At 65.6% G+C, this 111,774-nt stretch carries 110 protein-coding genes, 2 tRNA genes and 1 riboswitch (1 of these 113 cut by a window edge); of the genes, 61 read left to right on the top strand and 51 right to left on the bottom strand.

Annotated features, from left to right (window positions below):
* Window positions 1-144: 144 nt before the first annotated feature.
* Window positions 145-219: transfer RNA gene (locus AB4118_RS11765), tRNA-Asn, on the bottom strand.
* 193 nt (window positions 220-412) lie between these two features.
* Here AB4118_RS11765 and AB4118_RS11760 point away from each other — a divergent pair.
* The 3 genes from AB4118_RS11760 to AB4118_RS11750 all read left to right on the top strand — a co-directional run bounded on the left by AB4118_RS11760 (window position 413) and on the right by AB4118_RS11750 (window position 2,516).
* A tRNA-Cys gene (locus AB4118_RS11760) sits at window positions 413-486 on the top strand.
* A gap of 154 nt (window positions 487-640) precedes the next feature.
* Window positions 641-934: a hypothetical protein gene (locus AB4118_RS11755; RefSeq protein ID WP_441489886.1), complete on the top strand. Its 294-nt coding sequence runs from the start codon at window positions 641-643 to the stop codon at window positions 932-934.
* Window positions 935-1,061: 127 nt separating this feature from the next.
* A complete protein-coding gene (locus AB4118_RS11750) occupies window positions 1,062-2,516 on the top strand; it encodes a cryptochrome/photolyase family protein (RefSeq protein ID WP_441489885.1) in 1,455 nt (484 codons plus the stop codon).
* A gap of 18 nt (window positions 2,517-2,534) precedes the next feature.
* On the opposite strand, the gene AB4118_RS11745 is transcribed toward AB4118_RS11750, so the two are convergent.
* Both AB4118_RS11745 and AB4118_RS11740 read right to left on the bottom strand, forming a co-directional pair.
* Window positions 2,535-3,542: a DUF2891 domain-containing protein gene (locus AB4118_RS11745; RefSeq protein ID WP_441489884.1), complete on the bottom strand. Its 1,008-nt coding sequence runs from the start codon at window positions 3,540-3,542 to the stop codon at window positions 2,535-2,537.
* On the bottom strand, window positions 3,529-4,506 hold the full coding sequence (locus tag AB4118_RS11740; protein WP_441489883.1) for a hypothetical protein: 978 nt from the start codon (window positions 4,504-4,506) through the stop codon (window positions 3,529-3,531). The genes AB4118_RS11745 and AB4118_RS11740 overlap by 14 nt, the downstream gene beginning before the upstream one ends.
* A 71-nt stretch (window positions 4,507-4,577) precedes the next feature.
* On the opposite strand from AB4118_RS11740, the gene AB4118_RS11735 reads away from it, so the two are divergent.
* Complete coding sequence (locus AB4118_RS11735; protein ID WP_441489882.1) at window positions 4,578-5,510, top strand: LysR family transcriptional regulator; 933 nt, start codon at window positions 4,578-4,580, stop codon at window positions 5,508-5,510.
* 59 nt (window positions 5,511-5,569) lie between these two features.
* Window positions 5,570-6,418 (top strand): aminoglycoside 3-N-acetyltransferase, encoded by an 849-nt coding sequence (gene aac(3) / locus AB4118_RS11730; protein ID WP_441489881.1) that lies wholly within the window; start codon window positions 5,570-5,572, stop codon window positions 6,416-6,418.
* On the opposite strand, the gene AB4118_RS11725 is transcribed toward aac(3), so the two are convergent.
* Window positions 6,387-7,184 carry an SDR family NAD(P)-dependent oxidoreductase gene (locus AB4118_RS11725; protein ID WP_441489880.1) on the bottom strand — a complete coding sequence of 266 codons (798 nt, stop codon included), beginning with the start codon at window positions 7,182-7,184 and terminating at the stop codon, window positions 6,387-6,389. The two genes, aac(3) and AB4118_RS11725, sit on opposite strands and share 32 nt — an antisense overlap.
* Before the next feature lie 195 nt (window positions 7,185-7,379).
* Here AB4118_RS11725 and AB4118_RS11720 point away from each other — a divergent pair, with 195 nt between their 5' ends.
* Both AB4118_RS11720 and sseA read left to right on the top strand, forming a co-directional pair.
* Complete coding sequence (locus AB4118_RS11720) at window positions 7,380-8,096, top strand: alanyl-tRNA editing protein (protein ID WP_441489879.1); 717 nt, start codon at window positions 7,380-7,382, stop codon at window positions 8,094-8,096.
* 39 nt (window positions 8,097-8,135) lie between these two features.
* On the top strand, window positions 8,136-8,993 hold the full coding sequence (gene sseA, locus AB4118_RS11715) for a 3-mercaptopyruvate sulfurtransferase (RefSeq protein WP_441489878.1): 858 nt from the start codon (window positions 8,136-8,138) through the stop codon (window positions 8,991-8,993).
* 119 nt (window positions 8,994-9,112) lie between these two features.
* On the opposite strand, the gene AB4118_RS11710 is transcribed toward sseA, so the two are convergent.
* Complete coding sequence (locus AB4118_RS11710) at window positions 9,113-9,892, bottom strand: SDR family NAD(P)-dependent oxidoreductase (RefSeq protein ID WP_441489877.1); 780 nt, start codon at window positions 9,890-9,892, stop codon at window positions 9,113-9,115.
* Window positions 9,892-10,590 carry a hypothetical protein gene (locus AB4118_RS11705; protein ID WP_441489876.1) on the bottom strand — a complete coding sequence of 233 codons (699 nt, stop codon included), beginning with the start codon at window positions 10,588-10,590 and terminating at the stop codon, window positions 9,892-9,894. Before AB4118_RS11705 ends, AB4118_RS11710 begins: the two co-directional genes overlap by 1 nt.
* A gap of 117 nt (window positions 10,591-10,707) precedes the next feature.
* Between AB4118_RS11705 and AB4118_RS11700 the strand changes: the two genes are divergently transcribed.
* The 5 genes from AB4118_RS11700 to AB4118_RS11680 all read left to right on the top strand — a co-directional run bounded on the left by AB4118_RS11700 (window position 10,708) and on the right by AB4118_RS11680 (window position 14,812).
* Window positions 10,708-11,559, top strand: coding sequence for an IclR family transcriptional regulator (locus tag AB4118_RS11700; RefSeq protein ID WP_441489875.1), 852 nt, complete (start codon window positions 10,708-10,710; stop codon window positions 11,557-11,559).
* Entirely contained in the window at window positions 11,556-12,380 is an 825-nt protein-coding gene (locus tag AB4118_RS11695) for an ABC transporter permease (RefSeq protein WP_441489874.1), read from the top strand. Before AB4118_RS11700 ends, AB4118_RS11695 begins: the two co-directional genes overlap by 4 nt.
* A gap of 68 nt (window positions 12,381-12,448) precedes the next feature.
* Complete coding sequence (locus AB4118_RS11690) at window positions 12,449-13,441, top strand: ABC transporter substrate-binding protein (RefSeq protein WP_441489873.1); 993 nt, start codon at window positions 12,449-12,451, stop codon at window positions 13,439-13,441.
* Window positions 13,442-13,448: 7 nt separating this feature from the next.
* Window positions 13,449-14,240 carry an ABC transporter ATP-binding protein gene (locus tag AB4118_RS11685; RefSeq protein WP_441489872.1) on the top strand — a complete coding sequence of 264 codons (792 nt, stop codon included), beginning with the start codon at window positions 13,449-13,451 and terminating at the stop codon, window positions 14,238-14,240.
* Window positions 14,241-14,293: 53 nt separating this feature from the next.
* Window positions 14,294-14,812, top strand: coding sequence for a cupin domain-containing protein (locus tag AB4118_RS11680; RefSeq protein WP_441489871.1), 519 nt, complete (start codon window positions 14,294-14,296; stop codon window positions 14,810-14,812).
* Here the strand turns inward: AB4118_RS11680 and tsaA are convergent.
* A complete protein-coding gene (gene tsaA / locus AB4118_RS11675) occupies window positions 14,809-15,303 on the bottom strand; it encodes a tRNA (N6-threonylcarbamoyladenosine(37)-N6)-methyltransferase TrmO (RefSeq protein ID WP_441489870.1) in 495 nt (164 codons plus the stop codon). The genes AB4118_RS11680 and tsaA overlap by 4 nt on opposite strands.
* Before the next feature lie 5 nt (window positions 15,304-15,308).
* Window positions 15,309-15,515 (bottom strand): TOBE domain-containing protein, encoded by a 207-nt coding sequence (locus AB4118_RS11670; protein WP_441479394.1) that lies wholly within the window; start codon window positions 15,513-15,515, stop codon window positions 15,309-15,311.
* Between the two features lie 128 nt (window positions 15,516-15,643).
* Between AB4118_RS11670 and modA the strand changes: the two genes are divergently transcribed.
* The 4 genes from modA (at window position 15,644) to AB4118_RS11650 (ending at window position 18,746) form a co-directional block, all read left to right on the top strand.
* Window positions 15,644-16,447 carry a molybdate ABC transporter substrate-binding protein gene (gene modA / locus AB4118_RS11665; RefSeq protein WP_441489869.1) on the top strand — a complete coding sequence of 268 codons (804 nt, stop codon included), beginning with the start codon at window positions 15,644-15,646 and terminating at the stop codon, window positions 16,445-16,447.
* Window positions 16,444-17,142 (top strand): molybdate ABC transporter permease subunit, encoded by a 699-nt coding sequence (modB, locus tag AB4118_RS11660; RefSeq protein WP_441489868.1) that lies wholly within the window; start codon window positions 16,444-16,446, stop codon window positions 17,140-17,142. The genes modA and modB overlap by 4 nt, the downstream gene beginning before the upstream one ends.
* On the top strand, window positions 17,139-18,233 hold the full coding sequence (gene modC / locus AB4118_RS11655) for a molybdenum ABC transporter ATP-binding protein (protein WP_441489867.1): 1,095 nt from the start codon (window positions 17,139-17,141) through the stop codon (window positions 18,231-18,233). Before modB ends, modC begins: the two co-directional genes overlap by 4 nt.
* A gap of 135 nt (window positions 18,234-18,368) precedes the next feature.
* On the top strand, window positions 18,369-18,746 hold the full coding sequence (locus AB4118_RS11650) for a winged helix-turn-helix domain-containing protein (protein WP_441489866.1): 378 nt from the start codon (window positions 18,369-18,371) through the stop codon (window positions 18,744-18,746).
* A 70-nt stretch (window positions 18,747-18,816) separates the two neighbouring features.
* Here AB4118_RS11650 and AB4118_RS11645 read toward each other — a convergent pair whose 3' ends face one another.
* From AB4118_RS11645 to AB4118_RS11615, 7 genes are read right to left on the bottom strand one after another with little or no spacing between them, the layout of a single operon-like run.
* Entirely contained in the window at window positions 18,817-19,869 is a 1,053-nt protein-coding gene (locus AB4118_RS11645) for a polyamine ABC transporter substrate-binding protein (protein WP_069880423.1), read from the bottom strand.
* Window positions 19,870-19,895: 26 nt separating this feature from the next.
* On the bottom strand, window positions 19,896-21,062 hold the full coding sequence (locus AB4118_RS11640) for an NAD(P)/FAD-dependent oxidoreductase (protein WP_441489865.1): 1,167 nt from the start codon (window positions 21,060-21,062) through the stop codon (window positions 19,896-19,898).
* Entirely contained in the window at window positions 21,059-22,447 is a 1,389-nt protein-coding gene (locus AB4118_RS11635; RefSeq protein WP_441489864.1) for an FAD/NAD(P)-dependent oxidoreductase, read from the bottom strand. The genes AB4118_RS11640 and AB4118_RS11635 overlap by 4 nt, the downstream gene beginning before the upstream one ends.
* Window positions 22,444-22,734 carry a (2Fe-2S)-binding protein gene (locus tag AB4118_RS11630; protein WP_441489863.1) on the bottom strand — a complete coding sequence of 97 codons (291 nt, stop codon included), beginning with the start codon at window positions 22,732-22,734 and terminating at the stop codon, window positions 22,444-22,446. The genes AB4118_RS11635 and AB4118_RS11630 overlap by 4 nt, the downstream gene beginning before the upstream one ends.
* A gap of 10 nt (window positions 22,735-22,744) precedes the next feature.
* Window positions 22,745-23,539 carry an ABC transporter permease gene (locus AB4118_RS11625; RefSeq protein WP_113519132.1) on the bottom strand — a complete coding sequence of 265 codons (795 nt, stop codon included), beginning with the start codon at window positions 23,537-23,539 and terminating at the stop codon, window positions 22,745-22,747.
* 5 nt (window positions 23,540-23,544) lie between these two features.
* The gene (locus tag AB4118_RS11620) at window positions 23,545-24,402 is read right to left on the bottom strand and encodes an ABC transporter permease (RefSeq protein WP_069880418.1); all 858 of its coding nucleotides are present in this window, start codon (window positions 24,400-24,402) and stop codon (window positions 23,545-23,547) included.
* The gene (locus AB4118_RS11615; RefSeq protein ID WP_441489862.1) at window positions 24,399-25,472 is read right to left on the bottom strand and encodes an ABC transporter ATP-binding protein; all 1,074 of its coding nucleotides are present in this window, start codon (window positions 25,470-25,472) and stop codon (window positions 24,399-24,401) included. Before AB4118_RS11615 ends, AB4118_RS11620 begins: the two co-directional genes overlap by 4 nt.
* A 182-nt stretch (window positions 25,473-25,654) precedes the next feature.
* Between AB4118_RS11615 and AB4118_RS11610 the strand changes: the two genes are divergently transcribed.
* Window positions 25,655-26,482: an IclR family transcriptional regulator gene (locus AB4118_RS11610; RefSeq protein ID WP_441489861.1), complete on the top strand. Its 828-nt coding sequence runs from the start codon at window positions 25,655-25,657 to the stop codon at window positions 26,480-26,482.
* A 19-nt stretch (window positions 26,483-26,501) separates the two neighbouring features.
* On the opposite strand, the gene AB4118_RS11605 is transcribed toward AB4118_RS11610, so the two are convergent.
* Genes AB4118_RS11605 through AB4118_RS11580 form a run of 6 tightly spaced genes read right to left on the bottom strand, consistent with a single transcriptional unit; the run spans window position 26,502 to window position 32,340 of the window.
* A complete protein-coding gene (locus tag AB4118_RS11605) occupies window positions 26,502-27,488 on the bottom strand; it encodes a TRAP transporter substrate-binding protein (protein ID WP_441489860.1) in 987 nt (328 codons plus the stop codon).
* Window positions 27,488-29,356 carry a TRAP transporter large permease gene (locus tag AB4118_RS11600; protein ID WP_441489859.1) on the bottom strand — a complete coding sequence of 623 codons (1,869 nt, stop codon included), beginning with the start codon at window positions 29,354-29,356 and terminating at the stop codon, window positions 27,488-27,490. The genes AB4118_RS11605 and AB4118_RS11600 overlap by 1 nt, the downstream gene beginning before the upstream one ends.
* Window positions 29,357-29,374: 18 nt before the next feature.
* Window positions 29,375-29,689, bottom strand: coding sequence for an NIPSNAP family protein (locus AB4118_RS11595; protein ID WP_043235378.1), 315 nt, complete (start codon window positions 29,687-29,689; stop codon window positions 29,375-29,377).
* A 3-nt stretch (window positions 29,690-29,692) separates the two neighbouring features.
* Window positions 29,693-30,823: an LLM class flavin-dependent oxidoreductase gene (locus tag AB4118_RS11590; RefSeq protein WP_441489858.1), complete on the bottom strand. Its 1,131-nt coding sequence runs from the start codon at window positions 30,821-30,823 to the stop codon at window positions 29,693-29,695.
* Window positions 30,824-30,852: 29 nt separating this feature from the next.
* Complete coding sequence (locus AB4118_RS11585) at window positions 30,853-31,728, bottom strand: ABC transporter substrate-binding protein (RefSeq protein ID WP_441489857.1); 876 nt, start codon at window positions 31,726-31,728, stop codon at window positions 30,853-30,855.
* A 9-nt stretch (window positions 31,729-31,737) separates the two neighbouring features.
* Window positions 31,738-32,340 carry a nitroreductase family protein gene (locus tag AB4118_RS11580; protein WP_441489856.1) on the bottom strand — a complete coding sequence of 201 codons (603 nt, stop codon included), beginning with the start codon at window positions 32,338-32,340 and terminating at the stop codon, window positions 31,738-31,740.
* 490 nt (window positions 32,341-32,830) lie between these two features.
* On the opposite strand from AB4118_RS11580, the gene AB4118_RS11575 reads away from it, so the two are divergent.
* The 5 genes from AB4118_RS11575 (at window position 32,831) to AB4118_RS11555 (ending at window position 38,470) form a co-directional block, all read left to right on the top strand.
* Window positions 32,831-32,992, top strand: a complete 162-nt coding sequence (locus tag AB4118_RS11575; protein ID WP_441479381.1) for a hypothetical protein — start codon at window positions 32,831-32,833, stop codon at window positions 32,990-32,992.
* A 206-nt stretch (window positions 32,993-33,198) separates the two neighbouring features.
* Window positions 33,199-33,519, top strand: a complete 321-nt coding sequence (locus AB4118_RS11570) for a hypothetical protein (RefSeq protein WP_074471595.1) — start codon at window positions 33,199-33,201, stop codon at window positions 33,517-33,519.
* 94 nt (window positions 33,520-33,613) lie between these two features.
* Window positions 33,614-34,105: a MarR family winged helix-turn-helix transcriptional regulator gene (locus tag AB4118_RS11565; protein WP_441489855.1), complete on the top strand. Its 492-nt coding sequence runs from the start codon at window positions 33,614-33,616 to the stop codon at window positions 34,103-34,105.
* Between the two features lie 19 nt (window positions 34,106-34,124).
* The gene (locus tag AB4118_RS11560) at window positions 34,125-35,333 is read left to right on the top strand and encodes an efflux RND transporter periplasmic adaptor subunit (protein ID WP_441489854.1); all 1,209 of its coding nucleotides are present in this window, start codon (window positions 34,125-34,127) and stop codon (window positions 35,331-35,333) included.
* The gene (locus tag AB4118_RS11555) at window positions 35,330-38,470 is read left to right on the top strand and encodes an efflux RND transporter permease subunit (RefSeq protein WP_441489853.1); all 3,141 of its coding nucleotides are present in this window, start codon (window positions 35,330-35,332) and stop codon (window positions 38,468-38,470) included. Before AB4118_RS11560 ends, AB4118_RS11555 begins: the two co-directional genes overlap by 4 nt.
* Here AB4118_RS11555 and AB4118_RS11550 read toward each other — a convergent pair.
* From AB4118_RS11550 to AB4118_RS11495, 12 genes are all read right to left on the bottom strand, one after another.
* On the bottom strand, window positions 38,433-38,831 hold the full coding sequence (locus tag AB4118_RS11550; RefSeq protein ID WP_441489852.1) for a methylglyoxal synthase: 399 nt from the start codon (window positions 38,829-38,831) through the stop codon (window positions 38,433-38,435). The genes AB4118_RS11555 and AB4118_RS11550 overlap by 38 nt on opposite strands.
* Window positions 38,832-38,863: 32 nt before the next feature.
* Entirely contained in the window at window positions 38,864-39,829 is a 966-nt protein-coding gene (locus AB4118_RS11545) for a 2-hydroxyacid dehydrogenase (protein ID WP_441489851.1), read from the bottom strand.
* A gap of 28 nt (window positions 39,830-39,857) precedes the next feature.
* Window positions 39,858-41,537, bottom strand: a complete 1,680-nt coding sequence (gene ggt / locus AB4118_RS11540) for a gamma-glutamyltransferase (protein ID WP_441489850.1) — start codon at window positions 41,535-41,537, stop codon at window positions 39,858-39,860.
* Between the two features lie 11 nt (window positions 41,538-41,548).
* Entirely contained in the window at window positions 41,549-42,226 is a 678-nt protein-coding gene (locus AB4118_RS11535) for an RraA family protein (RefSeq protein WP_441489849.1), read from the bottom strand.
* A 9-nt stretch (window positions 42,227-42,235) separates the two neighbouring features.
* Window positions 42,236-43,024, bottom strand: coding sequence for an ABC transporter permease (locus AB4118_RS11530; RefSeq protein ID WP_441489848.1), 789 nt, complete (start codon window positions 43,022-43,024; stop codon window positions 42,236-42,238).
* Window positions 43,021-43,863 (bottom strand): ABC transporter permease, encoded by an 843-nt coding sequence (locus AB4118_RS11525; protein WP_441489847.1) that lies wholly within the window; start codon window positions 43,861-43,863, stop codon window positions 43,021-43,023. Before AB4118_RS11525 ends, AB4118_RS11530 begins: the two co-directional genes overlap by 4 nt.
* A complete protein-coding gene (locus tag AB4118_RS11520; protein WP_441489846.1) occupies window positions 43,860-44,915 on the bottom strand; it encodes an ABC transporter ATP-binding protein in 1,056 nt (351 codons plus the stop codon). The genes AB4118_RS11525 and AB4118_RS11520 overlap by 4 nt, the downstream gene beginning before the upstream one ends.
* Before the next feature lie 19 nt (window positions 44,916-44,934).
* Window positions 44,935-45,996 (bottom strand): ABC transporter substrate-binding protein, encoded by a 1,062-nt coding sequence (locus tag AB4118_RS11515; protein ID WP_441489845.1) that lies wholly within the window; start codon window positions 45,994-45,996, stop codon window positions 44,935-44,937.
* 129 nt (window positions 45,997-46,125) lie between these two features.
* Window positions 46,126-46,950 (bottom strand): creatininase family protein, encoded by an 825-nt coding sequence (locus AB4118_RS11510; RefSeq protein ID WP_113515915.1) that lies wholly within the window; start codon window positions 46,948-46,950, stop codon window positions 46,126-46,128.
* Between the two features lie 63 nt (window positions 46,951-47,013).
* Window positions 47,014-47,817: an ABC transporter permease gene (locus AB4118_RS11505; protein ID WP_441489844.1), complete on the bottom strand. Its 804-nt coding sequence runs from the start codon at window positions 47,815-47,817 to the stop codon at window positions 47,014-47,016.
* Window positions 47,814-48,770 (bottom strand): ABC transporter permease, encoded by a 957-nt coding sequence (locus AB4118_RS11500; protein ID WP_441489843.1) that lies wholly within the window; start codon window positions 48,768-48,770, stop codon window positions 47,814-47,816. The genes AB4118_RS11505 and AB4118_RS11500 overlap by 4 nt, the downstream gene beginning before the upstream one ends.
* Window positions 48,767-50,284, bottom strand: coding sequence for an ABC transporter substrate-binding protein (locus AB4118_RS11495; RefSeq protein ID WP_441489842.1), 1,518 nt, complete (start codon window positions 50,282-50,284; stop codon window positions 48,767-48,769). The genes AB4118_RS11500 and AB4118_RS11495 overlap by 4 nt, the downstream gene beginning before the upstream one ends.
* A gap of 230 nt (window positions 50,285-50,514) precedes the next feature.
* Between AB4118_RS11495 and AB4118_RS11490 the strand changes: the two genes are divergently transcribed.
* From AB4118_RS11490 to AB4118_RS11440, 11 genes are all read left to right on the top strand, one after another.
* On the top strand, window positions 50,515-51,231 hold the full coding sequence (locus AB4118_RS11490) for a FadR/GntR family transcriptional regulator (protein ID WP_441489841.1): 717 nt from the start codon (window positions 50,515-50,517) through the stop codon (window positions 51,229-51,231).
* 119 nt (window positions 51,232-51,350) lie between these two features.
* A complete protein-coding gene (locus tag AB4118_RS11485) occupies window positions 51,351-52,337 on the top strand; it encodes a LysR family transcriptional regulator (protein WP_441489840.1) in 987 nt (328 codons plus the stop codon).
* Complete coding sequence (locus AB4118_RS11480) at window positions 52,334-53,803, top strand: NAD(P)-binding domain-containing protein (protein ID WP_441489839.1); 1,470 nt, start codon at window positions 52,334-52,336, stop codon at window positions 53,801-53,803. Before AB4118_RS11485 ends, AB4118_RS11480 begins: the two co-directional genes overlap by 4 nt.
* Entirely contained in the window at window positions 53,790-54,422 is a 633-nt protein-coding gene (locus AB4118_RS11475) for a 2-hydroxychromene-2-carboxylate isomerase (RefSeq protein ID WP_441489838.1), read from the top strand. The genes AB4118_RS11480 and AB4118_RS11475 overlap by 14 nt, the downstream gene beginning before the upstream one ends.
* 11 nt (window positions 54,423-54,433) lie before the next feature.
* On the top strand, window positions 54,434-55,402 hold the full coding sequence (locus AB4118_RS11470; protein ID WP_441489837.1) for a tripartite tricarboxylate transporter substrate binding protein: 969 nt from the start codon (window positions 54,434-54,436) through the stop codon (window positions 55,400-55,402).
* Complete coding sequence (locus AB4118_RS11465; protein WP_441489836.1) at window positions 55,393-55,890, top strand: tripartite tricarboxylate transporter TctB family protein; 498 nt, start codon at window positions 55,393-55,395, stop codon at window positions 55,888-55,890. The genes AB4118_RS11470 and AB4118_RS11465 overlap by 10 nt, the downstream gene beginning before the upstream one ends.
* A complete protein-coding gene (locus AB4118_RS11460; RefSeq protein ID WP_441489835.1) occupies window positions 55,887-57,404 on the top strand; it encodes a tripartite tricarboxylate transporter permease in 1,518 nt (505 codons plus the stop codon). Before AB4118_RS11465 ends, AB4118_RS11460 begins: the two co-directional genes overlap by 4 nt.
* Window positions 57,405-57,656: 252 nt before the next feature.
* On the top strand, window positions 57,657-58,145 hold the full coding sequence (lspA, locus tag AB4118_RS11455; RefSeq protein ID WP_441489834.1) for a signal peptidase II: 489 nt from the start codon (window positions 57,657-57,659) through the stop codon (window positions 58,143-58,145).
* Between the two features lie 100 nt (window positions 58,146-58,245).
* Window positions 58,246-59,304 (top strand): L,D-transpeptidase family protein, encoded by a 1,059-nt coding sequence (locus AB4118_RS11450; protein ID WP_441489833.1) that lies wholly within the window; start codon window positions 58,246-58,248, stop codon window positions 59,302-59,304.
* 32 nt (window positions 59,305-59,336) lie between these two features.
* On the top strand, window positions 59,337-59,957 hold the full coding sequence (locus tag AB4118_RS11445; RefSeq protein WP_441489832.1) for an SCO family protein: 621 nt from the start codon (window positions 59,337-59,339) through the stop codon (window positions 59,955-59,957).
* Between the two features lie 121 nt (window positions 59,958-60,078).
* Window positions 60,079-60,816, top strand: a complete 738-nt coding sequence (locus AB4118_RS11440) for a GntR family transcriptional regulator (protein ID WP_441489831.1) — start codon at window positions 60,079-60,081, stop codon at window positions 60,814-60,816.
* On the opposite strand, the gene AB4118_RS11435 is transcribed toward AB4118_RS11440, so the two are convergent.
* The 7 genes from AB4118_RS11435 to AB4118_RS11405 all read right to left on the bottom strand — a co-directional run bounded on the left by AB4118_RS11435 (window position 60,805) and on the right by AB4118_RS11405 (window position 67,917).
* Entirely contained in the window at window positions 60,805-62,319 is a 1,515-nt protein-coding gene (locus AB4118_RS11435; RefSeq protein ID WP_441489830.1) for a tripartite tricarboxylate transporter permease, read from the bottom strand. The two genes, AB4118_RS11440 and AB4118_RS11435, sit on opposite strands and share 12 nt — an antisense overlap.
* A gap of 4 nt (window positions 62,320-62,323) precedes the next feature.
* The gene (locus AB4118_RS11430) at window positions 62,324-62,815 is read right to left on the bottom strand and encodes a tripartite tricarboxylate transporter TctB family protein (RefSeq protein ID WP_441489829.1); all 492 of its coding nucleotides are present in this window, start codon (window positions 62,813-62,815) and stop codon (window positions 62,324-62,326) included.
* A 72-nt stretch (window positions 62,816-62,887) separates the two neighbouring features.
* A complete protein-coding gene (locus AB4118_RS11425; protein WP_441489828.1) occupies window positions 62,888-63,838 on the bottom strand; it encodes a Bug family tripartite tricarboxylate transporter substrate binding protein in 951 nt (316 codons plus the stop codon).
* Between the two features lie 106 nt (window positions 63,839-63,944).
* Entirely contained in the window at window positions 63,945-64,877 is a 933-nt protein-coding gene (gene prpB / locus AB4118_RS11420; protein ID WP_441489827.1) for a methylisocitrate lyase, read from the bottom strand.
* Between the two features lie 6 nt (window positions 64,878-64,883).
* Window positions 64,884-66,335, bottom strand: a complete 1,452-nt coding sequence (locus tag AB4118_RS11415; protein WP_441489826.1) for a bifunctional 2-methylcitrate dehydratase/aconitate hydratase — start codon at window positions 66,333-66,335, stop codon at window positions 64,884-64,886.
* 323 nt (window positions 66,336-66,658) lie between these two features.
* Complete coding sequence (locus AB4118_RS11410; RefSeq protein WP_441489825.1) at window positions 66,659-67,363, bottom strand: glutathione S-transferase N-terminal domain-containing protein; 705 nt, start codon at window positions 67,361-67,363, stop codon at window positions 66,659-66,661.
* Between the two features lie 107 nt (window positions 67,364-67,470).
* Window positions 67,471-67,917, bottom strand: a complete 447-nt coding sequence (locus tag AB4118_RS11405; RefSeq protein ID WP_441489824.1) for a hypothetical protein — start codon at window positions 67,915-67,917, stop codon at window positions 67,471-67,473.
* Window positions 67,918-68,044: 127 nt separating this feature from the next.
* Between AB4118_RS11405 and AB4118_RS11400 the strand changes: the two genes are divergently transcribed.
* The 14 genes from AB4118_RS11400 to AB4118_RS11335 all read left to right on the top strand — a co-directional run bounded on the left by AB4118_RS11400 (window position 68,045) and on the right by AB4118_RS11335 (window position 82,850).
* Complete coding sequence (locus AB4118_RS11400; protein WP_441490036.1) at window positions 68,045-68,797, top strand: helix-turn-helix domain-containing protein; 753 nt, start codon at window positions 68,045-68,047, stop codon at window positions 68,795-68,797.
* A gap of 175 nt (window positions 68,798-68,972) precedes the next feature.
* Window positions 68,973-70,640, top strand: a complete 1,668-nt coding sequence (gene ccoN, locus AB4118_RS11395; protein WP_441489823.1) for a cytochrome-c oxidase, cbb3-type subunit I — start codon at window positions 68,973-68,975, stop codon at window positions 70,638-70,640.
* 11 nt (window positions 70,641-70,651) lie between these two features.
* Entirely contained in the window at window positions 70,652-71,416 is a 765-nt protein-coding gene (gene ccoO / locus AB4118_RS11390; RefSeq protein ID WP_441489822.1) for a cytochrome-c oxidase, cbb3-type subunit II, read from the top strand.
* Between the two features lie 11 nt (window positions 71,417-71,427).
* A complete protein-coding gene (locus AB4118_RS11385; protein WP_441489821.1) occupies window positions 71,428-71,583 on the top strand; it encodes a cbb3-type cytochrome c oxidase subunit 3 in 156 nt (51 codons plus the stop codon).
* Between the two features lie 3 nt (window positions 71,584-71,586).
* On the top strand, window positions 71,587-72,474 hold the full coding sequence (ccoP, locus tag AB4118_RS11380; protein ID WP_441489820.1) for a cytochrome-c oxidase, cbb3-type subunit III: 888 nt from the start codon (window positions 71,587-71,589) through the stop codon (window positions 72,472-72,474).
* Between the two features lies 1 nt (window position 72,475).
* The gene (gene ccoG / locus AB4118_RS11375; protein ID WP_441489819.1) at window positions 72,476-73,912 is read left to right on the top strand and encodes a cytochrome c oxidase accessory protein CcoG; all 1,437 of its coding nucleotides are present in this window, start codon (window positions 72,476-72,478) and stop codon (window positions 73,910-73,912) included.
* Window positions 73,913-73,946: 34 nt separating this feature from the next.
* Window positions 73,947-74,471, top strand: coding sequence for a FixH family protein (locus AB4118_RS11370; protein WP_441489818.1), 525 nt, complete (start codon window positions 73,947-73,949; stop codon window positions 74,469-74,471).
* Between the two features lie 4 nt (window positions 74,472-74,475).
* Window positions 74,476-76,683: a heavy metal translocating P-type ATPase gene (locus tag AB4118_RS11365; protein WP_441489817.1), complete on the top strand. Its 2,208-nt coding sequence runs from the start codon at window positions 74,476-74,478 to the stop codon at window positions 76,681-76,683.
* On the top strand, window positions 76,680-76,856 hold the full coding sequence (ccoS, locus tag AB4118_RS11360; RefSeq protein WP_441489816.1) for a cbb3-type cytochrome oxidase assembly protein CcoS: 177 nt from the start codon (window positions 76,680-76,682) through the stop codon (window positions 76,854-76,856). Before AB4118_RS11365 ends, ccoS begins: the two co-directional genes overlap by 4 nt.
* Before the next feature lie 17 nt (window positions 76,857-76,873).
* A riboswitch (cobalamin riboswitch) is annotated at window positions 76,874-77,073 on the top strand.
* Window positions 77,074-77,194: 121 nt separating this feature from the next.
* Window positions 77,195-79,138: a TonB-dependent receptor plug domain-containing protein gene (locus AB4118_RS11355; RefSeq protein ID WP_441489815.1), complete on the top strand. Its 1,944-nt coding sequence runs from the start codon at window positions 77,195-77,197 to the stop codon at window positions 79,136-79,138.
* Window positions 79,135-80,001, top strand: a complete 867-nt coding sequence (locus AB4118_RS11350; protein ID WP_441489814.1) for an ABC transporter substrate-binding protein — start codon at window positions 79,135-79,137, stop codon at window positions 79,999-80,001. The genes AB4118_RS11355 and AB4118_RS11350 overlap by 4 nt, the downstream gene beginning before the upstream one ends.
* On the top strand, window positions 79,998-81,023 hold the full coding sequence (locus AB4118_RS11345; protein WP_441489813.1) for a FecCD family ABC transporter permease: 1,026 nt from the start codon (window positions 79,998-80,000) through the stop codon (window positions 81,021-81,023). The genes AB4118_RS11350 and AB4118_RS11345 overlap by 4 nt, the downstream gene beginning before the upstream one ends.
* Complete coding sequence (locus AB4118_RS11340) at window positions 81,023-81,823, top strand: ABC transporter ATP-binding protein (protein ID WP_441489812.1); 801 nt, start codon at window positions 81,023-81,025, stop codon at window positions 81,821-81,823. The genes AB4118_RS11345 and AB4118_RS11340 overlap by 1 nt, the downstream gene beginning before the upstream one ends.
* A complete protein-coding gene (locus AB4118_RS11335) occupies window positions 81,810-82,850 on the top strand; it encodes a DUF6925 family protein (protein ID WP_441489811.1) in 1,041 nt (346 codons plus the stop codon). The genes AB4118_RS11340 and AB4118_RS11335 overlap by 14 nt, the downstream gene beginning before the upstream one ends.
* Before the next feature lie 209 nt (window positions 82,851-83,059).
* Here the strand turns inward: AB4118_RS11335 and AB4118_RS11330 are convergent, their stop codons facing one another.
* The 9 genes from AB4118_RS11330 to pehA form a co-directional block, all read right to left on the bottom strand.
* Entirely contained in the window at window positions 83,060-84,535 is a 1,476-nt protein-coding gene (locus AB4118_RS11330) for an alkaline phosphatase family protein (protein ID WP_441489810.1), read from the bottom strand.
* Window positions 84,532-85,455, bottom strand: a complete 924-nt coding sequence (locus AB4118_RS11325) for a sugar phosphate isomerase/epimerase family protein (protein WP_441489809.1) — start codon at window positions 85,453-85,455, stop codon at window positions 84,532-84,534. Before AB4118_RS11325 ends, AB4118_RS11330 begins: the two co-directional genes overlap by 4 nt.
* A 15-nt stretch (window positions 85,456-85,470) precedes the next feature.
* A complete protein-coding gene (locus AB4118_RS11320; protein ID WP_441489808.1) occupies window positions 85,471-86,346 on the bottom strand; it encodes an ABC transporter permease in 876 nt (291 codons plus the stop codon).
* 1 nt (window position 86,347) lies between these two features.
* On the bottom strand, window positions 86,348-87,283 hold the full coding sequence (locus AB4118_RS11315; protein ID WP_069880364.1) for an ABC transporter permease: 936 nt from the start codon (window positions 87,281-87,283) through the stop codon (window positions 86,348-86,350).
* Window positions 87,283-88,275, bottom strand: coding sequence for an ABC transporter ATP-binding protein (locus tag AB4118_RS11310; RefSeq protein WP_441489807.1), 993 nt, complete (start codon window positions 88,273-88,275; stop codon window positions 87,283-87,285). Before AB4118_RS11310 ends, AB4118_RS11315 begins: the two co-directional genes overlap by 1 nt.
* Window positions 88,272-89,282: an ABC transporter ATP-binding protein gene (locus tag AB4118_RS11305; protein ID WP_441490035.1), complete on the bottom strand. Its 1,011-nt coding sequence runs from the start codon at window positions 89,280-89,282 to the stop codon at window positions 88,272-88,274. The genes AB4118_RS11310 and AB4118_RS11305 overlap by 4 nt, the downstream gene beginning before the upstream one ends.
* Before the next feature lie 5 nt (window positions 89,283-89,287).
* Window positions 89,288-90,925, bottom strand: coding sequence for an ABC transporter substrate-binding protein (locus tag AB4118_RS11300; RefSeq protein ID WP_441489806.1), 1,638 nt, complete (start codon window positions 90,923-90,925; stop codon window positions 89,288-89,290).
* A gap of 71 nt (window positions 90,926-90,996) precedes the next feature.
* Window positions 90,997-92,634: an ABC transporter substrate-binding protein gene (locus AB4118_RS11295; RefSeq protein WP_441489805.1), complete on the bottom strand. Its 1,638-nt coding sequence runs from the start codon at window positions 92,632-92,634 to the stop codon at window positions 90,997-90,999.
* Window positions 92,601-94,205, bottom strand: coding sequence for a phosphoric/sulfuric ester hydrolase PehA (gene pehA, locus AB4118_RS11290; RefSeq protein WP_441489804.1), 1,605 nt, complete (start codon window positions 94,203-94,205; stop codon window positions 92,601-92,603). Before pehA ends, AB4118_RS11295 begins: the two co-directional genes overlap by 34 nt.
* A gap of 785 nt (window positions 94,206-94,990) precedes the next feature.
* Here pehA and AB4118_RS11285 point away from each other — a divergent pair.
* From AB4118_RS11285 to AB4118_RS11245, 9 genes are all read left to right on the top strand, one after another.
* Window positions 94,991-95,560 (top strand): flavin reductase family protein, encoded by a 570-nt coding sequence (locus tag AB4118_RS11285; RefSeq protein WP_441489803.1) that lies wholly within the window; start codon window positions 94,991-94,993, stop codon window positions 95,558-95,560.
* Window positions 95,561-95,612: 52 nt separating this feature from the next.
* The gene (locus AB4118_RS11280; RefSeq protein ID WP_441489802.1) at window positions 95,613-96,617 is read left to right on the top strand and encodes an LLM class flavin-dependent oxidoreductase; all 1,005 of its coding nucleotides are present in this window, start codon (window positions 95,613-95,615) and stop codon (window positions 96,615-96,617) included.
* Window positions 96,618-96,643: 26 nt separating this feature from the next.
* Window positions 96,644-97,996, top strand: a complete 1,353-nt coding sequence (locus AB4118_RS11275; RefSeq protein ID WP_441489801.1) for an LLM class flavin-dependent oxidoreductase — start codon at window positions 96,644-96,646, stop codon at window positions 97,994-97,996.
* A gap of 14 nt (window positions 97,997-98,010) precedes the next feature.
* On the top strand, window positions 98,011-99,204 hold the full coding sequence (locus AB4118_RS11270; RefSeq protein WP_441489800.1) for a M20 aminoacylase family protein: 1,194 nt from the start codon (window positions 98,011-98,013) through the stop codon (window positions 99,202-99,204).
* Between the two features lie 23 nt (window positions 99,205-99,227).
* Window positions 99,228-99,770, top strand: coding sequence for a GNAT family N-acetyltransferase (locus AB4118_RS11265; RefSeq protein ID WP_441489799.1), 543 nt, complete (start codon window positions 99,228-99,230; stop codon window positions 99,768-99,770).
* A 60-nt stretch (window positions 99,771-99,830) separates the two neighbouring features.
* Window positions 99,831-101,633, top strand: a complete 1,803-nt coding sequence (locus AB4118_RS11260) for an amino acid ABC transporter permease/ATP-binding protein (RefSeq protein WP_441489798.1) — start codon at window positions 99,831-99,833, stop codon at window positions 101,631-101,633.
* Between the two features lie 88 nt (window positions 101,634-101,721).
* The gene (locus AB4118_RS11255) at window positions 101,722-102,660 is read left to right on the top strand and encodes an ABC transporter substrate-binding protein (protein WP_441489797.1); all 939 of its coding nucleotides are present in this window, start codon (window positions 101,722-101,724) and stop codon (window positions 102,658-102,660) included.
* A gap of 80 nt (window positions 102,661-102,740) precedes the next feature.
* Window positions 102,741-103,673, top strand: coding sequence for an ABC transporter substrate-binding protein (locus tag AB4118_RS11250; protein WP_441489796.1), 933 nt, complete (start codon window positions 102,741-102,743; stop codon window positions 103,671-103,673).
* A 32-nt stretch (window positions 103,674-103,705) separates the two neighbouring features.
* Complete coding sequence (locus tag AB4118_RS11245) at window positions 103,706-104,764, top strand: LLM class flavin-dependent oxidoreductase (protein ID WP_441489795.1); 1,059 nt, start codon at window positions 103,706-103,708, stop codon at window positions 104,762-104,764.
* A 28-nt stretch (window positions 104,765-104,792) separates the two neighbouring features.
* Here AB4118_RS11245 and AB4118_RS11240 read toward each other — a convergent pair whose 3' ends face one another.
* Complete coding sequence (locus AB4118_RS11240; protein WP_441489794.1) at window positions 104,793-105,407, bottom strand: DUF1109 domain-containing protein; 615 nt, start codon at window positions 105,405-105,407, stop codon at window positions 104,793-104,795.
* Window positions 105,408-105,536: 129 nt separating this feature from the next.
* Complete coding sequence (locus tag AB4118_RS11235) at window positions 105,537-106,103, bottom strand: sigma-70 family RNA polymerase sigma factor (RefSeq protein WP_441489793.1); 567 nt, start codon at window positions 106,101-106,103, stop codon at window positions 105,537-105,539.
* Window positions 106,104-106,189: 86 nt separating this feature from the next.
* On the opposite strand from AB4118_RS11235, the gene AB4118_RS11230 reads away from it, so the two are divergent.
* From AB4118_RS11230 to AB4118_RS11210, 5 genes are all read left to right on the top strand, one after another.
* A complete protein-coding gene (locus AB4118_RS11230) occupies window positions 106,190-107,179 on the top strand; it encodes a CE1 family esterase (RefSeq protein WP_441489792.1) in 990 nt (329 codons plus the stop codon).
* Between the two features lie 58 nt (window positions 107,180-107,237).
* Entirely contained in the window at window positions 107,238-108,887 is a 1,650-nt protein-coding gene (locus tag AB4118_RS11225) for a thiamine pyrophosphate-binding protein (RefSeq protein ID WP_441489791.1), read from the top strand.
* Window positions 108,887-110,092 carry an OpgC family protein gene (locus AB4118_RS11220; protein WP_441489790.1) on the top strand — a complete coding sequence of 402 codons (1,206 nt, stop codon included), beginning with the start codon at window positions 108,887-108,889 and terminating at the stop codon, window positions 110,090-110,092. The genes AB4118_RS11225 and AB4118_RS11220 overlap by 1 nt, the downstream gene beginning before the upstream one ends.
* Before the next feature lie 70 nt (window positions 110,093-110,162).
* Window positions 110,163-111,548, top strand: a complete 1,386-nt coding sequence (locus AB4118_RS11215; protein ID WP_441489789.1) for a tetratricopeptide repeat protein — start codon at window positions 110,163-110,165, stop codon at window positions 111,546-111,548.
* A 23-nt stretch (window positions 111,549-111,571) separates the two neighbouring features.
* Window positions 111,572-111,774 carry the start of a hypothetical protein gene (locus AB4118_RS11210; RefSeq protein ID WP_441489788.1) on the top strand. The gene runs 298 nt beyond the window's last position, so only the first 203 of its 501 coding nucleotides appear in the window; the start codon lies at window positions 111,572-111,574; its stop codon lies beyond the right edge, outside the window.

Below are 111,774 nucleotides of genomic sequence, written 5' to 3'. Positions count from 1 at the left end.
GGGCGGACGCGCATTACGCGCCGACATGCCGAGAGCTCGGATCAGCAAAAGCGCATAAGATTCTGAAATCGCGAGCCGACACGCTGCCGCCCCCTCGTAGAGGAGATGGCACACGGGCATCAATTTCATGAATGTAAGAAGTGTTGGCTCCCGGAGCAGGATTCGAACCTGCGACCAATCGATTAACAGTCGATTGCTCTACCGCTGAGCTATCCGGGACCGATGGCCGGGGTAATAGCGACGCCTTTGTCCGGGCGCAAGCCCTTTAAGACACTTCGATGGCAGGAATTCCGCTCATCCACAGGTGACCATAGGTCATCATGACGAATGCTGCTGTTCCCGGTTGCGGGCCGGCGCGCCATGTGGTTATAGGCGGCCCTAGGACATCACCGCAGCGTGACTGTCCCCGGATGGCCTCGTGGCGGAGTGGTTACGCAGAGGACTGCAAATCCTTGCACCCCGGTTCGATTCCGGGCGAGGCCTCCACCTCCTTAACATAATGCGCTGACTGCCCTGATCCTCGCGAAAGCGAGGCATCTGTGCCTTGCGCGTCATGAACGGTTCCGGACAATCCCGTTCATCACCGGTTCGAGCCCGATCGGCTTCCATGCTGTCGATCCGATTCACCTGGAGACGAATCATGCGAAACTTTTTCCTCGCCTCGGCCCTGATGCTGGGCCTGACGGCTGCCCTGCCCGCAGCCGCACTCGCAGCGCCACCGACCACGGCTGGCGACCTGCTGAGCGGGACGTCCGACATTCAGCAGGTTCAGTATCGCGACTGGCGCCATGGCCGGGGACACTATTCTCACGGTTATCGCTACGGTCCCCCACGCGGCTATTACGGCCGCCGCCATTACGGCCCGCCGCCCTATGGCTATGCACGCGGGCACTGGCGCCATCGCCAGTATTACGGCCGGCCCTATTACCGCTGATAGCGCCGCATACCGGCCCGGAGGTCGATTCTCCCGCCCAGAAGCAATGCCAGGATCGGCGCCTTGACGGCGCCGATTTCGCGTGAGCCGCTGGTGCAGGCTATCGGGAGGCAGGCTATCAGGAGGGATGAGCGCCTCCTCCCTGTTCTGGTTCCGCGACGATCTGCGTCTCGCCGACAATCCTGCCCTTTGCGCAGCTGCGGCCCATGGCCCCGTCCTTTGCCTCTACATCCTCGACGAATCACCGAAACGGCGCGTGCTGGGCGGCGCAGCGCGCTGGTGGTTGTCACGCTCTCTCGCCGCGCTCGCCGAAGAGCTGGGCGCGCGCGGCGGCAGGCTCGTCCTGATGCGGGGAGACCCTGCCAGGTTGATTCCCATGGTCGTGGCCGCAACAGGCGTCGACCTCGTCACCTGGAATCGTCGCTACGAGGCCGCCGCCATTGCGCTTGATTCTGAGGTGAAGCGCGAACTGACCCAGGCCGGCACGACCGTCGCGAGCTACAATGCCAGCCTGCTCAACGAGCCCTGGCAGATCGCAACGGGCTCCGGCACGCCCTTCAAGGTCTTCACGCCCTATTGGCGCGCAGTCCGGGCGCGCGGCGAGCCGGCAGCTCCTGCCCCAGCCCCCACACAGCTGAGACCGCTGCCTCTCCCCGAATCGCTGAAACCGCTTGCCCTCGATCATGAGAGGCTGATGCTGGAACCGACCGCGCCCGATTGGGCTGGGGGCATGCGCGAGGCCTGGATTCCGGGCGAGGCTGGCGCGACGGGCGCCGTCTCCTCTTTCCTCGGCGAGGCGATCGCAGGCTACAGCGAGGGTCGCAATCGTCCCGACAAGGTCTCGACCTCGCGCCTCTCTCCGCATCTGCGCTTCGGTGAAATCGGGCCCCGCCAGCTCTGGCACGCCACGCTGGCAGCCCGGCATGCAGGAGAAATCCCGGGCAGCGCCGGTGATGCAGAGAAATTTCTCTCCGAAATCGGCTGGCGTGAATTCTCCTACCACCTGCTCTTCCATCACCCTGACCTGGCGACGCAGAACTTCAACGCGCGTTTCGACGCTTTTCCATGGCGACAGGACGATGCCGCGCTGCACGCCTGGAAACGCGGGCTGACAGGCTATCCGATCGTCGATGCCGGCATGCGCGAACTCTGGACGACCGGCTGGATGCATAATCGCGCGCGGATGATCGTCGCGTCCTTCCTGATCAAGCACCTGCTCATCGACTGGCGCGAAGGCGAGCGCTGGTTCTGGGACACTCTGGTTGACGCCGACCCCGCCAATAATCCCACGAGTTGGCAATGGGTTGCGGGATCGGGCGCCGATGCCGCTCCCTATTTCCGCATCTTCAACCCAGTGACGCAGGGCGAGAAATTCGACCCCGACGGCACCTATGTCCGACGCTGGATTCCGGAACTCGGTCAGCTTCCGGCTCCGGAGCTCCACAGCCCCTGGACGCTTCCGCCTGGCAAGCTCGCGGCCGCTGCCGTCCGGCTCGGAGAAACCTATCCACGCCCGATCATCGATCTCGGCTTTGGCCGGCAGCGGGCGCTCGATGCCCTTGCGTCCCTGGGCCGCGCATAGCCTGCCGTGCTTCCTACCTCACCCTTCGAGCGCGAGCACGGCAAAGCTCGCGAGCCAGTGTTCGCCCATATAGTCGCCGGCGATATGGGGAAGCCCGGCCGCCAGGTGCCGTGCGGCAGCGTCCTCTGCCAGGGTTCGGCGCGGATCGCCCGGCGGCAGCGCCGCTGAGAGCGAGCGCCAGCACCACGCCCGGCTAAGGTTCAGACCATCGAGATGGGCGATCTTGCCATCCGTGCGATCGCTGACAGTCGCCGGCCGGAACAGGGCTTCCGGTCCGCTGTCGGCCAGCCTGGGCAGGAAGCCGTCGAACCAGGGCAGAAATTCCTCCCCTGGCAGGAGACGCCTCATGCATTCCGCCTCGATCAGCGCCGAGGACAGGAAGTCATCGCCGCTCGGCTCGCCCCAGGCCGGGCAATCCGCATCCCCGCCGTACCAGCGCCTGCCGGTGTCTCGCAGCAGCGCCATGAACGCGTCGTCCCGCGTCACCGCAGCATAGTCTGCCGCCATCCTGAGGCCGAAGGCCGTGTTGAAATGCGTGCCCACGCGGACCGGATAGGTCGCGAGCGGGAGAAAGTCGCGAAAGCGCTCAGCGAAAGCGTCCGCCAGCGGCGCGAGCATCTGCGACCAGCGCTGGTCGTCATGCAGGTGCAGCTCCTCCGCCAGCTTCAGAAGCCATGCCCAGCCATAGGGACGCTTGAAGCCGCGCGCCGTCGGCGCCGCAAGATAGGCGCACTCGACCGCGACCTTGTCCGCGACGAACTGTTCGTCGAACAGGGCGCAGATATCTCCGGCATTCGGAAGGTCCGGAAAGCGGCGCAGCAGCCGCGCCAGCATCCAGTAGCTGTGGACGCAGGAATGCCAGTCATAGCTGCCATAGAAGACCGGATGGAGTTCACGCGGCGTTCGGGCGTCTTCGGGGCCGGCCAGGACATGATCAGGCTTGTTGGGGTATTCGCGCCGGACGTGCCCCAGCGCAATGGCGGCGAAGCGAGCCGCCAGTTCCGGCGTAAGATCAGATCGTGTCATCGGCATTCCCTTCGATTGTCACGGCACGACCGGAGATTCCGGTGACCGGACAATCCTTGCGTGACCTTGCGAGCAGCGCCTCGAGCAGGCGCGGCATGATGTAGATCGGCAGCTGAGTCGCCGCGAAGTAAAGTGCCATCCGCGGAGTTGCAGCAGTACCAAGTGCCGACCAGGCTAGACCGACATTACGGTTTCCGAGAATCAGGCCGACAGCCAGGCGTTCGCGCAAGGAACCCGGCAGCACCAGGGCCCCGCCGAACTGCATGGCGAGATTACAGGCGAAGGCAAGCGCCAGGCAGATGATGGCCGCCTGAGGATCATTCTCGATCTGGCTGCGCATGCCGGCCATGGTCGCCAGAGCGAAGACCAGCAATGCTGCGACAGTGATGCCATCGACCGCGGCGCCATGGGCAGCCAGCGCGGCTGCGGCGTGCCGCCTCAGGATGAGCGCGACGCCCTCAGCCCCTCCGATCAGCAGCGCAAGCCTCAGCGCGAGGTCAAGAGGCGCGACGGAGAGCCCGCCGGACCAGCTTGCCAGTAATGGTATGGTGACGGGCGCCAGCGCCATGGACAGGAGCGTGACGACCAGCGGCACCGCACCATCCAGCCCCAGCATTCTTGCGACCGCCGCGGTGCCACTCGACGGTGGCACTGAGGTGGCCAGAACCAGCGCCAGTGCGAGCTCAGGGGCAAGGCCGATCAGATGCGCGGCGATGCCCGCGAGGATCGGACATGCGATCATCGCGACGCAGGGCAGGAAGACCGACAGCGAAGGACGCCGGATCACGGCGACCACTGCGATCATGTCGATCCGCAGCAGCGTCCCGAGCACGATCAGGAAGATCGCCGCCGGCATCAGCGGGCGCGCCAGCTCGGCCAGCGTGGGAAAAATCAGCCCGAGCATGACGCCGAGCGCCAGCAATGTCGGCCCGCGCGGGATCAGGCGCGGAAGATTGGATCGCATGAGACGCGCCTGTTTGCCTGGGGCGCAGACGATAGGCAGGCATATCGCCATCTTGGAAATCGATTATCGGCATGACCATAATCGTCGCCATGAATTTGGCTGCGATCGATCTCAATCTCCTCGTCGCCTTCGAGGCCCTGATGGAGGAGCGCCACGTGACCCGTGCCGGGCAGCGCATCGGGTTGGCGCAGCCCTCGATGAGCAGCGCGCTGGCGCGCCTGCGAGCCCTGTTCGACGACGACCTGCTGGTCAGGACTGCCGAGGGCATGCAGCCGACCGCCAGGGCGCTTGCCCTGGCCCGACCGGTCAGCGAGGCGCTGGAACAGATTCGCAGAACGCTGGATTCCGGGCGGGGCTTCGATCCAGGCTCGGCACGGAGGCATTTCACCATCGCAGTGACGGATTACGGCGACCTCGTCATCGTGCCGGCCCTTGTCGAAGCGCTGCGGCGCGACGCGCCCGGGGTCGATCTCACCGTGCGTCCCATCACCGATGCGATCGAGAGCCTGGCGCGGCTGGAACGCGGCGAAGTCGATGCTCTGATCGGAGGCCATCTGCCCGTCTCCTCCCGCACAACCCGGCAGTTCCTGCTGATGGAGCGCTTCACCTGCGTTCGCGATGCATCCCGCGCAGCTCCGGGTATCTCGCTCGACCGTGCTGATTTCGTGCGCCTGCCCCATGTCCTGTTCTCGTCGATGGGAGGCGATGGCTCACCGAGTGCCGTCGATGCCATTCTGTCGGAACACGGACACAAGCGCAGGGTCGCGGTCACGCTTCCGCATGTCGTGGCGGTGCCCTTTGTACTGGCAGGGACTGATCTCGTGGCGACCATGGCGGAGCGAATCGCCCTGCGCATTGCCGACGTGGCAGGTGTGGCGATCCTTCCCCTTCCCTATGAGGTTCCGGCATTCGCGATCGACCTCGTGCATGGACTGCGCGCAACGTCGAACCCGGCGATGCAATGGTTCGTCGATCTCATCGTCAAAACCTGCCGGACAATCTGAAACGCGCCACAATCGTCCGTCACGGCCATGACGTTGAGTCAGCGCCGGATCAATTTCGCATGTCGGACACATTCCCCGCCTTCCTCACCCGCGCGGCCCTGCGTGCGGACCTCCAGCGCCTCGGCCTGCAGCCCGGCGACACCGTGATGGTTCATGCCGCGATGAGCCGCATCGGGCAGTTGCTGAACGGTCCCGATGCCTTGATCGGCGCCCTGCTCGACACAATCGGCGCTCAGGGAACGCTGCTGGCCTATACCGACTGGGACGGCGCCTATGACGACCTGCTCGACAACGAGGGCCGCGTTCCCGAAACCTGGCGCGCGCATCTCCCGCCCTTCGATCCGGCGTCGTCACGTGCCATTCGCGACAATGGCGTGCTGCCGGAATTCCTGCGCAGCACCCCCGGCGCGAAACGCAGTGGCAATCCCGGCGCTTCGGTTGCAGCACTCGGTGCCAGGGCGGACTGGATCACGCAGGATCACCCGCTCGACTATGGCTATGGCGAAGGTTCTCCGCTGGCGAAGCTCGTCTCCATCGGCGGCAAGGTTCTCATGGTCGGCGCCCCCCGCGACACACTGACCCTGCTGCATCACGCCGAACACCTCGCGCAGATTCCGGGCAAGCGCATCCTGCGCCGGGAAGTCCCGTTCGCGACCGCATCCGGTACGCTGTGGCGGATGATCGAGGAATTCGACACAGGCGATCCCATCGTCGCCGGGCTCGATGAGGATTACTTTGCCGAGATCGTCGGTGCATTCCTTGCCTCCGGACAGGGTCGGCAGGGACAGATCGGCGCCGCAGCAAGCATCCTCGTCGACGCTGCGGCGATCACCCGCTTCGGCGTCGCCTGGCTGGAGAGCCGCTTCGGCGGGCAGCTTACGCCTGCTCTCGCTTCGCCCGGCCGGTAAACCACCCGATCGCCCGGAAATAGACCGGGTAGGGCAACAGGTTGATCAGCTTCACCGCCCATGACAGCCGGCGTGGAAAGCTGATCTCGAAGCCGCCGCGCGCGAAGCCGTCGACGATGCGTTTTGCTGCAACCGCCTCGGTCATCAGGAGCGGCATCGAGAAATCGTGCTGGCGCGTCAGGGGCGTATCGACGAAGCCCGGATTGACGACCTGAAGACGAATGCCGAGCCTGTCGCAGTCGAATTTCAGCGCCTCGCACATGTAGATCGTTGCCGCCTTGGAAGCGCCATAGGCGGCTGCTCTCGGCAGGCCGCCGAAACCGGCGATCGAGGCGTTGACCGCAATATGGCCACGGCCCCGCGGCTTCATCCGCTCCAGCACGGCGGCCAGCCCCTTGGCTGCTCCAAGGGTGTTGACCGCCAGAGCAGCCTCGAGAGCCGCGATGTCAAACACGCCGGGTCGGGTGACTGGCGCGACGCCGGCATTCAGAAAGGCCAGCGCGATCGGCCCATGCACGCTCTCGATGGCATCGACCACCACGCGCATGGCTGCGGCATCCGTCACGTCGCCGGCATGGGCAACGATACGACCGGGCAATCCGGTAGCGCGTCGTGCGAGATCCTCGAGTTGTTCCAGCCGTCGCGCCGTGATCGCCACCGTCCACCCGCGAGAGGCCAGTTCGAGTGCGACGGCCTCGCCGATGCCGGAACTCGCGCCGGTGACCCAGGCGACGCCGTCCTGCGGCTGCATGCGCGGCAATGACATGGTTTCTCCCGACGAGAGGCCCCCGGACATACAGCCCCACAAGTGATCGGCGCAACCTTGCCGCCCTGCCCGTCCCGCTTCTGCAGCGCCTCGATCGCCGCAATCCCCACACGTCGTCATGGCATGTGGCGCACGCCACGCAATCGGTGCAGTCTGCCGGCCGCGCCAGCCGCCGATGAATCAGGGCCACGACCGATGCCGACAGAATTGCTCTTCCGCCAGGACGCCTACCTCGCCGAGACCCCGGCCAAGGTAGAGGCGCTGAACGAGCGCGGCGGCATCGTTCTCGATCGCACGGTGTTTTACGCCACCGGCGGCGGCCAGCCAGGCGATGCCGGGCGGATCCGCCTCGCCGACGGCAGCGAGATCGCCATCGGCACCACGATATACGACCCCGAGGACAAGAGCCGCGTCATCCATGTGCCACTCGAGGGCCAGGCCGCACCTCAGCCCGGCGACACTGTCACCCTGTTGCTCGACTGGGAGCGCCGCCTGAAGCGCATGCGCATCCACACTGCCCTGCACCTGCTCAGCGTCGTGCTGCCCTTCCCCGTCACCGGCGGCTCGATCGGCGATGGTGACGGCCGTCTCGATTTCGACATTCCGGAAGGCGGGCTCGACAAGGCGGAGATCGGCGAGAAGCTGAACGCGCTGATCGCCCGCAATGCCGCCGTCAGCGAGCGCTGGATTACCGACGAGGAGCTCGACGCCAATCCCGGCCTGGTCAAGACCATGTCGGTGAAGCCACCGCGCGGGTCCGGTCGCGTCCGGCTGGTTTCGATCGAAGGCATCGATCTCCAGCCCTGCGGCGGAACCCATGTCCGCAACACCTCCGAGATCGGTGTTGTCGCGGTCACCGATATGGAGAAGAAGGGCAAGCAGAACAGGCGCGTGCGCATCGCGCTTGCCTGAGCCCTCCAGACTTCGCCTCATCAGCAGGAAACGCCGACCATGGCCAGCAACGATGTTTTCGTCTCCACCGAATGGCTCGCCGAGCGCCTGAACGCGCCCGATATCGTGGTGGTCGACGGCTCCTGGTATCTCCCCGTGCATGCCCGCGATCCCGCCGCCGAATACGCCGCGCGGCGCATTCCTGGTGCGGTGCGCTTCGACATCGATACAGTGAAGGACGCCAAGTCCGATCTGCCGCACATGCTGCCACGGCCGGATGCCTTCGCGGCCGCTGTCGGCGCCATAGGTATCGGCGACGGCATGCGCATTGTGGTCTATGACGGGCTCGGCCTGTTCTCGGCCGCGCGCGTCCGCTGGACCTTCAAGACCTTCGGGGCGAAGGACGTCGTCATCCTCGAAGGCGGCTTCCCGAAATGGCAGGCCGAAGGCCGCCCGATCGAGGAAGGCCCGCCCCGTGCCCGCGCCGCCCGCACCTTCACTGCGCGGCTCGACCACTCCGCCGTGGCCGATGCCGGCGATGTCGAGCGTGCGCTGAATGGCGCTGCGATCCAGGTCGTCGACGCCCGTCCGGCCGACCGCTTCCGCGGCGAGGCGCCGGAGCCGCGCGCCGGCGTGCGCTCGGGCCATATGCCGGGTTCGCTCAACCTGCCCTTCCCGGCAATCATCGCCGATGGCAGGCTCCGTTCGCCGGAGGCCATCGCTGCCGCCTTCACCGAGGCTGGCGTCGATCTGGACAAGCCGATGATCACCAGCTGCGGCTCCGGTGTCTCGGCCGCAATCCTCTCGACCGCGCTCGAGACCATCGGCAAACCGGCGCGCGCCATCTATGACGGCTCCTGGGCCGAATGGGGCGCGAGCGACCGGCCCATCGCAACGGGGCCGGCCAGGAAGAGCTAAAGCACCGGCCCGAAAACTGGATTGCGGCTTTCGGGAAAGCCGATGCAAACACTGAAGGCTGGGTCGTCGGACCGGACACCAATCCGATCCGACGATCTAAGAAAGCGCTGGAGTTTAACTCAGTAAGTCGCTCTGCCGCCTGACAGATCGAAAATTCCCCCGGTCGAGAAGGAGCACTCGTCGGAGGAGAGCCAGAGCACCATTCTGGCCACCTCGTCGATCTCGACGAAGCGGCCCATCGGGATACGGCCGAGGATGTCTGCGCGGCGCTCAGCCGAGATTTCCTTGGCCATCGCGGTTTCGGCAGCGGCCGGCGTGATCGCCGTCACGATGATGCCGTCGCGCGCGGTTTCCTTGGCGACGCTCTTGGTCAGCGCGATCAACCCCGCCTTGGAGGCGCTGTAAGCTGCCGCCATCGCCATGCCTTCCTTGCCCTGAATCGAAGCAATGTTGACGACATGGCCGCGCAACGGGTGCGGGTTCTGTGCGGTGTGGCGCGCTGCTTGTGCCCGCATGCGCCCGACGACCGCGCGCGTCACGAGATAGGCTCCGAACAGGTTCACCTGCAGCACGCGCTGAAAATTCTCCGGCGAGGTTTCCCAGACCGGTTTGACCTCGCCGAGCACACCGGCATTGTTGACGAGGATATCGACCCGGCCACCGGCAAAGACGGTATCGGCGGCATGTTCGACCGCCGCCACATTCGTGATGTCGACCTCCCGGACGCTGATGGCCGGGCCGAGTTCCGACCGCGCCTGCGCCAGCGCCGACGCGCTCATGTCCCAGAGCTCGACTTCGGCGCCGGCATCCATCAGCGCCTTGGCCATGCCACGCCCCAGCCCGCCAGCCCCACCGGTGATGATCGCGCGGCGTCCGCCGAATTCGTAGGTCGCAGTCATTAGCCCGCACTCCAGGCAGTCTTGGTTCGGGTGGTCTGGTGACGATAGAGCCCTAGATCGAATGGCCCCTCGCCGCCAAGCGCCGTGAGTTTCTCAGCCGCGAGCTCCGCCTTGGCCAGTCTCACGAATTCCGCCTCGTCTCCCCAGCCTTCGAGCAGCAACACCCAGCGTGGGACGGCATTGGCGACGCCACGGGCCTTCTGCTCGGCGGTGGCGACGCCGCTCGCCTCGGCATCGGCGGTGAGCACATGCACGCCGGCGACGCCTGGTCGCCCCAGCAGATCGGGAACCAGCTGCCGAAGCAAGGCAGCCTTGTGTTCCGCCGCCTGTACGTCCGGCACATCATAGCGCAGCGTCGCGATCAGCCCACCCTGCGCCGGCCCGGCGCTATGCGCCACACGGCAGATCGAGCGGGCGACCGAGCGGAAATGCGTGACCGCGGCAAGGGTCCAGGGTGTCGGCGCGTTCACGCGTGCCGTGTAATCCTGTCCCTTCAGAACCTCGACGCTCAGCGTCTCGTAGAGATTGAAGAATTCGAGATCGGCCTCAATGGCGACATAGCGCCGGCCGCGCAGGAATCCAGGAATGCCGACCCGTTCCGGCATGTGCTCCTGACCATGCCAGGCATAGAAGACCTCGCGTCCTTCCGGCGCGATGTCGTGCCAGATTGCGACCGCCCCCTCGCCTGCCAAACTCATGGTCGCTCCCCTCTCCAGCCATCGCAGGGCCGTTGACTCGGCCTGTCCTCGCTCATATACGAAATCAAATTCTGAAATGGAATGCTATTCCAAAAAAGAAGATATGAGGGTGGAACGGTGACGATCGCAGCGGTGGACCGCGCGCTGAAGATGCTGGAAATGCTGTCGGGAGAACCCGCCGGCATCGACCTCGGCGCCCTCGCCGAGCGGCTCGACCTGCCGGCCAGTGCGACCCACCGTCTGCTGACCACCTTCGCCGAGCGCGGCTTTGTCGCGCAGGATCCCGCCAGCGGCGCCTACGCGCTGACCCTGAAGCTCTCGCTCCTCGCCTTCCGCAATCTCGACCTGCGCCATCTGCCCGATGCCGGTCAGATCGTGCTCGACCGGCTCGCCCAGGCGACGGGCGAATATTGTCGACTGGCCGTGGTCGAGGGGGAGAATCTGGTCTGGATCGCGCGGTCGCAGGGCGCGACCGCCGGCCTTCGCTACGAGCCGCCAATGGGCTCGGAAATCGTCCTGCATGCCACGGCGACCGGCAAGGCCTGGCTCGCCTCCCTGCCCGAAGACCAGGCGCTTCGCATCGTTTGCGCGCGTGGCTTTCAGGCGGAGGGGCGCACGGGTCCCAATGCCGTCACCGGCGTCGAGGCCTTGCGCAGCCATCTCGCCGAGACGCGGCAGCGCGGCTTTGCACTCGCCGTGGAGGAAGGCGAGATCGGCACTGTGGCGATGGCGACGACCTTTCGCTCCGCGCCTGGAGCCGAGGCGCCGATCGCCGGCACATTGAGCGTCGCCGGCCCTGCGGCCCGGATGCAGGCCGCGCGCCATGGCTCGATTGCCGACGCCCTGCACAGGGCCGCAGTCGAGATGGCCGAGATCTGGCCGTTGCGCCGCCGCCAGAGTTCATCGCTGCAGAGCCCTTCGCTGAATGGCCGGCCGGGCCCTCTCCTCCAGACAGGAACCCAGGCATGAGCAACGATGGTGCCATCGCGCCTGCCGCGGCATCCTCCGCGACACCTGTTCCGGCCACCGGCCATGCCCGCGCCTGGGTCTCCGCGATTGCCTGGCCTCTTGCCAGCTTTGCCGTGCTGCTGCTCGCCTGGCAGTGGTTCGTGCCGATGGCCGGCATCCCGGAATACATCCTGCCCGTGCCGAGCGCCTTCTTCGAGCGGCTCTGGATCGACCGGGCCCTGATCGCGCAGCACACGCTGGTGACCGCCAATGAAATCGTGCTCGGCTTCCTGATGGCGGCGGTGATCTCGATCCCGCTCGGCTACATCATCGTCTCCGTGAAGATCCTGGAGAAGGCGATCTACCCGGTCATCGTCTTCTTCCAGCTTGTGCCCAAGATCGCGATCGCCCCGCTCTTCGTCGTCTGGTTCGGCTTCGGCCTGTTCCCGAAGGTGCTGCTGACCTTCCTGCTCTGCTTCTTCCCAACACTGGTCGCCAGCATGACCGGCTTCAGGGCGCTGGACGAGCGGGTGCTCTACCTGACGCGCTCGATGGGCGCCTCAGCCTGGCAGACCTTCCGCTATGTCCGGGTGCCGGCAGCGCTGACCTATATCTTCTCCGGCCTGAAGGTCTCCGCCGTCTTCGCTGCCACCGGCGCCATCGTCGGCGAGTTCGTCGGCGCCAATGCCGGCCTCGGCTATCTGCTGCTGCGCGGCACCAGCTTCCTCGACATGCCGCTGATCTTCGCCTGCCTCGTTGCGCTCAGCCTCGTCGGCATCGTCTTCAGCTATCTCGTCGACGGGCTCGAAGTGCTGCTGATGCCCTGGCAGCGAAAGGGCTGACCTATCCAAGACCAAGAAATACCCGGCTCGAACCGGGGCACCGGACAATGATCATGGGAGGAACCAACATGAACCGCCGCAGTCTCATCGCCGCAGCAACACTGATCGCGCTCAGCGCCACGACCGCCTTCGCTCAGGGCGCCGGCAAGCCGATGAAGATCACGCTGAACTTCCTCGCCGCAGCGCCCAATGCCGGCTTCATGATGGCCAAGCAACTCGGTCTCTACGAGAAGGCCGGCATCAACCTGACCATCGAGGAAGGCAAGGGCTCAGGCACCACTGCGCAGATGGTCGCGACCGGCCAGACCGATATCGGCTTCGCCGACGCGCCTGCCGCGATGCAGCTGCGCACCAAGGGCGCGCCGGTGAAGATCATCGCCCCGGTTCTGCAGACCAACGGCTTTGCCATCATCTCGCTCGAAGAGAGCAACATCGCCTCCCCCAAGGACCTGATCGGCAAGAAGGTCGCGGTCCAGCCCGGCACGGCCCAGACGACGCTGCTCGATGCGATCCTGGCCAGCAACCAGATCGACAAGACCAAGCTCGACATCATCAATATCGATCCCGGCGCCTTTGTCGGCGCGCTGCTGGAAAAGAAGGTCGACGCCATCCTCGGCGGGGCCGATTTCCATTCGATCCAGATTCGCGAGCGCGGCTTCAAGGTGCGCGACATCTTCTATCGCGATGTCGGCGTGCCGACCGTCGGCCTCTCGATGATCGCCCGCGACGACCGGATCAAGGCCGATGCCGATCTGTTCAAGAAATTCGTCGAGGCGAGCCTCCAGGGCTGGGACGCCGCCCGCAAGAACCCCGACGCTGCGGCCGATGCAGTGGTGGCGCAATTTCCTTCGGTGAAGAAGGCCCAGGTGCTGGCGCAGTTCGACGTCGTCAACAAGCTGCTCTGCGCACCGGGCGCGACGTCACTCGGCAAGGTTCCGGAAAAGAACTGGACCGTCAGCTTCGACCTGCTGACGCAATATCTCGGTCTGCCCAAGGACAAGCCGATCACAGACTATTACTCGACCGAGCTGCTGCCCGCCTCGGCACCAGCCTGTTCCTGAGGATTCCATGAGCCTCGCGACTCAAGCCCCGGGCTCCGGCGCCGCCTCCATCCAGGGACGCGGCGTCATCAAGACCTTCGGCAGCTTCACCGCCGTCGACGGTCTCACCCTCGATATCCGGAGCGGCGAATTCGTCAGCCTGATCGGCCCTTCCGGCTGTGGCAAGAGCACCTTCATGCTCATGGCGGCCGGGCTGATGCCGGTCGGCGCCGGCGAATTGCTGGTCGACGGCCGGACACTGACCGAACCGCTCACCGATATCGGCATCGTCTTCCAGGACCATCTGCTGCTGGAGTTCCGGACCGCTCTGGAGAACGTCATGCTCCAGGCCGAGATCCGTGGCCTGCCCTTGGCGCCGGCACGCGCCCGTGCGCTCGATCTCTTCGCCAAGCTCGGCATCTCGCATGCGGTCGATCGCTATCCGAAGCAGCTCTCGGGCGGCATGCGCCAGCGCGTCTCGATCGCCCGGGCCCTGATCCACAATCCGTCGGTGCTGATGATGGACGAGCCCTTCGGCGCCCTCGACGCCATCACCCGCACGCAGATCCGGCACGATCTCGAAATGCTCTGGCTGGAGACCGGCAAGACGGTCGTGTTCATCACCCACAGCATCGACGAGGCGATCGGCCTTTCCGACCGCGTGCTGGTGATGTCGCCGACACCCGGGCGCATCGTCGACGAAATCGCGATCGAGCTGCCGCGGCCACGCCCCGCCCATCTCGGCGACTACCCGAGCTTCAACGCCTATGCCGACCGCATCCACGACGCCTTCAGGCGTTTTGGCGTGATCCGGTATTGAGGCTTGCCAGCAGCGCCCATCGGACTAGCCTTCCCGGATGGAAGGAGCCTGCGATGGCCGAGCACGATCACCCGCATTCGCACGACCATGACGAGCCACGCTGGAAACATGACGGCGTGCGCGTCATCACCGGCGACAAGCTCGATCCCAACACCGCCCAGACGCCTGGCATGTTCCGGCAGGCTGCGATCAACCACGCCCGGGTCGGTGCGCAAAAGATCTGGGCCGGCACGGTCTCGATCCAGCCCAATGCCAAGACCGGTGTGCATCATCATGGCGAGCTGGAAAGCGTGATCTATGTCGTGCGCGGCAAGGCCCGCATGCGTTGGGGCGAGAGGCTCGAATTCGTCGCGGAGGCCGGGCCGGGCGACTTCATCTACGTGCCGCCCTTCGTGCCGCACCAGGAGATCAACGCCAATCCGGACGAGCCTCTCGAATGCGTGCTGGTGCGTTCCGACAACGAGGCCGTAGTGGTCAACATCACCGATGTCGACCCGGTCGAGGCGCCTGAAGAGGTCTATTGGATCGACCCGATCCACAAGCACCCACCGGGCGGCGGCTCCCGAGACTAACCGCCGACCTCGAAATCGCCCGGCTGAGCGGGCGCGATCGCCGTGAACAGCGTGCGGTCGGGCTTGAGGTCGAGCAGCGGCGTCCCGTCGAGACAATCGAGCCCACGGACCAGCAGCACCGGCCCCTCCCGGGCGGCCAGCGTGACGATCGAGGTGCCGATCGGATTGGGCCTGACGGGGGAGCGAAGCGCGAAAGTGCCGTGGGTCTGCCCATCACTTGCAGGACTCTGAAGCACGAGGTCGCGTCGGGACCGGTGCAGCCAGTACAGCACCTCCAGGCGCTCGAAGCGCTCGATCCCGGCAAGCGCCGCATCCCAGGGCTCGAACAGCTCGATCCGACAGAGCGGCCCATCGATCCGCCCCTGGCGCGGGCAGGTCAACCGAGAACTCCACGGCGTCCGGATTCTGCCAATGAAGACCAGTCCGGCATCGCTCGCCACGGGCGGCGCGACCGCAACCTCGTGGTCGCGGATCTCGTTCTCGCGCACCATCGCCGTCAGTCGATCGCGACCATCACGTCGGAGGCCTTCACCACGGCGTAGGCCTGCTGCCCGACCGTGAGCTTGAGCTCGTCGACCGCTGCGTTGGTGATGGCCGAGGTCACGATCGCTCCGCCGATGTCGATGCGGACATGGGCGGTCGTCGCGCCCTTCGTGATCTCGACGATCTTTCCCTTGAGCTGATTGCGGGCGCTGATCTTCACGAGCTTTCTCCTCAGCATGTCCGGAGGGCCATCCCCTCACTCATGGTGATTGACACGGCTCTCGACGCCACGCAACGATCGCTATATTCCACGATGCACAGCGATTGCGATTTCGAGGGAACGCGACCATGACAACCCGCCGCCACGTACTCGGCCTTGCCGCAGCCTTCCTTTTCGGAATGGCCACTGTCTCTGGCAAGGCCCAGGCACAGAGCAAGGAGCTCGTCATTTTCGCGGCTGCGAGCCTCAAGAATGCGCTCGACGAGGCCGCGGCCAGCTGGGTCAAGGAAAGCGGCAAGCCGGCGCCAAAGATCTCCTACGCGGCGAGCAACGCGCTGGCCAAGCAGATCGAACAGGGCGCACCAGCCGATATCTTCATGTCGGCGGATCTCGACTGGATGGATTACGCGGCCTCGAAGAACCTGATCAAGTCTGACACCCGCGTCAGTCTGCTGGCCAACCGGATCGCGCTCATCGCCGCCAAGGATTCGGCTGCCAAGGTCGAACTGAAGCCAGGCGTCGATCTGGCCACCGTGCTCGGCTCCGGCCGGCTCGCCATGGGCAATGTCGATTCCGTGCCCGCCGGCAAATACGGCAAGGCTGCGCTCGAGAAGCTCGGCGGCTGGGACAAGATCAAGGACAAGGTGGCACAGGCCGACAACGTTCGTGCCGCCCTGCTGCTGGTCTCGCGCGGCGAGGCGCCGCTCGGCATCGTCTACACCACCGATGCCGCCGCCGACCCGCAGGTCAAGGTTGTCGCCACTTTCCCCGAGGACTCGCACCCGCCGATCATCTATCCGGTCGCGGTGACCAAGGACTCGGCCAATGCTGACGCCCAGGCCTTCCTGACCTATCTGCGCGGTCCCGCGGCAAAGGGCGCCTTCGAGAAGCAGGGCTTCACGGTGCTGAACAAGGCTGCCAGCTCTTCGTGAGCGACTGGCTGTCCCCTGAGGAGTGGACGGCGGTCAGGCTCAGCCTGCTTGTCGCAACGACGGCCACGATCGCGAGCCTGCCGATCGGCATCGCGATCGCGTTCCTGCTGGCGCGAGGCCGTTTCTGGGGCAAGTCGCTCCTGGACGCCCTCGTGCATCTGCCGCTGATCATGCCGCCTGTCGTGACCGGCTACCTGCTGCTGATCGGCTTCGGACGGCGCGGCCCGATCGGGCAGTTCCTCTATGACTGGTTCGGCATCGTCCTGTCCTTCCGCTGGACCGGTGCCGCGCTTGCCGCCGGGGTGATGGGCTTTCCGCTTATGGTGCGGGCGATCCGGCTCTCGATCGAGGCCGTCGATCGCAAGTTGGAGGATGCCGCCGGCACCCTTGGCGCCAGTCCGCTCTGGGTCTTCCTCGCCGTGACCCTGCCGCTGTGCCTGCCCGGCATCGTCGTTGGCATGATCCTGAGCTTCGCCAAGGCGATGGGCGAGTTCGGCGCAACCATCACCTTCGTCTCGAACATCCCCGGCGAGACCCAGACTCTGCCCTCGGCGATCTACACCTTCACCCAGGTGCCGGGAGGCGAGGCCGGAGCCATGCGGCTGACGCTGATCTCGATTGCCATATCCGTCATCGCACTGTTTGCCTCCGAGGCGATGGCGCGGTTTGTCGGGCGCCGGATCGCGATCGAATGACACCGGCTCTCGATGTCGCGGTTGAGCATCGGCTCGGGAACTTCCTGCTCGACGCCCGCTTCACCGCGGATGGCGGTCTGACGGCTCTCTTCGGGCGCTCCGGCTCGGGCAAGACCTCGCTGGTCAATGTCATCGGCGGCCTGATCCGCCCGACACGTGGCCGGATCGTCGTCGCCGGCGAAACCCTGGTCGATACCGACCGCGGCATCTTCGTCCCCAAACATCGCCGCCGGATCGGCTATGTCTTCCAGGAAGCGCGGCTGTTCCCGCATCTCACCGTCCGCCAGAACCTGCTCTTCGGACGCTGGTTCGCCCGGCACCACGGCCATGACGGCACCGAGATTGCAAGCGTACTCGAACTGCTCGGCATCGGCCATTTGCTGGAGCGCCGCCCCGCGGGGCTCTCCGGCGGCGAGAAGCAGCGCGTGGCGATCGGCCGAGCCCTGCTGGCAAGGCCGCGCCTGCTCTTGATGGACGAGCCGCTCGCTTCGCTTGACGAAGCACGCAAGGCCGAGATTCTGCCCTATATCGAGCGATTGCGCGACGAGATGGGCCTGCCGATCGTCTATGTCTCGCATTCGGCGGCCGAGGTCGCACGCCTTGCGACGAATCTGGTCATCGTCGACCAGGGCGCGGTCAAGGCGTCGGGCCCGACGGCCGAGGTGATGTCGCGGCTCGATGTCGCGATGCTGCCCGGGGCGCCGGAAGCGAGCGCCGTCCTCGACGCCGAAGTCACGGGTCTCGACCCTGTCCATCACCTGGCGACGCTGTCGACCCAGGCAGGCCGGCTCTTTGTCGCGCGTCCCGGTCTGCGCGCGGGAGCGCGGCTGCGCGTCCGCATCCTCGCCAGCGACGTTCTCCTCAGCCTCAACCCGCTGGAAGGCATCAGTGCACTCAATGTGCTGCCGGGTACCATTGCCGAGGTCGGCATGGGGCGCGGAACGGAGGGAGCCGCCGTCGACCTGCGCATCGATTGCAATGGCGCCATGCTCGTTGCCCGGCTGACCACGAAATCGGTGTCTCAGCTTGGGCTGAAACCGGGCAGCCCGATCTATGCGGTCATCAAAAGCGTCTCGGTCGATGCGCCCTGACGATGTCCTGCCGCATGCAATGGAGACTGGCGGTGCCATTGCGCTGTAGTTCGGCATATATGGCTATGCGGCGGGAAACGACGATGCGGGCCTGACCGAAGCCGGCTAGACTGGTTGCGCAACAAGGACGCCTGAATGCCCGAAACGCCGCCGCCCCCCGCCGTCGAACTCAGCCTCAGGCTCGACTTCTCGCCCGGCGGCCGACTCGGCCCGGGCAAGGTCGAGTTGCTCGAAGCTGTCGAGCAGACGGGCTCGATTTCTGCAGCGGGACGGGCGATGACCATGTCCTACAGGCGAGCCTGGCTATTGGTCGACGAACTCAACAGGATGTTCCGGCAACCGCTTGTGGAAGCCCAGCCCGGCGGCAGCAAGGGCGGTGGAGCGCATCTGACGCCGCTCGGACGCGAGGTCGTGGCGCATTACCGCGCTGTCGAGAGCAAGGCACTGAAGGCGGGCAATCTTCATATCGAAGCCCTGCGCGGGCTCGTCGACGAGCGGGGCGGCAAGTCCTGATCGGCAAGTCCTGAAACGAGAACGGCGCACGGTCGAACCGACCGCGCGCCGTGGAAGCCGGGCCTCAGGCTCAGCGTTCGATCATCTTGTTCCAGCGGCTGTTCCATTCCGGGCGCTTGGCGTTGATCGCATCCCAGTCCAGCGTCACTGCGGTCTTCATGTTGGCGTGGAAGGCCTTGAGCTTCTCCTCGGCCTCCGGCGTCGTGGCCTTTGCCTTGGTGTTGGAAGGCACGACATTGCCGGCAGCCAGCGCCTTGCTCTGCGCATCGGCCGAAAGCAGATAGGCCGCCAGCTTCTGTGCCAGCTCCGGCTCCGAGTTATTGGCGATGACGCATTGCGCCACCATCAGCACGACGGACCCTTCCTTCGGCTGGGCATATTCCGCCGCAATGCCCTTTTCCTTCAAGGTCGCGACCGCCGTCGGCGTCAGCGGGAAGATCGCAGCTTCACCGGTCTGGACCATTTCCGAGATCTTGGCCGAGCTCGGGATGAACTCGAGCACGTTCTTGCCGATCAGGTCGCGGAACTTGCTGAAGCCCGGCTCGACATTGGTCTCGTTGCCGCCCTGGATACGGTTGAACATCAGGAAGGCGTGCAGACCGAAGGACGACGCCGAGGCCGACTGGAACACGACCTTGCCCTTGAACTTCGGGTCGGCGAGATCCATCCACGAGGTCGGTGCGGCCCAGCCCTTCTCGTCGAACATCTTCTTGTTATAGGCGAGCCCGGTCATGCCGAGGTCGATGCCGACTGCCATGTCGTCCTTCATCCGGGTGCCCTGAGCAAGCTCGGCCAGCTCCGGACCGGGCTTCAGCTTTTCGCAGAGGCCGGCGCCGATCGCGCGCACCATGACGCCGTCATCGAGGAACATCACATGCATCTGCGGCTTGTCCTTGGCCGCTGTCGCCTTGGCCAGGATGTCCGAGGAGGTGCCGGGCACGACGACGATCTTGACGTCATTGGCTTTCTCAAACTCGGGGAAGACAGCCTGCGTGAAGGTGCGCTCGAAATTGCCGCCATTCATGCCGACATAGAGCGTCTTGGACTGCGCCATGGCGGCGCCGGAGGCGACGACGGCAAATGCGGCGACAGTGCTCGCCAGAGCGGTGCGGCGGTTGATCATGAACGTGTCTCCCTTGGGTGTTGTGGCTATGATGCTTCTCCCGCACCCGAGCCTCGGTCTGTGCGGGTCGAAATCGGAACGGGCGCGAAGCGTCCGATCGTGAAGGCGTCGATGGGCGTCGTGCTGCGCCCATCGCGGACGAGTTCGGCGAGGACCTCGCCGACGCCGGGTGCGATCTGAAAGCCGGCCCCGGTGAAGCCGAAGGCGTGGATCAGGCCGGGTGTCGTCAGGCTCGGACCGATCACCGGGTTGCGATCGGGTATCGCTCCCTCGGTGCCGCTCCAGAAGCGGATGGCATGGGCGTGGCGCAGGCCCGGGAAGAGTTCGGCCGCGCGGTTCATGATGGCAAGCGCGCCCTCGCCGCGTGGGCGCGAGAAATCGGGATCGTCCAGGGGCAAGGCGCGTTCGCCGCCGACGACGCAATTGCCGCGCTCGACCTGCCGGGCATAGATGCCGCCGCCCTCCATGCCGATATTGGCGGTCATGATCGCCTCGAGCGGCTCGGTCACCACCATCGAGGGATAGATGCGCGCAAGCGGCACAGGCTCGCCAAATGCCGCAGCGAAGCTGTCAGCCCAGGCGCCCGCGCTGTTGATGACGAAACGCGCGCTCAGCGAGAGATCATCGCCCGCTTCCAGCGCGAAGCCCGCACCGTTGCGCGTTACGCCCTTCACCGGCGTGTTCTCCAGCACATGGACACCGACACGGCGCGCTGCGCTGGCAAAGCCGGTCGAGACCAGTCGCGGATTGGCATGGCCGTCGCCGGCGCAGAAGGAGGCGCCGAACACGTCGCCGCCGACCCAGCCGAAGCGCTCGCGCAGGCCGTTATGGCCAATCAGCTCGAGGCCGAGCCCCTGTCCGGCAACTGTCTCGGCATAGGCTTCAAGTGCAGCCATGTCGGCCTCGTCGCGCGCCAGCTTGAGGTGGCCGGAGCGCAGGAACTCGCCATCGATGCCGATCAACGCCTGCAGCCGCGGCCAGATGGCATGCGCGCGCTGAGACAGCGGCAACTGCTCGAGCGGCCGTCCCTGGCGACGCACACCGCCATAGTTTACGCCGCTCGCCTGCGCGCCACAAAAGCCCTTGTCGAGCAGCGCCACCGACATGCCCATGCCGCGCAGCGCAAGAGCCGCCGAACTGCCGACCAGGCCGCCGCCAATGATGGCGACATCGACATCAAGACGCCGGCTCATTCCGCGGCCTCCGCACCGGTCTCGGCCATCGTCAACGCGAGGGGGATCGGCTTGACCGGCGCCTGGCTCCGCAGGCGGCCGACAGCGTCGATTCCCCGGCCCGTCTCTCCGGCGAGAAGCTCGGCCGCCACGCTGCCGCAGATCCGCCCCTGGCAACGGCCCATGCCGATCCGGCTGACGGCCTTCAGCCGATTGAGCTCGCTGATCTCGAAATGACCGACCGCGCGGCGAACCTCGCCAGCGCTGATCTCTTCGCAGCGGCAGACGGGGGTCTCGTCGGCAATGTCCTTCGCCCAATGCGCCGGGAACGGGAACGCGGCTTCGAGGACATTGCGGAAGCGGCCGATGCGGGAAAGCGCGCGCCCAATGGCCTCGGCGCGCTCCGGGTCATGCGGCAAGCCGCGATCCTCGAGCAGGGCTAGCCCGGCGCGCTCGCCCGCGAGTTCCGCCGCATCGGCACCCGCAATGGCAGCCCCGTCACCCGCGAGATAGACGCCTGGCACGCTGCCACGACCGGCCGCATCGCGTTCAGGGAGCCAGGCACGGTCACGCTCGTCGAACCGGAAGCGGCAACCGGCGAGATCGGCGAGCTGGGTTTCCGAGCGCAGCGCCAGGCCGTAGCCGATGCCATCGCAGGAGAGCCTCCGCGAGCGCGTGCCCTGGCGCCACAGGATCGCCTCGACGCGCCTGTCCCCTTCGACGCGGACATCCTCCACGCCATAATGCAGCGCGACGCCGCGCAGCCTGAGTTCGGCCGTCATCCGCATGCCGCGCAAGATGACCGCAGGTTCGAGCGCAAGGCCGCGCAGCAGGTTGAGCTTCGCGTTGAAGGGAGCGGTATCCAGCACCGCGGCGACGTCGACGCCAGCCTTCAGATACTGCCAGGCGACGAGATAGAGCAGCGGCCCGGAGCCGAGGAAGACGACGCGCGAGCCAATGGCGCAGCCTTGCGCCTTCAGTGCGATCTGGGCACCACCGAGGGTGAATACGCCCGGCAGGGTCCAGCCCGGAATCGGCAGGATGCGATCGGTCGCCCCGGTTGCCAGGATCAACCCATCATAGGCGATCTGCCGGTTGGTTCCTGCCACTGCGATATCGGCCTGGCCGTCCCGCAGGTTCCAGAGCAGCGCCTGCGGCCAGTAGTCGAGCCGTCCGGCAAGGGCGGCGAAATCGCTGTGCAGCCGCTCGGCCTTCGACGCTTCGGAGCCATAGAGCGCCGCGCTGCTGCGTTCGTCGGCAACCAGCCTCTGGCGATAGATCTGACCGCCGCAGGCGGGCGCCTCGTCGACGACGAGCGGTCGCAGGCCAGCCTTGACCAGTGCCTCGGCGGCCCGGACGCCGGCGGGCCCGGCGCCAACGATCAGCGGTTGCGCACGCGCCGTCACGCCACCCTCCCCTTGGCTGTCACGATCCGCATGCCGGCGGCGAGCGCCGTGGTGCAGGCGCGCAGGCGTTCCCCGCCTTCGAGACGGACCCAGCAATCCTGGCAGGCGCCCATCTGGCAGAAGCCGGCGCGCGGCGAAGCCGAGAACTCGCTCACCCGCAGCACCTCGCTGCGATTGAGGATGGCGGTCAGCACGGTGTCTCCGGCCCGCCCCTCGCAAGGCTCGCCGTCGAGAATGAAGGCGATGACCGGGTGGCTTTTGCGTGCGATGCGGTGAAGCAATGGCATCCGTCCGCGCTCACTTCTGTCCGACGAGGATCTTGTCGAGCCCGAACGCGCGGTCGAGCACCAGCATCGCGCCGGCCGTCAGCGCGATCATCAGCGCCGAGACCGCCGCCATCATCGGGTCGATGGATTCGGTCGCGTACATGTACATACGGACCGGCAAGGTCACGGTCGCCGGCGAGGTGACGAAGATCGACATCGTCAGCTCGTCGAAGCTGTTGATGAAGGCGAGCAGCCAGCCGCCGGTGATGCCCGGCAGGATCATCGGCGCGGTGACGCGGCGGAATACCGTCCAGTGCGAGGCGCCGAGCGTCATCGCCGCCTGCTCGGCACTGCGATCCATGCCCGAGAGCGCCGCAAGGACCAGCCGCAGCACATAGGGCGTGACGATGATGACATGGCTGACCACCAGCCAGGTGAAGCTTCCGGTCGCGCCGATCAGGGCGAAGAGCCGCAGGAAGGCCACGCCCAGGACGAGATGCGGGATGATCAGCGGCGACAGGAAGAGCGCGTTCAGCCCATCACGGCCGGGAAAGTCGTAGCGGTCGATGGCGAGCCCGGCCGGCACGGCGAGTGCGATCGCGATCGTTGCCGACAGTGTCGCGAGCCACAGGCTGTTGACGAAGGAGGCGACGAAATCCGGGTGCACGAAGATCTCGCGGAACCAGCGCAGCGAGAAGCTGGTGGTCGGGATCGAGAGCGTGTTCTCGGGCGTGAAAGCGACGAGGCAGATGACCAGCAGCGGCGCCAGCACGAAGGCGACGACGAGCGTGTGGAAGGCGAGCGCGATCGGACCATTTTTCTGCATGGCGCTTATCCCAGGGTCCGGCGGGCGCGGGCTTCGACCATGCGGTTATAGGCCAGCATGATGATGAGGTTCGCGACGAGCACGATGATCGCGATCGTGGCGCCGAGCGGCCAGTTCAGCTCATGCATGAACTCGTCATAGACGAGCGTCGCCGCCATCTTGAGCCGGCGGCCACCAAGCAGGCCGGGGATCGCGAAGGCGCTGGCCGAGAGCCCGAAGACGATCAGGCTGCCAGATAGCATGCCCATGCTGACCTGCGGCATCACCACCCGGCGCAGCGCGGTGAAACGCGAGGCGCCAAGCGTCCAGGCGGCAGCCTCGACGGAAGGATCGAGCTTCTGCAGCGAAGTCCAGACCGGGATGACCATGAAGGGCAGCATGACGTGGACAAGCGCGATCACGATCGCCGTCTCGGTGTAGAGCAGCTTCACGGTGCCAAGCCCAAGCGCCTGGAGTGCCTGGTTCACCAGTCCGGTCGAGCCAAGCAGCATGCTCCAGCCAAAGGCACGCACCACCACCGAGACGAGCAGCGGCCCGATGATCACCAGCAGGAAGACGGAGCGCCAGGGATCGCGCATCCGCGCCAGGATATAGGCCTCGGGCACACCGATCAGCGCGCAGAGCAGTGTCGTCAGAGCAGCCACGCGCAGCGTCCGCAAGAAGATACCGAGATAATAATCGTCCGTGACCACCGCGAGGTAGTGGGCGAACGTGAATTCGTTCTTGATGCCCGTGCCGTGGTCATAGACGTGGAATGACAAAATCACCGTCAGCACCAGCGGGACGATGACCAGAGCCAGGAACAGCAGGGCGCCGGGCGAGACCAGCAGCCAGGGCGTCAGCGCCGAGCGGGCCCGACTCATGCCGCGGCTCCGGTCGTAGCGGTAACGGCCTCGACCCGCAGGCTCGCAGGCGTCCAGTCCAGTGCAACGGCATCGCCCTCGCCTGCCGGCTCTTCGCCATGGTTGGGAACCGAGACAGAGAGCGCTCCAACCGGCGTCTCGACGGTGAAGAGCCAGTAGCTACCGAGGAAGAAGCGATTGACGATGGTACCGTCGAGCCGGCCCTGGCCCTGCGACCGCAGCAGGATCTTTTCAGGACGCAGCGAGAGCGCGACCGTCTGGCCGTCCGGGAAGCTCGCCTGCTCGCAAGGCAGGGACACGCCGTTGATCTGCGGTGTTCCGGCGGGGCCGTGCCCTCGCCAGATGCCGTCCAGCCGGTTCATCTTGCCGACGAAGGAGGAGATGAAAGCCGTAGCCGGGCGCTCATAGAGCCGGTAGGGCGCATCGATCTGGGTCATGCGACCCTGCTCCATCACGACCACCCGATCGCTGATCGACAAGGCTTCCGCCTGGTCATGCGTGACCATGATCGTCGTCGTGCCGACGCTCTGCTGGATCCGGCGCAGTTCGAACTGCATTTCCTCGCGCAGCTTGGCGTCGAGATTGGAAAGCGGCTCGTCGAGCAGCAGCACCGGGGGCACGATCACCAGTGCACGCGCGATCGCGACGCGCTGGCGCTGGCCGCCCGAAAGCTGGCGCGGATATCGGTCGGCAAGCTGGGCCAGATGCACCAGCCCGAGCATCGTCTTGACGCGCTCGTCGCGCTCGGCGCGGGCGACCTTGCGCATCTCCAGGCCGAAGGCGACGTTCTGCGCCACGGTCATGTGCGGAAACAGTGCATAGCTCTGGAAGACGATGCCGAGACCGCGCGTGTTCGGCTTCTCACGGGTGATGTCGCGCCCGTCGAGAGCGATCTTTCCGCCTGTCGGTTCGACGAGGCCGGCGATCATCTGAAGCGTCGTGGTCTTGCCGCAGCCGGACGGACCGAGCAGCGAAACGAACTCGCCCTTGGCGACGCTGAGGTCGACATCGCGCACCGCGGCGTGATCGCCATAGACCTTGCTCAGCGACGCCAGCGTCAGGAAGCCCATCTCCACCTCGCCTGGTAGACACCCCGGGAGCATCGAACGGGGCGCCGATCTGCAACGGCGCAAGGAGGCGGCAGGGGCACGAATTCGTCAATTTATAATTTCATAGAAGAGAATTTCATTTGACTTAATTTCGACATATGGAATTTTCTAAAGGACATCGAAATGCAAATTCGGACAACCGAATGAACGATTCAGCCGAAGCGACATCGAGCCTGCGTCGCGCGCTCGGTCTCCTGCGCATCCTCGCGGCAGCGGATCCGGCCGGTATACGCCTGAAGGACCTCTCCGAGGCGGCAGGCTGCAGCCAGCCGACGGCGCATCGCGCCTTGCAGGACCTGATCGCGGAAGGTTTCGCCGAGCAGGTCACCGGTGGGAAGCGTTACCGGCTGGCCCTGGACTTCTTCGTGCTGGCGGCCCGCGCCGGCCAGGCCAGCGGATTGCGCGATCTTGCACGGCCGGTACTGCTGCGCCTCTCGGCGACGCTGCACGACACCATCTTCCTGCTGGTCCGCAACGGCTACGATGCTGTCTGCCTCGATCGGGTCGAAGGCCCCTTCCCGATCCGGTCCTTCACGGGCGATATCGGCGGCAAGGTGCCGCTCGGCATTGGACAGGGCAGCCTCGCCATTCTCGCGCATCTTCCCGAGGACGAACGCGAGGCCGTGATCCGCTTCAATATCCCGCGTCTGCTCGATCGCGGCTTTCTGGACGAGGCCGGCCTGCGCATCGCGCTGGCCGAGGCACGCGAGCTGGGCTGGGTCAGCCTCAATACCGGGCTGATCCCGGGCATGGCCGGCCTCGGCGTGCCGGTCTTCGATGCAGAAGGCCGCGCCGTCGCGGCGCTCAGCATCGGCACTCTGGCGGAGCGCCTCAGCGACGAGCGGGGCCCGAATGTCGCGCGGATTCTCCAGCGGGAGGCCGCGACGCTCGGCGCGAGCCTCAATCCGTTCGATGTTTCGCTGCGCTATCCCTCACGCAGCCTCAGCAGCACGGCCCGCCAGTATCCCTGAGAAAGCGAGGCGGGCGCGATCACTCCACCTTGGCGATCGCTTCGATCTTCTCGATGCCGCCGAGCTTCGGGGCGAATGAGATCCAGACCTTGCGGGCACCGGCCTCCCAGCCTGGACGATCCTCCGGTTGGACGAGCTTGCCCCCCTCGGATTGCGCCTTGGCCATCGATGCCTCCTCGTCGGCAAGGATGAGGTCATCGAAATAGGACGTGCCTTCGGCTGCCGCCTCGGACAGCGCCTTGCGATCCTCCGCCGTAAGCCCCTTCCAGAAGGACGCCGAGACATAGACGACGCCGCTCGCCCAGATATGCCCGGTCTCGATCAGATAGGGCACGACCTCGTGCAGCTTGAAGCCGACATAGGCCGATTTGGTGAGGTCCATGGCATCGACGACGCCGGTTTTCAGCGCGTTATAGGTTTCGGGGATCGGAATCGGCGTCGGATAGGCGCCGAGTCCCGACCAGAGCTCGGTATGAAGCGGGCTCTGGATTACGCGGATGCGCTTGCCCTTGACCGATTCAGGCGTCGTCAACGGCTCCTTCGCCAACAGGTGGCGCGCGCCGTAATTGATGAAGCCGAGCACGACAAAACCCTGCGCCTCGTATTTCGCCTTGAGTTCGGCGCCAAGCGCACCATCAAGCACGCGCTTGAGATGGCCACGATCGCGGAACAGGAAGGGCAGATCGAGGATCTGGCCGTCCGGCACCCAGGAGGAGAGCGCCGAGATCGTCGAAAGCGAGGCCTGGACCGAACCGAGCCTGATCCCTTCCGCGACCTCCTTCTCGCCGCCGAGTGCCGCGTTGCCGACGATGCGCAGATCGAAGCGGCCGGGCGCGGTCCTGTTCAGCGTCTCCGCGATCCTGCGCCAGATCTTCGTCTCTGGCTTGTCCTCGCCGAAGAGCGAGGCGACGGTCACCGGCCGGCCAGCGGCATGGACCGCACGAGCCGAGAGGAGCGCGGGCGCGGCAAGCAGGCCTGCGGCGACTTGGCGGCGGGTCAACGACATCAGAAGAACTCCTTGATGGAAAGCGGGAGCGACGGCCAGACGGCTGCACCGAGCGAGAGAACGGCGAGCGCCACCAGCAGCGAGCCGAGCAAGGGCAGCACAGCGCGGAAGACCGAGCCCGCGGGAATGCGCAAGATGCCGCTGACGACATAGACGAGGATGCCGAGCGGCGGCGTCAGCCCGTGGATCATCAGGTTGACGACGAGGATGACGCCGAACTGGATCGGGTCCAGTCCGGCCGCGACGGCGACCGGCAACAGCAGCGGACCGAGCAGCAGGATCGCAGCGCCGATATCGAGGAAGAGCCCCGCCGCCAGCAGCACGAGATTGGCGAGCAGGATCACCGCATAGGGACCGGCGCCGAGAGCGGTCACCAGGGCTGCCATCTGGTCCGAGACCCGGTCGACCGCGAGCATGAAGGCAAACGGCGCGGAGGCTCCGATGAGCAGGCCGACGGCCGCTGCCTCCGTCGCCGATTTCCGCAAGGCGGCGAAGACGGTGCGACCATTCAAGCTCCGTAGCGCGAGGCAGGTCACCAACGAATAGGCCACCGCGAGCGCAGACGCTTCCGTCACGGTCACCACGCCGAAGCGGATGCCGACCACCACGACGATCCCGAGTCCGATCGCGGGCAGCGCCCCGACAAAGCTTCGCACGCGCTCGACACCGGTCGCCTTCGGCGCAGCGTCGACGACATTGCGCACGCTGAGATGAATGCCGATGGCGAGAGCCAGCGCCAACACCCCACCAGCGATAAAACCGCCAACCAGAAGCGAGCCGACCGAAAGGTTTGTCGCAGTCGCCAGCAGCAGGAACGCGATCGAGGGCGGGATGATATTGTCCAGCATCGAGACGCCGGCGACGATCGCGCCAGCCTGCGCCGGCGGATAACCACGGGCGATCAGCGTCGGCGCCATCACCTTGGCCCCGAAGGCGGCATTCGCCACCGAAGAACCCGACGCCCCTGAGAACAGGACGCTCGCGACGAGCGCCGTCTGGGCGAGGCCCGCCCGCAGGTGCCCGACGAGCGCGCCGGCAAAGCGCACGAGCCGTTCCGCAAGGCCGCCTTCGGTCAGCAACTCGCCCGCTAACAGGAAAAACGGCACCGCGAGCAGCAGGAACTTGCTGATCCCGGAGACCGTGTTCTGCACGATCGCTGGCTCGGGAAGCAGCCCGCCAAAGGCCCCTGTCAGCGAGACGCCGGCCAGCAGCGCGAATGGCAGAGGCGCGCCCAGGATCAGGCCAAGCCCGGCAAATCCGGCGGCGATGAGGCTCGGTGGCTCGACGAAGAGCCCGGTGACCTGCTGCGCCAGCAGGTAGGAGCCGGTCCCGACCGCAAGCGAAAGCGCTGCCGAGAGCCAGGAGCGGTCCAAAGCAGCGCGAGCCAGAACGACCAGCAGCGTCAGTCCGCCCCCGATCGCGAAGACGCCGAAGCGCAGCGACTCCGGCAAGCCCAGCACGGTCGAGACGCCGCCGACCTGCGCCGCGACCCCGGCGCCGCCAAGCGCGAGCACGAGTGAGCCATGCACGGCAAAACCATCGGCCAGGATCGCCGCCCCTCGCTGTCCCGAGGCCGGCAACAGCCTGACGATGACATCGAGCCGCATGGCAAGCGCGCTGGTCGCGGCAAGCGGCGCTCCGATGGCGATCAGCGCGGCATGAAGCCAGATCGCCAACTCGTCCGACCAGACGAAGCCGCCGCCGAAGACATACCGACGAATGACAGCCGCAATGACCACGCTGAACAGGATCGCGAGCAACGCCGCGCCCGCAATCTCGAGGACCGAGACGAGGCGCGACAGCGCGCGCGCGGCAGGGCGACGCAAAAGCCCGGGCGTTTCCGCCCTCACATCAGCCAAGGTTGTCATCACGCGTTCGCCAGGAGCTTAGCGCAGGGGCGAAAAGGCGGTCGGCCGCAGGATACGGCTTCGCATCTCGAGAACATAGGGCGCAGCCTTGGCGCGAAAGGCCTGCCAGGCAGGGTCGGCTTCCATTGCGGCACGCCGACGTTCGCGGTCGCCGGCATCCTCGAAGCGCCACATATGCACGACCTCGTTGACCACGCCGGTATCGGTGGTGAACCAGCCGATCAGATGGCCGAGATGCGAGACCTGCAGTTCCATGCCTTCGCGGACATAGAGGTCGAGATAATCGCGCACATGGGCGGGCTTGATGGCATAGGTGCGTTCGTCGAGGATCATGACTTAGCCTGCGGCTTTCGCTGAGAGGTCGCGGTCGAACAGGTTGGACCAGGTGAAGGCCGAGCCCGCCCGGGGAGTTCTTGCCACGTCGAGATGCGGCAAGACCAGTTCGGCGAAGCGGTAGGCTTCCTCGAGCAGCGGCATGCCGGACAGAATGAAGGTCTCGATGCCCGCCGCCTGATAGGCGCGCAACGTCCGGATCACGGTCTCGGGCGAGCCGACGATTGCAGTGCCGGGCCCGGGACGCACGAGCCCCAACCCAGCCCAAAGTCCTGGCGCAATCTCGAGGTCACGCGCGAATTTGGGCTTCAACCCGCCATGCAGTGCCGTCATCTTCTGTTGCCCGACTGAATCCGTGCCGGCCACGAAACGGGCATTGGCCGCGATGGCGGCGTCGTCCATCTGATCATGGAGATCCTGAGCCGCCGCCCAGGCCTCCTCGTCGGTCTCGCGGACGACCACATAGAGCCGGATGCCATAGTTCAACTCGCGGCCATGGGCCGCGGCGCGCGCCCGCACATGCCCGACCTTTGCAGCCATCTCGTCCGGGGTTTCGCCCCAGGACAGATAGGTATCGACATGCTTGGCAGCGACCTCGATCGCAGCCTCGGAAGAGCCCCCGAACCAGAGATCGGGCTGCACGATCGGATCAGCACCCGAGAGAGCGAGCTTGGCCTCGATCGTCTCGACATGGCGTCCCTTGAAGGTCACCGTTTCGCCGGCGAGGATGCGCCGGAACACAGTGAGATATTCGTCGGCCATCACGTAGCGCTCGTCATGGGGCAGCAGCATGCCATAGGCGCCGAGCATCTTGGCGTCGCCCGAGACGATGTTGAGCAGCAACCGCCCCTTGGAGAATTCCTGGAAGGTCGCGGCCATCTTGGCCAGCAGCACCGGCGGGATCAGCCCGGGGTGGATCGCCGTCAGGAAGCGCATTCGCTCGGTGAAGGGCAGCAGCGATGCGCCGAGAACCCAGACGTCATGCGCACCGGTCGCCAGCAGCGCGCCAGTGAAGCCGAGATGATCATAGGCCCGCGCCAATTGCTGCAGATAGGCATGATCCATCTTGCGGGCGCCGTCCTTCTTCCAGGGATAGCGGCCGTCAGGGGCGGTCAGATACCAGAGCACATTCATAGGCTTTGTCTCATGATTTGCAGTGATGCTTAAGCCGAAGCGGCGGCGTCTTCGAACCGGGAGAGGCCGAGCGCTCGCCGAAGAATGCCATGGCGGACGAGGCAGGCGGCCTCCTGCTCCTGTTCGGCCAGAACGGCGGCGTCGATCGCAGAGATGCGCCAATCGCGCGAGCGCAGAACGGCGAGCCATTGCGCTTCATCGACATCCCCCGATGCCGAGAGCTGGCGAGCAGCCGCTTCTGCATGGTCCTCAACGAAGCTCGCGATGCGCGCGATGTGCTTGTGGAAGGCGGCGATCTGGTTCGGCCGCCGATCGAGGACCGGACGATGCGTCCAGAACAGAGAGCGATTTGGGATGACGCCTCGCGTATCCGCCATGGCGACAAGCCCGCCTCGATCCAGCTCCACAGGCAGGTGAGGATCCATCGCGATCCAGGCCGCGACCTCGCCCTGCCGCAGAGCCCTTGCCGAAGCCACTGGCGAAAGATCGATGCGGTTGAAATCCGCAAGGCCCAGGCCAGCCCGTTCGGCGAGATGCGCCAGCAGATAGGTATGGAACGAGCCCTCGACGAGGGCGATCCGGCAGCCTTTGAGGCCTGCCAATGCGACCTCAGCCTCGTCCTTCCGCCTCAGGATGGCACCATTGGCCGGGCGCGGTTGAGAGGCCGCGAGATAGACCACCTCGAGCCCCAGATCCTGCGCGGTCAGCGGGGGCGTCGAGCCGGTGCCGCCGAGTTCGATCTCGCCGCCGGCGAGCAGTTCTCCGGTCGCGCGGCCATCGGCATAGTCGACGAACGCCCAGCGCTGATCGCCCTCCCTCTCCGCGAGCAGCCGCGCAAGGCGCAGATGCAGGTTGTTGGCATGGACCCCGACGCGAAGGCGGCCAGGCGAATGAAGACCGCTCATCTCGTCCCCTCAGCCAGCCGGGAAGGCGCCTTCGAAGACACTGGCCGAAAGCGGATTGCGCTGGCTCGGAACCTCGCGGGCCTGCAGTGCCTCGGGCAATTGCGCCTTGTCGCCCACCTTGCCGATGGCGACGGCCGCCTCGACCCGATAGCCGCCGGGAACATTCAACTCCACCGCAGCCCGCTCAAGATCGAGCCCCGCCATGCCATGCGCCTGCCAACCCGAGCGGGTCGCCTGCAATGCGAGATGGGCCCAGGCCGCACCGGCATCGAAGGAATGAGTGTGGGAGGCGATTTCCTCGACCTTGCCCGGAACGGCAAGCGTCGACTTCGAGACGATCACGACGAGTGCCGCCGAGTCCTTGGCCCATGACGCATTGAACGCATTCAGCAGGCCTAGCAGCCGATGCCAATGGGCGGAGGCACGCCGGGCATAGATGAAACGCCAGGGCTGGGAATTGTACGAGGATGGCGCCCAGCGCGCGGCTTCGAACAGAGAGAGCAACTCGGCTTCGCTGATCTCATCGTCACTGAATGCACGAGGCGACCAGCGTTCGAGAAAGAGTGGATCGATCGCATGGTCAGCGGCGCGGTCATTGGCAGTCGTCGGCATGATCCGGATGTCCGTGAGGCAGTATTGAGAAGTATGACACCAAAGCACTGAGGCAGGTTCGCCGCAGAATTGCGAACGTTCGGGCAGGGAACGTCCGCGATAACGCTCTCACGACTGGCCGAGCGAGCCTTCGCCGCTTACGAAGACCGCCTGAGATCGTGCAGAAAGCATCGAGCTTGGACCGGCCCCGGTCAATAGAATTGTCTGTTTAAACGAACGATCGATTTGGAAGATTCTTTACGAACAGCCTCTAGATACGAGCAACCAATTCTCAATTGCCGTTTGCCGTTGGGGAATGCAGCCCAAAAACCCAAATCTGCCGCACGATCACCGCACAAGAATCCGTCATGCCGAACGAACGTGAACTTGCCCTTCCTTCCTCTGACGCTCCGCCCGGGTTCTTCTCCGGCCGCCGCGAGAAAAACTCCGACAGCAGGCGGAACCTTTGCGTCGCTGCGGCGTTTGCGGCGAAATGCGGGAGGTTGCAGTCATGAATGGCGTGGTGTTCGCCTCGGCAGTCGTCCTTTGCGGAGGCATCGTTTCGGTCCTCACCGGGAGTATTCCCACCCACGGATTTTTCGCTGAGTTTGTCTGGTCAGGGCTAGCCTTGGCTGGGCTGATCACCATCGCAGGCATCGAAGCCTCGAGCTGAATTCTTGTCTGCTCTTTGGTGTGAAAGGCGCCCTTCGTTACGAAGGCTCGCGCTGCATCCTGCTTGCTGCTTCGCCCCGGCCAGAGTTGAGCGTAGGATCGTCTGCGCTGTCCGAGCCTTGCCACCAGGCATAGGCGGGTTTTGACCAGACTTGAGGTGGCGGCCGCCGCCGGCCTCGCAGCCCACGGTCCAGATGGGAGTTCGCGATGAATACAGCCAACCTGCAGCTAGAAGGCCTGCTTGTCGCCGTAGCCGAACTCACGCGCCTGCTGGTTCGCAAGGGACTTGTCGAGGAAGCCGAGGTCGAGTGGGCGCTGGACCGTGCGGAAACGAGCCTCCGCTCCGACCACAGACGCATGGGCCAACTCCGGGAGAGCAATGCCGACGCCGTCACATTCCCCGTGCGCTTTCTGAGCGCCGCCTTGAGGAATACCGGGGACGCCCCGCTCTCCTTCTCGGAACTGGCGTGTCATGTCGGGCAGTCGAAGCCGGCCCGGGTGCCGCAGCCTCCTCACCCTGCATCCTGACATCGGCTTCGACTTCAAATCTCCACCACCGCAACGCCGAAATGCCGCAATCGCCTCCATACCATGAGCTAGCTTATGATATGGAGGCCTGAGCATGCGGCGCCCACTCAAGCGCGAACTCGTTTTCCAGCTTCTCGAGACCTCCCGACAACTGCGCAGCTATGTCGACCAGCGCGCACGGGAAAATGGCACGACCCGCGCGCAATGGAGCGTGCTGGCTCGTCTGCGCCGCGCGGAAGGTCTCAATCAGGCCACGCTCGCCGAGATGCTCGAGCTGCAACCGATCTCGTTGACGCGCCTGCTTGACCGGCTGGAAAGCCAGGAACTCGTCGAGCGCCGCCTTGATCCCCAGGACCGACGCGCACGGCTCCTGCACCTGACCTCTGCGGGTCGAAAGCTCGTTGACGATCTCGATGCGCTGCGCGCAGAGATCGCCGGCGAGGTACTCGACAGTATCGACGAACCTTCTCTCTCGACGACCCTCGCGACACTCGCATCTGTCCGGGACAGGCTGAGGCACGGAGCCCCGGAGCGCGCCGAGACGAAGCCAGCCGCGCGTCGCGTGCCTGCTGGCAGCGCCCTTTGAGTTGCGCGGAGTAGGCTCGATGAAAGGCTCAAAATCACTCTGGGTGATCGCCATTCTCGCCGTGGGCGCCGTCGGCGCCGGCCTGTGGCTGAAGCTCCCAAGCGCAAACCAGGGCAAGGACGGCGCCTCCCGCGCCACCACGACGCGCAGCGAAGCACCCGTTTCGGTCGTGACCGCCAAGGCAACAACGGACGACGTCCCCGTGCATAAGCGGGCTATCGGCTTCGTAGAATCCCCTGCGATCGTCACCGTCAAATCGCGGCTCGACAGCCAGATCATGGAGCAGCACGTCAAGGACGGGCAATTCGTTAGGGCCGGCGACCTGCTCTTCACACTCGACGACCGCGATCTGCGCACTCAGATTGCCAGGGATCAGGCTGCTCTCGCCCGCGACCAGGCGACCCATGACCGTGCCCAGGCCGACCTTGCCCGCTTCCAGCAATTACTGGCGAAGAACGCCGGCACGCAGCAATCCGTGGACCAGGGTATTGCCGATGAGAAGACGGCAGCCGCGACGATCCTGGCGGACAAGGCAGCGCTTGAGTCAGACATGCTCAAGCTGAGCTATAGCAAGATCACCTCACCGATCGATGGACGAGCGGGCGCCGTGCTGGTCACGCCGGGCAATCTCGTCAGCGCCAACAGCGCGGGCCCGGGTCTCGTCACGATCACGCAGGTCAAGCCGATCCGCGTCGCCTTCACCTTGCCCGAACGCGAGGTACCGATGCTGCAAGCGGCGCTCACGGCCGGCAAGGTTCTCAAGGTCACCGCGAAACCCGCCGACTCGCCGCGCCCGCCGGCAGAAGGAACCCTCACCTTCGTCGATTCCAGTGTGGACATCGCTTCCGGCACCATCGCGGCCAAGGCTGCTTTCGCCAATGCCGACCTCTCGCTCTGGCCCGGCCAGTATGTCGATGTCGCAGTCGAGGCCGACAGGCTCGACAATGCCACGATCATTCCGACGGTCGCCGTGCAGGTGGGGCAGAAGGGCTCCTATGTCTATGTCATCAAGCCGGACGACACGACCGACCTGAGGCAGGTCAGCATCGCCCTCGTCGACGGCGACAGGACGGTGATCACGGACGGTGTTGCGGTAGGCGAGCGCGTGGTCGTCGACGGCCAGATGCGGCTCAAGCCCGGAACCCGCGTCCGCGAGCGCGCTCCCCCCGGAGCCGATACCAAGCCCGCGGCAGGCAAGGAGACCATCGCCGACGGAGGTCGGTCATGAGCATCTCTGGATTCTGCATTCGCCACCCCGTGGCGACCATCCTGATGTCGGTCTCGCTGGTCCTGGCGGGGCTCTTCGCCTATCGTTTCCTGCCGGTTGCAGCCCTACCCCGCGCCGAATTCCCCGTGGTGAACGTCTCGGCGCAACTGCCCGGCGCCTCTCCCGACACCATGGCGACCTCGGTCGCGACGCCCTTGATCAAACAGTTCGCCACGATCGCCGGCATCGACAGCATTGCGACGACAAATTCCCAGGGCGCGACCTCGATTGCCATCCAGTTCGTACTCAATCGCAACATCGATGCCGCCGCCGCCGATGTGCAGGCCGCGATTGCGCGCGCCCAGAAGCAGCTGCCGATCGAGATGACCGCGCCGCCGAGCTATCGCAAGGTGAACCCGGCCGACGCGCCGATCATCCTGCTAGCGCTGAAGAGCGATATCATCCCGCTCTCGCAGCTCGATGCTTTCGCACAGCAGGTGATCTCGCCTGCCCTGTCGACTGTCGACGGCGTTGCGCAGGTCCTGATCTTCGGCAGCCAGAAATATGCGGTGCGCATCCGCATCGACCCGACCGCGCTGGCGGCTCGCGGCATCGGCGTCGACACCTTGCAGAATGCGATCACCTCCGCCAACGACAATTCTCCGGTCGGCACGGTGCAGAACGACCGGCAGCAGCTGACGATCCAGGCCAGCACACAGCTCGCAAATGCAGCCCAGTTCGCCGATGTCATCATCGCCACGCGCAACGGCAAGCCCGTGCGCCTCGGCGATGTCGCGAAGGTGATCGACTCGGTCGAGAATACGCAGACAGCCAGCACCTATGACGGCATGCCGGCCGTCGTGCTCGCGGTGCAGCGCCAACCCGATGCCAACACCGTCGACGTCGTCGACAGGGTCAAGGCCATGCTGCCGGCGTTCCGCGAGCAGTTGCCGGCGGCAGCGCAACTGGCTCAGCTCAATGACCGCTCGATCTCGATCCGCGCCGCGGTTGAGGATGTTCAGTTCACGCTGGGGCTGACCATCGTTCTGGTCATCATGGTGATCTTCGTCTTCCTGAGAAGGCTCACCGCGACCCTGATTCCGGCAGTTGCCGTACCGATCTCGATCATCTCAACGCTCGCGGCGATGTATGTGCTCGGCTTCTCCATCGACAACATCTCGCTGCTTGGCCTGACGCTCTCGGTCGGCCTCGTCGTCGACGACGCCATCGTCATGCTCGAGAACATCGTGCGGCACATGGAAGAGGATGGGCTCTCAGCCTTTGACGCAGCTCTCAAGGGCTCGCGCGAAATCGGCTTCACCATCATCTCGATCTCGCTCTCGCTTGTCGCGGTCTTCATCCCCGTGCTGTTGATGGGTGGCGTCATTGGCCGGATCTTCAACGAGTTCGCGGTGGTCGTCACCGTCGCAATCCTCGCCTCGGCCTTCGTGTCCCTGACACTGACGCCGATGCTCTGCTCGCGGCTGTTGACCAACGCCGACCAGCACGCTCCCGAGCACGGCCTTGGCCATGTGCTCGAACGCGGCTTTGAGAGCGTGCTCCGCGGCTATGACCGCGCGCTGACTCTCTGTCTGCGTGTGCAGCCGCTGATGCTTGCTGCCTTCTTCGCAACAGTGATCGGCACGGTCTGGCTCTTCCAGACCGCTCCCAAGGGTTTCTTCCCGCAAGAGGATATCGGCCAGCTCCAGGTCGCGACGGAAGCGAGGCAGGATATCTCATTCGCCGCGATGCAAAGGCTGCAGAAGGAGGTTGCCGACGTCTTCCGCAACTCGCCCTATGTCAGCCATGTCGCGTCCTCCGTCGGAGGCGGCGGCGGAGGTGGTGGCAACGGCGCGCTGAATGCCGGGCGCCTCTTCGTCGAGTTGAAGCCGAGAACCGAACGTCCTGCTTTGCAGACCGTACTCTCCGACCTGCGCAGGCAGCTCGCACAGGTCGCCGGCATCAACGCCTTCATGACACCGGTTCAGAACCTCAATATCGGCGCGCGCGCCTCCAAGAGCCAGTATCAGCTCGTAGTCCAGGGGCTCGACCAGACGCAGATGAACGATTGGGCGCTGAAGCTCGCCGATGCGATGAGCCAGGATCGCGCGACCTTCACCGACGTCACAACCGATCTCCAGAACAACGCCCTGCAAGCGACCCTGGTCATCGACCGCGACAAGGCAAACTCACTGCAGATCGGCGCCGACACCCTGCGCTCGACGCTGTATTCCGGCTTTGGCGTTCGTCAGGTCTCGACCATCTTCACCACCGGAGACAGCTATGAGGTGGTTGTCGAGTTTGACCCCGCTCTTGGCTGGACGGCCGACAAGCTCGACGCGATCCGCGTGCGCGCCAGCAATGGCCTGCTTGTCCCGCTCGGCTCCTTCACCCGCGTCGAGCGCACGGCGGGGCAGCTGACGGTGAACCAGCTCGGCCAGCTTCCGGCGGTGACCATTTCCTACAACCTCCCTGCGGGCGTCGCGCTCGGCGACAGCGTGACCAGGATCAACACCATCAAGACGGAGCTTGGGTTACCGACGACGCTCTCGACGACCCTTGCCGGCACCGCCAAGACCTTCCAGGATTCGCTCGCCAACCAGGGCCTGCTGATCGCCGGCGCGATTCTGACGATCTATATCGTGCTCGGCATCCTCTACGAGAGCTTCATCCATCCGCTGACGATCCTGACCGGCCTGCCATCGGCGGCCATCGGAGCCCTGGCCGCGCTGCGTCTCTTCGGCCTCGACCTGTCGGTGATCGCGATCATCGGCATGCTGATGCTGATCGGCATCGTCAAGAAGAACGCGATCATGATGATCGATGTCGCGCTCGTGCTGCAACGCGAGGGCGTGCCCTCTCAGGATGCGATCCACCGCGCCTGTCTGATGCGCTTCCGCCCGATCCTGATGACGACGCTGGCGGCGCTGATGGGCACCTTGCCGATCGCACTCGGCGCCGGCGCCAGCGCCGAGCTGCGTCAGCCCCTTGGCATCGCGGTCGTCGGTGGCCTGCTGATCTCGCAGGTGTTGACGCTCTTCATCACGCCGGTGCTGTTTCTCTACATGGAGCGGGTGTCGAAGGCCCTGACCATCGCGAAATGGGCGTATCCCAAGCCCACTATCGCTTCCGTGCCGGATAGAACACGTCGGACATGATCAGCGCATCCGCCGTGCTCGGGCTGAACGCCGCGGGGATATCATAGACAAGGACGAGGCGAAGCAGCGCCTTGACGTCCACGTCATGGGGCATGGCGGCAAGCGGATCGGGGAAGAAGATCAGCACGTCGATCTTCCCCTCGGCGATCATCGCTCCGATCTGCTGATCGCCGCCAAGCGGGCCGCTCTTCACGGTCTCGACGCCGACATCCGGATGGCTCTGCTTCAGCACCGAGCCGGTCGTCGCCGTGGCGATGAGGCGATGCGCGCTCAGCACCTGGATGTTGCGTGTCACCCAGGCCGCAAGATCGGGCTTCTTGCGGTCATGGGCGATCAAGCCGATGCCGAGGCGTTTCGTCATGTCCGCCTTCCCTGTTCCAGCCCCGCGCGGGCTCAGACGACGCTGTCGCGCTCGGGCACGGGCTCGCCGCGCGAGACACGAGCGATGTTGTCGAACATCCGCTTGACCGTCGGGGCGAAATTGTCGGATGCGATCGCCGCCAGATGCGGCGTCACCACCAGATTATCGAGCCCGAGCAGCGGGCTGTCAGCCGGCAGCGGCTCGATCTCGAACACGTCCATCGCGGCGCCGGCAATCTCCTTCGCGCGCAAAGCCTCGATCAGGTCGTTCTCGGCGACGACGCCGCCGCGCGCCACGTTGATAAGCACCGCCGTCTTCTTCATCGCAGCGAAGGCAGACTTGTCGATCATGTTCGCCGTCTCCGGCGTCAGGGGGCAATGCAGCGAGACGACGTCGGACTTTGCCAGCAGCTCTGCCAGCGAAGCGTGCTTCACGCCCAGTTCGGCTTCCTCTGCGGCGGAGAGTGGCTGGCGCTTCGAATACAGGATCGTGCAGCCAAAGCCCTTCAGCAGCTTCGCGACATTCTGGCCGATGGCGCCAAAGCCGACGATGCCAACCGTCTTGCCGGACAGGGTGAAGGTGTCGCCCGGCAGGCGCCCGCCACGCCAGTCCCCCTTCTTCAACTCGGCATGGCCGAAGGAAATGTGACGCAGGGCCGAAAGCATCAGCCCGAGCGTGAACTCGGCGACCGGCACGGCATTGCTGCCCGTGGTGCGGGCAACCTTGATGCCAAGCTGCTTGGCGGTTTGGGTGTCGAGATTATCGACCCCGACGCCCCATTTGTGCAGCAGCTTGAGCTTCTTCGCCGCCTTCAGCACCTCGGCATTGACGCCGACCTGTCCCGCGATCGCGTATTCGGCCTCCGCGATGATCTCCTTCATGTGGTCGTCGCCGCGCGCCGTGCCATGCGTGAGGACGAAACCCGGCGGCAGGAGCGCCCTGAGCTTGTCGGCGCGTTCAGGCGCCATGGGATCGAGGACGACGATGGTTTCTGACATGATGATGGTCCGATTGGCTTGAACGAAATCAGGCAATGGTGAAGCGGACGCCGGCGCGCGCCAGCCCGCCGGAGATCGCGACGGGCGTGCCATCGGCGCGCCAGCAGGCGGCGCCGGTGAGCGTTCCGTCGGAATTGAAGCCGATGGCATTCATGCCGCCGGCGACACGCTGCACGCGTGCGATCTGATGGCCGCGCGCAGTCAGTTCGCTGGCGACCGAATCCGGAATCGCGCTTTCGAGTTCGAGCGCTCCACCCTCCGTCCAGACACGCGGCGCCTCGACGGCCTCCTGCAGGCTCATGCCGTGGTCGATCAGGTTGACGATCGCCTGCAGTGCCGAGGGGAAGATGCGCAGGCCGCCGGGCAGGCCGAGCGCGAAGGCAAGCTTGCCATCGCGCAGGACCATCATCGGCGCCATCGAAGTGAAGACCCGCTTGCCTGGCGCGATCGAGAGCGCGCGGCCGGGATGTGGATCGAAATTATACATATAGTTGTTGGTTAGCATCCCGGTGCCGGGGATCTGGGTGCAGGCGCCGAACAGGCCGTTGATCGTCTGGGTGGTCGCAACCACATTGCCAGCCGCATCCGCTACGGTGACATGAGTGGTGTTCGCGGATTCCCCGGCGCTGAGACCGGCCGCCCAGGCCTTGGTATGGGCCATGTCGATATCGGCGCGGCGCTCATCGGCGTAGGACTTGGCCGTCAGACGCTCGATCGGCACCTTGACGAAGGCCGGGTCCGCAGTCGCCACCGCCCGGTCGGCGAAGGCGATCTTCAGGGCCTCGGCAACGAGATGCACGGCATCGCTCGAGCCGAAGCCGAGCGCACCGATATCGTAGCCCTCGAGGATGTTCAGCATCTGCACGATATGGACGCCGGACGAGGATGGCGGCGGCGGACCGAGGATCTCGAAGCCGCGATAGCGACCCCGAACCGGCTCGCGCTCGATTACCTTGAAGGCGGCGAGGTCGGCCTGGTCGATCAGCCCGCCATTGGCCGCCATGAAGGAGGTTAGCGCCGCGCCGAGCGGGCCATCATAGAGCGCCGAGGGGCCGGTTTCGGCGATCAGCCGCAGGCTCGCGGCATAATCGCCCTGAACCAGCCGCTCCCCCGCCGGCAGCGCCTTTCCGCCGGGCAGGAACAGTTTTGCAAGGCCCGGATCGCGTGCGAGATCCGGCGCGCAATCCGCGATGCAATCGGAGAGATAGGGGCTGACCACGAACCCGCGTTCGGCCAGCCGGATCGCAGGTTGGAGCACATCGGCGAGCGGCAGCGTGCCGAAGCGCGCCAATGCCTCGCACCAGCCGGCGAGCGCACCGGGAACCGCGACGGCCTTGGGGCCGACGAGGTTCTCGCGGTCACGCGTATCTCGCGCCTTGCCGACCTCGTGCGACAGCGCCTCATACATGTCGGCACTGGCCTTGCCCGGCGCGGTCGACAAACCGTCAAGCACGAGATGACGACCGTCAGCCAGCCGGATATGGGCAACGCCGCCGCCGAGCACGCCGACCATCATCGGCTCGACGACGGTGAGCGCGAACAGCGAGGCGATGGCCGCATCGATGGCATTGCCGCCCGCGAGCAGCATGTGCGATCCCGCGGCCGAGGCGAGCGGATGATTGGTGACGACCATGCCGCGCGAGCCGGTGGCCGACAGCTTCTCGCAGGTGAAATTGGCGACGCGCGGGCCGCGCAGCTGGGCGTTCATCGTGTCTGTCCTCAGCCGTTCTGCTTCAGCGCCTCGAGCACCATCTTGGTGGCGCCGGAGATGTCGCCAAGCTTCTCGCCGGCCTTGACGCGCGCCTGAGTGCGCTCGCCACGCTCCTGCCGGGCCAGCGCCGCGTCGGCAATCGCCTCGGCCTCTCCTGCCGGCAGCACCAGCACGCCGGACTCGTCCGCGAGGATGATGTCCCCGGCCCTTACCGCGACATTGCCGCAGGAGATCGGCAGGTTCAGCGTGCCGCCGAGATTGTAGAGCCGGGTCGTGATCGGCGACATGCCGCGGCACCACATCGGGAAATCGCTGTCTTCGATCTCGGTCAGATCCGTGCAGGGGCCATCGACGATGCCGCCGATCGCGCCGGCCGCCTTGGCCGCCACGGTGACGCCGCCGCCCCAGCAGGCATGCTTGTCATCGCCGAGTCGATCGACCACGAGGATGTCGCCGGGGCGCAGAAGTCCGAGCGCGTGGTGCAGCAGCGTCGAATCCTGCCCGGGAATGGCAAGCGTCACGGCTGCGCCGGCGATACGCTTGTTGCGCAGCAAGGGCTGGATGCCGCGGTCCATGAATCCCCAGTGCTGGGAATGGCCGATGGTGGCGGTTTCGACGCGGCTGAGCTTCTCGGCAAGGGCCGGCGAGATCTGCTGCGGCATGGGTTCGATGCGGTAGTCGGGCATGGTTCTCTCCTATTGGCCGACGGCGCGCGCGACGCCGACGAGACGTTCGACCAGAACGACGATGATGAGGGTCGCGACGATCAGGATCACCGACAGGGCCGCGACGAGCGGATCGGTGCGTCCTTCGACATAGCGCACCATCTCGACCGGCAGCGTCGAAGCGCGCGGACCGGAGAGGAAGAGCGAGATCACGGTCTCGTCGAAGGACAGCAGGAAGGACAGGGCACCGCAGGCGATCAGGCCGGGCGTGGCAAGCGGCAGCGTCACGCGCCAGATCACCCGCCAGGGCTTCGCGCCCAGCGTCGCGGCAGCCGCTTCGATATCATCCGGCAGCGTCGAGAACGCCGTCGTCATCATCCGGATCACGAAAGGCAGGGTCACGGTCATGTGGCCGAGCACAAGCCCGGGCAAGGTCGCAGTCAGCCTGAGCGGGGTGAAGAACAGCAGAAGCGCAAGGCCGACAATCAAGGTGGGCAGCAGCAACGGCGCGAGAAAGAAGTTCTTCAGCGCCTCCTGGCCGCGAAACCGCCCCTTGTCGAGCGCCAGCGCCGCCGGCACGCCAAGCAGCAGCGACAGCGCCGTGACCACACAGGCGATCTGAGCGCTGAGGACGACGGCATTCAGCAGCGGTGTGTTGCCGGCGAGTTGCTGGAACCAGCGCAGCGAATAGCTGGACGGCGGGAACAGGATGAAATTGTCCGCCGAGAAGGCGAGAGCCACGACGACGACGATGGGCGCCAGGATCAGGGCGTAGACGACACCTGCGAGCGTCGAGAGTACGGGTCCGGCGCCATTCATCGTTGCAGCCTCCGCGCCGCGACATTGGAGAGCACCAGCAGCGCCAGCAGCAGCACGAGCGTATAGATCGCCAGTACGGCGGCGACCGGCCAATTGGTGTTCGTCGTCGCCTGCTCGAAAATCTCCGTCGCCAGCACGAAGACCCGACCGCCGCCGAGCAGTTTTGGCGTGATATAGGCCGACATCGAGAGCACGAAGCCCAGGCCCGCCGCGAGCGCGAGCGCCGGCAGGCTCAGCGGCAAGGTCACCCGCAGGAACGTGCGCAGCGGCGTGCAGCCCAGGCTGCGCGCCGCCTCCTCCAGCGTGCGGTCAAGCCGGCCGAAACCGGCGAGCAGCGCGAGGATCATGTAGGGCATGATGCTCTCGGCGAGGCCGATGGTGACGCCCGTCCAGTTGAAGACGAGGCGCATCGGCGTCGAGATCAGCCCAAGCCACTGAGCAAGGGAATTGACGAGCCCACGATCCCCCAGGATGGCGAGCCAGCCGAAGACACGCACCACGCCGGAGACCAGCATCGGCATGATCGCGATCACGGCCAGCAGGCCACGAAAGCGCGACTGCGTCCGGAACAGGAACAGCGAGACCGGATAGGCCATGCACAGCGCGATCAATGTCGCGCTCAGCGAGAGCCAGAGCGAGTTGAGCGTCAGCTCGATCGTGAAGGAATCAGCGAGGACTTCGCTGGTCGTCTTGAGCGACCAGGCCTCGATCATCGCCCCCGTCGGCCCGACCTCGTTGAAGGCGGTGCGAAACAGGCCAAGGGTCGGCCAGACATAGACGGCGAGAAGAAGGAGCGCCGCCGGGACGACCAGCCAAGGCAGGCGCGAGCCGGCGGTCATGTTGCCTCGCGCGGGAAGAGCAGCGTGTCTCCGGCCCGCCAGAGCACGGCGACCTCGGTCCCGGCCGCTGGCGGCTTCGTGCCGGATTGCATCTCGACGCTGAGCTGCCCCCCTGCCCCCTCGACGATGACCTCGACATGATCTCCGACGAAGACGCTGCGCAGAACCCGGCCGGTCAGCCGGACCATGCCCTCGCCGGACGGTTCACCGGTTGCGGCGAGCCGGATGCGCTGCGGCCGCACGAAGACGTCGATCTCGCCGCCGGCCGGAGCGGTGGCCGGCAAGGTCACTCCCCAGACGCTGATGGCGCCTGCCTCATTTCGCAAGGCCGGCAGCACATTGGCGCGCCCGACGAAGTCGGCGACGAAGCGGGTCGCGGGCCGCTCGTAGATATCCTCCGGCGTGCCGATCTGTTCGATCCGCCCGCGCTTCATCACCGCGATCCGATCGCACATCGTCAGCGCCTCGACCTGATCGTGAGTGACGAAGAGCGTGGTGATGCCGAGCGAACGCTGGATGTCGCGAATCTCGTGGCGCATCGCGTCACGCAGCTTGGCGTCGAGATTGGACAAGGATTCGTCGAGCAGCAGCACGGACGGGCGAATGACGAGCGCCCGCGCCAGCGCCACGCGCTGCTGTTGACCGCCAGACAATTCGCGGGGGCGCCTGCCCTCGAGGCCGGCAAGGCGCACCATGCCGAGCGCCTCTTCGACGCGCCGCGACGTCTCAGGGCGCGGCACGCGCCTTTCCTCGAGACCGAAGCCCACATTGTGGGCAACGCTCAGATGCGGAAACAGCGCATAGGACTGGAAGACATAGCCCATGTTGCGCTTATGAGCCGGCTGGCGCGTGATCTCGGCACCGTCGAGGCGGATCGAGCCCGCGTCGGGATCGATCAGGCCGGCAAGCATGCGCAGCGTCGTGGTCTTGCCGCAGCCGGAGGGGCCGAGGAGAGCAACGGCCTCGCCCTTCTCGACCGAAAGCGCGACGTCATCGACAGCGACGGAATCGCGGTAGCGCTTCTGCAGGCCGGCGAGTTCGAGATAGCTCATGGCAGGCTGCGATCCCGGCTCAGCGACCTGCCGTAGCGATGACTTCGCGCCGCCAGCGATTGTTCCACTGGTCGCGCATCTTCAGAACCTCGTTCCAGTCGACGCCGATCATCCGGCCCCGGCTTTCCGGGGCTGCAGCGGTGCGCGCCAGCGCCTTGGCGTCGATCGCTGCCTTGGCGTTTGTCGGTGCATAGAACATCCGCTCGGTGAAAGCCTTCTGCGCAGCTTGCGCCAGCGCAAAATTGACGAAGGCAATCGCGGCGGCCCTGTTCTTCGAGCCGGCAGTGAGGTTGATGGTGTTGATCTGGAAGACCGATCCTTCAGGCGGCAGCAACGCGGCGATCTTGCCGCCGGTCTGGTCGCCATAGAGCTGCGCACGGGCGTTCCAGCCGGTCGCGACTTTCACCACTCCGTTCAGGATCAGCGAATAGCCATCGGGATTGGGCTCGAACGTATTCACCGAAGGGGCGAGCGCGCGCAGCTTCTTGATCGCCGCATCGATCGACTTGCGGTAGTCGCCGCCCTCCATCTTCTCGACCATTGCGGTGAGCGCGAGCCCCTGGATGTTCGGCGGCGCCGCAAGTGCGACCTGCCCCTTGAGGTCCGGCCGCCAGAGATCGGCGAGCTTCTCGATCGGCGCCTTCAGATTCTGCGTATCATAGACGAGCACGAGATGGTCGAAGGTCACGGCCGGGCCGTAATCGCCTCCGGCCGCGCGGGCCTCCGGATGGAGTTCGTTCAGCGACGGAACTTCGGAGGGCGTCAGCTTCTCGAACAGTCCCTCGATATTGCCGATGCTGGAGGTGGTGACATCCATGATTGCCACATCGACCTGCGGATCAGCCTTCTGGGCTCGGACGCTGCCGACCATCTGGGCCGAGGTGCCGCCCGGCACATAGTTCACCTTCACGCCGGGAAAGGCCTGCTGGAACGGCTCGACCACCGCCTTCACGTAGTTGTCCTGGAAGATCCCGGAATAGGACATCAGCGTGATCGAGCCGCTGAGCCCCTGGGCCCTGACGAGAGCCGGAGCGGCGATGGTCGCAAGCCCGGTCTGAAGAACAAGACGACGTGTCGGCATGGAAGCTTCCCCTCTTGTCATGGCCGCATGCGAGGCGGCCGCAATGTCGTAGCCAGCGCCCACTGGCTTGTCATGGCGCGGCGGCGCTGGAGACCCATGCGCCGCCGTAGGGATATCTGCGGGTCAGGCTCAGCCGTCGACCTTGCTGGCGAAATGGGCCACGAAACGGGCGCAGATCTCGGTGAGCTTCTCGGAGAGCGCAGCCCCCGTTTCGGCCGAGCACAGCTTCGGATCCCCCTTGGCGACGCCAAGATTGTAGACCTCGTCATACTCGTTGGGCATCGCCACCTCGGCGCCCTCGAAGCTCGCCGTGCCAAGCCCGGTGAACTGCAGGTCGAGCACGGGATCGCGCTTCAGCGGCTGGCCAGCCGGGATCAGGTCCTTGCGCATCAGCTCCGGGAACAGGTGCAGCCCGAGGCTGGTCAGCGGATCGGCACCATGTCCAGCGACCGCAGCCGCCTTCTCCGCGCCGAGAATGCCCGGCAGCAGCCCATAGGCGATGCGCCAGAGATAAAGGCTGGGCAGGACGATCTGCTCGCGCTGGTAAAGCTCGCGCGCCACGTCCGAGATCGGGCCGACATTGCCGCCATGGCCGTTGATCACGATGATGCGCGTTAGGCCATTGCGATGCAGCGAATCCACCATCTCGGCGATCACCGCCGTCAAGGTCGACTGCGAAATGGCAATGCCACCGACCATCGGACCGAACCAGTCGGCGCCGCCGAAGGGCAGGACGGGAGCAACCAGCGTGCGCACGCCGCGCTCCGAGGCGCGAATGGCCGCGAGCTCGGCGATCTTCTCGGCGAGAAGATAGTCGCCCATCGGTGCGTGCGGGCCCTGATCCTCATGGCTGCCCATCGGCAGCAGGATGACCGGGTTCTCTTCGAGAATCTCCCGTGCCTCTCCGCCGGTGATCGTGCCCATGTGAACGAGGGGAGTAGTCTTGGTGGCCATTGGCTTCATCCTGGATATGCGAGGGAGTTCGCGGTGAGGATCGTCATGGGAAGGCTCTGCCTCTCAGCGGTCGGCGGTTCGGGGATCGACCGCGTCGCGCAGGGCATCGCAGAGCAGGTTGATGGCGAGGATGGTCAGCGTCAGCGCCGCGCAGGGCCAGAGCAGCAGCAGCGGCGCCTGCTCCATCGTAGCGCGCGCGCCCCTGATCATCAGTCCCCAGGAGGGCGCCGGCGGAACGACGCCAAGTCCGAGAAACGACAGGCCGCTTTCGATGACGACAGCGGCCGCCACTGTCAGGGACAGCTGAACTAAGAGCGGGCCGGCAATATTGGGAAGCACGGTGCGGAGCAGGATGCGTCGGGGCGTGGCGCCGAACGCCCGCGCCGCCTCGACATATTCGCGCGACCGCACCGCGAGCACTTCGGCATAGGCCACGCGTGCGAAGCCCGGCAGATAGAGAACCGACAGGACCAGGACCAGCGTCGCCGCGCCCGGCCCGAGCAAGGTGACGACCAGCAGGGCGAGCAGCACCGGCGGAAAGCACATGATGATCTCGACGCTGCGCACCGTCAGGAACGCGCCGAGCCCCTTGCCCCAGCCCCCGATCAGGCCGATCGCGGTGCCGACTGTTCCCGCAACCAAGGCAGCGACGAAGGCGACGCCCAGACTTGTGCGCGCGCCCCAGATCAAGCGCGACAGCACATCGCGGCCGAATTCGTCACGGCCGAGCCAGGAGCCTGCGCTCGGCGCAGCGAGCCGCCGGGCAATGTCCTGCCTGACCGGATCCGGCAGGCCGAGAAACGGAGCGGCGAGAGCGACGAGGATGATCAGCGCGACAAAGGCGCCGGGAAGCCAGAGCCGTTTCATCCCGCCTGCACCCTCGGATCAACGATCGCGTGAAGAATCTCGACCACGAGGTTGATCAACAGGAACAGCACCGAGATGGTGAGAATGATTCCGACCACCATCGGATAGTCGCGCGCCTCGACGGCCCGCAGCAGCGGCGTCGACAGGCCCGGCCAGTTGAAGACGTATTCGACGAGCACGGTGCCGCCCAGCAGGGTTCCCATTTGCAGGCCGAGCACGGTCAGCACCGGGTTGAGCGCATTGCGCAGCACATGGACGACCAGGATGCGCGCCTGCGACAGGCCCTTTGCGCGAGCGGTGCGGACATAGTCATTGGCGAGCGCATCCAGCATCGAGGCGCGCGTCATCCGGAACAGGATGGCGGCCAGCCCCTTGCCGACTGCGATGGCCGGAAGCGTAAGCAGTTTGAGATGCTGGACCGGGTCCTGTGTGAAGGGCACAAACCCGCCGGCCGGCATCAGCCGCAGGGTCTGCGCCATCAGCAGCACGAGCAATGTGCCCACCACGAAAACAGGCACGGCCAGCAGGAGCGCCGTGACGCCAGAAGCGATGCGATCGAAGCGCCCGCCCCGATGAAGGGCCGCATAGACGCCGGAGGGCACGCCGACCGCGATACCGATCAAGGTGCCGGCAAGGATGAGCTCCAGCGTGCGCGGCAGGCGCAGCGCGATCTCGCTCAGCACCGGATAATCATCGACCAGGGAATGCCCGAGATTGCCTTGCATGAGGCCGGCGAGGAACGCGCCGTACTGCGCAAGCAGCGGCCGCTCGAGCCCAAGCTTTTCACGCAACTCCGCGACAGCCGCTGGATCGGGTGAGATCCCTCCCGTCGAAAGCAGCAATTCGGCGGGGTCGCCCGGCACCATGTGCAGGGCGAGAAAGACGATCGTTGCAACGACCCAGGCGAGGCCGAGCGAAACCGCAAGGCGGCGCGCGAACCAAGTCACGCTCATCCGAAATAGGTCTCTTCGAGTGTCGCGCCCGATGAGGTGGTGAGCGCGCCGGGCAGGTTGGTGAAGCCCATCACGCTCTTGTCCATGCCATAGCCTTGCGAGCGCCAGGCGAGGCCGACCAGGGGCACCTCCTCGAGCGCCGCGCGCTGCATCTCCTTGTAGATCTCGACCCGCTTGGCCTGATCGAACTCGGAACGCCCCTTGGCGAGTGCCGCAATCGTGCGCGGAGCATCGACCTTGAATGAGCGGCCATGGGTCGGCGACAACGAAGTGTCGAGGACCACGGTAAGGCCATCAGGGTCGTTGTTGTCCGACGAGACGCCGTGGATCGCCATGTCGTACTGGCCGCGCGTGCCGCGGCTCACCCGGGTCGACCAATCCGGCAGCTGCAGCTCGCACTGGATGCCGACGGCGGCGAGATGCTGCTGCACCACCTCGGCCGTATCCTTGTGCATGCCGAACTGCGAGGTGGCGAGCAGCGTCGACTGGAAGCCGTTGGCGAACCCGGCCTCGGCGAGCAGCGCCTTGGCCCGGGCCGGATCATAATTCCAGCCATGCGCCAGTTCCTTGTCATACCAGGGCGTGCCTTCGACGATCGGCAGGCCCTCGAGCGGCTTGCCGCGCCCGAAGAAGGCGGCCTTGACGATATCGTCGCGCTTCACGGCATGGGCGATGGCCCGGCGCACGCGGGGATCGTTGAAGGGCGGCTTGGTGCCGTTGAAGAGGATGTCCATGAACGGCCCCTCGACCGAATCGAGCTTCAGCCTGGAGTCGGCCTCGACCGCGGACATCGACTGCCACGGCACATACTCGATCATGTCGACATCGCCGGACTGCAGCGCGGCGAAGCGCAGGTTCTCGTCGGCATAGACGACGAACTTGATGCGCTTCACCTTCGGAAAACCCGGCTTGTAGAACTTGTCGAAGGCGACGAGATCGAGCGAGGTCCCGCGCTCCTGTCCGGCCAGTTTGAAGGGGCCTGCTCCGACCGGCTCATTCGGCGCCGATTTCCGCCAGATCACGAAAGTGTTGTAGTTGCCGAACCAGCTCGGCAACGTCGCCTGCGGCAGCGTGGTGACAAGCCGGATGGTCTTCGGGTCGGGAATCTCGATGCGCTCGATCCCCTGAAACTGGGTGCGCATATAGGCGGTCGACTTCTCGCCGGCGATCTGCTCGATCGACCACTTCACGTCCTCGGCCGTGACCGGTTCGCCATTATGAAAGACGCAGCCCTGCCGCAGCTTGAAGACCCAGGCGCCATCGCTGTCGCGCGACCAGGACTCGGCCAACTCGCCTCGCAACTCGCCCTTGCTGTCATAGGACACGAGGCTGCGATGCGTGAGCATCTTCACCGTGCCGGCCGACGCCCCGGTGCTGACCCAGGGCTGAAGATTGGGCGGAAAGGCGGAAAGCCCGTAGCGCAGGATACCGCTCGCACGCTGCGCGCGCCCCGGCATCGACATGAACGGCAGGGCAAGCCCGGCCTGGAGGATGGCACGACGCGTCGTGGTCATGAAACGATCTCCCCGCACCGGGCCTCGAAGGTCGCCGGTCCCTTTACAAGTAGCGAGTTGAAAACTTGTCTGTCAACGCACGCCTTGCGTGATTATGCGCCCCTGCACGCTCAAAAATAGCGCGATTCGATAGTCGTAGAGCCAGGTCGCTTTGCAGGTGCAGCAAAGTATGTAAATCTGTTTACAAGTGAACTTGCCAAGTTCGTGATGACCTGGAACAGAAGGCGCCCGTGTCTCACCGCCCGAAACTGAGCGACGTACTCTATGCGGACATGCTTGAGCGCCTCCGGCGCGGCGAAGTCTTCGCCGATGGAAAGCTGCCCTCGGAGAACGAACTGAGCCAGGAGTTTGGCGTCTCGCGGCCGACGGTGCGCGAGGCATTGCGGCGCCTGCGCGATGACGGCCTGATCCATTCCCGGCAAGGCGCCGGCAGCTTCATCGCGGCAGTGCAACCGCAGCTGACTGCGCCGCCGCCCCGCGCTCCCCTGAGCAAGGACGAAGGCATTCGCACGATCTCGAATGTCAGACGCGTCTATCAGTTCCGGATCGCACTCGAAGGCGAGGTTGCCTATGCGGCCGCGCTGCGTCGCAGCGAGGCCGATATCGCCGCGATCCAGAAGGAACTCGACGCGATCCACCTCGCGATCAAGACGGGCCGGATCGGCGTCCAGCAGGACAGCGATTTTCACGCAGCGATCGCACGGGCAACCCAGAACCCCTATTTCGAGGCCGCTCTGGCCGCTGTGAGGTCTCAGGTCGATTTCGTCATCGACCTCGCCCGCAGCTTCTCCGTTCTGCAATCGGCCGAGCATCTCGCCATGGTTCAGCGCGAGCATGCGGCCGTCTTCGAGGCCATCCGCGACGGCGACGGCGTCAGGGCGCGCGAGGCGATGCAGGCCCATATCCGCAATGCCCAGGAACGGGTCTTCGACGGCATCCATTTCTGAAGATCCACCGGACGGAGCCTACGGCTCACTCAAGCTGGGGATCGCATTCTCATGCACGCTTTCATGCTTGACGCGCATCATGACATAGTTAGCATTCAAAATGGGAATGGTACCATCCAATGGATCTGCGCCAGCTTGAAGCGTTCGCCGCCGTCATATCCGCCGGGAGCATCACCGGCGCGGCGCGGCTGCTCGGCCGCTCGCAGCCAGCCCTGACCCGGCTGATCCAGGAGCTCGAGGAGACGCTGGGTTTCAGCGTGCTTCACCGCAGCGGCCCGCGCGTCACCCCCACCGAGCGCGGACTGCGCTTTCACCAGGAAGTCGAGCCCGTCATCACCTGGCTTCGGCAGCTGCGCGAGCGTGCGGAGGCCATCGCCGCCGACAAGCCGCGCTCGCTCGAGATCGCGGCGATCGCCTCCTTCGCCGCCGGCATGCTGCCCGCAGCCCTGGCGCGGCTCGGCCAGAATGCCTTGCCGGAACAGGTCCATATTCGTGCGGCGCTGGCCGAGCAGGTCGTCCAGTCGGTCGCGACCCATGTCGCCGAGATCGGCGTGACCAGCCTGCCGGTAGATCACCCCGCCCTCGAAATCCACTGGATCGGCGAAGCACCTTGCGTGGCCGCTATCCGCGCCGACGACCCTCTTGCCGCGTCCGACACGATTCCGCTCGCCTCGATCGAGGGGCGGCGCCTGATCACGATGGCCAACCCATTCCGCTGGCGCAGACGTGTCGACGTCGCCCTCGAGCAGGTTGGCGTCAGGCCGGCCTCGGTCCTCGATGCCAATACCTCCAACACGGCGCTGATGGCCGCGCGCGCCGGCCTCGGCATCGCGATCCTCGAACCGGTGATCGCCTATGGCATGCCGCTCGAGGGCGTCGCGATCCGCAAGCTCGACGTGCCCATCTCCTTCTTCTGGGGCGTGGTCACGCCCTATGGCCGTCCGTTGACGCCCCTCGTCGAAGGTCTCGTCGGCGCGCTGGAGGCCCTCGCCCGCGAGACGCTGCCCGGCTTCGTCAAACACCCTCCCACGGCACGTGACCGACTCCTGGCCGATATCTTCGGCCCGGCCCCAGTCGCAGCCAGAGCAATCGGAAGAACGGCATGAATGCCGCATTGCCGGCCCCGATGGGCCTCCCCGCATTGGAGCAACGCCTCCGTCAGGACCTTGAATGGCTGGAATGGCCGGCGAAGGACTGGGTGCCGCAGCGCGCGTTCAACGGCCAGCGTGTTCGCGACGTCGTCGTGATCGGAGCCGGCATGTGCGGCTTGGCAGCCTCGGCCGCGCTCAAGGGGCTCGGCCTCTCCAAAGTGACCGTTCTCGACCGCGCCCCCGCCGGCCAGGAAGGCCCCTGGGTGACCTATGCACGTATGGAAACGCTGCGTTCGCCCAAGCAGCTCACCGGCCCCGCACTCGGCCTGCCCGCACTGACCTTCCGCGCCTGGTATGAGGCGCAGTTCGGCCGCACGACGTGGGACGCCCTCGGCAAGATCCCGCGCGGCCTGTGGATGGACTACCTCGTCTGGTACCGGCGCGTGCTGAGCCTCCCGATCGCGAACGCGACCTCGCTCGACGCGGTGACGCCGCTGGCCGACGACATCCTGGCCCTCGACATCTCGGATGCTGAGGGAACACGCACCATCTTCACGCGGCATCTGGTGCTTGCCACCGGACGCGATGGGCTGGGCGGCCCCTGGGTGCCACCGATCGCACATGGCATCGACCGCAAATTCTGGGCCCATAGCGCGGACGATATCGACTTTGCGGCATTGAAAGGCCTGCGGGTCGGCGTGATCGGCGCCGGCGCCTCGGCCATGGACAATGCGGCGACCGCGCTGGAGCATGGCGTTGCCAGTCTCGATCTTATCGTGCGTCGCAAGGATCTGCCGCGGATCAACAAGTTCACCGGCATCGGCAGCCAGGGCGTGGTGCATGGCTTCGCGGGGCTGCCGGACGACTGGAAATGGCGCTTCCTCGACTACGCGCTGAAGGCGCAGACCCCGCCGCCGCGCGACAGCACCTTGCGGGTCTCGCGCCATGCCAATTCCCGCTTCCATCTCGGCAGCCCGCTGCTCGATCTCGCGGAGCAGGATGGCCATCTCGTGCTGACCACGTCGAAGGGCGTGCATCATCTCGACTTCCTGATCTTCGCGACCGGCTTCTCGGTCGATCCCGCGCAGCGGCCGGAACTCTCAGCGGTCGCGCCCTTCATCCGCTTCTGGAAGGATCGCTATACGCCGCCGCCAGGGAGCGACAGCGCCGAGTTGCTGCACGCGCCCGATCTCGGCCCCGCCTTCGAATTTCAGGAGAAAGTGCCGGGCACCTGCCCGGCCCTCTCGCGCATACACTGCTTCAACTATCCCGCGATGCTGAGCCACGGAAAGCTCTCGGGCGACATTCCGGCGGTCAGCGACGGCGCCGAGCGGCTGGCCCGCGGCATCGCCCGCGCACTCTTCGTCGCCGATCGCGAGACGCATTACCGGGCCTTGATGGCCTACGACACGCCCGAACTGCTCGGCGACGAATGGCAGGATGCGGACACCGAGCTGGAGGCCAGCCATGCCGGCAGGTGAGCGCCCGCTGGTCGAGGCCTTCTACGGCATCTCCTCGCCCTGGGCCTATTTCGGCGCGCCCAGGCTCTACGACATCGTCGAACGCACAGGCGCGCGTCTCCGGCTACGGCCGATCCGGATCATCGAAGCGAATGGCGGGATTCCGCTCAGGACCCGCCCCGATCCACGCCAAGCCTATCATGCGGTCGAACTCGACCGCTGGCGTCGCCATCTCGGCATGAAACTCAACCTGAAGCCGCGCTTTTACCCGTGCCGGACGATCGAACTGGCGGCACAGGCCGTGATCACCATCGACCGCGCCGGCCTCGATGCGCGCAGCTTCTCCTTTGCCATCCAGCGCGCGCTCTGGGCGGAAGACCAGGATATTGCCGATCTCGATACGCTGAAGGCGATCGCCCGCGAAACGCTTGGCGAAGTCGCGGTACCGCTCGTCGCCAATCCCCAGCAGCCGACGATTATCGCGGCCTGGAACGACAATCTCGCTGAAGCCGAGCGTCTCGGCATCTTCGGCACTCCCACCTACGCCGTGAACGGGGAACTGTTCTGGGGCCAGGACAGGCTCGGGTTCGTCGAACGCGCATTGCTGACCACCTCTCCAACGCCTGCCCCAGCCCCTTGAAGGAGTCGACCATGAAGTCGTTGTCGATCGTTGCCGCACTAGGAACCGCGCTCCTCTTCACCGCAGCGGGCGCTCCGGCCCGTGCCGACTATCCGGACAAACCGATCGAGATGATCGTTGCCTTCGCGCCAGGCGGCGGGACAGACGTCGCCGCCCGCTCGATCGCCCGCTACATGGAGAAATATCTCGGTCCGGGCGCCCGTATCGGCGTCGTCAACAAGCCCGGTGCCGGCGGTGAGATCGGCTGGACTTCGGTCGCCCAGGGCAAGGCGGATGGCTACACGATCGGCTTCATCAACGCGCCGGCGATCAACGCGCTGGTGGTCGAGGGCAAGTCGAAGTTCAAGATGAGCGACTTCCAGCCCGTCGCCAATCTCGTCTACGATCCCGGTGTCCTGGTCGTTCCGAAGAACAGCCCCTATTCCTCATTGAAGGACCTGGTCGACGCAGCCAAGAAGGCCTCGGGCGCCGTCGTCATCGGCACCTCAGGCGCCAGCGGCTCCTCGGAGCATATCGCGCTCCTGAACTTCCAGCGCCTCGCCGATACCAAATTCACCCCCGCCTTCTTCGGCGGCACGGCACCGGTGCGCCAGGCCGTGCTCGGCGGCCATGTCCCGGCCGCGACGATGAATCTCAGCGAGGCCCTGCAGATCGCGCGCGAAGGCACCATCAAGGTCATCGGCGTGATGAGCGCCGAGCGCTCGTCGTATTTGCCTGATGCACCGACTTTCCGCGAAGGCGGCTATGACGTCGTCGTCGGCGCCTCGCGCGGCATCGCGGCCCCGAAGGGCATCCCGGCCGATGTCATCGCCAAGCTGGAAAAGGCGATCGACCAGGCGCTGAAGGACCCCGAATATCTCGATGCCGCCAAGAAGGCCGAGATTCCGCTGCAATATCTCGCCTCGTCAGACTTCAAAGCTTTCCTCGACCGCGCCTCGACCGATCTCGAGGCCACCTGGAAGGCAACCCCATGGAAGTGACGCCCGAGGCATCTGCCCCGCAGGGCCGGTCGCGAAGCCTCGCAGAAATCGGATTCGCCACCATTCTGGTGGCGACCTCCGTCACGGTGATCGCCACGGCCTCGACCTATCCTGCCGAGAGCGCGGCCTATCCGGTTGCGATCGGCATCGGCATGGCCGTGATCGGCTGCTGGATCGCCCTGCGCGAACTCCTCCGGCGGCAGCGGGGCAATCCGATGCAAGGCAGTTTCGCCGAGCACGCCCCTCGCCTCGCCGTCGGTATCGCGGCGCTTGTCGCCTATTTCGCGGCGGTCAGCCTCATCGGCTTCATCCTGCCGAGCCTCGCGCTCTGCGTGCTGCTGCCAGCCGCCGTCGGTTTCCAGCGCTGGCGCCTCTCGGCCATCGTCGCCGTGGTCTGCGTCACCTCGATTCTGGTGATCTTCGTCTATGCGCTTGAACGTCCGATCCCGCCGGATGTCCTTTCCCCATTTCTGGGACGGCTGAGATGATCGACGCGCTCCTCCACGCCCTTCCGCTTGTCTTCGCCCCGATGAACATCCTTGCGATGTTCATCGGCCTGATCGCCGGTCTGATCGTCGGCTGCCTGCCGGGCCTGACCGTGGTGACCGGCCTTGCCGTGCTGATCCCGCTCACCTTCGGGCTCGATCCGATGTTTGCACTCGGCATGATGGCCGGTATGTACAATGGCGGTTCCTATGGCGGCGCCATTCCGGCCATCCTGATGCGGGTGCCGGGCACCCCGGCTTCGGTTGCGACCGTACTGGACGGCTACAAGATGACCCAGAAGGGTCAGGCAGCCTACGCGCTTCAGGTGGCGCTCCTGTCCGGCGTCATCGGCAGCGTCCTGTCCTCGATCTCGCTCATCCTGCTCTCGCCGCCGCTGGTTTCCTTCAGCCTGATGTTCGGGCCGATCGAGTATTTCTGGCTCGGCATTCTTGGTCTTGCGACAGTCTCGTCGCTGCTCGGCGACGATCTGCCAAAGGGGCTGATCGCCTGCGGCATCGGCCTGCTGATCGGCGCCGTCGGCCAGGATATCTCGAACGGCACCGAACGTTTCACCTTCGGCCAGCTCGACCTGCTCGACGGCTTCAGCGCCATCGTGCTGCTCACCGGGCTATTTGCCGTTCCGCCCGTCCTGCAGATCATCGAGGAGGCGGTGAAGACCGGCATGAGCGGCGACAAGCTCAAGCTGCACCGCCAGGGTTCGGCCCTCAGCCAATGGCGCTTCTTCACGCCGGTCTGGATCCGCAGCTCGATCATCGGCATCATCATCGGCATCTTGCCGGGCGCGGGCGGCAGCATGTCGTCCTTCCTCGCCTATAACGAGGCCAAGCGTGTCGCCCGCAATCCGGAAACCTTTGGCCATGGCAATCCGGAAGGCGTCGCAGCCTCCGAATGCGGCAATGGTGCCGACAACGCCGCCTCGCTGATCCCGGCGCTGGCGCTCGGCATTCCGGGCTCCGGCGTCGCCGCCGTCATCCTCGGCGGCCTGCTCGTGCACGGCCTCAGGCCCGGCCCGCAGCTCTTCCGCGAGCATCCGGACATCGTCTACGGCTTTATGCTGCAATTCCTGGTGACGTCGTTCCTGCTCGCCATCGTCGGCGGCCTGGCTGCAACGCGGATCTTCGGCCAGGTGCTGCGGCTGCCGCGCATCGTGCTCGCGCCGGTGATCTTGCTCTTCGTCACCGTCGGCGTCTATTCGGTCAACAACTCGCTGTTCGACCTCTGGGTGCTGCTCGGCGTCGGGCTGATCGGCTACGTGCTGGAGCGGCTGGACTATCCGAGCGCCCCGATCGTGCTCGGCCTGCTGCTCGGCCCGATGATCGAGAGCCAGCTCCGGCTCGCCTTGACCATCTCCGGCGGCAAGACGACGGCGCTGCTCTCGACCCCGATCGCCGTGACGCTCGCCCTTCTGAGCGCCGCCATCCTGCTGACCCCGGCCTGGCGGATGTGGCGCGAGCGCGGCAAGACGCCCGCCGTCGAGGGCGCGGAAAGCCGCTAGCCTTAGCTTTAGCGGCAGGCTCGAGAGTATTTGTGAACCCGGTTCTGGTTCGTCCCGAGCCGGGCTCGCGTCTCAGCGAATGCGGCCTGGAGAATGTCTGCATGAATGCAGGCATTCTCCAGGCCGATCGGAATTATCCGCTTGAACCTGAAGCCACTGCAGGTCCTACAAGCCCTGTCTCTGATGAAACCGACCGGAGACGAAGGTGATCCCATCCAGACAAATCCGCCTCCCGACGAGGGCGCAGCATTGATGCGTCGTCATCTCGGGCGCGCCTTGCTGTGGGCGGCCCTCGCCTTCGCCCTCGATCAGGTCACGAAATGGCTGATCCTCGATGTCGTCATGGCGCCGCCACGCGTGATCGAACTCACCCCCTTCCTGAATCTGCGCCTCGGCTTCAATTACGGCGTCAGTTTCGGACTGTTCAGCGATACGCTCGAGGCCTGGCCGGAAGTGCTGGCGGCATTCAAGCTGATCGTGGCGATGGGGCTAATCCTCTGGGCTGCCCGCTGCGACGATCGGCGGGAGCGCATCGGCCTTGGCCTGATCGCCGGAGGCGCGCTCGGCAATGCGCTCGACCGCTGGCGGCAAGGCGCGGTCACGGATTTCATCGACCTGCATTACCAGGGCTGGCACTGGCCGACCTTCAATGGAGCCGACATCGCCATTTCGGCAGGCGTCGGGCTGATGCTGCTCGCCGCATTTGCGGCCGCTCAGCCTGCACCTGAGCCGCGCACGTAACCGTGAGCTGGGCTTGATCCTGCTCCGGGGTCAGCCTGTAGGAAAGCGTTAACCGCACTTCTTCACCTTCTGTCAGCCCTGATCGTCCACGCTTCCCAGCATGTCTGCTCGTCAACCCCGCTCGATCCTCGGTCTCGCCTTTGCATTGGCGCTCAGCGCTGCTGCGCTGAGCGGCTGTGTCAGCGGCGAAGGCGATACGCGCCATCTCCAGCCGCTTCCGCCCCGTCTCGTCGCCGAGATGTCGGGCAAGGGCATGACGCAGGCCGACCCGATCCTGGTGCGCCTCTTCAAGCAGGAGAGCGAACTCGAAGTCTGGAAGCGGGATCGCAGCGGGCAATACGCCCTGCTGAAGACCTATCCGATGTGCCGCTGGTCAGGGCAGCTCGGCCCGAAGAAGCGCGAGGGCGACCGGCAGGCTCCGGAGGGATTCTATACCGTCACCGCGGATCTGATGAATCCGCGCTCGCAGTTCTACCTTTCCTTCAATCTCGGCTACCCCAACGCTCTCGAGCAGGCGCAGGGCTATACGGGCTCGGCCCTGATGGTGCACGGCGCCTGCACCTCGGCCGGCTGCTATGCTATGACCGATGAGGGCGTCACGGAGATCTACGGCTTGGCGCGCGAGGCCTTTGCAGGCGGACAGCGCAGCTTCCAGGTTCAGGCCCTGCCCTTCCGCATGACGCCGCAGAACATGGCCCGGCATCGCAACAATCCGAACATCGCCTTCTGGCGCAATCTCAAGGAAGGCTCCGACCATTTCGAGGCGACAAAACAGCCGCCGGCGCTCGCCGCCTGCGGCCGCCGCTATGTCTTCAATCCCGGTGCCGGAGCTGGGCCCTTAAGCCCCGACGCGCCCTGCCCTGCCTATGAGGTCGAACCGACCATCGCCGCGGTCGTGGCGCAGCGCCAGTCCCGCGACGAGCAGCGCTTTACCGAACTGGTCGGCAGCGGCCTGCCCGCGATGAATTACGCCTATCTCGATGGCGGCATGCACAAGAGCTTTCGCGGCCTCCTGCAGAAGCTGGGGCCGGAGCGGATGCAGACCATGGTCGCAGGCAAGATCGAGATCAGCCGGCCGGAAGCTGCATTGGCCGACCCGTATGGCGGCGGGGATCAAGCCGCCGAGGTCGAGACGACCGCCTCTCTTGTCAAACAATAAGCCGGCGAACGCCGACAGAACCGACATCAAGCATGCAAGCCCTTAAATTCATTCGCTATGGCGCCTGGCTCCTGGTCGGCGTCATCACCTTCGTCAGTGCCGCGATTCTGCTGGGCTGGTGGCAGGTCGACGGCCCTGGACGCCCATCGACGGAATTGGCGACGGGCCAGGGTGTCCCTCAAGTCGGCGGCTCCTTCACGCTGGTCGACCACAAGGGAAAGCCCGTTACCGACGCCGATTTCCGCGGCAAGCCAATGGCGGTGTTCTTCGGCTTCACCCACTGCCCCGAGGTCTGCCCCACGACGCTGCTCGATATGACCAACTGGCTGTCCAAGCTCGGCCCCGACGCAGACAAGCTTCAGATCCTGTTCATCACGGTCGATCCCGAACGCGACACGCCGGAGCAGATGGCGCTCTATCTGCAGTCCTTCGATCCCCGGATCGTCGGTCTCTCCGGCAGTCGCGAGCAGGTCGAGGCCGCGATCGGCGCTTACAAGGCCTATGCCAAGCGCATCCCGACCGAGAGCAGCTACACGATGGACCACACCGCCTCGGTCTACCTGATGGACGCGCAAGGTCGCTTCAAGACCATGATCGACTATCACGAGGACGAAGCCACCTCGCTTGCCAAGATCAGGCGCGTGCTCGACTAGTCCGTTTCTCGACAGATCCACGAGCGCACGGAAGGCGCGTGGCCGGGAGCCGCATCATCAGGGCAAATTCCGGCCCCTTGCGCTATGCTGCCATTTCGATTCCGGGAAAGCGTCAGCGACCATGTCAGATAGCGACAGCCAGGACAGCGTCATCACGACGGGCCTGACCGTCCGGCTTTACGATGCGCTTTCGCAGGCCATCGTCGCCGGTGAACTTGCGCCCGGCGAGAAGCTGAGCGAACCCGTCATCGCGCGGCGCTACGGTGCCAGCCGGGCGCCTGTGCGCGAGGCCATCCGCCGCCTCCAGGAGCGCGGCCTCGTCACCTATGTCGCCAATCAGGGCGTCCGTGTCGCCGAGCCCAGCGCCGCAGAGTTCCTGGCGCTGCTCGATGTCCGCGAAGCCACCGAGGGCATGGCCGCCCGCCTCGCCGCCGAGAATATGAGCGATGCGGAGGTCACGGCGCTGGAAGAGCTCGTTGCCGGCCATCGCGACGAGATCGAGCGCAATCCGCTCGGCGCCTATCTGCAGGACGAGCCGGAGGCGGATTTCCATCGCCGCATCGCCAATGGCAGCGGCAATCCGATTCTCGCCGAATTGCTGTGCGAGCAGTTCTATCCGCGCCTGCGCCTGTGCCGGCGCCTGCATTCGACCGTTCGGGGACGCGGGCGCGAAGCGTGGCGCGAGCATGTGCGCATCACGGAAGCGATCAGCCATCGCGACGGCGAGTTGGCCGAGATTCTGATGCGGCGTCACATCCGCGCCGCCAGGACTGCCTTGCAGGCGGCGCTGTCCGCGGTCGAGGCGATCAGGCCGACAAAGCGCCGCGCCGGGACCAGTGAAGAGCGCTCAGCCGGCTGAGATGGCCGGCTCGCTCTTCGGCCGCGCTCGAAGCCGGACCAGGATTGGCGGCACGACGAGCACGAGCAGCGAGATCGAGAGCAGCGTCGTGGCGATCGGCGTGCTGATCAGCACGCCCCAGTCGCCCTGGCTGACCGCGAGCGCGCGCCGCAGCTGGATTTCGGCCTGCGGCCCCAGGATCAGGCCGATCAGCACGGGCGCAATCGGGAAATCATAGACCCGTGCCACATAACCGATGAGCCCGAGACCGCACATCAGCAGCAGGTCCATCCAGGAGGTCGAAAGCCCCCACACGCCGACCAGTGCGAAGACGACGATGCCGCCATAGATATAGTGCCGTGGGATCAGCAGAAGCCGCACCCAGATGCCGACCAGCGGCAGGTTCAGGATGAGCAGGATCAGATTGCCGATATAGAGTGAGGCAATCACGCCCCAGAGCAGGTCGGGATTGGTCGCAAACAGCATCGGCCCCGGCTGCAGCCCGTAATTCTGGAAGGCGGCGAGCAGCACCGCAGCCGTCGCGGTCGAAGGCAGGCCGAGCGTCAGCAATGGCACCAGAATGCCGGCTGCGGCAGCATTGTTGGCGGCTTCCGGGCCGGCGACACCTTCGATCGCGCCATGGCCGAACTCCTTCGGATGCTTGCTCAGGCGGCGCTCCAGCGCATAGGACAGGAAGGTCGGGATTTCCGTACCGCCGGCCGGCAATGCGCCGATCGGAAAGCCGATTACGCTGCCGCGCAGCCACGGTTTCCAGGAACGCGCCCAGTCCTGCCGGGTCATCCAGCTCCCGCCCGACAAGGGGTTGATCGCTGCCGGAACCGAGCCGCTGCGGCTTGCGACGTAGAGCGCCTCGCCGATTGCAAAGAGCGAGACCAGTACGACCGTGAAGGAGACACCGTCGAGCAGTTCGAGCGTTCCGAAGACCATCCGGGTCTGCCCGGTCTGGGTGTCGATGCCGATCGTGCCCAGCGCCAGCCCGAAGAACAGCGCCGTGAAACCGCGTACCATCGACCGGCCCATCACCACGGCCACCGAGGTGAAGGACAGGACCATCAGCGCGAAATAGTCCTCGGGCCCGAAGACGAAGGCGAGTTCCGCGATTGACGGTGCAAGAAAGGTCAGAGCCAGCGTGCCGATCGTGCCCGCGACGAACGAGCCGATCGCCGCCGTCGCCAGCGCTGCCGCGCCGCGTCCGTTGCGCGCCATGCGGTTGCCTTCGAGTGCCGTCATCACCGCCCCGCTCTCGCCGGGCGTATTGAGCAGGATCGAGGTCGTCGAACCGCCATAGAGTGCGCCGTAGAGAATGCCGGCGAACATGATGAAGGCCGAGGCGGGAGCGACCTGCGCCGTGACCGGCATCAGCAGCGCGATGGTCAGTGCCGGCCCGATCCCGGGAAGCACGCCGACTGCGGTGCCGAGCGCGCAACCGATCAGCGCCCAGAACAGGTTCATCGGCTGCAGCGCGACGGCAAATCCGCCCATCAGCTGGTTCAGGATGTCCATGACTTCACCCAATCAAAGGCAGGAATGGACCCAGGCTGATGCCGAGGCGGGAGAAGCCAAACCATGCGGCACTGCCCAGCGCGGCTCCGACCAGAAGGTCGAACCCGGTCCGGCGCGAGCCGAATGCATGTGTCACCAGCGTGAACGCGAGCATCGCCGTCAACGGGAAGCCGAGCCAGCGGATCGTCAGCAGCGGAATGCTCACCCCTGCCAGCGCGAGCAGGAAGGCCGAACGCGAGGGGGGCGCTTCATCCTCCCCCTCCGCAGCCGCGACAAGCTCTCCTCGCATCGCCTGGGTGATCAGGATCACCCCTAGGATGGTGAGCCCGATCCCCACTGCCAGAATGATGGCCGCCGGCCCGACCCCGATATAGTTCGTGGTCGAGGCGATGCTGCGCGCGCCATTGAGCCACAGGGCTCCCATCGCGAGCACGCCAAGCCCCAGCCACCATGGGCGCGGCTTGCGGGCATCCTGTCTGCTTGGATTGACCGACATCGTTCGGGCTCCGCGAGAGCAAGTGTCGGCGACGGCGCGCAACCATCGGTCACGCGCCGCGCCGACAGGCCGTCATTTCAGGATACCGACTTCCTTGAGTGCGCTCGACCAGCTCGCATCCTCGGCCTTGAGGAAGGCAGCGAACTGGTCGCCCGGGAGGTAGGCGTCTTCCCAGCCCTGGGTCTTCAGGGTTTCCTTCCAGACCGGTGTCTGGTGCAGCTTGGCGAAGCGCTCGAGCCAGGTCTTCTTGGCCGCCTCGCTCATACCAGGCGCGCCGACGAAGCCGCGCCAGTTGCCGATCTCGACCGGAATGCCGGATTCCTTCAACGTCGGCGCATTGAGTCCGTCGACGCGCGTCGGGCCCGAGACCGCGATGATGCGGATGCGACCGGTTTCGGCGAACTGGCGAAATTCCGAGGCGCCGGAGATCGCGGCCTTGATCTTGCCACCGCCGAGAGCAGCCAGGATTTCCCCACCCGAGAAGGACACGAAATTGATCTTCGCGACCGGAGCCCCGGCATGCTTGGCAAGCAGCGCCAGCATGACGTGGTCTGCGCCGCCGGCCGAACCGCCGCCAACGGAGAGCGCGCCGGGATCAGCCTTCATCGCCGCGATGAAATCCTGCGGCGTCTTGATCGGCGAATTCGCGGGCACGGCGATCGCGTTGTACTCATTCGTCAGGCGCAGCAGCGGGGTAGTGTCCTTCAGGGACACAGGCGTCTGGTTGGTGATGACGCCACCGACCATGATGACGCCCGTCACCAGGAGCGCGTTGTCGTCACCCTTGGCGGTGCGAACGAATTCGGCAAGCCCGATCGTGCCGGCAGCGCCGCCCTTGTTGGTGAAGGACGCGCCGTCCGTGAAGACCTTCGACTGCGCGAAAGCCGCCATCGTGTGCCGGCCCGCACCATCCCAGCCTCCACCCGGATTGGCAGGGATCATCACCTTGGCCGGTTCGGCAACGGCCATACCCGTGCTCAGGACCAGCGCCAGCGCGCCAGTCGTCATCAGACGCCTCAACATCTCGTTTCCTCCCGTTGGTTGTCGCCGCCTTGTCTGGCTGGTCGTGTCTTGCCGCGCGACGCGCGGAATTGATCCACCGGCTACGCCCCGGCTCGCATAACTGTCGTCAGGCGCTCCGCTCATGCTGCGGCATGGCTTCCGGTGTGATGGTCGCGACGATCGAAGCGTCGAGCGCCTCATAGTCATGCAGCCCGATGGCCGCGTAGAGTTCGGCGCGGGTCTGCATCTGCTCGACCATGCCATGCGTGCCGCCATCCCGAGCCAACGCAGCGTAAAGCCTCTCCTGCGCCTTGTTGGCGACGCGCAGCGACGAGACCGGCCAGATCACCATGCGGTAGCCCATTGCCTCGAACTCGGACGCGGTGAAGAAGGGCGTGCGCCCGAACTCGGTCATGTTGGCGAGCAGCGGCACGCCCGGCACACGGCGCGCGAACTCCTTGAACATCTCCGCGGTGGTCAGTGCCTCGGGAAAGATCGCGTCCGCACCGGCATCGAGGTAGAGTTGTGCGCGCGCGACCGCGCCATCGATGCCCTCGCTCGCCGCGGCATCGGTGCGGGCGATGACGTAGAGATGCCGGCGCGCCTTGACAGCAGCCGCAATCTTGGCCGCCATGTCCTGGGCGTCTGCGAGCTTCTTGTCGTTGAGATGCCCGCATTTCTTGGGCAGCAACTGGTCTTCGATATGGACCGCCCCCGCCCCCGCGTCCTCGAAGGCGCGGACCATGTTCATGACATTGAGAGCCTCGCCATAGCCGGTATCGCCATCGACCAGCACCGGCAGACCACTGGCCCGCGCAACCTGCCGGATGAAGAAGGCAACCTCGTCGACCGTGATGATGCCGAGATCGGGCAGCCCCATCGAAGCCGTCATCGCCGCGCCTGAGAGATAGAGCGCCTCGAAGCCGGCAGCTTTCGCCTGCAGCGCTGCCATGCCGTTATGGCTGCCGGGCAACCGGACGATACCACCCCGCCCGACCAGCGCTCGAAAGCGCTCGCCGGCCGGTTGCGAAGGACAGTCGGAGGCAACGAGATAGGGCATGGGGCCTCAGTTCGCGTAGAGATCGACGTAGTCGTGCACCGGCATGGCCTCGAGCCGCGCCTGATCGAGCGAGACATCGAGAATCTGACGCTGGCGCTTCTCGACGAAGCGGCGCGCGAGATTGCCGCGGAATTTGGCCTCGAGCAGCGGGATGCCGTCGCCCCGGCGGCGCTTGTGGCCGATAGGATATTCGACCACCAGTTCGGGCAGCACCGTCCCGTCATTCAGCGTGATCGTCATGGCGTTGGCGATCGAGCGCTTTTCCGGATCGTGATAATCGCGGGTGAAGGCAGGATCCTCGACGCATTCGATCTTGTCGCGAAGCGCGTCGATGCGCGGATCGGCGGCGATATCGTCTTCGTAATCGCCTGCGGTAAGCCGTCCGAGGATCAGCGGCACGGCGACCATGTACTGGAGGGTATGGTCGCGGTCGGCCGGGTTATGCAGCGGTCCGCGCTTGTCGATGATCCGGATGCAAGCCTCGTGCGTACGGACGCGGATCGAAGCGATATCCTCGCTGCTGCGCCCGATCTTCTGGAGATGGGCCTGCAGCGTCATCGCGGCCTCGACGGCCGTCTGCGCATGGAACTCAGCCGGATAGGAAATCTTGAACAGCACATGCTCCATCACATAGGAGCCGTAGGGCCGCTGGAACTTGAATTCCTGGCCACGGAACGAGGCGTCGTAAAAGCCCCAGGTCTTCGCCGTCAGGGCCGAGGGATAGCCCATCTCGCCACTCCCGGCGATCAAGGCGAGCCGCACTGCCCGGCTCGTAGCATCACCGGCCGCCCAGCTCTTGCGCGAGCCGGCATTGGGTGCATGGCGATAGGTTCGCAGGGCTTGCCCATCGACGAAGGCAAGTGACAGCGCATTGATGATTTCGTCGCGGTTCAGGCCGAGCAACCCGGCAACCACGGCCGTCGAGGCGACCTTGACCAGGATGACATGATCGATCCCGACCTTGTTGAACGCATTCTCAAGCGCGAGACAGCCCTGGATCTCATGGGCCTTGATCATCGCGGTCAGCACATCATGCATGGTCAGCGGCGGCCGCCCGGACGCGACCGCGGTCCGTGACAACCAGTCGGCCACGGCCAGGATGCCGCCGAGATTATCCGACGGATGGCCCCACTCCGCAGCGAGCCAGCAATCATTGAAATCAAGCCAGCGGATCATCGTGCCGATATTGAAGGCGGCCTGGACGGGATCGAGCTGATAGGGCGTGCCGGGCACGCGCGCGCCGTTCGGAACCACGGTTCCCGGCACGACCGGGCCGAGCAGCTTGGTGCAGGCGGGATATTCCAACGCCTCGAGCCCACAGCCGAGCGTGTCCAGCAGACAGTTGCGGGCGGTCTCGTATGCGAGCGAACTGTCGACACGATAGTTCAGGACATAATCCGCGATATCGGCGAGCACGCCGTCCGGAGCCGGACGTTCATTGTTGTTGAATCGAGCCATGGACAGGCATTTCCTCACGCCGATCCGGCTGGTCGCCAAGCGCCGCCGGAGATTTATTGTCGACATATGTTTCATGCGAACGGCCGAAACGCAAGCTTCAGCGCGCATAAAATCAAATACTGTCGACACATGATCGAGCGCCAGCCGATTCAGGCTCCCTGTTGGCGGCTCTCGTCCTGGCTGAGGGCTTGGCAAATCGGTGCCCGACCACATCCCTTCGTGCGGGGCTCCAGGCCGACCTTAGGAAGTCGGCGTAAGATTCAGGGAACCCGGGGGAATTAGAACAGGATGCAGCCGCAACGATGGCGGCTGCATCGCAACCCTCAAGGCCGCTTCGGGATTTCGAGCCCACGCTGAACGGCGGGGCGCGCAAGCCCGCGCTCGAGCCATGCCGGCACGTGCTTCAGGCTGGCATAGTCGACCAGTTCGCCCGCCCCATAGAATCCAACCAGATTGCGAACCCAGCCGAGCAGGGAGATGTCGGCGATCGTATAGGCATCGCCCATGATCCAGTCGCGCCCGGCGAGGCGCGTCTCCAGCACACCGAGCAAGCGCTTGCTCTCGGCCGCGTAGCGGTCACGTGGACGCTTGTCCTCGTAGTCACGCCCTGCAAACTTATGGAAGAAGCCGAGTTGACCGAACATCGGCCCGATCGCGGCCATCTGGAAGAATACCCACTGGATCGTCTCATAGCGTTCCGCCGGATCGGCCGGCAGGAACTTCCCCGCCTTCTCGGCGAGATAGATCAGGATCGCCCCTGACTCGAACAGGCCGATCGGCTTGCCGCCGGGCCCGTTGGGGTCGATGATCGCAGGAATCTTGCCGTTCGGGTTGAGGGACAGGAACTCTTCGGTCCAGGTCTCGTTTTGCCCGATATTGATCGTGTGCGGTTCATAGGGCAGCCCGGTCTCCTCCAGCATGATCGAGGCCTTCACGCCATTCGGCGTCGGCAACGAATAGAGCTGGATGCGGTCGGGGTGCTGGGCCGGCCAGCGCAGGGTGATCGGAAAAGCGGAAAGGTCGGACATCCGGGGCTCCAAAGGCTCGAATCAGGCACCCGGGAACGGATTCTCCCGTGGTACTGCGCGACCTTACCCAGATTCACCCGCCACCAATGCGACGATCTCGTGAGCTGTTACCAGGTCCGACCCCGCATCCGAATTCGTTCGAGCGCAAAACCCCGCTGCTCCATGGCGACCTGGTCCTGCGCCCAGACGGCCGAGGGCTCGAGCTCGAGCGCAATGGCGGGAAGATTGAGATCGCCGGCGAGAGCGTTGGCGAAGCGCATGAGGGCATCGATCAGGACGGTCCCAGGCAGGCGCACCGAGGCCAGTTCGGAGACATTGAGCGTCGCCTCCCGCGAAAGCGGCTGGGCGACCTCGTAAGCGAAGATCCCGTGGATGCAGCGACGCCGGTCATAAAGCGCAATCAGGCCGCGCTCCTGGCCTGTCTCCTTCTCGTAGCGGCGCAGGTAAGCCGCCCAGTCACCGATGCTGAGGCCCGGGTTCGCCATCGCCATCAATGCATAGGCCGCTTGTGCCTGCTGCGATGTGACGCGTACCGCCTCGAAAATATCTTCCATTACGATTGCCGAACTGCTGAGCGGAGATAGGTCAGCAGAGGTGAACACCTGAACGTCTGCATTGATGCAGATCAACGAGCGCCCTCGCCCTTCCGGCTAGGGTCCGAATGACTGGGAACAAGGCATGATGCTCCCTTGTTCACGGAGGTACGAACGCGTGGACTGCCAGCAGGCCGCTTGCGGCAATGATTCGAGACGTGACAGCGGATGCCTTGCCTGCAAGGTCCGCCTCGCGAGCGTATGCGCGTCGCTTTCCGTCGAGGAACTGGAGGAGCTCAACGCCCTCTCCCACCACACCTCGTTCGACGCCAAGGAAACGGTCTTCGTTCAGGACCACCCGGCCCATTCCGTCTACAACATCATCGAAGGCATGGTGCGACTCTACAAGCTGCTGCCGGACGGACGCCGACAGATCATCGGCTTCGCCTTGCCGGGCGATTTCCTTGGGCTGGCGATGCGCGATGCCTTCGGCTTCTCCGCCGACGCAGTCGACTCGGTGTCGGCCTGCGCCTTCTCGCGTTCGTCATACGCCGCCTTGGTCAACGCCAAGCCGCATCTGCTGCGTCGCCTGCATGAATTCGCGACCCATGAACTCACGCTGGCCCAGGAGCAGATGATGCTGCTCGGCCGCCGCAGCGCAGAGGAACGGGTGATCTGCTTCCTGCTGACCATGCGCGATCGCTGGGCCAAACTGGGCAAGCCGTCGGTGACGGTGCCGCTGCCGATGAGCCGCCAGGACATCGCTGACTTCCTCGGCCTGACGATCGAAACGGTGAGCCGCACCTTCACCAAGCTCGCGAAGGACAAGACGATCCTGATCGTGCCGGATGGTGTGCGCCTGCTCAAAACCGACCATATGGAATTGGTCGCAGCAGCCTGATCGCAGCTCTCGCAGCTTGAAGGGCGCCGTCCAACCGGCGCCCTTTCCTGATTCCGCAGCGCAACACAGGAGCCTTCCTCAGGTCGCGTTGATCTGCATCAAGGCCCGCCTCGCTCCGCTTCGCTAACGCTCTCGATTGGCAGCATTGATGCGCTGCAGCAAACGAGGGCTGGCCATGGCGGCGACAGGGTATCCGATCAGGCGCGCGACGACGGGAGAAATGGGAGGTCTCGTATTGGCGGCGGGCTGCGTGTTGCCGCTCCTCGTCATCGCCGCCCTGACACCCGATCCTGCCTATGCCTTCCATATCAGCCTTGGGGCGGTCGCCTCGCTTGTCGCGGTGTTCCTGATCGGCAATCGCTGCTTCAGCCCGGCGCCGAGCCCCGCGCCGCAGGAGGTCGACGGCAAGCCGAACTACAATATGGACCCGGTCAAGTTCGCGACCGTGGCCGCAATGGTCTGGGGCATCGCCGGGTTCACCGTCGGCCTGATCATCGCGCTTCAGCTCGCCTTCCCCGACCTGAATTTCGACCTGCCCTGGACGAATTTCGGCCGGATGCGGCCGCTTCACACCTCGGCGGTGATCTTCGCCTTCGGCGGCAACGTGCTGATCGGCACGTCCTTCTACGTCGTGCAGCGCACGTCACGCGCGCGCCTGGCGGGCGACATCGCGCCGTGGTTCGTCGTGCTGGGCTACAACTTCTTCATCGTGCTCGCCGGCACCGGCTACCTGCTCGGCATCACTCAAGGCAAGGAATACGCCGAGCCCGAATGGTATGCCGATCTCTGGCTGACCATCGTCTGGGTGGTCTATCTGCTGGTCTTCCTCGCGACTTTGGCCAAGCGCAAGGAGCCCCACATCTATGTGGCGAACTGGTTCTATCTCGGCTTCATCCTGACGATCGCCGTCCTGCATATCGGCAATAATCTGGCGCTCCCGGTCTCGATCCTCTCGCCGAAATCCTATGTCGTCTGGTCGGGTGTCCAGGATGCGATGTTCCAGTGGTGGTACGGCCATAACGCGGTCGGCTTCTTCCTCACCGCCGGCTTCCTCGCGATCATGTACTATTTCGTGCCGAAGCGCGCCGGTCGACCGGTCTACAGCTACCGTCTCTCGATCATCCATTTCTGGGCGCTGATCTTCCTCTACATCTGGGCCGGCCCGCACCACCTGCACTACACCGCCCTGCCCGACTGGGCGCAGACCCTCGGTATGACCTTCTCGATCATGCTCTGGATGCCGTCCTGGGGTGGTATGATCAACGGGCTGATGACGCTGTCCGGCGCCTGGGACAAGCTGCGCACCGACCCCGTGCTGCGCATGATGGTGGTCTCGCTCGCCTTCTACGGCATGTCGACCTTCGAAGGTCCTCTGATGTCGATCAAGGCTGTCAACTCGCTCTCGCACTACACCGACTGGACGATCGGCCATGTCCATTCCGGCGCGCTTGGCTGGGTTGCCTATATTTCCTTCGGTGCGATCTACTGCCTCGTTCCCTGGCTTTGGAATCGGCGCGAGCTGTATTCGCTGAAGCTCGTCAACTGGCACTTCTGGATCTCGACGCTCGGAATCGTCTTCTACATCTCGGCGATGTGGGTCTCCGGCATCATGCAAGGCCTGATGTGGCGCGCCTACACCTCGCTCGGGTTCCTCGAATACTCCTTCATCGAAACCGTAGCGGCGATGAAACCCTACTACGTCATCAGGGCGCTCGGCGGCGGGCTCTTCCTGACCGGGGCTCTGATCATGGCTTTCAATCTCTGGATGACGGTCAGGCACGGGACGGTCGACGCCCCGAGCGATGACCATGTGCTGCAGCCGCAGCTCGTCCCCGCGCAGTGAGGAACGCTCAGATGTCGAGCACTGATAACCGAGCTCCGCGCAAGTCGCTCTGGCTCAAGCACAAGATCTTCGAGACCAACTCGATCATCCTGGTCATCGGCGTGCTGCTGGTGATCTCGGTCGGCGGTCTCGTCGAGATCGCGCCGCTCTTCTACCTGCGCAACACGATCGAGAAAGTCGAAGGCATGCGGCCCTATACGCCGCTGGAGCTTGCCGGCCGCGACATCTATGTCCGCGAGGGCTGCTACAACTGCCATAGCCAGATGATCCGGCCGCTGCGCGACGAAATCGAGCGCTACGGACCCTATTCGCTGGCGGCCGAGAGCATGTACGACAAGCCCTTCCAGTGGGGCTCGAAGCGGACCGGTCCCGACCTCTCCCGCGTCGGCGGCAAGTATTCCGACGAATGGCAACTCGGTCATCTCAATCAGCCGCGCGCGCTGGTGCCGCAGTCGATCATGCCTGGCTACCCCTTCCTGGCGAAGACCGAGCTGCGTTTCAATGACATCGCCGATCACCTGCGCGCCAATCGTGGCGGCGGCGTGCCCTATACCGACGAGATGATCGCGCAGGCCGCGAGCGACCTCGAGGCCCAGGCCACGCCCGACCACCCGAGGGCAGCCGAGTTCGAAGCGCGCTACCCGAAGGTCCAGATCCGCGATTTCGATGGCGATCCCAAGCGGATCACCGAAGCCGACGCGCTGATTGCTTACCTCCAGGTCCTCGGCACGCTCGTCGACTTCAAGCTCTACGACACCAAGGCCAACATCCGTTGAGCGAGGGCACCATGGAAACGACCTACCATTGGCTCGCGGGCTTCGCCCAATCCGCCGGCCTGCTCTACTTCGTCGGCACCTTCCTGGCCGTTTGCCTCTACGCGCTCTGGCCGAGCAACCGCGCGCGCTTCGACGAGGCCGCCCACACTCCCCTTCGGGAGGACTGAGCCATGAACAAGCATCAAGATCCTGCCTCCGAATTCGATGCCGTCACCGGCCAGTCGACCACCGGCCATGAATGGGACGGCATTCGCGAGCTCAACACGCCGCTGCCGCGCTGGTGGCTCGGCATCTTCTACGCCACGATCATCTGGTCGGTCGGCTATTGGGTCATCTACCCGGCTTGGCCGCTGCTGACCGACGCCACCAAGGGCGTCATCGGCTATGCTTCGCGGCAGGAGATCGAGGATGATCTCGCGATCATGCGCAAGGACCGCGCCGCACTGGCCAGCGGCCTCGCCGACGCCTCGCTCGAGCAGATCAAGGCCGACCCCGCCCTGTTTCGCGTCGCAATGGCACAGGGCAAAGCCGCCTTCGGCGACAATTGCGCAGCCTGCCACGGCGTCGGCGGCAGCGGCGGCAAGGGCTATCCCAACCTGAACGACGACGAGTGGCTCTGGGGCGGCTCGCTTGCCGCAATCCAGACAACGCTGCAGCACGGCATCCGCGTCGCCGGCAACAACGACACTCGCGTCAGCCAGATGCCGGCTTTCGGACGCGACGGCATGCTGAAGAAAGAGGAGATCAGCGCGGTCGCCAACCACGTGCGCGAGCTGGCCGGCCTGTCGACGCAACCCAAGGCCAACCTCGCGCTCGGCCGCAAACTCTTCGCCGACAATTGCGCCGCATGCCATGGGCCTGCCGGCAAGGGCAACCAGGAACTCGGAGCGCCGGATCTGACCGACGCCATCTCGCTCTACGGCATGGATCTCGCGTCGCTGACGGAGACCATCACCAACAGCCGCAACGGCGTGATGCCCGCCTGGGGCCAGCGGCTCGACCCGACCACGATCAAGGCCCTGACCATCTATGTCCACTCACTCGGCGGAGGCCAATGACATGGCACTCGCGGAAAGCGAAGACGCTCCGCTCTTCGCACCGTCGAAGAAGGTTTATCCGCAGAGTGTGTCGGGCCCGTTCCGGCGCGCCAAGTGGATCATCCTCATCCTCTGCCTCGGCCTCTACTACCTCCTGCCCTTCCTGCGTTGGGACCGCGGCCCCAACCTGCCGAACCAGGCAGTCCTCGCCGACATCGCCAATAATCGCTTCTACTTCTTCTTCATCGAGATCTGGCCACAGGAGGTCTACTACTTCACCGGCCTGCTGATCCTGGCCGCCTTCATCCTGTTCCTGATGAACGCTGTCGCCGGCCGGGTCTGGTGTGGCTATCTTTGCCCGCAAACGGTCTGGACCGACCTCTTCCTCGCCGTCGAACGCGCTTTCGAGGGCGACCGGCGCGAACGGATGAAACGCGACGAGGGTCCCTGGACGGCCGACAAGCTTGCAAGGAAGACCGGCAAGCACCTGGTCTGGCTCGTGATCGCCTGGTGGACCGGCGGCGCCTGGGTGCTCTATTTCGCGGATGCGCCGACCCTGGTGCGGGAGCTCGCGACCTTCACCGCGCCGCTCTCTGCCTATGTCTGGATCGGCATCCTGACCTTCACAACCTATGCGCTCGCCGGGATCATGCGCGAGCAGGTCTGCAACTTCATGTGCCCGTGGCCGCGCATCCAGGCGGCGCTGACCGACGACGACGCCCTCAACGTCACCTATCGCTACGACCGCGGCGACCCGCGTGTCTCGGTCAAGCAGGCCACCCGCCTGCGTGCCGACAATCAGCCGGCCGGCGATTGCATCGACTGCTTCCAGTGCGTCGCAGTCTGCCCGACGGGCATAGACATCCGCGACGGCTCGCAGATGGACTGCATCCAGTGCGGCTTGTGCATCGATGCCTGCGATACGGTCATGCTCAAGATCAACCGCCCGCTGGGATTGATCGCCTATGACACCGACGACAACGTCAAGCGGCGGATCGCCGGCCAGAAGCCGGTTTATCGCCTGATCCGCGCGCGCACGCTGATCTACGCCGCGCTGATCGGGCTCGTCGGCGGAGCGATGATCTACCAGCTCGCGACCCGCAGCACCGCGGGCATCTCGGTGCTGCACGAACGCACTCCGCTCTTCGTCACGCTCAGCGACGGTTCGATCCGTAATGCCTACACCGTGCGCCTGCTGAACAAGCGACCGGACTCCCGCCCCTTTGCGCTCACCGTCGCCGGCGTACCCGGCATCCGGGTCGAGACCGTCGGAACTCAGGCGACGGCCGATCTTCGCCCGATCATCACGGTCGATCCCGATTCCTCGCGCGAAATCCGCGCGCTGGTCACGGTGCCGGCCGGCATTCCTCTCGACAAATCCCAGCCGATCACCTTCACCGCGTCCGATCTGTTCGCCGGCGAGGTCGTGACCGCCGGGGATCATTTCATCGCTCCCTAGAGAACGCATCATGACCTGTTGCGGAGGCTTCATCATGCCGATCGATTTTCCAGCCCCGCCGGCGCCAGACCGGCGTCGCCCCTTCGAACTGAGCGGGCGCGCCGTGCTCTTCTGCATGATAGGATTCTTCATCGTCGTCGCGGGCGTCAATGGCGTGATGATGGTCTCGGCCATCCGGACCATGCCCGGCGCCGATGTGAAGAGCGCCTATGAGACCAGCCAGCGCTTCAACAGCGAGATCGCGCGCATGCAGGCGCAGGCCGCGCGCGGCTGGCTGGCCCAGAGCGAGGTCGCGCGCGCCGGCGCCGATGCGGTTGTTTCGCTCGCACTGAAGGACAAGACGGGCGCAGCAGTGACCGGACTCGCGGTCGAGGCGAAGCTGCAGCACCCGGCGACGCGGCAGCAGGACCGCGACGTGACGCTGACCGAAACAGCGCCGGGCCAGTACAGCGCCAAGGTGCCTGGCCTGCATGCCGGCGCCTGGACCCTGGTGGTCGAGGCAACGAACGGTGGCGAAGCGGTCTTCTCCTCACGCAGCCGCATCATGCTGAAGGACTGACCGCATGGCCGCGCAGCAGGATCTCTCGGTCTTCGTCCGCCATCGTGAGAGTGGGGTCGCGGGCATGGAACTCGCGGTGGAGAACATCCGCTGCGCCGGCTGCATGCACGCGATAGAGAACGGCCTCGCCCGCGAGGCCGGTATCCTCAGCGCCCGCGTCAATCTCGCGCTGACGCGCGTCACGGTCGAGTGGACGGAAGGCGCGCTGCGCCCCGAGGCCGTGATCGAGCGCCTCTCCCGGCTCGGCTTCAAGGCATACCCCTTCCTGCCGGCCTCCGGGCGGGATGACGACACAAGCGAGGAAAGGCGGCTGTTGCGCTATCTCGGCGTCGCCGGCTTCGCCTCGATGAATATCATGCTGCTCTCCGTCTCGGTCTGGTCGGGCAATAGCAGTGACATCAATCCGGTCACGCGCGACTTCTTTCACTGGCTCTCGGCCCTGATTGCCTTGCCGACCGCCGCCTATGCCGGCCGCCCCTTCTTCGAGAGCGCTCTCCGGGCACTGCGCGCCGGCGCCGTCAACATGGACGTGCCGATCACGCTTGGCATCGTGCTCGCGCTCGGCATGTCGGTGGTGGTGACCTGGAACCACGCCGAGCATGCTTATTTCGACGGCGCGGTGATGCTGATCTTCTTCCTGCTGATCGGGCGCTATCTCGACCAGCTGATGCGCCGCCGCACGCGCGACCTCGCCGGCAATCTCGCCGCGCTGAAGGCGGAAACAGCGACCCGGCTGATGCCGAATGGCGAGGCGGTGGTGATGCCGATCGCGGCGATCGCCACGGGCGACCGTGTCCTGATCCAGCCCGGCGAGCGCATCAGCGTCGATGGCGTCATCGAGACCGGCCATTCCGAAATCGACCAGAGTCTGGTCACGGGCGAAACCCTGCCGCACGCCGTCGCGCCCGGCGCACAGGTCTATGCCGGTACCCTCAACCTCTCCGGAGCCTTGACGGTAAAGGTCGCGGCTGCCGCCAGCGGCACGCTGCTCGATGAGATCGATGCGCTGATGGCGCGCGCGGTCGAAAGCCGGTCGCGCTATGTCAAGCTCTCCGACCGGGCGGCCAGGCTCTACGCCCCTCTTGTCCACGCCACTGCGCTCGCGACTCTCTTGGGCTGGATCGCCTTCGGTCTGCCCTGGCCCGAAGCCCTGATCATCGCCATCACCGTTTTGATCATCACCTGCCCCTGCGCGCTCGGGCTCGCGATTCCAGCCGTGCAGGTCGTTGCCGCCTCAGCCCTGTTCAAGCGCAAGGTCATGTTGAAACAGGGTGATGCGCTGGAACGCCTCGCCGAGGCTGATGTCGCAGTCTTCGACAAGACCGGCACACTCACCTTGCCTGACCCCGATCTGGTCAATGGCGACGAGATCGATGCCGCAACCTTGCAGGCCGCCGGCCGATTGGCTGCCGCGAGCCGCCACCCTCTCGCCCGCGCCATCGCCCGTGCCGCCGGCAATCCCGCACCTGCGAGCGATGTCAGCGAAAATCATGGCGCAGGCTTGAGCGCGATCGTCGGCGGGATCGAAACCCGCCTCGGCAGTGTCGGCTATTGCGGGGTCGGGGCCGAAGCCGCAATCGTCGCCGCCCGCCATCCGGCTGCCTCCCTGATCGCGTGGCGCCATGGCAATGAATGCGCCGTCTTCGCGGTTGACCAGCAGATACGGCCGGAGGCGCGCGACTGCATTGCCGCGTTGCGCGAGCTTGGCCTCGAGATCCGTATCCTCTCCGGCGACCGGAGCGAAGCTGTTGCGCCTGTCGCGTTGGCCCTCGGCATCACGGAGGCCGAATCCGGCCTGCGCCCCGACGAGAAGCTCAAGGCCCTCGACCGGCTCAGCGCCAAGGGGCGCAAGGTGCTGATGATCGGGGATGGGTTGAACGACGCCCCGGCCCTTGCCAAGGCCCATGTCTCGATCTCTCCGATCAGCGCGACCGACCTGGCGCAGGCATCGGCCGACATCGTCTTCATCGGCGACAGCCTGATGCCGGTCGCCGACAGCCTGCGCATCGCCCGCAGCGCCCGCAACCTCATGCTGGAAAACCTCTGGTTCGCGGTGTTGTACAATGCCGTCGCGGTGCCGATTGCCGTCGCGGGGTTCGCGACGCCGCTGGTTGCTGCCGTCGCGATGTCGGGCTCGTCGCTGGTGGTCACGCTGAACGCCCTGCGCGCCGGGCGCGGCCTGCCCGGCCAGAATACGGGAGCAAGCGCATGAACATCCTGGTGATCCTGTTCCCGCTGGCGCTCGGTCTCGGACTGCTGGGGCTGGCAGCCTTCTTCTGGTGCATGCGCACCGGCCAGTTCAGCGATCTCGAGGGGCCGAGCTGGCGCATCCTCAGGGATGACGACCTGCGCTCACCTGGGGACACCAACCTCAACGATCATTGACGCCGCTGCCGTTCCGGCCTTACCTCGCCGGCGACGGTTCCCTTAGGGGATCAAAAGGGAATGCGGTGCGGATGGTTCGCCATTCAATGCCGTGGCTGCCCCCGCAACTGTAAGCGGCGAGCCTTTCGCCACACGCCACTGGGCCCTCGGACCTGGGAAGGCGGCGTCAAGGCACCGACCCGCGAGCCAGGAGACCTGCCGTCAGCCGTGGTCACACGCGAACACGTTCGGACGGGGTGTTTCGATCGCTTGTTGAACTGCACGCTGGCCAAGGGCAGCGGGCGGGGCCTCGCGTTCGCGGTGACGTGCCACTGACGTCAACGCCCGAGGTTTCACCAGTGATCCGCCTTTCCCCGACCGCCCGGCGCGGCCGGCTGCTCATAGTCCTGCCGCTTCTCGTCTCTGCCAGCTCCCTGCCCGCCGGCCGGAGCTCGGCCCAGTCCGCTCCGGAAGCGATTTCCCTCGACGAGATCGTCGTCAGCGCGACGACGCGGCCCACGCCAGCCCGCGAGATCGCCAATTCCGTGACCGTCATCACCGCCGGCGATATCCAGCGCGAGCAGCGCCGAACCCTGCCGCAGGCCCTGGCCGCCGTTCCCGGCCTCAATATCGTGCAGATCGGCGGCCCGGGCGGGCAGACCTCGGTCTTCATGCGCGGCACCAACTCCAACCACGTCAAGGTCCTGATCGACGGCATCGAGGCCAACGACCCGTCGACGCCGAACCGCTCCTTCGATTTCGGCTCGGTGCTGACCGACGACATCGAGCGCATCGAAGTGCTGCGCGGTCCGCAAAGCGGCCTCTACGGCGCCAATGCACTGGGCGGTGTCATCTCGATCACGACCAAGCGCGGTGACGGTCCGCCAAAGCTGACGGCCCGCGCCGAGGCCGGCTCATACGGCACCTTCAACCAGGCGGTCAGTCTGAGCGGCGGCGACGACCGCTTCAACTACGCCCTCAGCATCGCCCATTTCAAATCGGATTCGACCCCGGTGACACCTGCCGGTCTCGTTCCACCCGGGCGCCGCATCAATCCAAACTCCTACGACAACTGGACCTATTCGGCCCGGTTGGGCGTCGCGCTGTCCGATACGCTGTCGCTGAACTGGGTCGGCCGCTACACCGACGGCTACCTGCTCTTCACCGGCGATTCCGGTTTTCCCAGCACGCCCAGCGGCTTCCGCAGCAGCCAGGACTATAAGCAGGCCTTCACGCGCGGAGAGGTCGTCTGGGATCCGCTCGGCGGGCGCTTCGTCAATCGCTTCGGACTGTCCTACAGCAACCAGGACCGTTCCAACCGCATTCCCAATGCCATTGGTATCCTCGGCCTGCCGACGGAGAATCTCGGCGAACGCACCAAGGTCGACTGGCGCGGCGACCTGGAGCTGATGAAGGGCCAGACCCTGGTGATGGGCCTGCAATATGAGCGCGAGCGGCTGGAAACCCGCGCCCTCACGGCATCCAATGGCAATACTGGCGCCTTTGCCGAACTGCAGTCGAATTTCAGCGACAGGCTCTTCATGGTCTCGAACATCCGCTACGACGATGACGAGACCTTCGGCGGCCACACGACCTACCGCATCGCGCCGGCCTATATCGTGCCGGGAACCGAGACCAAGCTGAAGGCGAGCTACGGCACAGGTTTCAAGGCGCCGACCCTGAGCGAGCGCTTCAGCGATTCTCGCCCGGCCTTCAACTTCTTCGGCAATCCGGACCTGAAGCCGGAGGAAAGCCGCGGCTGGGATCTCGGCTTCGAGCAGCCCTTGCTCGCAGACAAGGTCCGGTTCGGCGCCACTTATTTCCACAACGACATCGAGAACCTGATCGTCACCAACGCAGCACGGAACTCCTATGCCAATATCGGCAAGGCCACGACCAAGGGCGTCGAGGCCTTTGCCGCGCTCGAACTCTCGCCCCAGTTCAAGGTGCGGGCGGACTACACCTTCACCATCGCCAAGGACGACATCGCCCGGCAGGAGCTGCTGCGCCGTCCCCGTCACAAGGCCAGCGTAACGGCAAGCTGGACGCCGGTTGACAAGCTCACCCTTTCGGCGACGCTGATCTATGTGGGTGAGCGCGTCGACGGAAACCGAGACTTCTCGATATCGCGCATGCGGGCGCCGCGAGCTGCCATCGTCAATCTCGCCGCCGAGTACAAGGCAACCGATACGCTCAGTGTCTTCGGCCGCATCGATAACCTGCTGGACAAGCGCTACGAGAACCCCGTCGGCTTCCTGGTGCCGGGTCTCGGTGCCTATGGCGGGCTGAAGGTAACCCTGTGAAGCGCCGGGCAACCCACGCGATCACCGGCCCTGCGCTGGCGCTTGGCCTCTTGCTCGGGTTCGGCGGCCCGATTGCCGCCGAAACGCCGGCAAGGCCTTCCCGCATCGTCTCGCTGAACATGTGCACCGACGAACTGGTGCTGCGGCTCGCCGAGCGCGACCGCATCGCCTCGGTCACCTGGCTCTCCCAGGACCCGCGCAACGCCAACATGTCCGAGGTTGCCAGGACCATCCCGGCCAATCACGGCCTTGTGGAAGAGGTGCTGAGCTACAAGCCGGACCTGATCATCGCTGGCGCCTACACGACGCGCAGCACCGTCGCGCTGCTGAAGAAGGCGGGCGTACCCGTCCGCGAGTTCGGCGTGCCGCGCAGTCTCGCCGAAATGCGCACGCAGATCGCCGAGATGGCGGCCTTGCTCGGCGAGGAGGAACGGGGCAAGGCCCTGATCGCCGCGATAGACCAACGCCTCGAGGCACTCACCGCAAACCCGATCGCCGGCCATCCCAGGGCGCTCGTCCTGCGGCCGAACGGTTTCACGGTCGGGCGCGGCTCCCTCGTAGACGAAATCCTGACCCGCGCCGGTCTGACCAATCTCGCCGCCGAGCTCGGCATCGACAGCTATGGCCAGATCGCACTGGAGACGGTCGCGCTCGGCCAGGCCGACATGCTGATCCTCAACACCACGCCGGACGGCCCTCCCTCGCTCGCCCACGAGATCCTCGGCCATCCGCTGCTGGCGAAGCTCGGCGCGCGGCTCAGGCTTGTCGCCCTCCCCTCGAAACTCTGGACCTGCGCCGGACCGGCCGTGCTCGATGCCATTGAGCTGCTGGCCGCTTCCCGCAAGCAAGGATCGCGCTCATGACAATCGCGGTTCAGGGCAGGATACGGGACAGGGCGCCAAAGCTGGGGCGGCTCATTGTCATGCTGGCCCTGTTGATGCTGGCCATGATGCTCGTTTCCATGGCGGTGGGTTATGCCCCACTCGACATCAAGGCGGCCCTCGCCGACGCCCTCGCCGGACGGAAGACCCTGCCGGCGCTCGTCCTTGTCGAGCTGCGCTTGCCGCGCGCGCTGCTGGGCGCGCTCGTCGGTTTCAGTCTCGGGCTTGCCGGCGCCGCCATGCAGGGCCTGCTGCGCAATCCGCTTGCCGAACCCGGAATCCTCGGAATTTCAAGCGCCGCCGCCTTCGGCGCGGTCGTGGTCTTCTACAGCGGCTTGTCGGCGACGATGGCGCTCGCCCTCCCCTTGGGCGGCATGGCCGGCGCCGCAATGGCGACGCTTCTGCTCTATGCCTTCCTGGGGCGCGGCGCCGGAACGATGACGCTGATCCTCGCCGGTGTCGCGATCAACAGCTTCGCGGGTGCGATGACGGCGCTTGCGCTCAACCTCGCGCCAAATCCTTACGCAGCGTTGGAAATTGTCTTCTGGCTGATGGGCTCGCTCGCGGACCGCAGCCTGCTCCATGTCTGGCTCGTGCTGCCGCCGATGATCCTCGGCTGGCTGTTGCTGCTGTCGACCGCGCCTGCCCTCGACGCACTCACCCTGGGCGAGGACACCGCAAAGAGCCTTGGCTTCGACCTGGCCTGGCTGCGTGCCCGGCTGATCGGCGGAGCTGCACTCGCCGTCGGCAGTGCGGTCGCAGTCACCGGTGCGATTGGTTTCGTTGGTCTTGTCGTGCCGCATCTGCTGCGCCCGCTGGTCGGGAACCGACCGGGCCGGCTGCTGCTCGTCAGCGGCTTCGGTGGAGCGATCCTGACACTCCTCGCCGATACCGCGCTGCGCCTCACCCCGATCCGTCCCGAGCTGAAGCTCGGTGTGGTGACGGCGCTGATCGGAGCCCCCTTCCTGTTCCACCTGATCCATCGCCTGCGGCGGGAGGTCTGATGAAGATCGAAGCCTCGGGAATTTCGCTCACGCTCGGCGGGAAGCCGATCCTGCGCGACATCGATATCGCGCTTTCGGCAGGTGAAATGGTCGGGCTGATCGGCCCCAACGGCGCCGGCAAGACGACCTTGCTGCGTGTGCTCGCCGACCTCGTCACACCTGATTCCGGCGAGGTGCACTATGACGGGGTGACCGTTCGGACGCTCGGGCGCAAGGAGTTGGCGCGGCGCATCGCCTTCCTTGCGCAGGGCGGCGCGGTGCACTGGTCGATGCGCGCGGCAGCGCTCGTCGGGCTTGGGCGGTTGCCGCATCGCCAGCCCTTTGCCGGAGAGAACGAGGCGGATCGCGCCGCGATCATGCGGGCCATGGCAGCAGCCGACGCTACCGCCTTTGCCGACAGGACAGTCGAGACCCTCTCGGGCGGGGAACGCATGCGCGTGCTGCTGGCGCGCGCGCTAGCCGTCGAGGCGTCGATCCTGCTTGCCGACGAACCTCTGGCGGCGCTCGACCCGCTGCATCAACTCGAGGTCATGGAGCTTCTGCGCCGGACCGCCGCCGGCGGAACCGGGGTGGCGGTCATTCTGCATGACCTGACACTGGCGGCGCGCTTCTGCGATCGCCTGATCCTGCTCGACCGCGGCAGGCTCATTGCCGACGGGTCGCCCGAAACCGTCCTCAGCGACGCCAATCTTGCTGACGTCTTCGGCATTGCGGCGGCCCGCGGCCTGGAAGCAGGCATGCCCTATCTGTTGCCCTGGCGGCGCCTCACATCGGAACAATCTCGACATGACAGCCCGTGACGACATCCGTGCGCTCCTGCGCGCCCATCTCGCCGATCCAGCCTCGCAATGGAATCTCGGCACCTTTGGCGCCATTGCGGAGTTCATGCGCGATTCGAACGAACCCGTTCAGTTCACTGATAAGACTCACGTCCTTGCGGCGACGACTGCACGCGGCGGCATCGGCTTCGGCGATCTGACGGATGTCACGCCCTTTGCATCGGAATCCGCGACCGGCCAGGGCTGGAACCACCGCATCGCGCTCTGTCTGCCCGACGCAGCCTGCGCAATGAACCGGCGCACCGTCCTGACCGAGATCGGTCCCGATGGCGACGCCCTGCGCGAGCAGGATCGTGAGGGCATTCTCTTCGACATGGGCCTCGATACCCTGCAAGTCGATATCTGCATCCGAACCAACACTCCCGTGCTGATCGAGGCCTTGCGCGTCGAATGCGGTCGCCCGCTATTCGAGGCCGGCAACACCGCCATGGCCGCCATCGTCGCAGCCGGGCCGCATCGCGTCTTCATCACGCGCTTCGGCCGTTGCGAAGTCTACCAGCCAATCCCCCCGGCAGACGGCAGGAGTCCCGAGGGGCCGCATACCCATGTCCTGCCCAAACTGATGCGCTCCGGACGGACCCATGCCGCCACGGAGCCGGTACCGGAGGGGCTGGTGCCCTGCGCGCATCTCGTGCCGGCGCATCCGATCAAGGACGCAATGGGCTTGCCGACGCCCTTCGATGCGAACGCCCACGGGCAGTTCCAGGACCTTCTGGAACGCTATGGCGACGCCGCACTGGTCAGGTTGAAACAGAGGGTGCTGGCCGCCATTGCCGCTGGAGCCGCCCCCTCCACCATTCCAGCCCCACGGGATCGTTTTGCCCGACACGCGCTGCGGGCGACATTGCGCCAACTCGCGCTGTCCGGCGACGCCCTGCCCGGGCTTTCCGCCTGGATCTCAGCTCATGACGAGCGGCGGGCAGATGATGCCGGGGTGGAAGGCGCTGGCGCGGATGACACCGCTGATGCCTATGGCCATGCGAGCTGAGGAGGCAGAGCATCCCTCAGCCTGGCGCTCTCGGCTTCAAGCTCCTGGTCGCTCCGGTGCCGAAGGAAGGCGAGACGGAGCGTCAACTCTACCCACCCACATGTGCCGGTGGCTCGTATGGCTGGCACGACGGCCCAGCATTTCGAAGGTGTCGGACATGTCGCGTCGATGCCCTTCGGACAGGCGCGGTAAGCGCTTCCGCCCCGGGGTCAGCCTCGTGCGCCGGAGAGGATGATGCGCGATCCCTTGCGGTCGACGCGTTCGAGGCGCTGACGGAACCCGCCGGTGCCGGTCTCGAACGAACGGGTCTCCTGCTCCATCGCCGGCTGCGCCAGATTGCGGCCCAGCATCGTCCGTGCCGGAGAAAGGCCGAGGATGCCGAGAACGGTCGGGCCGATATCGATGATGCCGCAGGCGCGGGCATCCTTCGCCCCGGTTTCGAAGCCGGCGCCGCGGATGGCCAGGACCGTGTTGAGTTCGTGCCGGTTGAGGCCGCCGTGCATGCCGCCCCCGACCGGGACATCGGCCTTGGTCAGGAGCCCGAACCCGGGATTGCCATAGCTGTCCGGCTCGTCGTCCGACCGCAGAACATAGACGAGATCGGGCTGGCGAACATGGTCGAGATCGACCAGCGAGAGCGCAAAACTTCCCTCGACCTCACCCTCGACCTCGTTGCGGGCCTTCGAGAAGAGCATGCCCAGGAAGTCCTGCTCCCGGAGCCAGGCGGCAATCGCGTCGCGCCGGGCCGCTCCTCCCTCGAGGATGCGGATCTCCCCCATATTGCCGCCGGTCATCGAGAAGCTGGCGCCCGCCAACGTGCGCTCGGCGGCACGGCGGCCGGCATGGCCCTGACCACGTAACAACTCGGAGAGGGCGAGCTCGCCCTTGGTCGAGATCTGACCGTGATCGGAGGCTGCGATGACGGCATAGCGCTCGGCATCGGGCTGCGCCTCGATCCATTCAAGCAGCCTGCCGAAGGCGGCATCGACATGCTTCAGCACCGCGAGCGTCTCGGGCGAGCCGAGAAAGCGGTAGTGGAAGGACGTGTCGGGCTCATTGAACCAGATCAGCGCGACGTCGGGCTTCATCTCGGCCAGCACATGCTCGCGCAGCACGCGCTCGGCATAATCGATCTCCTCGAAGCGGGGCAGGCTGCGCGGCGGCAACGCACCGAAGCGCGCGACGACCTCGTCCACCGCCTCTGGCGTCTGGCTGTGCTCGCGCCCGAGGATCGAGAAGGTCCAGTGGCCATTGGCCCTGGCGCGCGGATTGATCAGGTAGGCCGAACCGGCCGAACCCGTATGGACCACGGCGAAGCGCTTGCCCGCCTTCGCGAGCACATCTCCGAAGCTCTCGGCCGCGACGAGGCCTCCGCCGGTTACAGCCTCTGCCAGAGCGATATCGTCTGCGCGGCTCATGTCGAGCGCATGCTCTCGCGTCACCTCAGGGAACAGGAAGGCGTTGCCGACGACGCCGTGCACCTTTGGCGGCGCGCCGGTTGCGATCGAGGTGGTGGCCACACGTGTCATTGAAGGAAAGACGCTGCGCGCCTCGCGGAACCAGGTGCCTTGCCCGGTGAACCGCGCCAGGTTCGGCATCAGCTCGGGCGTGATGAAGTCCGGACGCAGGCCATCGAAGACGCAGATGACAACGCGGGCGGCTGCAGCCCTGGCGGAATCGATCACGCGCTCCTCCTCAGGCCGCTGGTCAGCGCCTGCATCGCAAGCGCCCGGGTTGCGGCCACGCATTCATCGACCGCGTACCAGAAACGCGGATTGAGCTCGATGTTGAAGAGTACGCCATCCGGGAAGACACAGGCCTCCACGAGCTCCTGCCAGGGGATGTCGCCCCAGCCGACCGGCAAGTGCAGGTCGCCATGCCCGAAAGCGAGCTTCTCGCTCAGGCTAAAGGTCTCGATCGCGTCGGCCCGGCCGAAGGAATCGTGCACGTGCAAATGCTTGGCGAGCGGCGCGAGCGCCTTGATCTCCGAGAGATAGTCGCCGCCGAAATAGCCCGTGCGCAAATAGGAATGGCTGAAATCGAGCGTTGCCCAGACGTGGGAATGGCCGATCTCTGTGAGTTCCTCGGCGAGCCTCGACGGCATCGAGGCGTGCATCCTGCCATGGTGGCCACCGAACATGGTCTCGACGCAAAGCAGCAGCTCGAACTCGCGCGCCACATCTCCCGCCCGCGACAACCACTCGCGCTGGCGATCATAGGCAGCCTCGACCACCTCGCCGGGCTGGGCCGGCATCACGCCGGAATGCATCACGTAATGCACGGCGCCGACCTCGGCCGCGACCTCCAATGAGGCTTTGAGCACCTCGAAATGGCGCGGCAGACGCGCGGGATCGTCGAAGAAATTGATCGCCAGCGGACCATGTGCGGAATAGGCGAGCTTGCGCCCGGCACAGGCCCGCTTGAGCAGTTCAAGATGCGGACGGCGGATTCGCCCGCCGATGATCAGGTCCATATCGAAGATCGGCAACTCCGTGGACTCGACGCCGAGCGTCTCGACCTTGTCGAGGATCGCGGCGAAATCGGAGAGGTCGCTCTTCGGACGCGGTGCCGTGATGCCGAAACCGCGGACGCCATTGGGATGCATGTTGTCTCTCCAGGATCAGCGCAGGGTCGGATCGAGCCGATCGCGCAGCCAGTCACCGACGAGACTCACCGCCAGCGTCGTCAGCACAATGGTGCAGGCTGGCGCGAGCATGATCCAGGGGGCACGGGTCAGATATTCGCGACCATAGCCGACCATGTTGCCGAGGCTCGTCATTGGGGGCTGAACACCGAGCCCCAGAAAGGACAACCCGCTCTCCAGCAGGATGACTTCGGGAAAGGTCAGCGTCATCGAGACGATCAGCGTCGAGGCGATGTTCGGCAGGATATGGCGCAGGTAGACGCGCGCCGGACTAGCCCCGATCTGGCGCACCGCCCCGGCATAGCCCTGCGCCCCTGCCGAGATCGCCAGGCCGCGCGAGATGCGGGCATAGCGCTCCCAGCCATAGAGCCCCATCAGCCCGATGAAGAGCGGCAGTGCATTGCCGAAGAAGGCAAGCACCGAGAGCGCCAGGATCAGGAAGGGCATGGCCGCCTGGAAATCGGCCAGCATCAGCACGAACTGCTCGACCCAGCCGCGGAAATGCGCGGCGAGAAAGCCCATCACGGTGCCGAACACCGCCGAGATCACGGTCGCACCGAAGGCGACCAGCAGCGAGATGCGGATCGAAACGATCAGGCGCGAGAGCACGTCGCGGCCGAGTTCGTCGGTACCGAGCCAGTGCAGCACATGGCCGGGCGGCGAAAGCCGATTGCGCAGGTCGTAGGCCGTGAAGCGATAGGGCGTGATCCAGTCCGCCGTCAGCGCCACGATCAGGATGAAGCCGATCCAGATCAGCCCGAACCAGACCAACAGCGGGATGCGGTTTTTCGGCTGGGGGGCGACCTTGTCGACGGTGGCGGCCGCAGGGCCAGCGGCTGTGATGTCGGCCATCTCAATGCGCTCCTGCCTTGGCGCCGCTGCGCAGGCGTGGATCGAGCACGCCATAGAGCAGATCGACGATCAGATTGGCGCTGACCATGGTGATTGCGACCAGCAGGAGGATGCACTGCACGATGGCAAGATCGCGGTTGGCGACGGACACCACCAGCAGCCGCCCGACGCCCGGCCAGGAGAATACGCTCTCGACCACAACAGCGCCGGCGATCAGGCTGCCGACCATGAAGCCGACGATGGTGACGGTCGGGACTGCGGCGTTGGGCAGCGCGTGGCCGCGCACCACGGCAGGCCACGGCACGCCCTTGGCGCTGGCCGTACGGATATAGGATTGGCCGAGCACCTCGAGCATGGCGCTGCGGGTGAAGCGGGCAAGGACTGCCGCGCCGCCAATGCCGAGCGTCAGCACCGGCAGGATGGCGTGGCGCCAGCTCTCCTGGCCGCCGGAGGGCAGCCAGCCGAGCTGGACCGAGAAGATCAGCACCAGCACCAGGCCGAGCACGAAGCTCGGTACTGTGAAGCCGGCGACTGCCGTGACCATGACGATGCGGTCGATCAGGCTGTCGCGGTGGAGGGAGGCATAGATGCCGGCGGGGATGCCGATGCCGAGCTTGAGGGCAAGCGCCGGCAAGGTCAGCGCCAGCGTGGCCGGGATGCGCTCGGCGACGAGTTCGAGAGCCGGCCGGCCGTCGCGCATCGACTGGCCAAGCTCACCCTGCCCGATCGCCGAGAAATAGCGGAGATATTGCAGCCAGATCGGATCATCGAGGCCCCAGGCCTTGCGGAAGGCGGCGATGGCCTCGGGCGGCGCATCCACGCTCATGATGATCAGGGCCGGGTCTCCGGAAAGCCTCAGCACCACGAAGGCGAAGGTCACCACGAGGGCAACGGTCAGCGCCGCGCGCCCGAGACGCAGAAAGAAGAAACGCAGCATCAGCTCGCAGCCTTCAGGAAATTGGCCTGGTCATGTGCAACATGGCAGGCAGCAAGCCGGCCGTCCGGCATCGGCTTCAGCAACGGGCTCTCGACCTTGCAGCGCTCGCGCGCCGCGTGACAGCGGGGGTGGAAGGCGCATCCGGACGGGCGCGCCGCCGGGTTCGGAGGGTCGCCCTGCAGCACGATTCGGGGGCGCGCGCGGCGGCCGGGCACCGGAGCGGCCGAAACCAGGGCCTCCGTATAAGGATGCGCCGGGTCGGAGAGCAGCAGATCGGCTTCGCCCTCTTCGACGATCCGGCCAAGATACATCACCGCGACGCGATGGCTGACCTGCCTGATCACCTTGAGATCGTGGCTGATGAAGAGCAGACCCAGGCCGAGCTCCTCCTGGATATCGACCAGAAGATTGATCACCTGCGCCTGAATCGAAACGTCGAGCGCCGAAACCGGCTCGTCGCAGACCAGGAGGTCGGGCTTGGTGGCGAGCGCACGCGCGATCACGGCGCGCTGGCGCTGCCCGCCGGAGAGTTCATGCGGGTAGCGCCGGCTCTGGTCGGCGCGCAGGCCGACCGATTGCAGCAACGCGAAAGCCAGCGCCTCGCGCTCCTTCGGCTCGCCGAGCCCATGCACGTCGAAGGGCTCGCGCACCTGTTCGACGATCTGGAGACGCCGGTCGAGCGCGCCCAGCGGGTCCTGGTAGATCATCTGCATGCGCGCGCGCATCTGGCGCCAGGCCAAGGTGTCCGTGGCCGGCATCGGAGCGCCGTTGAACAGAACATCCCCCGCGTCGGGCTTCTCGAGCCCGAGCGCGAGCCGGCCCGTGGTCGATTTGCCGGAGCCGGATTCACCGACGAGGCCAAGCGTCCGGCCACGCTCGACCGTCAGCGAGACGCCGTCGACGGCGCGCACCTCGATAGATCGGCCCAGCAGGCCTTTGCGCATGCCGTAGCAGCGCGCGACATTTCTCGTCTGAAGCAAGGGAGCGCTCATGCGTAGACCGGCTTCCGCGGACGGACAGGTTCCGCTTGAAGCGCCTTGATGCAGGCCGCAAAGCGTCCCGGCGCCTTCCAGGCCAGCGGTGGCACGCCTGCGTCGCAGGCCTCGCCCCGCCGTGGGCAACGTGGCGCGAAGGCGCAGCCGGGTGGCAGGTTCCAAGGCTCGGGCACATTGCCCTCGATCGGGTCGAGCCTGCGGCGCACGCCTTCCAGCGGCGGCAGCGCCGCGATCAAGCCCTGCGTGTAGGGATGCAGCGGCTCGTCGAACAGCGACTGAGCCTCGGCGGTCTCGATGATCCGCCCGGCATACATCACGCAGACCCGGTCGCAGGTCTGCGATATCACGCCGAGATCATGGCTGATCAGCACGAGCGCCATGTCGGTCTCGCGCCGGATCTTGGTCAACAGCTCGAGGATCTGCGCCTGGATGGTGGCATCGAGCGCCGTGGTCGGTTCGTCGGCCACGAGCAGGTCGGGTTTGCCGGCGAGCGCCATGGCGATCATTACGCGCTGGTTCTGGCCACCCGAGAGCTCATGCGGGAACGCGTCGAGGCGGCACGCCGCGTCTGGAATCCCGACGAGATCGAACAGGCGTTTCGCCTCCGCCCTGATCGCCGCACCCGAGAGGCCGCCATGCAGCGCCAGGGCCTCGCCCACCTGCTTGCCGAGGCGAAGGACCGGGTTGAGCGCGCTCGCCGGATCCTGGAAGATCATGGCAATGCGCCCACCACGCACCGTGTCCAGCACGTCCGGTTCGGCGTCGATCAGTTCCGTGCTGCCCAGCCTGACATTGCCGGAGACGCTCGCCTTCTTCGGCAGCAGGCCGAGGGCTGCCAGCCAGGTCACCGATTTGCCGCAGCCGGACTCGCCGACCAGGCCGACCGCCTCGCCGCGTGCGACCGAGAGATCGATGCCGTGCAACACCTTCACGCCGTCGAAGGCGACCGTCAGTCCATTGATCTCGACCAGCGGGTCAGCGACGCTGCCGAACCTGTCCAACATCGTGCTCACGAGCGGATCCCGCCCCAATTGCGCGCCCTGAAATCCATGACGAAGGCCTGTGCCGCCTTCCACTGGATATCCCGGCGCTTCGCCGTGAAATTCGCTGTCTGGTGCAGCACGGTATAGGCGGGGTCCTCACGCTCGCAGATTTCCAGGATGCGGCGGAACATCGCCTTGCGCCTGGCACGGTCGGTCGAAGTTTCAAGCTCGTCGGACAGCTTGCCCATCTCGTCGTTGCGCCATTCGCCAATCTGCCATTGCTGGCCGGTCGGGCCGTGCTGGGCGGTGATCGAGGCGACAGGATCGTTGAAGGCGGCGCTGTTCGACCAGTCGCGTACCGCCCGCGTCGGCCCCTTTGCCAGAACCTGCGGGAAGTTCTCCTTGCTTTCGATTTCGACGTTCAGGCCGATCTCGCGCCAGCTCTCGATCAGCACCTGCGCCGTTGAAACCTGGCCGGTATAGTAATTGTTGAGCAGCCGGTAAGGAATCGTGTCGCCCTTGTAGCCCGACTGCTTCACCAGTTCGCGGGCGAGTTTGGGATCGAAGGCCGGGACCGCCCAATCGGCGATGAACATGTCGCCGTAGAACTCCCATTGCAGGCCCTTGGGCACGCGGGTGCGCCCGCCCCAGAGCGCATCGACGATGGTCTGGCGGTCGATGGCATGGGTCATGGCCCGACGCACCAGCGGGTTCTCGAGCTGCGGGTGCGTCTTGTCGAAGGTCGTCAGGCGGTGATTGGCGATCAGGCCGCCGAGCACCTCATGACGCGGGTTCTTCTCGATCTCGCTGATCTGGTCAGGCGGGATATCGCAGGCAAAGTCATACTCGCCCGAACGCAGACCGTTGATGCGGGACGCCGTCTCCGGCACCTCGACAAACCGGATCTGCCTAAGCGGCGGCCGGCCGCCCCAGTAGGCGTCATGCGCGACGAGCGTCAGCGACTGGTCCGGCTTGAACTCGGCGATCCCATAGGGCCCTGTGCCGACGGGCTTGCGCGCCCAGTCGAGCCAGCTTCCAGCCTCGGCAAAGGCCTTGCGCGAGACGATGATGCCGACATTGCGCGAGATACGGCCTTCGAGCGTCACGTCGGGTGTCTTGTTGACGAAGCGAACGGTCTGCGGATCGACGATCTCGATTTTCTCGAAGCCCGGGAAGGCTCGCCTCGCCACCGCCACCACCTCGGCGGGCGGCTGCTTGCCGGCGGCGCCGGCAGTCACCGAACCGAATAGCCCGGCCGTGCCCGCCTGCCCCGCTCCGCCCCACATCCGTTCGGAGCCGAAGGAGAAGGCGACGTCCTCGGCAGTCATGGTCTCGCCATTATGAAACGTCACGCCCTGGCGTAGCGTCAGCTCGACGGTGCGGTCGTCGATGCGGCGCCAGGCCGTGGCGAGGCCCGGCCGGAGCGACAGGTCGCCGGCCCAGTCGGTATCGATCAGGCTCTCGGCATAGCTGTAGAAGGTGCGAGTGCCGACATTGGACTGCTCGCGCAGCGTTTCCAACGTGTTGGAATTGGCGATCTTCTGGACCGCGATGGTGATCGAGGGCCGGTTATCGGCCTGCGCGATCGCGAAGCGCGGCAGGATCAGGGCACCGGTCGAGGCCGCGCCGAGGCCAAGCGCATGGCGGCGTGTCAGATGGGTCAAGGAACCCTCCAGAAGTCATCGGAAACAGAAAACGGCGCGCCCTTTCGGGGCGCGCCGCGATAAGACTGCGTTCAGCTCCGGCCGCCCCAGTTCTCGGCGCGGAAATCCATGGCGAAGGCCGGCGAGGCCTTCCAGGCCAGTGCCTTGGGCTTGGCCGTGAAGGTCGCGTTCTGGTGCAGCACCGTATAGGCCGGGTCCTCGCGCTCCGTGATTTCCAGCATGCGGCGGAACGCAGCCTTGCGGCGGGCGCGGTCGGTCGAGGTTTCGAGTTCGACCGAGAGCGTGTTCATCTCGTCATTGCGCCATTCGCCGGCCTGCTGCTGCTGGCCGTTTGGACCGTGCTGGGCGACGATCGAGGAGACGGGATCGTTGAAGGGCGCCGAATTCGACCAGTCGCGTACCGCCCGGGTCGGCGTGCGCTCGAGAATCTGCTGCCAGTTCTCCTTGACCTGGATTTCGACGTTGAGCCCCGCCTCTTTCCACATCTCGACCAGGACCTGCGCCGTGGCAGTCTGGTTGGTGTAGTAGTTGTTGAGCAGCCGATAGGGGATCGGATCGCCCTTGTAGCCGGACTGCTTGACCAGCTCGCGCGCCAGCTTCAGATCGAAGGCCGGCACCGCCCAATCGGCGTGGTACATCTCGCCATAATAGGGCCATTGCAGCCCCTTCGGCACGACGGTACGGCCGGCCCAAAGCGATTCGACGATCGCCTGCCGGTCGATCGAATGTGTCATGGCGCGGCGAACCAGCGGATTTTGCAGCTGCGCATGGTTCTTGTCGAACACCGTCAGGCGGTGATTGAGGATGGTCCCGCCCTGTACCTCGAAGGCGGGATTCTTCTCGATCTGCGAGATCTGGTCCGGCGGGATATCGCAGGCGAACTGGTACTGGCCGGAGAGCAGCCCGTTGATGCGGGACGCCGTCTCCGGCACCTCGACAAAACGGATCGACTTCAGCGGCGGGCGGCCACCCCAGTACTCGTCATGGGCCTCGAGCAACAGCGAGACGTCCGGGCGATACTCGGCGATCCGGTAGGGGCCTGTCGTGACCGGCCTGGTCGCCCAGTCGCTATAGGTCTTCGCCTCTTCGAAGGCGCGACGATTCATGATCTCGCTGCCATAGCGCGAGATGCGGCCCTCCATCGTCACGTCGGGCGTGCCGTTGACGAAGCGCACCGTGTATTTGTCGACGATCTCGATGCCGAGCAGAGCCGGCCAGGAGCGGCGCGCCACCGCCGGCACTTCCGCCGGCAGTTCCTTGTTGGCGCGGCCACCACCCACGACGAAGTCGACCGAGATCGTCTTGCCTTGCGACGGCTGCGTGTCGCCGAACATGCGCTGTTTGCTGAAGGAGAACGCGACGTCCTCCGCCGTCAGCTCATCGCCGTTATGGAACTTCACGCCGCGGCGCAGCTTGAGCTCGACGGTCTTGTCGTCGATGCGCTTCCACTCGGTGGCAAGACCGGGAACCGTCTCGAGATTGCCGAGCCAGTTGCGGCCGATCAGCCCCTCCCAGATCGACGAGAAGAAGACACGCTCACCGACATTGGACTGCTCGCGCAGCACGTCGAGCGTGTTGGAATTGGCGATCTTCTGCACTGCGATGGTGATCGAGGGCCGGTTATCGGCCTGCGCGATCGCAAAGCGCGGCAGAATGAGGGCCGAGCCGCCGAGCGCTATTGCGCCGCGACGCGTGAAGGAACCGACCATTGTTCATCTCCTGAGGGGGTGGCGTTGGGATCGCGCTCCTCGAGCCCGCGCGGGCCGGAGCGGAAATGGGTCAGGGTCCGGTCGGCATGGATCAGCCGCCAGGACAGCGCCTTCTGGGCATAGTCGCGCACCAGGGCGGCATAGGCCGGGTCCTCGGCCAGATTGACGAACTGGTGCGGATCCTTGGCGAGGTCGAAGAAGAGCGGCGGCAGCGCGGCGAAATGGACGTATTTGTAGTGCTCGTCCTGGATCACGCAGAGGCTGGACTGATCCATGTGGAGGCCCAGCACCTGCTCCGGCTGGGAGTAGTGCACGTCGCGGAAATCGTATTCGTAGTGCAGCTCGCTGCGCCAATCCGCCGGCCGTCCCTCGCTGAGGAACGGCATCACCGAGCGCCCGTCGCAGGCGCGCGGCGCCTCGCCGCCGAGCCAGTCGAGAATGGTCGGCATCACGTCGACACTCTCGGTGAAGGAGGCCTCGATCGCACCGCGACGCTCATCCGCTCCGCGCGGGTCCTTCACCACCAACGGAATGCGGAAGCTCTCGTCGTTGAAGCCGATCTTGCCGAGCAGGTGGTGGTCGCCGAGCTGCTCGCCATGATCGCTGGTGAAGACGATCAACGTGTCGTCCCACTGCCCGGTCTCGTCGAGATAGGCGAAAACCCGGCCGAGGCAGTCGTCGATCTCGGTGATCAGGCCGCAATAGGTCGCCCGCATCTGGCGGATTTCAGCCTCGTCCAAGGTCGCGCCCGAGCCTTCTGCGCCGTGGAAGAAGGAGCCGCGCTTGATCGAGTCGATGTAGAACTTGGTCAGCGGATGCTGAGCCGCCTCGGCTTCCGGTGATTCCGCCCGCACCAACCCGGGCATATCCTCCGGGCGGTACATCGCGTGATAGGGCGCCGGCGCAACGAAGGGCGGATGCGGACGATAATAGCCGAGATGCAGGAAGAACGGCCGGCCGGCGCGCCCCTTCAGATAGGTCAGCGCGCGTTCGGTGAAGAAGGTCGAGTCGGAGAATTCCTTGGGGATGCGCGACGGCTTGTCGGTCGCGCCCGGCACCGAGTCCTCGCCCTCCGGCAGCCAGATATCCTCGCGCTTTTCCGGCAGTTCGAAGCCGTTCTGCGCCACCCAGCCGAAATAGCCGTCCATATTGGGCTCGAAGGCGCCGACCGAACGGAAACCGTCCATCAGGTCGCCGAGCACGAGGAAGCGCGGGTCGTTCTTCGAGGTCGCACGCGGGTCGGGCGTCGTCGTGGTGTAGCCGATCAGCGCAGGATCATAGCCGATGGCGCGCAGCGCCTTGCCGAGATTGAAATGGCGCTGGTCGAGCGGCACCGTGTTCTGCACGGCGCGGTGGTTCATCAGGTAGAGGCCGGTGAGCAGGCTGGCCCGGGCCGGACCGCAAGGCACGCAGGCCGTGACATGGTTGCGGAAGGTCACGCCCTCCGCGCAAAGGCGATCGAGATTCGGCGTCTTCAGGAAGGGATCGCGCCCCTCGGCCCGCATCAGATGCGGTATGAAATCGGCGCGCCATTGGTCGACGACGATCAGGAGAACATTCTGGCGTTTCATTCTCGGCAATCCAGCTGTGAGGCCGCCTGCCTAGGTCGCCTGGATGACGCCGGGATGACTGTTGGATGAAAGCCAGGGCAGCCATCTTGCGAGTGTTCGCCAAGCTGGAATGGTGACCTTGCGTCTCTGCCCAGCGCGCTGCCGGTGCGCCAGCAATGTCGGAGTTGCGCGCTGACGAAGGCGGGATGCCCCGCAGGTCACGTACGTCCAGCGCATGAGGCAAAGCCTTTCGAGCACCTCGCCGTCCAGAGGCGTTTATCCCGGTTCGAGAGCGATCTTTGAAAAGACGTTTCATTGACCGAAGCAACCTGATGCAGAATGATCATAGTATCGACGGTGTCGATCGCGGGATTTGCTGGAGCAGCTTGCACCGCGTCACCAAAGCTAAAAGCACCACGAATGCATTCGTGGGCTCCCGATTGCTGGAGACACGTTCATGACTGAATCAACATCGAAGAGAATTCCACTTTATATTCATAAAACTGCGTCTGATCGGGCGCATCGATGTTGAACACTCCTGCGTGCCGGGCCTGAACGGCACCGCGCCCCGCTCCTCCTGATCCCGCGTGGGTAACGCCGCTCAGCTCGGCCGCGGCGGAGCCATGCCGAACACCGTCGACGCCTCGGATTTGGGTCAGACAGTGTTCTGGCCCGCTCGGAACGTCCCACCACCCCTCTTTTCGGCTCGGCCGCTGGCCGGCTCGGTCGGCGAACGCACGGCTTGATCGACAGCCGTTGCGAGATCGCTGCGTCCAAACCCGCCCGCATGGCTTGAAGGATTCCCCATGAGCATCGTCACGCGCTTGCCAACAGCTTCGCCCACGATTCGCGACGAAGCAGCAGCATTCCGTGCCGCTTTCCGCCACCTCGCTGGCGGGGTCAGTGTCATCACGACCGGCGCAGGCGAGGATCGGACCGGCCTCACGGCGACCTCGGTCGCCTCGCTCTCGGCCGAGCCTCCGACCGTCATGTTCGGACTCAACCGCACATCGTCGAGCTATCCGACCCTGCAGCGGTATCGCACCTTCGGCATCAACTTCCTGAATGCGGCGCAGAAGCAGATCGCGGATCGCTTCGCCGGACGGAACGGCGAGAAGGGCGTCGAGCGCTTCCGGCACGCCGAATGGACCACCGCCGCAACCGGCGCCCCACTCCTGGTGGGCACGCTCGCCTCCCTCGACTGCGAAGTCGAGGAACTGATCGAGCGCCATTCCCACAGCATCGTCATCGGCCGCGTGCGGGCCGTCAGATTCGGCGCCGACGAAGCGGCCCTCGTCTACTGGCGCGGCGACTACGAGCGCCTCGGCTGGATGGCGGACGAGGCCGCGGCGGCGCTCGGCCTGCGGGCGCTCTGATTCCACCCGCCCCAAACCCGCACGCAGACCTGCATTCACGAAGGCCGCTCCAATGACCTATCGCCTCAGCCTGCTCGAAAAGAGCCCCGTCTTCGACGACGAGACCGGCAGCATCGCCCTCGCCCGCTCGGTCGCACTTGCTCAGAATGCGGAGCGCTGGGGCTATCACCGTTTCTGGCTCGCCGAGCATCATGGGATGGCGGGCGTCGCCAGTTCCTCTCCGGAAGTGCTGGCGGCCTATATCCTGGCCAGCACCTCGCGCATTCGGGTCGGGTCGGGCGGCGTCCTTCTCCAGCATTACAGCCCCTACAAGGTGGCGGAGAACTTCCACGTCCTCGCCTCACTCGCACCGGGCCGGGTCGATCTCGGCATCGGCAAGGCGCCGGGCGGACTGCCACTGGCGACGCGCGCGCTGCAATGGGGACATGATCCCGCCGTCCGGCGCGAGTTCGGCACGCAGTTGCGCCAACTCGGCGCCTATCTCGATCACGGAACGGACGCTGGCCAGGCCCTCGACCGGCCCCTTGTAGCGCCAATCCCGCCCGAGGTGCCGCAGCGCTTCCTGCTCGGCGGCAGCCCGGAAAGCGCGCGACTTGCCGCCGAACAGGGCTGGCAGTTCGTCTTTGCCGGTCAGCTCAATGGCGATCACGCAGCGATCGAGGCAAGCATCGAGGCCTTCGCCAATGCAGGAGGCCCTGGCACGCCGCTCCTCGCGGTGACCGCGCTGGCCGCCGAGAGCAACGAGGAAGCCGAACGGATCGCGGACGGGCTGCAGATCGTGCGTCTCTACCTCGACGATGGTCAGGCTCTCAATGTCGGCAGCGAAGCGCAGGCCGCGGAATACGCCCGGCAAGCGGGCGTGACCTCCTACCGCACGGAGTTGCGCCGCCCGAGCATCGTCGCCGGCACGCCGGGCCGGGTCCGGCGCGAGCTCGATGCGCTGCACCGGCGCTTCGGCATCGCTGAATTCATCCTCGATACGCCGGCAGCCGCCCGGCAGCAGCGGCTCGCGTCGATCGCGCTGCTCGCCGACGAAGTCCTGACGGCCGCGGCCTGACCACTTTCTCCACCGGAGCACGTTCCATGAGCAAGAAACCCATCACTTTCGGCATCATGTTGCAGGGCCCGGGCAGCCATATGAACTCCTGGCGCCATCCCAGCAGCCCTGCCGATGCCAGCGTCAATTTCGACTTCTTCGTCCGCACCGCGCGCAAGGCGGAGAGTGCCGGCATCGCCTTCGCCTTTGTCGCCGACGGGCTCTACATCAACGACAAGTCGATCCCGCATTTCCTGAACCGCTTCGAGCCGCTGACGATCCTGTCGGCGCTGGCTGCTTCGACCAGCAAGCTCGGCCTCGTCGGCACCGTCTCGACCTCCTACAGCGATCCCTTCACCATCGCGCGCCAGTTCGCCTCGCTTGATCTGATCTCGGGCGGGCGCGCCGGCTGGAATGCGGTGACCTCGCCGCTCGAAGGCTCGGGCCGCAACTATAGCCGGCCGCATCCGGAGCATGCCCTCCGCTATGAGATCGCCACCGAATATCTCGATGTCATCAAGGGCCTTTGGGATTCCTGGGACGACGATGCCTTCCCGCGGGACCGCGAGAACGGCGTCTTCTTCGACAAGGCCAAGCTCCACACGCTGGGGCACAAGGGCCGCTTCTTCCAGGTCGAGGGGCCGCTGAACATTTCCCGCTCCGCGCAAGGGCAGCCGGTCGTCTTCCAGGCAGGCGCCTCCGACGCTGGGATCGGGCTTGCCGGCAAGCACGCGGATGCCGTCTTCAGCAACAATGTCGCACTCGAGGAGGCCCAGGGCTTCTATCGCAGCATCAAGAACAGCGCCATCGCCCATGGCCGCAGCGCGAGCGACATCAAGGTCTTCCCGGGCATCGGCCCGATCGTGGGAGCGACCGAGCGGGAAGCCGAGGAGAAATACCGCGCCATCCGCGACCTCGTCTCGATCGACGAGGCCCTGCTCTATCTTGGCCGCTTCTTCGACCATCACGATTTCAGCACCTACCCGCTCGATCAGCCATTCCCCGAGCTGGGCGAGATCGGCAAGAATAGCTTCCGCTCGACCACGGACCGCATCAAGCGCAATGCGGCCCTGAAGGGCCTGAGCCTGCGCGAGGTCGCTCTCGAAGCCACCACACCGCGGACCGATTTCATCGGCACCGCCGGGGCCGTCGCCGAACGGATCATCGACCGCGTCGAACAGCAGGCGGCAGATGGCTTCATCCTGGGCTTTCCCGTGATTGCCGAGGGTTTCGACGACTTCGCCCGACTCGTCATCCCGGTGCTCGAAGAGCGCGGCGTCTATGACCGCAGCCTGCCCGGCACCACGCTACGCGACCATCTCGGTCTGCCGCGCCGGGAAAGCCGCCATGTTGGCGAACCTGCGCCACAGCAGGCCGCGCTGGCGCGCTCGGCCGGCTGAGCCGGGGCAAGGACATGACCTTTCACACACCCGGCATTGGCCAGCAAGAGCGCGAAGACGCGGCCCGAGGCGTCGCAGCCTTCGCCGACGCGTTCATCGCATTGCGCCGCGATCTTCATCGCCACCCCGAGCTCGCCTTCGCGGAAAAGCGGACCAGCGCACTCGTCGCGGAGCACCTCGCCGGATGGGGCTACGAGGTCACGACAGGGCTCGCCGGCACCGGCATCGTGGCGACGCTCCGGCGCGGCAACGGCGAGCGTCGACTGGGCATCCGTGCCGATATGGATGCTCTGCCGATCCAGGAAGCAACGGGCCTGGCCCATGCCAGCATCCATGCCGGCGCGATGCATGCCTGCGGCCATGACGGGCATACGGCGATCCTGCTTGCGGCAGCGCGCTATCTCGCAGAAAGCGGGCGCTTCTCAGGCACACTGACCCTGATCTTCCAGCCCGCCGAGGAGATCGGCGCCGGCGCCCGCAAGCTCATCGAGGAGGGGCTGTTCGAGCGTTTCCCCTGCGACGCCGTCTTCGGCCTGCACAATTGGCCGGGCGTTCCGGCCGGACAATTCGGCTTCATTGCCGGTCCGGCGATGGCCTCGGTCGATCAGGCCCATATCACTGTGCTCGGCAAGGGGGGACACGGAGCCGCTCCCCATGAGACGGTCGACCCGGTCGTTGCCGCCGCCGCGGTGATCACGACGCTGCAGAGCGTGGTCTCCCGCAACATCGACCCGCTGGAGGCCGCCGTCGTCACAGTCGGCTCGATCCATGGCGGCACCGCCTCGAATGTCATCCCCGACAGCGTCGAGCTCAGGCTGACGATCCGCTCCTTCAGCAGCACGGTCCGCGAGCAGTTGCAGCAGCGCATTCCGGCGCTGGTGCGTGCCCAGGCCGAGAGTTTTGGTGCAAGGGCCGAGGTCCGCTACCGGCTCGGCTTCCCCGCGCTGGTCAACCACGATGCGGAAACCGCCTTCGCACGCGAGGTTGCGGTGGCGGCCTTCGGCGAAGAACGGATCGAACGGAATTTCAGGCCACGCACTGCCAGCGAGGATTTCGCCTTCATCTCGGAGGCTCGCCCCGGCAGCTACCTCTTCGTCGGCAACGGCGACAGCGCACCCCTGCACAGCCCTCACTACGACTTCAACGACGCCACCCTGGCGCCCGCGGCGACCTACTGGGTCGCGCTGGCGCAGGCCTACCTCTCCTGAACCCGCCGGAAAGGCAGCCCATCATGGCCGACAGCTTCATTTACACCACGCCGCTCGACGCGCGCTCGCAGCCCCTGATCGAAGCGCTGACCTGGGAATACGCGACCCGTTATGGCAGCATTTTCGGAGAGCCGCCTGGTGCCGAGATGAGCCGCTATCCGGCCGAGCTGTTTGCGCCGCCGGATGGCAATTTCGTCCTGCTCGTTCGCGATGGGCGCACGATCGGCGGCGGGGCCTTCATGCGCCACGACCGGCACACGGCCGAGCTGAAGCGGATCTGGACCCACGCCGATTTCCGTCGCCAGGGCTTGGCCCGCAAGGTGGTCGAGGAACTTGAAGCGCAGGCCCAGCGCCAGGGCTACAGCAGGATCTACCTGACGACCGGCTTCCGGCAGCCCGAAGCCAAGGAACTCTACCTGCAGACCGGCTATCGCCCACTCTTCGACATCACGGTCCATCCCGAGGTCCATCTTAAGCTCCCCTTTGAAAAGGAGCTCGGCCCGCTCGCCGGGCATCTGCCGCATGCGTCGGCCAGCGAACGGCCGGGTGCCGCCAGCGCGGCCTGAGCGCCTCCAAGCCGACAGAGCGCGGGTCAGACCGCCCCCAGACTCCCGACGAGACCTGACATGACCCTGACCACCGATTTTCGCGCGCTTGATGCGCCGCCGCCGCAACCCGCGCGAAAGAGCGACAACGCGCATTATCGTATCGTGCCGGCGAAATACCCGGCGCGGACCGTCGGAACCGTCTTCTCGGTGATCGTGATCTTCGCGATCCTGAACTCGGTCCTCTCGAACCCACGTTGGGGCTGGGACGTTTTCGCCGAATGGTTCTTTGCCGAGCCGGTCCTGGCCGGCCTCGGACGCACCCTGCTGCTGACCTTGCTCGGCGCCACTTTTGGCTTCCTGCTCGGCACGGCGCTGGCGCTGGCGCGGGTCTCCGGTTCGCCCCTGCTGGGCTCGCTCTCCTGGGGTTATGTCTGGCTCTTCCGCTCGATCCCGCTCATCGTGCTGCTGCTGGTGCTGAACAATCTGGGCTATCTCTACGAGACGATCACGCTCGGCGTACCGTTCACCGAGATTTCCTTCTTCAGCTACCAGACCACCCAGTTGCTTACGCCATTCGCGGCAGCGGTGCTCGGGCTGGCGCTCAACCAGGCGGCCTTCTGCTCCGAGATCATTCGCGGCGGAATTCTCTCCGTCGATCAGGGTCAGTTGGAAGCCGCAGCCGCACTCGGCCTGCCGCGCTCACGCCAGGCCTCGCGCATCATCCTGCCGCAGGCGATGCGCACCATCCTGCCGACCGGCTTCAACGAGATCATCGGTTTGGCCAAGGGCACCTCGATGGTCTACATCCTGGCGCTGCCGGAGCTGTTCTACACGATCCAGATCATCTATCGCCGCAATCTGGAGGTGATCCCGCTGCTGATGGTCGCGACCGTCTGGTATCTGGTTATCCTCAGCGTCCTGTCCTTCATCCAGCATCATATCGAGCGCTATTACTCGAAGGGCGCGCTGCGCAATCCGCCGCCCTCCCTGATCGGCAATGCCCTTGCAAAACTGCGTCGCTCGGCAAGCCCGGCCGTGGCGCAGGTGCCGGTCGCGACATCGGCCCCGCTCCTTCTGCGAGAAGCGGGCACGCCGGTGAGTTGGGCCTCATTCGCCCGCAGCGGCGGCGAGGTTCGCATCCAGGCCGTCAGCAAGAGTTTTGGCCCGCTGAAGGTGCTGGACGATGTCAGCCTGACCATCCCGCGCGGCAGCGTCACCGTCATCCTCGGCCAGTCCGGCTCGGGCAAGTCGACCCTCCTGCGTGCGATCAACCATCTCGAGCGCGTCGATGATGGCTTCATCTCGATCGACGGCGAGCTGATCGGTTACCGCCAGGATGGCGACACGCTCTATGAGCTCAAGGAAAAGGATATCCTGAAGCGCCGCGTCGATGTCGGCATGGTGTTCCAGAACTTCAACCTCTTCCCGCATCTGACCGCGCTCGAGAACGTCATCGAGGCACCGATCACGGTGCGGAACATCGGCCGTGACGAGGCTGTCGCCCAGGCGCGCGAACTGCTGGCCCGCGTCGGCCTCTCCGAGAAGGCCGAAGCCTATCCGCGCCAGCTTTCCGGCGGTCAGCAGCAGCGCGTGGCTATTGCCCGCGCCCTCGCACTTCGGCCGAAGGTCCTGCTCTTCGACGAGCCGACCTCGGCGCTCGATCCCGAGCTGGTCGGCGAGGTGCTCGACGTCATCAAGGAACTCGCCAGCTCCGGCACCACGCTGATCGTGGTCACGCATGAGATCGGCTTCGCCCGGGAGGTCGCCGACCGGGTCGTCTTCATGGAGCAGGGCCGCATTCTCGAAACCGGCTCGCCCGAGAAGGTTTTTGGGGCTCCCGACCACCCGCGGACCCGCGAGTTCCTCGCCAAGGTTCTCTAGCGCCTGGCCAGAACCGGCGAGCGCAGCGGGACCTGCGCTCCCCCCGATGATCCGAGCCTGTCCCGATCCCTCGCATGGAGTTTTCAGCATGGCCGCAAGGACCAGATCCCTTTCGCTCGGCTTCGGCGCGCTCGCCGCAGCAGCCGCCTTCCTCACCGTCCCTGCCATAGCCCAGCAGGTCTTCGATCTCAGCCCGGAACAACCCAGCCGCCCCCGTGCGGAGAGGAACGAGGAGGCACTCAAGCTGGTCGCCAAGGACGCCAAATTCGCCAGGGATGGCGTCTTCACCGTCGCCATCGCCTCGCAGCGCCTTCCCTTCGGCGCCTATGGCACCGACACAAGGACGCTGGTCGGCTCCGAGCCCGACATCGCCCAGCTCGTCGCCGACAGTCTTGGCCGGAAGCTCGAGATCGTCAGCGTCGCCTGGGCCGACTGGCCGCTTGGTGTCGCCTCCGGCAAATACGACGCCGCAATCAGCAATGTGACCGTCACCGAACAGCGCAAGGAGAGGTTCGACTTCTCCACCTATCGCAAGGACCTGCTCGGCTTCTACGTCAAAGCCAGCAACCCGATCACCATCACGGAGCCCAAGGATGTTGCCGGACTCAAGGTCATCGTCGGTTCCGGCACCAACCAGGAGCAAATCCTGCTGCGCTGGAACGAGCAGAACCTCAAACAAGGCCTGAAACCGGTCGAGGTGCAGTATTACGACGACGACGTCGTGCTCTATCTCGCACTCGAGACAGGCCGGGCCGACGTCTATCTCGGCCCCAACGCCCTGCTCAGCTTCAAGGCCGCCCGCGAAGGCAAGACCAGACTCGCGGGCAATTTCAGCGGCGGCTGGCCGCTGCTGGCCGAGATCGCGGTGACGACCCGCAAGGGGAACGGGCTGGCGGAAGCGATCACCCATGCCCTCAACACCCAGATCGCAAACGGCAATTACGGCAAGGCGCTGACCCGCTGGAATCTCGGCCCAGAGGCGGTCGAGAAATCCACCACCAACCCGCCCGGCCTGCCCAAGAGCTGAGGCCCTTGCGCCGCCGCGCGACAGCGGCGGCGCTGACGTCCTTTAGCGAAGCGGCCAATTCTGGAACTGGAAGGACGATCATGATCGGGCGACGAGCCATTCTCTCGCTGCTGCTTGGGGCGGCGACCACCTACTGGAATTCTGCCCCCGCCCTCGCGCAGCCCTTCGATCTCGGCCCGGAGCAGCCGGGCAGGCTTCGCGCCGAACGGAACCCCGAGGCAATCAAGGCCATCCCCAAGGGCTTTGTCTTCGTCGAGCCGGGCTCGCTCACCGTCGCGATAAGCCCGAGCGGCCCGCCGCTCGCCACCTATGCGACCGACGCCAGGACCGTCGTCGGTGCCGATCCAGACTTTGCCCAGCTCATCGCCGACAGCCTCGGCCTGAAGCTCAATCTTCTGCCGATCGCCTGGGCCGACTGGCCGCTCGGCCTGGCCTCGGGCAAATACGATGCGGTGATCTCGAATGTCGGCGTCACCGAGCAGCGCAAGGAGAAATTCGACTTCTCCACCTATCGGCAAGGCCTGCACGGCTTCTATGTGAAGGCCGAGAGCCCGGTGACGTCCATTAGGGAACCCAAGGACGCGGCAGGCCTGCGCATCATCGTCGGCGCCGGCACTAACCAGGAGCGCATCCTGCTCGCATGGAGCAAGTTGAATGTCGCAGCCGGGCTCAAGCCACTCGACCTGCACTATTACGACGACGAGCCGACCAAACTGATCGCACTGCTCGCCGGCCGCGCCGACGTCATCGTCCAGCCGCATGCTCAACTGGTCTTCATCGCCGCACGCGACCGCAACATCCGGCGAGCCGGCACTCTCAGCGCCGGCTGGCCTCTCAAATCGGACGTCGCGATTACGACGCGCAAAGGCAGCGGTCTCGTCGACGCGCTGACTGCCGCCACCAATGGCCTGATCGCCACCGACAAGTACCGCCAGGCGCTCGCGCGCTGGGGACTTGAGGAAGAGGCTCTGGAGCGCTCCGAGACCAATCCGCCAGGCTTGCCCAAGTCCTGAAGCCGACGCCCCCAATGCCTTGTGAGTTCATCATGCCCGCCACTCCGCTCACGATTAGCCGGATCGGCTTCCTGACGCCCGGCAATTACCGCGACGACGCTCCACTGGTTGGATTGGAGGACACCCTCCAGCTCTTCGAATTCGGCGAACGGCTCGGCTTCGACAGCGCCTGGGTGCGCCAACGCCATCTCGAACCCGGCGTCTCCTCGGCCAGTGTCTTTCTGGCCGCTGCAAGCCAGCGGACTCGACGCATCGAGATCGGCTCCGCCGTGATCCAGATCGGTTACGAGAACCCGTTCCGGCTGGCCGAGGACCTGTCGCTTGTCGACGTACTCGCACATGGGCGCCTCAATGTCGGCCTCAGCGCCGGGCCACCGTCGTATGCCGAGCTGTTGGGTCAGCGCTTCCTCGACGGAGACCGGACAGATTCAGACTATTCGCATCAGCGTGTCGCCCGCCTCGCAGCCAATCTCGACGGCGCCTATCTCGGCGACGACGAGACTTTCATCACATCGGCGGCAGGGCGGTTGCGGCCGCGTATCCAACCGCACGCACCGGGGCTGCGTGAACGGCTTTGGTATGGCGGAGGATCGCTGCGTTCAGCCCGTTGGGCCGGGGAGAACGGCTTCAACCTTCTCGTCGGCAACATCAATATCGGCGAGGAGACCGACAATTTCTTCGAGGCCCAACTGCGTCAGCTCGCTCTCTATCGCAGCAGCTGGCAGGCCCAGCATCAGCCACGCATTGCCGTTGGCCGTGTTATCGTCCCGCTCGACGGGGCCGATGCAAAGACCCGCAGTCGCTATCGCGATTACGCCGCCAGCCGGCATGAGCGCACCCTGAAGCCGCAGGGCGAACGCCGAACCCAGTTCGCTCCGGATCTCATCGGCACATCGGAGCAGATCCTGATCGCATTGTTGCAAGACCCAGTGCTGCGCGCGGTCGACGAGTTGCGTCTTGAGTTGCCCTATAATTTCGAAGCGGAGGATTATGAGCAGATCATCGACGACTTCATTCGCCTGATCGCGCCGAACCTTGGTTGGCTCAGAGGGCGGGCAGGCAAGCCGGACCTCGCCAGGCTGCCGGCCTGATGACAGCCGCTGACTGCCTCAGGCTCCGCTACCAGCGCACGAATCGCGGAAAAGCGAGGGCTCCGACGACAGCCATCAGGCCCATCGCCAGCGGATACCAGCTTGCGATGAAGGGGATCGTATCCTCAGGGCAATGCACGCTGTAGGCGATGGTCGCCAAGGCCGCGGATGCAACTCCGGCGGCAGCGCCAGTGAGGCGCAAATCGACCGGCGCGCCGCGCCGGGCGACCGCGATCATGGCAGCGAACGGGATCAGCCCGTAGAGCACAACGGAGATCAGGCAGGCCTGCCAGCTCCTGCCAAAGGTCAAGTTGGCCCATTCTCCGGCAGGCGCCCGAGCCAGAACGACGAGAGCCCACAGCATCACGGCGGTGATCGGGAGCAGGATGAAGGACAGATGTCCTCGCGGACTGAGACCGGGCCGCAGGCTGCGCTGGAAAACCGCCACGGCGATCCCGGCCACACTCGCTCCGAGCAGGACCTTGCCCAGCACCGGCGCGCTGGCCCAGGCCCCCGCCAGGTCCCGGCGCGCGCCGAGCGTCAGGAGCACGGCAAGCGTCGCCCCGATCATGGCGAGGAACGCAGCAAGCCAGGTGATACGGCGCAGCCACCCGGTATCAACCGGCTGGCTGCTCGTGGCCATGAGGGAAATCAGCTCGTCTGTCTGCATGTCGGATCGGTCATTGTACTGTGATGGACGGGATTTCGCAGCAAACAGGCGAAAGGTTACAGCGTCGGGTGCGCTCACGCTGCCGCAGCACGCGCATCGCGGTCACGGTGCCCTGCGCATGGTCAGGAGGCGCGCCATGGCCCGCAGGCCGCGATGGATTGCGACCTTCGCTGCCGTCTCGGTCATGCCGGCAGCGCTTGCGGCTTCAGCGACCGAACAGCCCTGGACCTTGACCTGGTCGATCAGCGTTCGCGTCCGTTCAGGCAAGGATTGCAGGGCTCGCGTCAAGTCCAACCGGGCATCGGAGGCAGGCGTGTCTGGCGCCGCCAATTGATAGGCCTCGTCATCGATCGGCAGGTTGGACGCGTGCCGCCCGGAGCGGCGCAAATGATCAACGAGTTTATAGCGCGCGATCGCATGGGCCCAGGCGGTTACGGGGCTCGCCGGATCATAGCTGTGCCGGGAGAGATGCAGGGCGAGCAAGGTCTCCTGCAAGACATCCTCCGTCTCGCTCGGCTCGCTGCGCCCCGCTCGCGCCAGATGGTGACGCAAATAGCCGCGCAGGCGCACGCTGATCGCCTCGAGGAACGTGCGATAGGCCGACGCATCGCCGGCAAGTGCGGAGAGAAAGACGGGACGCAGCTGCGTTTCAAGATCGGCGAGAGACACGGGAAGCGGCGATTCTCCGGGGCCGTGCAGGCGGGTGTCCAATCCGTCGCATGATGATGCAGGGCTCACAAGCCCGTGACTGGCAGATGCTGACCTCGCCCCGCCCCGATACGCTCGCATACGCGCAGAGCGCGGCCTTCCGGGCCTTTCGCGGGAAAGCGACGAACATGGCGACAGCAGCGCGCTTCGGCCTGGCGATCATAGCGCTCGCAATGGCGCTGACCACGACGCTGACATCCGCCGCCATCGCACAGGAACACGCCAGGACGGAAGCGCGCCTCACGCCTTGCCCGGCCGAGGGAGGCTGCCCGGTCGAGGGCGGATTCTATCGCATCCTGCTGCCTGCGCAGGCCGCGATCGGGCATCTGCGCGGCGCGATCATGTACTTTCACGGCTGGCAAGGCTCGGCCGAGGAGATCATGGCCGATCAGGGTCTCGTCGCGGTTGCGCAACGCCTCGGCGTTGCGCTGATCGCCCCTGACGGGATGGGGCGGACCTGGTCCTATCCCGGTTCTCCCGGACACCATCGCGACGAATTCGCCTTCATCGGCCAAGTTCTCGACGACGTCGCGCAACGCTTCCCCGTCGATCCCCGCAGGATTCTGGCCAGCGGTTTCTCGCAAGGCGCGTCCATGGTCTGGAATCTGGCCTGCCGAATGCCATCGCGCTTTGCCGCCTTTGCGCCAATCGCCGGTGCGTTCTGGGAGCCATTTCCGCAGGACTGCGTCGCCCCCCGGCCCAATCTGATCCATGTCCATGGCACGAGCGACACAACCGTGCCGATGGCGGGGCGCCCACTCCGGTCCGGGTACAGGCAGGGTGATCTCTTCAGGAGCCTCGCCGTCCTGGCACCCGGCTGCACCTCATCCTGGGCGGATGAGGTCCGGAAGGCGCCGCAGCCGGAGGCCCTGACCTGTCGGCTGGCAACCGACTGTCCCGGGCCTGCGCGGCTGGAACTGTGCCTCCATGGCGGCGGTCATATGGCCGACCCGGCCTGGGTCGAGCGGGCCTGGCAACTTGCGATGCCTCCCAAGATGCCGACAGCCGCGGCGGGCGCCAGGCTCACTTTTCCGTGAGGCCGTAACCAGCAGCTCGCCTCGCGCGATCTCTCCTGCCGATACCGAGGGAGACACCATGCGCCAGGATACAAGCCTAACCGAGATGACGCCGAAAGCGGCAGAAGCAGCATGCGTCCGAGGCGCCGATCTGATGGCGCAGCAGCTGGCTGCCGCGGGCGCGACACATGCCTTTGGCATTCCCGGCGGCGAGGTCCTGGCGCTGGTCGATGCGCTTGAACGTGCCGGCATCCGCTTCCTCCTCGCCAAGCACGAGAATGCGGCGGGTTTCATGGCCGAAGGGCTGTGGCATGCGACAGGCGCCTTGCCGGTTCTGGTCGCGACACTCGGGCCCGGCGTCGCCAATGCGGTCAATGTCGTTGCCAATGCCCGGCAGGATCGCGTCCCTCTGATCTTCATCACCGGCTGCGTCGATCAGGCCCTGGCTGAAAGCTACACGCATCAGATCTTCGACCATCAGGCCGTGCTGCGGCCGCTGGTGAAGGCAAGTTTTCGCGCCGCGCAGGGCACCGAGGATCTGGTGGTGCAGAAGGCTCTCGCCATTGCCGGGAGTGGCCGGCCCGGCCCGGTCCATATCGATCTGCCGATCGCGGTCGCCGAGGCGAAGACTGTCCAGCGCGCGGTCCAGATCGTGAAGCCTCCCGACAACAGCGCCCCCACCGATCTCAGTTTCGCACGCGAGATGATCGCGACTGCGAAGCGGCCGCTGGTCATTGCCGGGCTCGACCTGGTGAATGAGGGCTCCGCCGCCGCACTCGACCTATTCCTCACCCGGACCGGTGCCCCGCTGCTCACCACCTACAAGGCCAAGGGCCTGGTGCCGGAAAGCGATCCGCGCGTGATCGGCGGAGTCGGATTGTCGCCGAGGGCCGATGCGCTGGTACGGCCGCTGCTGGACGAGGCCGACCTCGTCGTGCTCGCCGGCTACGACCCGATCGAGATGCGCCAGGGCTGGCGCAATCCCTGGCCGACGGGCAAACGCGTAATCGACATCGTCGCCGAGGATGTCCACCACGGCATGCATAGCGCGACGCTGCTTCTCGAAGGTCATGTCGGCACCATCCTGTCGCGGCTCGGCGAAGAAGCAATGGTGGACGGCACCTGGCCGGACGGGCGCCCCGCCGCCATTCGCGCGGCGCTCAGCGAGGCCTTCGCTCCGCCATCGGACTGGGGTCCCCATGCCGTCATCGACATCCTGCGCGAGGTCGCGCCGGTGAAAACCATCGTCACGGCCGATTCCGGAGCGCACCGGATTCTGCTCAGCCAGATGTGGAGGAGCGACGGGCCGCGCCGCCTGCTGCAGTCGACCGGGCTCTGCACGATGGGTTGCGCACTCCCACTGGCGACTGGCGCGGCGCTCGGCACGGGGCAGCCCACACTCTGCTTCGTCGGCGATGCCGGCCTCGAAATGGTCCTGGGCGAGCTCGCGACCCTGCGCGATCTGGCGCTGCCGGTTGTCCTCGTCGTATTTGTCGATGAGAGCCTTGGCCTGATCGCACTGAAGCAGCGCCAGCTTGGCCTAGCCCGCGCAGCAGTCGATTTTGGCGGCACCGATTTCGCGGCGATTGCCGGCGCGATGGGCGGCCACGGCAGCACGATCTCAAACCCGGACAGCCTCAGGCGCGAGGCACGCGCCGCATTCCAACGCAGTGGTTTCACGGTGCTCGCCTGCAGGATCGATGCAGGCAGCTACGAAGGAGCCTTCTGATGCGCACGCTTCAACAGAAGGCAGGCAAGCGCCCGCGCGATGAACGGCTCGACTTCTTCCGCGGCCTGACGATGCTGATCATCTTCGTCGCGCATTGGCCGCAGAACAGCTGGAACGCCTTCATCCCTGCTCGCTTCGGCTTCTCGTCAGGCGCCGAACTCTTCGTCTTTTGTTCCGGCATTGCCAGCGCACTCGCCTTCGGCAGCGTCTTTGTTCGCCGCGGCCTGTGGCTTGGAACCGCGCGCATCATGCTGCGCATCTGGCAGGTCTATTGGGCGCAACTCGGACTCGTTCTGGCGCTGATCGCGCTCGCCGCGCTGCTCGATCACAGTTTCGGCCTTGGCATGCTCGCGTCCCAGTTCGCGCCGCTCCTGAGCTCCCCGGACACCGCACTGCTCGGCCTCGCGACGCTGACCTGGCAGCCGGATTATCTCGATATCCTGCCGATGTATCTGGTGATCCTGGCCCTGGTTCCGGTGGCCATGGCGCTGCACCGGATCAATGCTGGGTTGCCCTTCCTGATGGTGGCGCTGCTCTATGGGCTTGCCTGGGCTGTCGACCTCAATCTCCCCGGAAATCCCTGGAACGGCGCCGGCTGGTTCCTGAACCCCTTCGCCTGGCAGCTCATCTTCTTCATCGGGTTCTTCATCGGTATGAAATGGTTGCCGGTACCGCGGCTTGGCGAGCACAGGCTGATGCTTGCTGCCGGCGTCTTCCTGCTCCTTTCCGTACCGTTCTCCTTCTGGGGTTTCCTGGAGCACTGGCCGGCGGCGCAGGCGCTACGCGACCTGATCCTGCCCGCCAGCGAGAAGAGCAATCTGCACATCCTGCGCGTGCTGCATTTCCTGGCATTGGCCTATCTCGTTCTCAGCCTGGTCGAGCCCTGGCGCCGGAATCTGGATCAGGGCGTTGGCCACTTGCTCATCTTGATCGGACGGCAATCGCTCGCCGCATTTCTTGCCAGCGTCGTGCTGGCACGGCTCGCCACCACCGCAGCCGATATGCTGGGCCGGACCGAGTTGAGCATGGCGCTGCTCAATCTCGTCGGCTTTGCAGCGATCCTCGGCGTCGCGGTCGTGGTCGGCTGGTTCAAGAGCGCACCCTGGGCTGGTCATGCCGCGCCAGCGAAGGCTGAACCGCAACGCATGGATGAGACGGAAGCGCCCAAGCACGGCCTGTCAACACGGGTCCGTGAAGCGAGTTGATCGCCGCTTGATCGGCCGCCAGCGAACTCCCCGAGAGACGCCCCTTCAAGGGCTCGAACGGAGTAGCCTCATGTATCACGATCTCTCAGGCGAGCGCGTCACTGTCGCGAACGACGCTGCACGCCTCGCCTGGAACGACACGCTCGAAGCCGTGCTGGCCCATGCTGCCGCGACACCTGAGCATCTCGCCCGCGTGCTGGCAGCGGATCCGGATTTCGCACTGGTTCATGCGGCCAAAGGCCTGATGCTGCTTTCGCTTGCCAGGTCAGAATTGCTCGGAGCGGCGCGCGACTGCCTCGTCAAGGCCAAGGCGGCCATCGCGTTGCGTCCCGTCACACAGCGTGAGCGCATGCTGGTCGAGGCATTGGCGTTCTGGCTGGCCGATGCACCGCGACTGGCCGCCGGGCGCCTGGAAGCGATTCTGGAGGCCCACCCCCTCGACGTGCTGGCGCTAAAACTCTCTCACGGCCTGCGCTTCATGCTCGGTGATCAGGACGAGATGCTGGCCTGCCTGCGCCGCACCGCGCCGGCTTTCGGCGAAAGCCATCCGCTTGCCGGATATGTCCATGGCTGCCACGCTTTCGCGCTCGAAGAACAGGGTTTCTATGCCGAGGCCGAGCGAGCGGGCCGCCGCGCCGTCGTCCTTGCGCCACGCGATGCCTGGGGCCGCCACGCCGTCGCGCATGTGCTGGAAATGACCGGCCGCGCCGACGAGGGGATCACCTGGCTCGGGAATGCCCGGAACTGGTCCCATGCCAATAACCTGCGCTTCCACATCGTCTGGCACCTCGCCCTGTTCCGGCTCGAGCACGGAGAGACCGCGGAGGTGCTGCGCCTCTATGACAACGATATCCGGGGCGAGCCCACCGACGATTATCGCGACATAGCCAATGGCGCCTCGCTGCTTGCCCGGCTCGAATATGCCGGCGTCGATGTCGGGACGCGCTGGGAGGAACTGGCCGCACTCGCCGAGGGCCGGATCGATGATGGCCGCCTGGTCTTTGCCGACCTGCACTATGCTCTCTCATTGCTCGGCGCCGGGCACTCAAGCGGCGCGGAGGCGATCGCCCGCACGCTCGTTGGGGATAGCCGGGCGCATCGCAGCAGCGAGCGCAGGCAGGCGGCCCATCATGGTGCGCTCGCGGCCTTCGGCCTGCTCGCCTTCCATGAAGGCGACTACAGCGAGGCGGCGAGGCTGCTGGGCGCCGCGCGCGACGGACTGGTCGCGATCGGTGGCAGCCACGCTCAACGCGACCTCTTCGAGCAGGCCTATATCGAAAGCCTGATCCGCTCGGGCAACCATGAGCGCGCGGCCCCGCTACTTAGCGAACGCATCACGAAACGCAGCGGCTCCAACCTCTTCGCCGCGCGCCGGCTGGCGTTGCTGCGCAACCGGCCGGCCGCACGCACCGCCGCGCTGGCCGTCGCGGCGACACCGCTCGCGCTCGCCCACTGAACGCCACCACAGGAATAGCAGCCATGATCACCACCACCCTGCCCTGGACCACCGCCCTTCCATCAGCGCGCACCATCGCGAACCTGGCCCTTGGCGGCTTTGCCGGGCTTGGCTTCTGGGAACTGTTCTCGGCCGTCCCGACCGCGTGGTTCGCGGAATTCCCCCTGGAGCCGCCCGAGTTGGTAAAGTCGCTATTTTCCCACCAGCTCGGCCTGACGCTTTCGAC

Origin of the sequence: Allobosea sp. 2RAB26, assembly GCF_052115465.1 — a bacterium.
In the GTDB taxonomy this organism is placed as follows: domain Bacteria; phylum Pseudomonadota; class Alphaproteobacteria; order Rhizobiales; family Beijerinckiaceae; genus Allobosea.
The sequence above is the reverse complement of the archived record's forward strand: the minus strand, read 5'-3'. Positions and strand labels throughout refer to the sequence as shown.

Bases quoted from the DNA above. Each gene is read 5' to 3' on its own strand.
- AB4118_RS11695 (WP_441489874.1), top strand. From the start codon at position 11,556: ATGAGCAACGATGGTGCCATCGCGCCTGCCGCGGCATCCTCCGCGACA.
- AB4118_RS11325 (WP_441489809.1), bottom strand. From the start codon at position 85,455: ATGCATCCCAATGGCGTCCGCGGTTTCGGCATCACGGCACCGCGTCCG.
- AB4118_RS11230 (WP_441489792.1), top strand. From the start codon at position 106,190: ATGCTGACCTCGCCCCGCCCCGATACGCTCGCATACGCGCAGAGCGCG.
- AB4118_RS11430 (WP_441489829.1), bottom strand. From the start codon at position 62,815: ATGTCGGTCAATCCAAGCAGACAGGATGCCCGCAAGCCGCGCCCATGG.
- AB4118_RS11505 (WP_441489844.1), bottom strand. From the start codon at position 47,817: ATGAAACGGCTCTGGCTTCCCGGCGCCTTTGTCGCGCTGATCATCCTC.
- ccoS (WP_441489816.1), top strand. From the start codon at position 76,680: ATGAACATCCTGGTGATCCTGTTCCCGCTGGCGCTCGGTCTCGGACTG.
- AB4118_RS11545 (WP_441489851.1), bottom strand. From the start codon at position 39,829: ATGTCAGAAACCATCGTCGTCCTCGATCCCATGGCGCCTGAACGCGCC.
- AB4118_RS11645 (WP_069880423.1), bottom strand. From the start codon at position 19,869: ATGATCAACCGCCGCACCGCTCTGGCGAGCACTGTCGCCGCATTTGCC.
- AB4118_RS11640 (WP_441489865.1), bottom strand. From the start codon at position 21,062: ATGAGCCGGCGTCTTGATGTCGATGTCGCCATCATTGGCGGCGGCCTG.
- AB4118_RS11680 (WP_441489871.1), top strand. From the start codon at position 14,294: ATGGCCGAGCACGATCACCCGCATTCGCACGACCATGACGAGCCACGC.
- AB4118_RS11555 (WP_441489853.1), top strand. From the start codon at position 35,330: ATGAGCATCTCTGGATTCTGCATTCGCCACCCCGTGGCGACCATCCTG.
- AB4118_RS11275 (WP_441489801.1), top strand. From the start codon at position 96,644: ATGAGCAAGAAACCCATCACTTTCGGCATCATGTTGCAGGGCCCGGGC.
- AB4118_RS11460 (WP_441489835.1), top strand. From the start codon at position 55,887: ATGATCGACGCGCTCCTCCACGCCCTTCCGCTTGTCTTCGCCCCGATG.
- AB4118_RS11725 (WP_441489880.1), bottom strand. From the start codon at position 7,184: ATGTCATTGCCGCGCATGCAGCCGCAGGACGGCGTCGCCTGGGTCACC.
- AB4118_RS11280 (WP_441489802.1), top strand. From the start codon at position 95,613: ATGACCTATCGCCTCAGCCTGCTCGAAAAGAGCCCCGTCTTCGACGAC.
- AB4118_RS11345 (WP_441489813.1), top strand. From the start codon at position 79,998: ATGACAATCGCGGTTCAGGGCAGGATACGGGACAGGGCGCCAAAGCTG.
- AB4118_RS11710 (WP_441489877.1), bottom strand. From the start codon at position 9,892: ATGACTGCGACCTACGAATTCGGCGGACGCCGCGCGATCATCACCGGT.
- ccoO (WP_441489822.1), top strand. From the start codon at position 70,652: ATGTCGAGCACTGATAACCGAGCTCCGCGCAAGTCGCTCTGGCTCAAG.
- AB4118_RS11500 (WP_441489843.1), bottom strand. From the start codon at position 48,770: ATGAGCGTGACTTGGTTCGCGCGCCGCCTTGCGGTTTCGCTCGGCCTC.
- AB4118_RS11255 (WP_441489797.1), top strand. From the start codon at position 101,722: ATGGCCGCAAGGACCAGATCCCTTTCGCTCGGCTTCGGCGCGCTCGCC.
- AB4118_RS11220 (WP_441489790.1), top strand. From the start codon at position 108,887: ATGCGCACGCTTCAACAGAAGGCAGGCAAGCGCCCGCGCGATGAACGG.
- AB4118_RS11370 (WP_441489818.1), top strand. From the start codon at position 73,947: ATGCCGATCGATTTTCCAGCCCCGCCGGCGCCAGACCGGCGTCGCCCC.
- AB4118_RS11550 (WP_441489852.1), bottom strand. From the start codon at position 38,831: ATGACGAAACGCCTCGGCATCGGCTTGATCGCCCATGACCGCAAGAAG.
- AB4118_RS11605 (WP_441489860.1), bottom strand. From the start codon at position 27,488: ATGTCGTTGACCCGCCGCCAAGTCGCCGCAGGCCTGCTTGCCGCGCCC.
- AB4118_RS11570 (WP_074471595.1), top strand. From the start codon at position 33,199: ATGAATACAGCCAACCTGCAGCTAGAAGGCCTGCTTGTCGCCGTAGCC.
- AB4118_RS11615 (WP_441489862.1), bottom strand. From the start codon at position 25,472: ATGGGCTTCCTGACGCTGGCGTCGCTGAGCAAGGTCTATGGCGATCAC.
- AB4118_RS11595 (WP_043235378.1), bottom strand. From the start codon at position 29,689: ATGATCCTCGACGAACGCACCTATGCCATCAAGCCCGCCCATGTGCGC.
- AB4118_RS11530 (WP_441489848.1), bottom strand. From the start codon at position 43,024: ATGAATGGCGCCGGACCCGTACTCTCGACGCTCGCAGGTGTCGTCTAC.
- AB4118_RS11385 (WP_441489821.1), top strand. From the start codon at position 71,428: ATGGAAACGACCTACCATTGGCTCGCGGGCTTCGCCCAATCCGCCGGC.
- AB4118_RS11245 (WP_441489795.1), top strand. From the start codon at position 103,706: ATGCCCGCCACTCCGCTCACGATTAGCCGGATCGGCTTCCTGACGCCC.
- ccoG (WP_441489819.1), top strand. From the start codon at position 72,476: ATGGCACTCGCGGAAAGCGAAGACGCTCCGCTCTTCGCACCGTCGAAG.
- AB4118_RS11340 (WP_441489812.1), top strand. From the start codon at position 81,023: ATGAAGATCGAAGCCTCGGGAATTTCGCTCACGCTCGGCGGGAAGCCG.
- AB4118_RS11435 (WP_441489830.1), bottom strand. From the start codon at position 62,319: ATGGACATCCTGAACCAGCTGATGGGCGGATTTGCCGTCGCGCTGCAG.
- modC (WP_441489867.1), top strand. From the start codon at position 17,139: ATGACACCGGCTCTCGATGTCGCGGTTGAGCATCGGCTCGGGAACTTC.
- AB4118_RS11735 (WP_441489882.1), top strand. From the start codon at position 4,578: ATGACCATAATCGTCGCCATGAATTTGGCTGCGATCGATCTCAATCTC.
- AB4118_RS11485 (WP_441489840.1), top strand. From the start codon at position 51,351: ATGGATCTGCGCCAGCTTGAAGCGTTCGCCGCCGTCATATCCGCCGGG.
- ccoN (WP_441489823.1), top strand. From the start codon at position 68,973: ATGGCGGCGACAGGGTATCCGATCAGGCGCGCGACGACGGGAGAAATG.
- AB4118_RS11470 (WP_441489837.1), top strand. From the start codon at position 54,434: ATGAAGTCGTTGTCGATCGTTGCCGCACTAGGAACCGCGCTCCTCTTC.
- AB4118_RS11585 (WP_441489857.1), bottom strand. From the start codon at position 31,728: ATGAGCGGTCTTCATTCGCCTGGCCGCCTTCGCGTCGGGGTCCATGCC.
- AB4118_RS11520 (WP_441489846.1), bottom strand. From the start codon at position 44,915: ATGAGCTATCTCGAACTCGCCGGCCTGCAGAAGCGCTACCGCGATTCC.
- AB4118_RS11515 (WP_441489845.1), bottom strand. From the start codon at position 45,996: ATGCCGACACGTCGTCTTGTTCTTCAGACCGGGCTTGCGACCATCGCC.
- AB4118_RS11685 (WP_441489872.1), top strand. From the start codon at position 13,449: ATGAGCCTCGCGACTCAAGCCCCGGGCTCCGGCGCCGCCTCCATCCAG.
- AB4118_RS11565 (WP_441489855.1), top strand. From the start codon at position 33,614: ATGCGGCGCCCACTCAAGCGCGAACTCGTTTTCCAGCTTCTCGAGACC.
- AB4118_RS11295 (WP_441489805.1), bottom strand. From the start codon at position 92,634: ATGGTCGGTTCCTTCACGCGTCGCGGCGCAATAGCGCTCGGCGGCTCG.
- AB4118_RS11600 (WP_441489859.1), bottom strand. From the start codon at position 29,356: ATGACAACCTTGGCTGATGTGAGGGCGGAAACGCCCGGGCTTTTGCGT.
- AB4118_RS11215 (WP_441489789.1), top strand. From the start codon at position 110,163: ATGTATCACGATCTCTCAGGCGAGCGCGTCACTGTCGCGAACGACGCT.
- AB4118_RS11225 (WP_441489791.1), top strand. From the start codon at position 107,238: ATGCGCCAGGATACAAGCCTAACCGAGATGACGCCGAAAGCGGCAGAA.
- AB4118_RS11270 (WP_441489800.1), top strand. From the start codon at position 98,011: ATGACCTTTCACACACCCGGCATTGGCCAGCAAGAGCGCGAAGACGCG.
- AB4118_RS11625 (WP_113519132.1), bottom strand. From the start codon at position 23,539: ATGCAGAAAAATGGTCCGATCGCGCTCGCCTTCCACACGCTCGTCGTC.
- AB4118_RS11475 (WP_441489838.1), top strand. From the start codon at position 53,790: ATGCCGGCAGGTGAGCGCCCGCTGGTCGAGGCCTTCTACGGCATCTCC.
- AB4118_RS11305 (WP_441490035.1), bottom strand. From the start codon at position 89,282: ATGTTGGACAGGTTCGGCAGCGTCGCTGACCCGCTGGTCGAGATCAAT.
- AB4118_RS11620 (WP_069880418.1), bottom strand. From the start codon at position 24,402: ATGAGTCGGGCCCGCTCGGCGCTGACGCCCTGGCTGCTGGTCTCGCCC.
- AB4118_RS11650 (WP_441489866.1), top strand. From the start codon at position 18,369: ATGCCCGAAACGCCGCCGCCCCCCGCCGTCGAACTCAGCCTCAGGCTC.
- AB4118_RS11465 (WP_441489836.1), top strand. From the start codon at position 55,393: ATGGAAGTGACGCCCGAGGCATCTGCCCCGCAGGGCCGGTCGCGAAGC.
- AB4118_RS11445 (WP_441489832.1), top strand. From the start codon at position 59,337: ATGCAAGCCCTTAAATTCATTCGCTATGGCGCCTGGCTCCTGGTCGGC.
- AB4118_RS11250 (WP_441489796.1), top strand. From the start codon at position 102,741: ATGATCGGGCGACGAGCCATTCTCTCGCTGCTGCTTGGGGCGGCGACC.
- pehA (WP_441489804.1), bottom strand. From the start codon at position 94,205: ATGAAACGCCAGAATGTTCTCCTGATCGTCGTCGACCAATGGCGCGCC.
- AB4118_RS11480 (WP_441489839.1), top strand. From the start codon at position 52,334: ATGAATGCCGCATTGCCGGCCCCGATGGGCCTCCCCGCATTGGAGCAA.
- tsaA (WP_441489870.1), bottom strand. From the start codon at position 15,303: ATGGTGCGCGAGAACGAGATCCGCGACCACGAGGTTGCGGTCGCGCCG.
- ccoP (WP_441489820.1), top strand. From the start codon at position 71,587: ATGAACAAGCATCAAGATCCTGCCTCCGAATTCGATGCCGTCACCGGC.
- AB4118_RS11690 (WP_441489873.1), top strand. From the start codon at position 12,449: ATGAACCGCCGCAGTCTCATCGCCGCAGCAACACTGATCGCGCTCAGC.
- AB4118_RS11495 (WP_441489842.1), bottom strand. From the start codon at position 50,284: ATGACCACGACGCGTCGTGCCATCCTCCAGGCCGGGCTTGCCCTGCCG.
- AB4118_RS11630 (WP_441489863.1), bottom strand. From the start codon at position 22,734: ATGCCATTGCTTCACCGCATCGCACGCAAAAGCCACCCGGTCATCGCC.
- AB4118_RS11405 (WP_441489824.1), bottom strand. From the start codon at position 67,917: ATGGAAGATATTTTCGAGGCGGTACGCGTCACATCGCAGCAGGCACAA.
- AB4118_RS11590 (WP_441489858.1), bottom strand. From the start codon at position 30,823: ATGAATGTGCTCTGGTATCTGACCGCCCCTGACGGCCGCTATCCCTGG.
- AB4118_RS11580 (WP_441489856.1), bottom strand. From the start codon at position 32,340: ATGCCGACGACTGCCAATGACCGCGCCGCTGACCATGCGATCGATCCA.
- AB4118_RS11440 (WP_441489831.1), top strand. From the start codon at position 60,079: ATGTCAGATAGCGACAGCCAGGACAGCGTCATCACGACGGGCCTGACC.
- AB4118_RS11525 (WP_441489847.1), bottom strand. From the start codon at position 43,863: ATGACCGCCGGCTCGCGCCTGCCTTGGCTGGTCGTCCCGGCGGCGCTC.
- AB4118_RS11510 (WP_113515915.1), bottom strand. From the start codon at position 46,950: ATGGCCACCAAGACTACTCCCCTCGTTCACATGGGCACGATCACCGGC.
- AB4118_RS11410 (WP_441489825.1), bottom strand. From the start codon at position 67,363: ATGTCCGACCTTTCCGCTTTTCCGATCACCCTGCGCTGGCCGGCCCAG.
- AB4118_RS11745 (WP_441489884.1), bottom strand. From the start codon at position 3,542: ATGACACGATCTGATCTTACGCCGGAACTGGCGGCTCGCTTCGCCGCC.
- AB4118_RS11365 (WP_441489817.1), top strand. From the start codon at position 74,476: ATGGCCGCGCAGCAGGATCTCTCGGTCTTCGTCCGCCATCGTGAGAGT.
- sseA (WP_441489878.1), top strand. From the start codon at position 8,136: ATGGCCAGCAACGATGTTTTCGTCTCCACCGAATGGCTCGCCGAGCGC.
- AB4118_RS11400 (WP_441490036.1), top strand. From the start codon at position 68,045: ATGCTCCCTTGTTCACGGAGGTACGAACGCGTGGACTGCCAGCAGGCC.
- AB4118_RS11415 (WP_441489826.1), bottom strand. From the start codon at position 66,335: ATGGCTCGATTCAACAACAATGAACGTCCGGCTCCGGACGGCGTGCTC.
- AB4118_RS11575 (WP_441479381.1), top strand. From the start codon at position 32,831: ATGAATGGCGTGGTGTTCGCCTCGGCAGTCGTCCTTTGCGGAGGCATC.
- AB4118_RS11450 (WP_441489833.1), top strand. From the start codon at position 58,246: ATGTCTGCTCGTCAACCCCGCTCGATCCTCGGTCTCGCCTTTGCATTG.
- AB4118_RS11310 (WP_441489807.1), bottom strand. From the start codon at position 88,275: ATGAGCGCTCCCTTGCTTCAGACGAGAAATGTCGCGCGCTGCTACGGC.
- AB4118_RS11315 (WP_069880364.1), bottom strand. From the start codon at position 87,283: ATGCTGCGTTTCTTCTTTCTGCGTCTCGGGCGCGCGGCGCTGACCGTT.
- modA (WP_441489869.1), top strand. From the start codon at position 15,644: ATGACAACCCGCCGCCACGTACTCGGCCTTGCCGCAGCCTTCCTTTTC.
- AB4118_RS11240 (WP_441489794.1), bottom strand. From the start codon at position 105,407: ATGGCCACGAGCAGCCAGCCGGTTGATACCGGGTGGCTGCGCCGTATC.
- AB4118_RS11560 (WP_441489854.1), top strand. From the start codon at position 34,125: ATGAAAGGCTCAAAATCACTCTGGGTGATCGCCATTCTCGCCGTGGGC.
- AB4118_RS11285 (WP_441489803.1), top strand. From the start codon at position 94,991: ATGAGCATCGTCACGCGCTTGCCAACAGCTTCGCCCACGATTCGCGAC.
- AB4118_RS11755 (WP_441489886.1), top strand. From the start codon at position 641: ATGCGAAACTTTTTCCTCGCCTCGGCCCTGATGCTGGGCCTGACGGCT.
- prpB (WP_441489827.1), bottom strand. From the start codon at position 64,877: ATGCCCTATCTCGTTGCCTCCGACTGTCCTTCGCAACCGGCCGGCGAG.
- AB4118_RS11260 (WP_441489798.1), top strand. From the start codon at position 99,831: ATGACCCTGACCACCGATTTTCGCGCGCTTGATGCGCCGCCGCCGCAA.
- AB4118_RS11265 (WP_441489799.1), top strand. From the start codon at position 99,228: ATGGCCGACAGCTTCATTTACACCACGCCGCTCGACGCGCGCTCGCAG.
- AB4118_RS11740 (WP_441489883.1), bottom strand. From the start codon at position 4,506: ATGCGATCCAATCTTCCGCGCCTGATCCCGCGCGGGCCGACATTGCTG.
- AB4118_RS11320 (WP_441489808.1), bottom strand. From the start codon at position 86,346: ATGGCCGACATCACAGCCGCTGGCCCTGCGGCCGCCACCGTCGACAAG.
- AB4118_RS11425 (WP_441489828.1), bottom strand. From the start codon at position 63,838: ATGTTGAGGCGTCTGATGACGACTGGCGCGCTGGCGCTGGTCCTGAGC.
- AB4118_RS11335 (WP_441489811.1), top strand. From the start codon at position 81,810: ATGACAGCCCGTGACGACATCCGTGCGCTCCTGCGCGCCCATCTCGCC.
- lspA (WP_441489834.1), top strand. From the start codon at position 57,657: ATGCGTCGTCATCTCGGGCGCGCCTTGCTGTGGGCGGCCCTCGCCTTC.
- AB4118_RS11535 (WP_441489849.1), bottom strand. From the start codon at position 42,226: ATGCCCGACTACCGCATCGAACCCATGCCGCAGCAGATCTCGCCGGCC.
- AB4118_RS11610 (WP_441489861.1), top strand. From the start codon at position 25,655: ATGAACGATTCAGCCGAAGCGACATCGAGCCTGCGTCGCGCGCTCGGT.
- ggt (WP_441489850.1), bottom strand. From the start codon at position 41,537: ATGAACGCCCAGCTGCGCGGCCCGCGCGTCGCCAATTTCACCTGCGAG.
- AB4118_RS11750 (WP_441489885.1), top strand. From the start codon at position 1,062: ATGAGCGCCTCCTCCCTGTTCTGGTTCCGCGACGATCTGCGTCTCGCC.
- AB4118_RS11705 (WP_441489876.1), bottom strand. From the start codon at position 10,590: ATGAGTTTGGCAGGCGAGGGGGCGGTCGCAATCTGGCACGACATCGCG.
- AB4118_RS11720 (WP_441489879.1), top strand. From the start codon at position 7,380: ATGCCGACAGAATTGCTCTTCCGCCAGGACGCCTACCTCGCCGAGACC.